Raw genomic sequence first — 115,343 nt, 5'->3', positions numbered from 1 at the left:
GAAAATCTTCTCGTACTGTCGCCACTCAGCACCCAAAGTTTTTTTCCAATCGGTATTGGCTTTAATGCCATAGCCATAGCAAATATGCACTACCGTTTCGCATTTAAGCCCTTCGATGGCGCGCTCTAAACACGTAATGCCCCACTCGTTTACGTCATCGAAAAACACGTTAAAAGCCGGCTCATCAAACTGAATAATATCCACCCCGGCGGCCTCTAACTCTTTTGCCTCCTGATTCAGTATTTTGGCAAATTCCCAGGCCAGCTTTTCGCGGCTGTTATAGTGGTTATCATACAAGGTGTCGATCATCGTCATCGGGCCAGGCAAGGCCCACTTTATTGGCTGCGTGGTTTGCCCGCGTAAAAACTTAGCATCGTCGACAAACACCGGCTTTAACCGTGACACCGGGCCCACTACCGTTGGCACACTGGCATAATAGCGATCACGGATCCGCACCGACTTACGGTTATCAAAATCCACCCCGCTTAAGTGCTCAATAAAGGTGGTGACAAAGTGTTGCCGGCTTTGCTCGCCATCGCTGACAATATCAATGCCTGAACTTTGCTGCTGTTGCAATGCCAGCCGCAGCGCATCCTGTTTACCGGCAATAAGTTCTTCACCCTGTAATTTCCAGGGTGACCACAGTGTTTCAGGCTCTGCCAACCAGCTCGGTTTAGGTAAACTGCCAGCCGTTGAAGTAGGTAATAGCGTTTTTTGTAGTAAATGCTTGTTCATAAATTTTGTTATCCGACTGATTAATTAATCGCAATTAGCCGACCATTGTTCCAGCGTTGCCCGGTGCGGTTTAATAAAGTGCTCTTCAGCAAACCTGCCCTGCGCTATGGCTAGCTTGCGGCGCTCTTCACGGTCATACACAATTTGCGTGATGGAATGATCCTGGTTCTTCAAATTCGGTTGATAGCTTTTGCCGGCGACCGCATTGGCGTTATAAATTTCTGGCCGGTAAATTTTTTGAAAGGTTTCCATGGTGCTGATGGTGCTAATCAGCTCAAGATTGCTGTAATCGTTAAGCAAGTCACCAACAAAATGAAAGGCCAGCGGCGCAACACTGTTTGCCGGCATAAAATAGCGCACCTGCAAACCCATCTTGTTAAAATACTGCTCGGTTAACGACGACTCGTTTGCCAGGTACTCCACCCCCAATACCGGATGCTGGTTTTCCGTGCGCCGATAAACCTTGTTATCCGACACACTCAGGCAGATCACCGGTGGCTTGTTAAAGTGCTGTTTGTAAGCATCTGAGCTAACGAAATTTTTGAACAGCTTGCCGTGCAGCTCGCCAAAATTATCCGGGACGCTGAACTGAGCTTGCTGCTTATTATGCTCGCGTAGTAATACGCTGAAATCATAATCCCGCACATAAGAGGAAAAGTTGTTGCCGACAATGCCTTCAATGCGCTCGTTGGTTTTGTGATCGACAATATGGGTTTTTAATACTTCAATCGACGGAAAGACATCACCCTTGCCGGCAATATCCACTGCCACCGAAATAATGTCCAGCTCAACAGAGTAGCGATCGCCTTTAGGGTTATCCCATTGCGCCAACGCATTAAAACGATTGTTAATCATGTTTAACGCGTTGCGCAAGTTCTGCTGGCGCCACTCACCTCTAGCCAAATTAGCAAAGTTGGTGGTGATACGGGTACTGTCCGCCGGCTGATAATGCTCATCAAACCGAATACGCTTAATGGTAAAACTGAAATCGTTGTTCTTCATGCCTTGGTATCCCTCTTGCTAACTTGCCGACAAAAACATCTAGATGTCTAGATGTTAAGCAGTGCATAAGTTATACGCGCAAGACTGCATGAATAAAAATGATATTATTTCATTAACTCATGACAAAAATTCATAGTTAATACGTATCGAACGCTTATTAATTACCAATAAAATGTTTTGCTGTTCGCTGCACCTTGAAAAGTGCATGTTATGCGCATAACATGACTGTAATGTGCAGTTAGCTTTAGGAGTGGACTATGAACATTACTTTGGGTCATGAATTTGAAAAACGCATCAATGAAAAGATCTCATCTGGTTTATACACCTCAGCAAGTGAAGTAATTCGGGATGGCCTGCGGTTGCTGTTTGAAAAGGATTTAGCAAAGCAACAACAGCTGGAGATATTGCGACAGGAGGTTGCACGGGGCTTTGAACAATTGTCAGCAGGGACACACTCTGCCAAAAACGCTCTGGATATTTTCGATGATGTGAGTCGGGGAATAGATGGCTGATTATAAGCTATCTCTGCTTGCTGAAACCGATATTAAGGAAATATCGGTAACCACAATAGAGGTTTGGGGTAAGCAGCAAGCCAGACTCTATATAGAAAGTCTGCATAACTCGCTGCTGACTCTGGCTCAGCATCCCGATTTAGGGCGAGTGCGTGATGAAGTGTTTTCCGGCGCAAAAAGTTTTCCTTCGGGCAGGCATATTATTTTCTACAAACCCCGTCAGGGTGGAATCGATGTCGCCAGAGTGTTACATCAACGCATGGACCTGCTCAGCCAATTTGATCAATGTTAATCATTGAGAGTTAAAAGTTGTAGCCACTATAACTAACTTATGTCATCGAGTGCAGGCCGATTAAATTGCCTTCAGTGTCGCGCACTACGGCGCAAAAACCATGCGCACCAATCGACATTTTCGGCTGGTGGATACTGCCACCATTGGCTACTGCGCGCTCAGCCTGAACTGCACAATCCTCACAGCCAAAATACACTAGCGTGCCACCGCCGCCCGGGGTAAAGCCAGCCATCTTCACCAGACTACCGCCGGCACCGTAATAACTCATGCCGTTTTCTTTATCCATCGGGAAGAACCACATGTCCATCTCAACCTCCGGCGTGGGTGATGGTATATGTTCCAGCTTGATATCAAACAGCGCCTGATAAAACGCTTTGGCGCGCTCCATGTTTTCTACGTAAATTTCAAAATGTACTACCGGGTTAAATTTCATCGCGTCGCTCCTAAAGTTGGCAATACCCTGTCACAGCTTGCTAATGCAGCAGTAAAGATAGCAGTAATTAACTCACGTTAGTTAGTCGGATGGGGAAAGCAAAGATCGACAGGTGTTTGGTAAAATTTACCTGCTATTTTTCAGGTGTTGTTTTAGCGCACTTAAAGCATTGGGTACCAAATTATTTTTCGCCATTGGCAACGGCCCGATTGAACAGCAAATGCGGCAAAGTGCTTAGCAAGAAGACTTGATATCTAGGATAAATTGGTTTGGAACACAGTGGTAACTTACTGAGATTATTGGTGCCTAGGGTCGGACTCGAACCGACACGGAGTTTCCCCCGGCGGATTTTGAATCCGCTGCGTCTACCGATTTCGCCACCCAGGCACTGAGGGATATTTTGAGGTAAACGCCTGCATTATACGATGCAAATTGGCTGGCGCAAGCGAATTTATGCCACAGCGGCTTAGTTGCACAAAATTGCAGCAGAAGGTAAAAAAATCGCCAGGTTATGCTGGTTGTGTGACGTATCGGCTTATATTGGGGTATCCAACGCAAAATGTCGTAACCGGGCAAAACTTAGCTGCAAAAGCACGGTTTAATACGGCAACGACAATAACGAGACAAGCTGATGCGTTCGATACTATTTATGCTACTGCTTTATCCGCTACTACTATGCCCACTAACAGCAAAAACCTTTAGCGCCAACGTAATGGCACCGTTGCAGGTAGAAGACCGCGCAGAATTTCGCCAACAACTGACAATGGCACGGCAGATTGGCGTTGAGGGTGTATCTGTTGATGTATGGTGGGGTTTGGTTGAGCAAGCCGGCGATCAGCAATTTAACTGGCAGTACTATGACAATATATTTGCTGACATCCGCGGCGCTGGCTTAAAAATTATCCCCATTATGGCACTGCACCAATGCGGTGGTAATGTGGGTGATGACTGCGATATACCCCTGCCTGTGTGGATCTGGCAGCACTATGCTGCTCAAGGCGTTAGCAGCGCTGATTTGCAGTATCAAAGCGAGTTTGGCAACCGTTCAACAGAAACCGTGTCGTTGTGGGCAGACCAATGGGTGCTGGCGCAATACAGCGAATTTATGCAGGCGTTTGCTGCCCGTTATGCTGCATTGGCGCCGGATATCAGTGAAATTAATATTTCTATGGGGCCAGCCGGTGAGCTGCGTTACCCCTCTTATAACAGCCACGACGGCGACCGTACTTCATATCCCAGCCGCGGTGGCTTTCAGGCTTATTCAGCACTGGCTGTTGCCGATTTTCGCCAGGCTATGCAGCAGAAATATCAGCAGATTTCCCAGCTGAATCTGGCATGGCAAAGTGCTCACACAGATTTTAGCCAGCTGATGCCACCGGCTAATGGCGATATTTTTATCCACAGTGGCGCCCAGTTTAATACTGCCGATGGCCGTGATTTTATCCGCTGGTATCACAATGCCTTGCTGGCCCATGGTCAGCGGATGCTGGATACCGCAATGCTAGCTTTTAACAACGAACTGGCCAATATCGAATTGGGGTTTAAGATCCCCGGAATTCACTGGAAAATAGCCGCCAATGATAACAGCCGGCGCAGTGCCGAGCTGGCCGCCGGTTTAATTGCCAGTGATAGTACCTATGCCAGTGAAAATGGCTTCGGCTATAGCGGCATAATATCGCTGGCAGCACGTTACGCTGCAGAGCCACGCGGTGTGATATTGCACTTTACTGCACTGGAGATGGACGACAATCCTGCTACCGAAAGCCAATCAATGGCTAAGAGTCTGGTCGCCTGGGTTGGCGCCGAAGCAAACAGGCAGCAGGTAACAATTAAAGGTGAAAACGCGCTCGCTGCCGGCGTAACACAGCACCATGGCTGGGATAATATTGCCGCTGTATTTGCCAACGGTCACTACAGCGGAATGACAGTATTACGTTTGGCGCAGGTAACGGATGCAGGCCCTGGCCAACAACGTTATCAGCGTCTGATTGCAAAATTGCAGCAGAAAATGGCAACCACACCCGCGATACCACAGTAAAGGATACAAAGAGTGCGGCTTCGAAAAAATAGGCCTGCATGCTACACTTGCACGGTTTTTCACTAGCCGGAATGGTTTATGTTTGCTGATGCACCCCGAGCGGGCCTGGTACGCCGTTTAGCGGCGATAATGTACGATTGGTTAATTTTGGCAGCGCTGTGGATGGCGGCGATGGGGCTGGCGTTAGTGCTGGTAGCATTGTTAAACAGCATCGGCGTAATTTCACTGGCTAATTACACTGACCATGCCGACTTTATTACCAAACATAAGATCTGGTTTCAGCTGTATTCATTGCTATGGTTTGCTTGGTTTTATTTGTATTTCTGGTGCACAGGTGGCCAAACCCTCGGTATGCGTGCTTGGCGCTTATTGCTGGTACAGCAAAATGGTGCTGCTATCAGCCTGAAGCAAGCAGCGCTGCGTGCCCTTAGTGCATTGTTTGGTTTGGGTAACATCTGGCTTTGGCTGCGCTGGGGTAAAGGCTTGGCATTGCAAGATCAGCTAACTGGTACTCAGGTAATAGTACTTAGCAAAGAACAAAGTAAACTATTGAATTTGCACAAAGCGGCCAGATAAGCCGCCATATTGCACGGCCTTATCAGACTTTTTTCCGCATAAAATACAGCGACAAGCCAATAAACAACACACTGGGCAAGGCTGCGCCCGCTAAAGGCGGTAACTGATACACCAATGCGACCGGGCCAAATACTTCGTTGCTCATATAAAAGGCGAAGCCGGTTAAAATGCCCATTAACACCCGCGCTGCCATAGTAACACTGCGCAACGGGCCAAAGATAAATGACAGTGCCATTAGCAACATGGCGATAATAGTCAGCGGCTGCAACGCCTTGCGCCAGTAGGCTAACTCGTATCGGCTCGACTCCTGTGCATTCTGCTGCAAGTAATCAACATACTCATATAAACCAGACAACGACAGCATTTCTGGTTTTATCGTTACCACACCTAATTTGTCGGGTGTTAACGACGAACGCCAGCGCAGCTCAGGCTGTTGTTGTTTGCTAATACGCTCAGCACTGAAACGTTGCTCGGTAACTTGTTGCAATAGCCAGGCGTCGTTACGGTAAATAGCAGTGTCGGCGCTAATAATAGATTCCAGCCTAAGCTCGGCATCAAAACGGTAGATAATAACTTGTGCCAAACCACCGAAGTCGTCCACCTTGCCTATATTGACAAACTGATCGCCATCTTTGGCCCATACCCCCTGCTGTGCAGCAAACAAGCTACCATCTGAAATTGCCTTAGTGCGCAGCTCGCGGGCTGCACGATCACTTACCGGCGCGCCCCATTCAGCCACAGCCATCACTATCAGTACCATCACCAATGAGGTTTTCATCACTGAGCTAATAATATTAACACGCGACATACCCGCCGCTTGCATCACCACTAGCTCACTGTTGCTGGCCAACATACCTAAACCAATCAGGCCGCCAATTAGCGCCGCCATAGGAAAAAACGTCACCAGGTCACCCGGCACGCTGTACAGCGTAAATAAAGCAGCATGCACCATGTCATAGTAACCACGGCCGATTGAACGCATTTGGTCAATAAACTTAAACAGCGCTGATATCGCCAGCAAAACACTAAGTGTGAGTAGCGATGTGCTTAAAATGGTGCGGCCAATGTAAATATCGATAATTTTCAGCATATTAACCACGCCCCGCTAGCCAAGCCTGCAAGCGTTGTGCACTACGTCTGCTACGCATAATTAACACGCCGCCGAGTAATAAAGCCAGGCCATGCAACCACCACATGCCAAACTGCAACGGAATTTTGCCGTCCTCCAGTGCCGAGCGGGCAATAATTAATAATGAGTAGTAACCAAGATATAGCAACAATGCCGGCAGCAAGCGGCCAAATTTGCCCTGGCGCGGATTGACCCGGCTTAGCGGAACCGCAATTAACGTAAGGATGGGGATAGACAGCGGAATAGCGATACGCCAATGCCATTCCGCTATAGCCTCGTTAGTTTCCAATGTTCTTAACTCAGACGTTGGCATGCTGCCGAGTTTACGCCGGCGTTGCTCGACTTCTTGCTCACGGATCTGTATTTGATAGCGGCCAAACTCGGTGATCTCATAGGCCGGTGACCTAACGTCGCCAGCATAACGCCGGCCTTGTTCTAACTGCAGTAATTGCGCACCACTAGCCTCTTCAGACACTCGCCCCGACTGAGCATACACGACCGAGTGGCCTAACTGACCTTGCTGAGTATTGTTTTGCGCCACAAATACCCGGGTTAGATCGCCGTTTTCACGACTAATACCTTGTACAAAAATGACTGCATTTTCATTTGATGTATGCTGAAACCGGCCCGGCACCACCGACAACAAACCGGCATTGGCGTCGGCCTTTTCCAGCAATTGTTGTTCCAGTTCAGTCGCCCACGGGCTTAAATGCAAGGTAACACCGGCTGCCAGTATCGCCATAACCAACGATAGCAGTAGCGTTAAGCGCGTGACATACCATTCGCTAACGCCGGTTGCATGCAGTACCGTCATTTCACTGTCGGCGTAAATGCGACCATAAGCGACTAAAATGCCAACAAAAGCACTTAACGGCAGAATAATCACCGCCAGCTGAGGCAGTTTTAATGCCACTATACTGATCACCAACTGTCCCGGCAGTTCGCCTTCAGAGGCATCGGCCAGAATTTTAACAAAGCGCTGGCTAATAATGATGGTCATCAAAATGATAAATACCGCCAGCTGAGACTTAAAAACCTCGGCTAACAGGTAACGAAAAATAATCAAAACGCCCCCTAAAAACTTGCCTTTTTACTGGAACCCTGGCGATTTTTCAGTAAACTTGACATTTATAGCAATTATTATCAGCCAAACGGCAGAGAAAACCGAGCTTTTTTATAAATTCGCGGTAGAATTTAGCCAATAATGTGCGCAGTTATAGTAGCACAGTCTCTTAGAATCAGGAGTTAGTATGGAGTTCAGCGTAAAAAGCGGAAGTCCGGAAAAACAACGCAGTGCGTGCATTGTGGTAGGCGTGTACGAACCACGTCGTCTTTCCGCCGTGGCAGAACAACTGGATAAAATCAGCGAAGGCTATATCAGTAACCTGCTGCGCCGTGGCGATTTGGAAGGTAAACCTGGCCAAATGCTGCTGTTACATCACGTTCCTAACGTACTGAGCGAACGTGTATTATTGGTAGGCTGCGGCAAAGAGCGTGAGCTGGACGAGCGCCAGTATCGACAAATTATTGCCAAAACCATCAGCACCTTAAATGAAACCGGTTCCATGGAAGCGGTGTGCTTTTTGTCTGAATTACACGTAAAAGGCCGCGATACCTATTGGAAAGTGCGTCATGCGGTGGAAACCACGCAAGACTGCCTGTACGTATTTGATCGCTTAAAAAGCAAGAAAGACGAAACCCGCCGTCCGCTGCGCAAAATTGTGTTTAACGTGCCGACCCGGCGCGACTTAACTATCGGCGAAAAAGCTGTAGAGCAAGGCTTAGCTATTGCCGCCGGTATTAAACAATGTAAAGACGTCGGCAATATGCCACCGAATATCTGCACACCACAGTATTTAGCTGACCAAGCTATGTTGTTGGCAGAAAGCTCAGCCAAAATCAGTGTTGATGTACTAGGCCCGGAAGAGCTGGCCGCACACGGCATGAATTCTTACCTGGCGGTAGGCCGTGGCTCGGTTAATGGCCCGCGCATGGCGGTTATTAAATATAACGGTGCCGGAAACGACAGCGCACCGGTGGTGCTGGTAGGTAAAGGTTTAACCTTCGACTCTGGTGGTATCAGCTTAAAGCCGGGCGATGGCATGGACGAGATGAAATACGACATGTGTGGCGCCGCCTCCGTGCTGGGTACCATGCATGCCGTAGTGCAACTTGGCTTACCGGTTAATATTGTTGCCGTACTGGCCGCTGCTGAAAACATGCCAGATGCTAACGCGTATCGGCCGGGTGATATTTTAACCACCATGTCGGGCCAAACGGTGGAAGTATTAAACACCGATGCCGAAGGCCGCTTAGTACTGTGTGATGCGTTAACCTATGTTGAGCGCTTTGACCCTGAGCTGGTAATCGATGTCGCTACGCTGACCGGTGCCTGTGTTATTGCACTAGGTAAACATGCAACAGGCTTATTAAGTAATCATAACCCGCTGGCACATGAAATTCTGAACGCGTCAGAGCAAAGTGGTGACCGCGCCTGGCGCCTGCCGCTATGGGATGATTATCAGGATCAGCTGGAAAGCCCGTTTGCCGATTTCAGTAATTTAGGTGGCCGTGCCGCCGGCACTATTACCGCCGCCTGCTTTTTGTCACGCTTTACCCGCAAATATAACTGGGCGCACCTGGACATCGCCGGCACCGCCTGGCGCAGTGGCGGCAAAGACAAAGGCAGCACCGGCCGGCCGGTATCCTTGTTAACCCAGTTTTTAATTAACCGGGTTGGCCAACAACAGGATAACTGATGCAGGTTAGCTTTTATCTGTTAAGTGATACGCCGCCGAATGACACGGCCGCAAATGAGCTGAGCAGCACGCCAGCTCATTTTGCTTTAGCGTGCCAGCTTTGCGCCGACTTGTATCGCGCTAAGCAGCGGGTTTTCGTTTATACTGCCGACCAACAACAGGCCGAGGCTTTTGACGAACTGCTGTGGCAGTTTGATGCAGAACGCTTTGTGCCACATAACTTAAGCGGTGAAGGCCCTAAATATGGCGCGCCGGTAGAAATAAGCTGGCAGGCACCACGGCAAAACCGACAAGTGCTGATCAATCTAGCCGCTGAGATCCCGGCCTTCGCCAACCGCTTTAGCCAAATCATCGAATTTGTTCCCGCCGCCGAGCAATTAAAAGCGCAAGCACGGGAGCGTTTTAAGCAATATCGTCAGCTGGGCGTTAACCCGCAAACCGTTAACGCGCACTGAGCAACAGGTATAAAAATGGAAACGAAATTTAACCCAAGTCAAATCGAACAGGCCATGTATCAGGCCTGGGAAAGCAAAGGCTACTTTAAACCGTCTGGCGACAACAGCAACGGCGCTTATTGCATTATGATCCCGCCGCCAAATGTCACCGGCAGCCTGCACATGGGCCATGCGTTTCAGCAAACCATTATGGATGCGCTAACCCGCTACCAACGTATGCAAGGCAAAAACACCTTGTGGCAAGTCGGCACCGACCATGCAGGTATTGCCACCCAAATGGTGGTTGAGCGTAAACTGGCTGCCGAAGGCAAGCCCGATCGCCACGCCATGGGCCGTGACGCTTTTATTGAAAAAGTCTGGCAATGGAAAGCCGAGTCTGGCGGCACCATCACCGAACAAATGCGTCGCTTAGGTAATTCGGTAGACTGGGACAAAGAACGTTTTACCATGGATGCCGGCTTGTCTAATGCGGTGCAGGAAGTGTTTGTGCGTTTGTATCAGGACGACCTGATTTACCGCGGCAAGCGTCTGGTAAACTGGGATCCGAAATTGCACACCGCCATTTCTGATTTAGAAGTCGAAAGCAAAGAGCAACAAGGCCAATTCTGGCACTTACGTTATCCGCTGGCAGATGGTGTGTTAACCAGCGATGGCAAAAACTATTTAGTCGTGGCCACCACCCGGCCAGAAACCATGTTGGGTGATACTGCGGTGGCAGTGAACCCGGATGACGAGCGTTACCAATCGTTACTGGGCAAAGAAATATTGCTGCCGTTGGTTAATCGCCGTATACCGATCATTGCCGATGAGCACGCCGATAAAGAAAAAGGCTCAGGTTGTGTAAAAATTACCCCGGCGCACGACTTTAACGACTATGAAGTGGGCAAACGTCATCAGCTAACGATGATTAACGTGCTGACCAAAGACGCCACTATCCGCACTGAAGGCGAGTGTTTCTTTACTAATGGCGAAGAAAACCCGAACATAAGCGCGGCTATTCCGGCCGAGCTCGCCGGCCTGGACCGCTATGCTGCCCGCAAAGCCATAGTCGCGGCGTTTGATGCCGCCGGTTTGCTGGATAAAGTGGAAGCATTAACCAACACCCTGCCTTACGGCGACCGTTCTGGCGTGGTGATTGAGCCGTTATTAACCGATCAGTGGTATGTGCGCGTGGCGCCGATGGCGAAAACCGCTATTGAAGCGGTAGAAAACGGCGACGTACAGTTTGTACCCAAGCAATATGAAAACATGTATTTCAGTTGGATGCGTGACATCCAGGATTGGTGTATTTCACGTCAGCTGTGGTGGGGGCACCGCATTCCGGCCTGGTACGACAACGACGGTAAAGTGTATGTTGGCCGCGACGAAGCTGAAGTACGCACCAAGCATGGTTTGGCCGCAGATTTTGCCTTGCGTCAGGACAACGATGTATTAGACACCTGGTTTAGCTCGGCGCTGTGGACCTTTTCTACCTTAGGTTGGCCAGATAATACCGAAGAGTTAAAAACCTTCCACCCGACCGACGTGTTAGTGACCGGTTTTGACATTATTTTCTTCTGGGTCGCCCGGATGATTATGATGACCATGCACTTTGTTAAAGACGAACATGGCAAACCGCAAGTGCCGTTTAAGACCGTGTACGTTACCGGGCTTATCCGCGACGAAAACGGCGATAAGATGTCGAAGTCTAAAGGTAACGTTATCGATCCACTGGATATGATTGACGGTATTACGCTGGATGATTTACTGGCCAAACGTACCAGCAATATGATGCAGCCACAACTGGCTGAGAAAATTGGCAACCAAACCAAAAAACAATTCCCGGATGGCATTGATGCCTGCGGTACCGATGCGCTGCGTTTTACGCTGGCAGCACTGGCTTCTACCGGCCGTGATATTAGCTGGGATATGAAACGCTTAGACGGTTATCGTAACTTCTGTAACAAGCTGTGGAATGCCAGCCGATATGTCACCATGATGACCGCAGACAAGGATTGTGGTTTAGCCACGCCTGGTGCAAGTAGCGCCGAGATGAAGCTGTCGCTGGCCGACGAGTGGATCTTAAGCCAATACCAGCAAACCGTCGCACAGTTCCGCCAGTATCTGGATAGCTATCGGTTTGATATGGCCGCCAATACGCTGTATGAATTTACCTGGAACCAGTTCTGCGACTGGTACCTGGAACTGACCAAACCGGTATTGTTTAAAGGCGACGACGCGCAGCAACGCGGAACACGCCACACGCTGCTAACGGTATTGGAATCGTTATTGCGCTTAATGCACCCGATAATGCCGTTTATCACTGAGGAAATTTGGCAGCGTGTCGCGCCGATGATCCGCACTGATCTAAGTGCAGGCGACAGCATTATGCTGCAAGCTTATCCCGAGGTGAACGCCACGCTTATCAACGATAGCGCCACTGCCGACATTGAGTGGGTAAAGAGTTTTATTATCGCTATTCGCAACATCCGTGGCGAGATGGACATAGCCCCATCCAAACTACTGCCGCTGCTACTGCGCAATATGGCCGCTGAAGATAGCCGCCGCCTTGAGCAAAATAACGCGCTGCTACTGAATCTGGCCAAGCTGGATAGTATTACCGTACTCACTGGCAATGACACCGCACCTGCCTGCGCGGCACAACTACTGGGCGGCATGGATTTACTTATTCCAATGGCTGGCCTGATTGACAAAGCGGCTGAATTGACGCGAATTGCCAAACAGCTGGAAAAAATGCAGCAAGAAGCTGCCCGGGTAGCCGGTAAACTGGCTAACGCAGGTTTTGTCGCCAAAGCACCGGAAGCGGTATTAGCCAAAGAGCGCGAAAAACTGGCTGAGGCCGAAGCTGCTATAGTGAAATTACTGGCCCAGCAAGCCGAAATCGCTGCGCTGTAAGCCCAGCGGCTGTTCGACACTAAGGCGACCTTACGGTCGCCTTTTTTCTGCAGCGTATTAACTGAACTAAAGCTTTGGAACTAACCAGTCAGGAGCTATCTGCTGCAAAAAAGGCCGGGTAATACGTGCTGCCTGACCAGCAAAATCACAATATTTTTCTTTCACCGTATTAGTGTTCATCGCAACCACCAGCTGTAGCTCGGGATACAGCACCAGCCAGCTTTGCGCGCTATCAGACACGCCTCCATGATGAACAAAACTAACGGTTTGACTCAAAGGCGTTGTTTTGTCACAAAACAGGTAGTCCTGTGAAAAATGGCGCCAACCTAAGGCATAAAATTGCTCGTTAACATCACCGTTGCTGAGCTTTTGCGCTGTCCAGAATTCTTGCTGTATTGCCGTAGGAATAAAATCCGGATCAAACCAGGCAGAGCCTAATCGAGCCAAGTCAGCAGAGCTGGCAATTAAGCCGCCGCTAGCCCATTTCTGACTTAAGTTAACTGGCCAGTGTGCTTTGGCGTAACCATCGTGGGTGAGGTAAAAATTGGCTCTGTTAGGAAAAAACTGCTCTGGATAGTCTGCCGACAACGACCCCAGTTGCAACGGCTGGCTGACCGACTGTGAAAGATATTGCAAAAACGGCTGCTTTACCGCATTTTGCAACACTGCACTGGCCAAATTGACATCAAACGAGCTGTAGTGGAAGCCGGTACCCGGACTAAATAACAATGCACTTTCGTCAAATAGCGTCAATGCCTGCTCTACATCGGAGAAATTGCGCTGTTTCAACAGTGTCCTTATAGCCCCTAGCCGGTCTGTATTTTCGCCGTACCCCGGCATACCAGCGGTATGTGACATTAGTTGGCGTAAGGTAAAATCTTTCCAGGCTGGATTAGGCAGATCTGGCATATAGCGACTAATGGGACTATCCAAATCGACACTACCGGCAGCAACTGCTCTGGCTAAACTGGTGGCAGTAACAGCTTTGGACGTGCTACCAATACGAAACTGACTTTGCACCGTAGCCGCAGTTTGGCTAGCAAGGTCAGCGTAGCCTGCCGCGCCCACCCAAATAAGCTTACCGCGCCAGGCAACCGCAGCCGTTAAAGCAGGTAGCTGCTGTTGCTGCTGTGCCAGCATAAGTTCAGCCATTGCTTGCTCTGAAGCCTGCTGAAAATCTTGTTGATACACCTCACTCTGCTGCGGAACTTTAGTTGGTAATGGCAACCAGCCTGAAAACCAATACACTATGATGCCTAGTACTAAAACCGACACCAGGCCTAACAAACTTAACAGTACTTTTTTCATTGGTCATGCTCCAAATGTATGTTTATCAGGCAAAGCTCCGCCTGCAAGCTTGAGTAGCCCGTTTGATAAATTATTAAACGTAATACGGTTATTAAGATTATTAGGGTTGTCGTCGGCTCTTCATTGGAGTGCCCCCTGATGCCGCAAATAAGTGCGCATTTCTTCAGTAGCGGCGCGACTAAGGGCGGATCTAAGCTCTCTACCATCCATTAGCGTAGCTTCAACCTGCAGATTGACATTAGCGCCCATACTGACCAGGTATTGCACCATTTGCAGATCACCAACATAACTGGCGTTAATTAGCGGCGTTTCATCTGCCAGGACTATAGCGTTAACATCAGCCCCGGCCTGGACTAACTGTTGCACCAGTTTAAGGTTGCGCCGCTGCACGGCAATAATTAGTGCATTACCATCGCCTCGACTACTGGCATTAACATCTGCCCCCGCTTGCAGTAGCACGGCTACCACTGTGGCGTTTTCTTGCCTTACAGCCACCATCAGCGGCGTGCCCTGTCCAGGCATGGCTTGGTTTATTGGGTAGCCTTGTGCTATTAACCGCCGCACTGTGGCAATATCATGTTGTTTGATACTGCCAAGCAATTCATCCAGCTGCTTAAGCTCGCTTAACTTAATCAGGCCGTATTGCTTGGGTAGCTGGGTCACTTGCCATTGCTGCGTTAAAGCAAAAGCAAGCAGCAACACTGCCGATAAAGCAGTAACCGTAATCATATTGCGCGCAGTTGCCCTGCCGCCAGCACCTTGCAATACGGCACTGACACGCTGTGCTAACAGCGGCTGTTGCTGCCATGGCATCGCCAGTGTTGCAGTCGTGGGTCTGGCCATTGTTCTGCTGCAATCGAGTAGGGTTTGAGCATAACGGTGAGGCTGAAGTAAACTTGCTACCACCGCAGCATCACAGCTTAACTCCCGATAGCGATCCAACTGCCGGCATAACAGCCGCCAGAACGGGCTCCAGCAACACAAGATCCCCACCAGTTGCTGCAGATAAAACCCCAGTAAATCACCACGCTGCCAGTGCATATGCTCGTGGGCAATCACATGTTGTAATTGCTCTGCAGACAAACTTTTAAGCCAACTGGAGGGCAGTAAAATACGCGGATGACGTAGCCCCAACAACATCGCGCTGCTAATAGCACCATGCTGATACACGCCGGGTAAGCGTGCGGTATAACCTACTAAGGAGCAGTCTTCAGCCTGACACCATAATTGACGGCTAACCCAGTAACTTTGACAAAAACGATAGCACTGCCGCAAACACAGCATTGGCAACAGCCACAACAGCCATAGTGGTGGTGTTAGTAAGTACAACAATTGCGGCGTCAACGCCCAGCGCTGAATAATTTCTGTAGTAGGTTCGACAGCAGCGAGTGTAACGTTCTGCCGTTCGGTCTGGTATTCGGATTTCACCTGCAACCTTGCCAGATCGGTACTAAACAAACTGGACTCAGCTTTATCATCCGCGCTAAGCATTAATATTAGCAACGGCAGTATAAACAGAATCACCGTGAGCGATGTCCACAGCCGCAACATCAGCTGTGGTGAGCTTTGCCATTGGCTTGCGCTAAGCCAATACAGCCAGGGAATGGTCATGACAGCCAATCCCACATGAAGTAACAAATAAGACAACAGCCAACTGTACTCAAACATGCTCAGGACTCCTGCCCACCTTTGTTGCCTGCAATGACATCAGCCTTGGCATCAATTTGCGCTTGCAAATCTTGCTGTAGAGCCTCGGGTAATTCCTGCTGTTGTAGTAAATGTTGTGCCAGTAAAACCGGAGAGCCGGCAAAAAACCGCTGTAACAATGTACTTAACGCCTGACTACGTGCTTCTTGCTGCACAGTTACCGCTTGATAAACAAAAGCTTTACCTTGTTTTTCACACTTTACATGGCCTTTATCAAGCAAAATACGGCATAGCGTTTGCACGGTGGTATAAGCAACAACAGACTGTTTGTTCAGCTCTGCGACTATAGCTTTAACAGCACAAGGCCCGCGCTGCCATAAAACCTGCATAATTTTTTGCTCTGCGCCGGTTAATTCTGTTGATTTTTCTCTGGCCATAATTAAAACCTACTAAACATTTAGTTTTAAATTAGCGCATCAAAATTCCACATGCAACTAATTAATTAGTTTTAAGCGCGTTTGTCATTGCTTACGTTGCCAAAAACCACTACCAGCTGGGGCGTGACAGAAAGATTCCATTTGTAGAAAAAATAATTTTTGCTATGATTGCGCGGTATTTCGGCAACTGGCTGCATATCCGCTAACACTGCGTATTTATGCAGTAAAGTCTGGTATTTAGCGCTTACCGTTTTAGCGCAGCACCGCTGAATTTTAATGCATCCACTCCGTTGTATTAGGTTATCTGCTGCAACGGTTCACTTAATTTTTATCCGGCATGTCGGACTTAATGTTGAGAATAATAAATGATGTCAGCAGATACCCTGGTTGAGAGTCTCGCCGAACCTGTTGCAGCGGCGGTCGACGCGGCCGCCGTTGTTGTTAATCCAAGTGCCATCAGTTTGCTACCACCGCTGGTTGTGCTGGCCATTGCTATTTGGCTAAAGCGGCCTATTTTAGCATTGGTGATGGGGGCCATTGCCGGCATGTTGCTGGTGTCTCCGGCCGGTGCTTTAAGTAATATGGCCGAGACCTCTCTTCGTGTCATGCAAGATGAGACGATAGGCTGGCTTATTTTGGTCTGTGGTGGTTTTGGTTCATTAATTGCCCTGCTGGTGCATACAGGCGGTGCTTTTGCTTTTGGCCGCGCGGCGCAACATGTAGCGACAGGCCGTAAATCTTCCATGTTAATGACCTGCTTTTTGGGCATCGTTATTTTTGTTGATGATTATCTCAACGCGCTGACTGTCGGCGAGACGATGAAGCGTATCACCGACAAATATAAAGTATCGCGTGAAATGCTGGCTTATATTGTCGACTCAACTGCAGCGCCCATTTGCGTGCTTATCCCTATATCTACCTGGGCGGTGTTTTTCGGTGGCTTGTTGGTGGCTAACGATGTAACCCCCGCTGGCGATGCCAGTGGTATTCAAACCTATATTTCGGCTATTCCTTATATGTTGTACGCCTGGCTGGCGATGATCATGGTTTTGTTGGTGATCTTAGGTGTAGTGCCCGTATTTGGACCAATGAGAAAAGCTGAACTGGCCGCCCAACAGGCCACCATTGCCGCCACCGATGCACCACATTCTTCAACCGCTGCCCAGGACACCCACTCGGCGGATGACTTTGCCGTGCAATCATTCGATGAAGAGTTTGAGCAAAGCAACCGCAAAACCGGCAAGTTACATAATTTCCTGCTACCAATGATTATGTTGGTTGGTTTTACCATTTGGTTTGACATTGATGTCTGGCAAGGCTTGCTGATGACGTTTGCACTGACTTTGCCACTGTATTTGGCCCAGCGACTCATGAACATCACCGAAATGATGGATGTGATGATCCACGGTTTTAAAACCATGTTGCCGGCCATTTGTACGGTTATTGCTGCCTTTGTCTTTAAAGACGTGTGTGATCAACTCGGCCTGCCGCAGTTTATTATCGACAATCTTGCACCCTATATGAGCGCGCAATTACTGCCGGCACTGGTGTTTTTCTCCATGGCCATTCTGGCCTTTGCTACCGGCTCGTCTTGGGGTATTTTTGCCGTGTCTATTCCGATTGTGATGCCGCTGGCATTTGCCGTAGAAGCCGACATTCCGTTGGTAATTGGCGCCCTGTTATCGGCCAGCTCTTTTGGCAGCCAGGCTTGCTTCTACAGTGACTCTACCGTTTTAGCGGCTCAAGGTTCTGGCTGTAACCTGATGAGCCATGCGTTAACGCAATTCCCGTATGCTTTTATGGCAGCAGTGTTGGCGTTTTTTGGCTTCCTGGCGCTGGCATAAATTGCACCAGTAATAAAAAAGGCGCTTAATGCGCCTTTTTTTATTCCGCCGCAGTTAAAAACTGCGGCTGGCGATAAGCGCCCAAAAAACGCTCCAGTGTAGCAGCCAAAGCCACTAATTCTGCCTCAGACCATGGCAGCCCTACCACACTGATGCCAAGTGGCAGCACGCCGCTGTAGGTCGCCGGCAGAGTGACTGACGGATACCCTGCTACAGCAGCGGCTGTCGAAGTACCAAAATTAAAGCTGTCGCCGTTAACATGGTCTATTAGCCAGGCTGGGCCATAGCTGGGTAAAATAATGGCGTCAAACTGCTGTTGTTTAAGGTATTGGTTCAGCGCCCGCTCGGCCAACAACCGGCTTTGCTGCAATGCTTGCTGATAGGCTGCCTGATCCTTTTGCAGGTCAATTTCTGCCGCTTGCTGCAAATACTGCTGGCCATAAAACGCCAGCGCGGCCTCACCCTGCTGCTGATTAAAGGCGACAATTTCAGCCAGCGTATCCAGGTTTTCGTTGACCTGGTAGTCTTTTAGCCATTGCTCTAAATCACGTTTAAATTCATAAATCAGCACCTGAAACTCAGCCTGATACAGCTCGCCGGGCAGCGTCCAGCTATCGTTATTCACCACTTCAACACCGCTAGCCTGAAGCATTACCGCCAGCTGGTTAAACATCGGTGAAAGCGCGGCGTTGCGTTTGTCATAAGCACGTACCAACAGTACTTTTTTTGCTTTGCTAGTGGCCACAGCCGCTTGTGCTAAGGGCTGACTCAGTTTGCTTTTAGCCTCTGGTGTTAGCATGGCATCCAGCAGCAGGGCGGCGTCAAACACCTTGCGCGCCATAGGGCCGGCAATATCCTGGGCACTGGCAATAGGAATAATACCCTCGCCCGATACGGCACCCCGGCTGGGTTTAATACCGACAACACCGTTAATGGCAGCAGGGCATGTTATCGAACCATCAGTTTCAGTACCGACGGCCAGTAAGCTAAAATCGGCGGCCACCGCCGCTGCCGAACCAGAACTAGAGCCACAAGGTGTATGTGTTAGAAGGTGTGGGTTCTTTACCTGGCCGCCTAAGGCCGACCAGCCACTGGCCGAACCTTCACCGCGAAAATTAGCCCACTCCGACAAATTAGTTTTACCCAGCACCACCGCGCCCGCCGCTCGCAGTTGTTGCACCAGCTGTGCATCGCGAGCAGTAACATGGCCCTTCAGCGCCAAAGCACCGGCGGTGGTTGGCATAGCATCTGCAGTAGCAATATTAGCTTTTAGCACCACCGGCAAACCGTGCAATGGCGACAATACCTTACCTGCCGCTCGCTGCTGATCCAGCGCTTTAGCTTGCGCTACGGCGTCTTTATTAATGTCGGCTATTGCTGCCAATTGGTAACCTTGTTGGTTATCAGCTGCAATGCGTGCCAAGTAATAATTTACCAATTGCTCGCTGGTAAGTTCACCACGTTGCAGTGCAGCTACTGCCGTCTGGGCATCAAGCCAGGCAGGTGACTGCTGTGCTATGGCGGTGCTACTACTTAGCAATAAGCTAATGGTGGTTAGCAAGGTTCGCATCGGGGGGAGCTCCTATGGTTTTGTCTTTAACTGATACTACGTCAGTCCCCCGGCAACAGGCGGGTAGTTGGTCGTATAAAAGGCGCTATTGCCCGCAAAACCCTTTAGCGCAGCACAGCAATGGCAGAAACCGTAGCTCGGTCAACACTTTGTCACTGTTTTGTCCCTGACAAAACGCCGATACACTGTTACCTTATATAACATCTTTATCCTGGCTGTTACCGGAGCGTTTATGCTGACCCTAGTGGCTAAAATTCTGAAAGTATTAAATTCACAAGCCTCTCCGTGGCAGATTGGCTGGGCCATAGCACTGGGCTTGTTTGTCGGCATTTTGCCGTTTGGCTTGCTCACTTTGCTTATCGTATTGGTGGTTTGCCTGCTTACCATTAACTTGTCCACTTTTATTGTGGTATGGGGCTTAACCGAAGGCTTAATGCTACTGTTTGCCGCGCCATTAGAACGGCTGACCTGGCAGTATGCACAAAATGATAGCCTGTTACAGCTGTTAGCCAATACCGAAACGCTGCAATTGTTGCATTTACACCATACCCTGACATTAGGTGCGTTTTTACTTGGCGCCATATTGTTACTGCCCATTGCCTGGCTGAGTAAAACCCTGGTAATGCAATATCGTACGCGGGTGATGAACAGTGTCCAGCAGTGGAAAATTATGCAGATGCTTAAAGCCAGTAAGCTGTTCGATCTATACGAAAAATTGAATTAAGGAGCCCGGCATGATACGTAAATCCGGTTGGTTGGTGTTTATAGTGTTCGTCGGCGCTTTGCTGGCACTGGTGTATTTACTGGCCGGCCCGGCCATCCGGGTGGGTATGGTATACAGCCTGGAAAAAGCGGTTGGTGCTGAGGTAAATATCGATAAGGTATCGCTGCAATTGGCTCCGCTGGCGGTGCGCATTAACAATTTACAAATTACCGATGCCGCCAAGCCAAGCCACAACAGCGTGAGTTTTGGCCATGCCAGCGCCGCACTGGAAGTGTGGCCCGCATTGCTGGGTTACTATGTCATTAACGAGCTGACGGTAGATGATTTACACTATGGAGCCGAACGTGCCAGCCAGGGCGACGTATACCGGCAACCGGCTGCAAACGGCGAGAAAGTCGATCTGGCGCAGCTACTGCAAGTAGATTTGCCCGATGCCGACGAACTTATCGCCCGCGCCAACCTGCAAACGCCGGCTAAAGCCGAAGCACTAAAGCAACTGGCGTTAAATGAACAACAACAACTGAAACAACTTCAGCAGCAGTTACCCGGCAAAGATGCTCTGGCGCAATATCAAAGCGAAATTAAAGCCCTTACAGACAGCAAAATTACTAATGCCACCGATTTAGCCGCCAAAGCCCAGCAACTGCAGCAGCTTAAAGACAAACTCACTGCCGAGAAAGCCAGCCTGGAGCAGATCACGCAGCAACTTAGCCAAAGTAAAACTGCGCTGAGCCAGGCCGTTGCTGAGTTAAAAGCGGCCAGTAAAGCCGATTATGCCAAAGTCCAGCAGCTGGCTAATCTGAGTGATGGCGGCCTGGCCGGCATTAGTCAGATTTTACTCGGTGAACTTTGGGGTGAGCGCATCAGCCAATTGCAAAGCCTGTATCTGCTTGCTAAACCCTATTTGCCAGATAGCCTGCCGCAAGGTGGCACTAACAGCCCAGCTGAGCCAGAGGTAGTGTTACCCAACCGAATACTACCACTGCCAACCCAGCCGTACCCGGATTTTTGGATAAAAACAGCGCGGATCAACTGGCAGCTAGGCGGCGGCGAAGCGACTATCGCGCTAAAAGATATTACCGCTCAACATCAGCTTATTAATCGCGCCACACAGTTTTCGCTCGATGTTAAACAGTTACCGCAACTGGCGGCGTTTAGTTTAAACGGCGATTTTGCCATTTTAGAGCAGATGGTCACAAACCTTAACTGGCAGCTCGATGGCCTTAACCTGCAACCAATGACACTAGGCCACGGCGATACCGCAATGGATTTAGTTGCAGGCTTATTAAGTTCCAGCGGCAAACTCAGCCTAACCGACAACCAGATAGCGCAACAAGCCAATGTGGTACTTAAGGCCGCCAACTTTAACAGCAGTGCCAATAAATACCTGCAACAACTGGCCGGCTTACTTAATCAACAACAACAGATCCCTTTCAGTATTGCCGCCACCGGCCTGGTCAGTGCTCCAGACGTCAGCATCCGCTCGTCATTGGATAAACTGTTGGGCGACGCCTTGCTGGGCGAGGCAAAACAAAAGGTCGCTGCCTACCAAGCTGAGCTACAAAGCAAACTGAACAGCCAGCTGCAAAGCGGCCTGGCCGGCCAACAAGACTGGGCAGCACTGTTAACCCAGCAAGACAGCCAAGTAAGCGATATCAGTGCCAGTATCGATACTATGCTGGACGCTAAACTGGCTGATGTAAAAGATCAGGCAAAAGATAAACTGAAAGACCGATTACTGAAAAAACTCGATACTAAAAAATCTGACGAAAATAATGATAGTAACTAAGCTTTAAACAGTAGGTTTAGCATCCGTGTTGGAGGTGAAATTGTCCATTTCAGCAGTATCGTCCCGCACCTCCAAGTCTGTTATGGTTGTTGTATGGTTCTGCCTTGCAGCTCTTGCAAAGGCAGAGCCGCTACAACTTAATGATATTGACTGGCCACCCTTTTTCTTTCCCGGACAACGTCAGCCGCAGCCAGGCCTCGGTAAGGCACTGCTAAACCATTGCTTAGTGCAACTCGGTTATAGCTTTCGCTACAACAACCTGCCAATTAAGCGCACACATTATTATATGCAGACTGGTGAGTTGGACATTACGGTCTATTCCTATCAAGCCGCGCGCGAAGATGCCGTAGTGTTTGGTAGCGAACCGCTTTTTGTCAGTTCCTATGGTTTTGCGGTAAAAGCTGACAGCGGCATTAATATTAGCCAACCCGCCGACATCAGCGCATTGAAATTTGGCCATTTGGCAGGCCTGGCGCATACGCCGGAACTAAATGCCGTGTTGGCACCGATGCGCGTCAAGCAGCAGGTGATTGAGAGCTTTGAACTTAACACCAACTTGCAACAGTTGATAAGCACCCCGCCCAGAATTGACATTACGGCTAACTCGAGGGAAACCCTGCTATGGCGTATAAAAAACCTCGGTTTAAGCGATAAAATCAGTGTGTTGGATTATGAACTAGCGAATAAACCTTATTTTATCGCCGTGTCTAAAAGCAGCCGCAGTATTAACGATCCAACCAGCTTTATCAGCGAGTTTGACAAATGCATACTGCAATTTAAACAAAACGGCAGCTATGGAGATGTTGCCGCACAGTATGGCTTGTAGGTGTAGCCTCCAATCTCCTAAGTTTTGTATAACAATTCCGAACCCTTAAAAAAATAAAATCAAACCGAAACATTTAGATTACCTATCATAAATATAGCGTTAAACACTAAACCGTTTTGTGGCTATTGTAAGACATTACTAGCCCGCTCCCGCCTGGCGCAAATTAGCCTCCGCCTGCCCCATCAACATCGCTTTTTTTTCAGCAGCAGATAAATTTCAGCCTAGTTAACAGTCTGAGATGCTGCTATGAACCTCACCCGCACTGCGTTGAATAACCCAGCCAGTATTATCGTCTTCGCGTTACTTATTCTGCTGTTTGGCATTATCAGCCTTTCAAAGCTGCCAATTCAGATCACACCCGATATTGAACAACCGCAAATTTCAGTGTTTACCGGCTGGCGCTCTGCTGCACCACAAGAAGTTGAAGCGGTAATCATTGAACCCATCGAAAACGCCATTAAAAATACCCGCGGTGTAGTGAAGGTAGAAACTAATATTCAGCGCGGTTTTGGCTCCATAACCCTGACGTTTGACGTTGGCGCCGATATGCAGCAGGCCATGTTGGATGTAATTAACAACCTGAACCAGGCTCCACCTTTGCCACTGGATGCTATAGAACCGACAGTGGTGGCTGGCGGCGGGCAGAATACGCCCAATGCCGCGTCAATTTTAATCCGGCCGCTGCCGGGCAACCAGGTTAAAGATGTCGCTCAGTTTCAACAGCTTATAGAAGATGTCGTCTATCCACGGTTAAGCCGTATTCAGGGTGTGGGCCAGGTTAATTTAAACAGCCAGCGACCGCGAGAGCTGCGTATTACCTTTGATGCACAACGCGCTGCCGCACTGGGGCTAAGCATAAATAACCTGGCGTCTCAATTACGTGGTGCGACCGATGCATCCGCTGGTTTTGCTGATGTGGGTCGCCGCCAATATACCGTGCGCTTTGCCGGCCAGTTCAGCCCAGAAAGTCTGCTACAAATGATTGTCGGTTACAGCGGCGAGCGCCCGGTGTATTTGGGCGATGTCGCCAGCGCCGAGGTCAGCTTCAGTGATCGTAGCGGCTTTACCTTGCGCAACGGCGCCCATGCCTATTACATCACCATAGCCCGTAATAACGATGCCAATACCGTTGCCCTGCTTGATGACATCAATCAGGCGATCAGCGAGTTAAATCAGGCTGAGTTGCTCGAAGCCGGCCTGATGATGGACTTAAGTTTCGACGCCTCAGTACATATTCGTAATGCCCTGACCTTGGTTAAAAGCAATCTGGGTTTAGGTGTACTGCTGGCACTTGGCCTGTTGTGGCTGTTTATGCGCGGCTGGCGCGCTACGGCTATTATTGCGCTAAGCATTCCACTGTCATTAGCTATTGCTTTGCTGGCATTGCAGCTAATGGACCGCAGCCTGAATGTAATATCACTGGCTGGGCTAGCCTTTGCCGTGGGTTTGGTTATGGATGCCGCTATTATTGTGCAGGAAAATATCCTGCGGCTAAAAAGCCAGGGGCTGGATGATAAAAAAGCCGCTTTGCGCGGTGCGGCGCAGGTGAGTGGTGCTTTGCTAGCCTCTACCGCTACCACAGTGGCTATTTTCTTACCCATTTTGTTTATGGCCGGTATAGAGGGCCAGCTATTTTCCGATTTAGCCCTCACCTTATCGGTCGCAGTATGCAGCAGCTTTATTGCCGCCGTTACCGTCGTGCCACTCGCCAGCCGCTACTGGCTAGGTCAGGCACAACTACAGGACCCTTTTGCAGCCTATTGGCTGCGGCTAGCGGCACTGTTGATGCGCTTAACTAATAGCAATACCAAGCGCCTAAGCTGGATTGCCGGCCTACTGGCAGCGTCCGCTGTGCTAACGGTCGCTTTACTGCCGCGCACCGATTTTATGCCGCGTGCACCTATTGATGGTTTCTTTTATTCTTTTAGCCTGCCACCTGGTGGCAATATCGACTTTCTCGAGCAAGAGTTAGCTAATCGGGTCGTAGAGCGTTTAGAACCCTATTACAGCGGTGGTAAAACGCCCGCCATTAAAAGCTATAATTTTTACACCTTTGGCCCCAATGCCAGCGGTGGTTTTGTCTATGCCGCCGACCCTACTGCCGTTGAGCAGTTAATGACCGTGGTGCGCGATGAAGTATTCGCCGGCATACCTGATACCCAGGTGTTTTTGTTCCGCGGCTCGATGATCAATGTCGCCGGCGGCGGCGATGGCCGCAGTGTCGAGCTTAATCTACAAGGTGCCGATTTAGCGGCTTTACAACAAGTAGCAGCGATTGGTATCAGTGCTGTACAGCAGCACCTTAACGGTGGCAGTGCTCAGCCGGTACCGGCGTTGGAAATGGCCGAACCAGAGCTGCAACTTTTGCCAGATGATCGCGCTATCAGTCAGGCCGGGCTAAATCGGGCCGATGTGGCCAATTATGTCCGCGCTTTTACCAGTGGTTTGTTTATTTCCGAGTATTTTGATGGTAACGACCGGATGAATGTTATTTTGCGCGCCCAGCCATGGCAAAGCCCACAGCAACTGGCGGCTATGCCCTTGCTTACACCACAGGCCGGTGTGCAAGCACTGGACTCATTGGTGCATATTCAGCACACCGTTGGACCATCGCAATTGCGACGCATCGGCGGCAAACGCACGGTAAGTTTAATCATCCATCCGCCGCAACAGATGTCGCTTGACGAAACCATGCAAATCATAACCCAGCAGGTTATGCCCGCCATGCAACAAGCATTGCCGCCGGGCGCCAGCATGCTACTTAGCGGTAATGCCAGCCAGATGAATTCCGCTATCGACGAAATGTTGCTGAACTTTGGCTTGGCACTGCTGATTTTATTGCTGTTGATGACGGCACTGTTTCGCTCATTGCGTGATGCGCTGCTAGTGCTGCTGGTAATGCCACTGGCCATCGCAGGCGGCGTGCTGGCACTGGCGGCGGTAAACCTGTTTAGCGTGCAATCGCTTGATTTGCTCACCATGATTGGCTTTATTATCTTGCTTGGTTTGGTGGTTAACAATGCCATTTTACTGGTCGATCAAACCCGCAGTGCAGAGCGCGAAGGTCTAAGCCGAATTGAAGCGGTGCAACAAGCAATTCTGTTGCGTGCCCGGCCCGTGTATATGAGCACACTAACCAGCTTATTCGGCATGCTGCCACTGATGTTAATTCCCGGTGTTGGCGCCGAAATTTATCGCGGCTTAGCCACTGTAATTGTGGGTGGCATGGCGATTAGTGCCTTGTTTACCCTGATTTTACTGCCTGCTGTGCTGCAATTGCAGCGCCCGGCTACCGTGCGCACAAACGCTGATACGCTTTTAACCAAAGGACATCATCATGCATAAATTTTTACCCGCCCTGCTCCTGCTGTTATTAAGCTCACAGCTGCAGGCGCAGCAAGCCCCCGCCAGCAGCGTACAACTGGGCCAAAGCCAGCTAAGCTACGATGTACCGACAATCGACATTCCTGGCACTGTGCACAGCCGCAATAATATTGAATTAACTTCTGGCGTTGACGGCCGGCTGCAATGGGTTGCCGAAGCGGGCACCCTGGCCCGCGCCGGTGATGTACTGGTACAGTTAGACCCGCTGCCACTGCAACTGCAACGCGCAGAGCTGTCGGCTCAGCTACAACGCGCCCAACTTCAGGCTGATTACTATAAACGTGAATACCAGCGTTTAACCGACCTGCGACAAAGCCAAAGCATTGCCTTGCTGCAATTGGACAAAGCACAGTCTGATCATCAGCTGGCGCAGGCCGATGCTGACATTATAAGCGCCCGTATTGCCCAGCTAGACGACCAGCTGCGCCGCACTAAAGTAGTCGCCCCTTTTGCCGGAGTGGTCGCTCAACGGTTGCGCCAGGCCGGTACTGATGTAGCGCGCAATACGCCGCTACTGCAGCTGCAAGACATTTATCAGCTAGAAGTGCGTGCTTATATACCGCTGCAATATCTGCGTTATGTGCGCCCTGGTGACAGCCTTATGGTTAGTAGCGCCACGCAACAACAAGCGCTAACCGTTTTAGCACTGATCCCCGCGGCTGATGCACTAAGCCAGCGCGCCGAGTTACGGCTAAAGCTCGATAACATGGCAACAGAGTGGCTGGCCGGTGAAATGGTTGATGTTAAAGTCGCCACCCGTAACGGCAAGGCGGCCGTTACCGTGCACCGCGACGCCTTGCTGCTGCGCAGCGATGGTACCTATGTGGTTACCGTAGATGAGCACAATATCGCCCATCGCAAAGTGGTGAAAGTCAGCGACGGTAATGGTGACTGGGTCACGGTAGATGAGGGCCTAAGCGCCGGAGAAAAGGTGGTTACCCGCGGCGCTGAGCGACTGCAGGATGGCCAGACGGTAACCCAAAGCTAATGGCCAATTAATATTGACATAAAATGGCAAAAAATACCCCGGCTTTAACGTAATCAGACTGAGGGGTTAAGACTATTAAGATGCTGCAGCGTCTTTATTCTTAGGGTTTCTTGCCAGCTAGCGGGTGTTAACAGGCTAATTTGCTTTAGCAACGCCATCGCATCGCTATAGTTGCTGTGTTGAGGGGATAATGCTGTCGAAGCGGCATAGGCCCAACTAAACGCTTGCGCCAGCAACGCTGAAGCAGATGTTGATGCAGCATCAACAGGGCCTTGCTGTACTTCGGCCTGATATTGCGCAAAGTATAACGCCGCAGCAGACAAGTAGGCTTCGGTAAAGCCCGCTTTAGCCGCGGTATCATACCAAGCCAGCGCACGAGTAGCGTCTTGGTCTACCACGGTGCCAGTGTCATAGAACTGAGCCAAATAATAGGCCGCCTCAGCACTGTTATTATTGGCAGCAAGGTCAAACCAATACATTGCCTGGCTGGCGTTTTGTGGCAATACAACACCGTTTAACAGCCATTTCGCCAGTTGCAACTGCGCAGCAGTAGCGCCACTGATGGCCGCCTGCTGACACAACTGCATGCCTTTAGGCGGATTTGCCGCAACATAGCTCCCCTCAACCAACAGCTTACCCATAGCGCAGCCGGCTGAGATAATGCCGGCCTGATAAGCCTGCTCAAACCAACCTAGCGCCAAGCTTTGTTCAGCGCTAGCAAAGTGGTCATTCAGATAACAATAACCTAATTGCTCCTGGGCGGCCGGGATCTGATTTTCAGCCGCCAACTTAAACCAGTGGCAACTTTGGCCGGGCGATACACTTACGCCCCACCCCAGCTGATAAAACAAACCCAGTGTAAATTGAGCCAGACCATTGCCCTGCTGCGCTTGCGCTTCATAGGCCGGGCGCGCAGCGGCATAGTCTGCCGCCTGCAGCAAGGTTTCAGCCGCCTGCAATGGCGCCGACCACTCTTTTTCAGTTGCGGCTGCTTGGCTAACAACCACCGCCAATAGCAGCGGCAAACAGGTTTTTATTAGCATCTGCATTAATTGCGTGATGGATATATGCCTTCCAGCGCGATAACCCAGTTTATGGCCAGATAAGGGTCGCGCACGCTAAACGACTGATTACCACCTGCCAAGCCCACTGTGGTGCTGCTATCAAATAGCATATCCAGGTTAATGTTAAGCTCTATCGACTCTGGGTTAAGCTCTACATTGGGTGCGCCGTCACTGTAGATGTTATCGCGGCCCGGGCTATTGGCCAGCACTCTGCCGGTCGGTGTATTTGAATTTGACATTGCCGCCAACCCTTTTAGCACTGCAGTGCTGGCCGAGCTGTCCATATTTAATAACTGCACATTGGTACTGGCGCTGTGATTATGCTGTGGCATTTGATTTAGCGTTAAAGTGGTCGTCTCCTGCCCGCTCATTTGCCCCAGTGTGATAAAACTTAAACCCGACCCATGACCTGCGCCTATCAGCGCCCGGCCACGGGTATCGGGCAAGGCAAAGGTTGTGCGGCCATCACCACCATAGGTGGTGCCTAGTATTGAGAATAGCGCCGTGTTCTGACTTATTGACAACAATTGCCCTTGCGCTAAGGCAAAACCACGCGGGGCGAAATTACCGGCAAACACACACATTGAGCCTAACATGGGATCAATACTACAAGCGTTAACCTTGCCAGATACTACTGACGCACTCACTGCCAGGCTTACTGTTAAAGCGAGATATTTAACTTTCATGGTAGTTTCCTTAATTGACGTTGCGTGACCAAAAATAAACCTAAGGCAAACAGCCAGCCGCTGGCAGGTAGAGGGATTTGCGGAGGGGGAGTATCCAACGGCCGGGCCGCAGCTAAAGATAAGCTGGCAAAGCTGTCCATACCAAAACTGCCCTGTCCGTTAAATTCCTCGCCGATCAACTGCAACTCGCCGCGAAAACTATTCATTGCACCGGCGCCAAGCACGATGTCAAAAGCAAAACTGCCAGCGTCGATTTGTGTAACGCCGAAAGTATTCGTCGGAGCGCCATTTTTTTCATCGCCGAATAAAGTATCGGTGGTCAGATCGGAGAAAAAGAATTCAGTGTCATCGGCATCGAATAGCAAAATTTTCGAGTCGGCAAAAGTGTCATCACCGGACGCTGAAGTCAGGTTGTCAAACTGCAACACAAATGACAGAAAGTAGACGGTGGTTAGCGAATTGTTTTGCAGTAAAAAATCAAAATCAAAGTAGTACCCTGGTGCAGCACCCAAGCCGCGACCACTGACCAGTGAGCCAATGCTGATACCATCATTAATATCGGACAACAAGCCGGCCAGCGGGTTAAACCCGGTAACAGCGGTATCATTTACCGTAGACTGAGTTGTAATACCGCCCTGGACTATCGACATAGTGGCGTTATGACTAACATCAAGCCCGCCAGAAACAGATTCGTCAGCAAAACTGGTCGATGCCGAAATAGACAGATCAACAGGGATTAACGCCGCCAGAGCGGGCGTAGTGAGTATTAGCGCAAATAGTACTGCAATAAATAAACGACACTGTCTCATAAGAATTTCCTTGTAAAAGTAGGTAACCTAGACTTTTGCAAGGTATGCATACAGCAAGCCACTAAATAAAAGCGCCATATATCAGCACCATATAAATTAGCTGCTCAAATTATAAGCAAAATTGATAAAAAAGCTGACACAAGAAAGCCGCTTTATCAGCGGCTTTTGAACTTGGTAAGGTGTTACCTATTCTTCGTCGTCTTCCAGTTCATACTCGTCTTCGTCACCTTCAAAGTAGGTGCCCCAACCGTCGTATTCTACCTGATGTTTCTTTGCCAAAGCCTCTAGCTTAATAGCGTCAGCTACAATGCTGTCGGTTAATAATGACTGTTCGCGAATAGCATCAAACACCCAGGCATTGCTGCCATCTTCAAACTCGACTTCTTCGGCGTCGGTAACTTCGTAACCCAGTTTAAACAGCTCAACCGCCAGCTTTTCTAGCTTGGCAAAGTCTTTGTCATAAAAGTGGTGTTCGATAGTGTATTGCGCATCCGGATCGCTACCATCTTCTAATAAAGCGGCGATGGTGTCTTCGGTAAATTCCTGCCAGTTTTCCATAAAATTACTCTTTAGCTGCGTTAATGCTGGCAGTGTAGTCGTTGCCAAGTTCGCTATCAAGCAAAGCTATCTGTGCTTTCATCTGCTGGTGCATATTCTCGGCAAACTGGCGGATGTTCATCTGCTCTTTGTCCGGCAACGGCACTGGCGCCAACAACTGTACAATCACTTTACCGTTGTTCCAGCGATTAAGCTTAAACTGGCCGTGGGTAGAGCTCATACACACTGGCACCAGCGGTACAGCGGCTTCCATTGCAATATGAAAAGCGCCCATTTTAAACGGCAACAGGCCACGGCCATAGCTGCGGGTACCCTCCGGAAACATCCACACCGACAAATTGTCGCGGCGGATGCGCTCAGCGGCCGCCAACATGGTGGTGAGCGCCTTGGATTTATTATTGCGGTCAATCAGGATATTGCCGCTAAGCCAATATAACTGACCAAAAAAAGGCACATAACGCAGGCTTTTTTTGCCTATGGTTACGGTGCGCGACTCTACGGCATTGCTAATAGTAAATAAATCCAGGTTGTTCTGATGATTCGCAATGTAAACACAAGGCTGACCGATATCAGCACCCTGATATTTGCGCACTTCAACTTTGATACCAAAGATCCATGCTGCCCAGCCATACCAATGCGAAAAAATACGCACGTTATTGGCATGGAATGGCCGCACCAGGCAGATCAATAGCCCGGCGACAGTACTGAGCAGAAAAAACAGTACTAATAAAATAATCCTAACAACCGCAATCACAGTTATCTCCACCTCGCCGCAGGCTTAGCCAACGGCATAGTTACAAGCACCTTAAAAAAGGCGCTTAGTATAGCGGCTTTACTCGCTGCTGCTGGTTTGATCACTGGCCGGTTCAGCACTGTTATTTACCAGCACTTCATCAATACGTTGCAACCCACGCGGTAACTTATTACCACGCCGGCCCCGCTCACCATGGTAATGGGCTAAATCGTCTGCTTTAAGCCCAAGCTTACGTTTACCCGCAACCAGGGTAACGCTACCCGATGCCGGAACTATGGCTAACTGGCACACATATTCTTCGCGGCTGGCAGCACGCCCTGACGGTATCGACATTAGCTTATTGCCTTTACCTTTGCTCAGCTTGGGTAAGTCGGCTACAGGAAACACCAACATTCTACCTTCGTTGGAAATACACAGTACTAAATCTGTCTCGGCATGCTTCACCACCAATGGCGGCAGCACTTTTGCCCCCAACGGTAAACTTAACACCGCCTTGCCGGCTTTGTTACGGCTGAGCAAGTCAGCATACTCGGCAACAAAACCATAACCGGCATCACTGGCCAGCAACAACGCTTGCTTCTCATCACCCAGCAATACATGGTCAAAACTTTCGCCAGCCACAACGGCAAAACGACCGCTTAACGGCTCGCCCTGGCCCCTGGCAGAGGGCAACTCGTGGGCTTCAGTGGCAAAGCTACGTCCGGAGGAGTCAATAAACACCGCCTGCTGATTCGAGCGGCCACTGGCAAGCGCTTTAAAGGCATCGCCGGCTTTGTAACTTAACGCGTTGCCGTCGACATCATGGCCTTTAGCGCAACGCACCCAGCCTTTCTCTGACAACACCACCGTTACTGCTTCACTGGGGAGCAATTCTTTTTCACTTAATGCTTTGGCTTCACCACGCTGCACTAGCGGGCTGCGTCGGTCATCACCGTATTTTTCGGCATCGGCCAGTAACTCATCGCGGATAAGCTTGGTCAGCTTTTTTTCTGAGCCTAAAATGCTCTGCAATTTATCCCGCTCTTTGGCTAGCGCATCTTGCTCGCCACGAATTTTCATTTCTTCCAGTTTGGCAAGATGGCGCAGTTTCAGTTCTAAAATGGCCTCGGCCTGGCGTTCGCTGATGCCGAAAAACGCGATCAACTCCGCTTTAGGCTCGTCAAAGGTACGTATAATACGAATAACGTCATCGATGTTTAAAAAGGCGATTAATAAGCCTTCCAACACGTGAATACGATCCAATACTTTGTCTAAACGGAATTGCAAGCGCCGGCGCACCGTATCACGGCGAAAGGTTAACCATTCGGTTAGAATTTCCAGCAGGTTTTTTACCCGTGGCCGCTGGTCCAAACCCAGAATATTAATGTTTACCCGATAGCTTTTTTCCAAATCGGTAGTGGCAAACAGATGTTGCATCAGCTGCTCAACATCAATGCGATTTGAACGCGGCACGATAACAATACGTGTCGGGTTCTCATGGTCCGACTCATCGCGTAAGTCACTCACCATAGGCAGTTTTTTGGCTTGCATTTGCGCGGCAATTTGTTCCAACACCTTAGAGCCAGACGTTTGATGCGGTAGTGCCGTGATGACAATATCGCCGTCTTCCTGCAGGTATACTGCGCGCATTTTTACACTGCCGCGGCCGGTTTCATAGATGGCCGCTAATTCGTGCGCCGGGCTGATTATTTCAGCGTCGGTCGGGTAATCAGGCCCCTTTACATACTGCATTAAGTCGCTAACGCTGCTATGCGGGTTATCCAGCAACGCCGCGCAAGCAAAGGCCACTTCGCGCGCATTATGCGGTGGAATATCCGTTGCCATGCCTACAGCGATGCCGGTAATACCATTGAGCAGAATATGTGGCAATCTGGCAGGCAGTACTTTGGGTTCTTCCAGAGTACCGTCAAAGTTTGGTAGCCAGTCGGTGGTGCCAGCGCCGAGCTCTGATAACAGCACCTCAGAGAAACGGGATAGTTTAGCTTCGGTATAACGCATAGCCGCAAACGATTTTGGATCATCCGGAGCACCCCAGTTACCCTGGCCGTCTACCAGCGGGTAACGGTAAGAAAACGGTTGCGCCATCAGTACCATGGCTTCATAACAGGCGCTGTCGCCATGTGGATGAAACTTACCCAGCACATCACCCACGGTACGGGCCGACTTTTTAAACTTCGCCAAATGCGACAGGCCCAGCTCTGACATAGCGTAGATAATGCGTCGTTGCACCGGCTTTAAGCCATCGCCTATGTGCGGCAACGCCCGGTCCATAATGACGTACATCGAGTAGTTTAAATAAGCATCTTCAGTAAAGCGGCGCAGTGGCAGCTGTTCAATACCATCATGTGAAATTACAGTTTCTGTCATAGCTTTTCCTGTGTGCCTTGCTGTGCCTGTGCCCTGCGGTGTTGCCTGACCTGGTAGTGCTGCCATATTAGTAACATCAACAGCAACACCGTCAGGCCACTTAATAGCAGCAACCAGACAAATTGATGCTGTTGCTCACGGCCAGCTTGCTCTAGCTGCATGGCTTTTAACCCGAGATCCTGCTGTAGTGCGCGGTTTTTTTGTTGTAGTTGATCGTGACTCATGCCCAGGCGCAGTTGTTCAAATGCCAGTTCATTTTCCTGGTCGCGCATAAGCTGATATTCAGCAACAAAATCATACAATTGACGATATGCTCGCTCGTATTCACCTTGGGCTGCCATTAATTGCGCCTTTAAATGCCATATTGCAAGACGGCTGGCAACATCGTCTTGCAGCCCTTCTTTGTCCAGGCTTTGTTCTGCCAGCAATACATGCTGCAGAGCCAAAGATATCTGGTCTAGTTTTTTATAAATTAACGCCTTTTCATAGTGATGTGTCGCAATATGCGCATTAGATTGCAGCTTGGGTAAATAGTCTTCGGCCTTGTTAATATACGACAGCGCGGCCTCACCGTTTTTACTGTTAATACTGCTAATCGCCAAGCCTAAATAGGCATGGTACAAGTTGACATAATCGTGTAGCTGCAGGCTTTTTTGCAGCATTTTATTGTAGGTTTGTAGTGACAAGTCATACTGTTGCAGGTAACTGTACGTACGCGCCAGATTATACAGCACCGTGATCTGGCTTTTTGGCCAGCCCAATTGTTCGTACTGCGCCAAAGCAACTTTTAATAGCGAAATAGCTTCATCGTCGTACCCAAGTGAAGTATAAAGCAAGCCAAGTTCAGCATTAACCTCAGCCAGTACTTCACTGTCAGCTAAATTTACTGCCCGCTGATAGGTATCTTTGAGCAATGCCAATGCACCTTGGTCATCATTACGTACGGTTAAAATTGCCGCTTGGTTAATCTGGCCAAGTAAAATGTATTTTTCATTTTCTAAGCTGTTCGCCAGCGCAAGACCTTGCTGATAGTGCTGCAGCGCGGTCGCATAGTCGGTTTGCATTTCGCGCGCAAAACCAAGCTCATACAGCAGTTGCACTCTGACAATAGCCAATTCGTCACCCAGAATCTGCAAGCCTTGCTCTGCCGCCTGCTGCTGCTGATGATGGCGGCCTAAGGTGTCAAATAACACCGCCTGTAGATAATACCATTGCACCTGATGCTCACGGTTAAGTGAATCCAACTCTGCCCTGTGTTGCTGCATTAACGTTAGCATTGCCTCAGGCTGCTGCTGTTTTTGCTCCGACACCTGTTGCAACCATGCAGGCATGGCATTGGCAGCTACACCAAAGCTAGTGCCCAGCATGATAATAAAAAGGATGTAACTGACAAATTTGTTCACGGTTAACCGGCCCTACCACTATTTATCATTTCGCTAAACCGCAATCGCGGCTTTGTCGCCTTTTTGCTCCAGCCAGTCACGCCGATCAGCGGAGCGTTTTTTCGCCAGTAACATATCCATAATTTCCAGCGTTTGGGCCACATCGTCGATAGTCAGCTGCACCAGGCGGCGGGTATTCGGGTCCATCGTGGTTTCACGCAGTTGCAAGGGGTTCATTTCACCCAAACCTTTAAAGCGTTGCACGTTAACCTTGCCGCGCTTTTTCTCGGCCTCTATTCGATCTAAAATGCCGTTTTTCTCACCTTCATCCAAGGCGTAATACACCTCTTTGCCAATATCAATGCGATAGAGTGGCGGCATGGCAACATAAACATGGCCTGCTTCCACCAAGCTGCGGAAATGTCGCATAAACAGCGCACACAGCAAAGTAGCAATGTGTAAACCATCTGAGTCGGCATCGGCCAAAATACAAATCTTGCCATAGCGCAGCGCGGTTAAATCGTTACTGTCTGGATCCATACCAATAGCAACAGAGATATCATGCACTTCCTGTGACGCCAGGATCTGACCTGAATCAACCTCCCAGGTATTGAGAATTTTACCGCGTAGTGGCATAACCGCCTGAAACTCGCGGCTGCGCGCTTGCTTAGCACTGCCACCTGCCGAGTCCCCTTCAACGAAAAACAACTCCGTCTGGTTTAAATCCTGCGACGAGCAATCGGCCAGCTTGCCAGGCAATGCCGGGCCAGAGGTCACTTTTTTGCGCACTACCTTTTTTGCTGCTTTTAAGCGCTTTTGGGCGTTGTTGATACAAAAGTCAGCCAGCATCTCAGCAATATCGGTGTGCTCGTTTAGCCATAAACTAAAGGCGTCTTTCACAATACCAGAGACAAAAGCAGCCGATTGCCTAGATGACAACCGCTCTTTGGTTTGGCCAGCAAATTGCGGGTCCTGCATTTTCAGCGACAAGATATAGCTGCAACGGTCCCACACATCTTCCGGCGATAACTTAATACCGCGCGGCAGTAAGTTACGAAATTCACAAAATTCGCGCAAGGCCTCCAGCAAGCCCTGGCGTAAGCCGTTTACATGGGTACCGCCCTGCGCGGTGGGAATAAGGTTAACGTAGCTTTCTGTTACCAATTCGCCACCTTCAGGTTGCCATAATAGCGCCCACTCCACCGCTTCGGTGCTGGCGCTAAAACTGCCAATAAATGGCTGTTCTGGCAAGCAAATATAGTCTTTAACTGATTCAGCCAGATAGTCTTTAATGCCGTTTTGATAGCACCACTGATACTGCTGTTGGTTCACTTTATCGTCAAAACTAACGGTTAAACCCGGGCACAATACCGCTTTGGCTTTCAGCACATGCAACATGCGGCTGACAGAAAACTTTGGCGAGTCGAAATACGACGGCGTCGGCCAAAACCTTACCCGGGTGCCGGTATTGCGTTTACCTACCGTGCCAGTAATGGTTAACTCAGACACTTTATTACCGTGTTCAAACGCCATTTCGTATACATTGCTGTCGCGGCGCACGGTTACATCTACCCGGCTGGATAGTGCATTAACCACCGAAATGCCCACGCCGTGTAAACCACCGGAAAACTGATAATTTTTGTTGGAGAATTTGCCACCGGCATGCAGGCGGCAAAAAATCAGCTCTACGCCCGTCACACCCTCTTCAGGGTGAATGTCTACCGGCATACCACGGCCGTTATCTATTACCTCAAGTGACTGATCATCATGCAATATGACTTGCACGGTGTCGGCATGCCCGGCTAAGGCTTCATCGACACTGTTATCGATTACTTCCTGGCCCAAATGATTTGGCCGGGTGGTGTCGGTATACATTCCCGGGCGACGCTGCACAGGCTCAAGCCCGGTCAGCACTTCAATCGAATCGGCATTGTACTGTTGTGAAGTCATAGTCTCGGTCACTGGCTGATTGGATTTAGCGCGTTTTACGCGAGTTGGCAAAAATTGGCAATAGTCTCAAGTTGAGCCGCATAACCGACATAACTGTGATCGCCACCTTCGCTCAGTTTTATTTCGGCGCCCTGATAATAGTCAAGCGCAAGACGGTAATCTAACACTTCATCGCCGCTTTGCAACAACAGCAGGTAATTCTGTGGCTGTTGCAACTGCGCTGGCATCAACTGCTTGAGTTGGTTTATCTGGGCTGGAGTAACATCAAAATGCTGTTGCAATACCGGGTGATAATAGCGGCCCAAGTGTTTATTTAATACCGTATGCGGCGCTACCGCGGGGTTAATTAAGCAAGCTCGGCAGGCCAATTGTTCGGCTATACAGGTTGCCAGAAAGCCGCCCAGTGAGCTGCCAATTAATGCCACATCACGCCGCGTGCCAATATGCTGCTTAATTAATGCCAACGCTGCAATGGGCTCATAAGGTAAATCCAGGGCGGCATAGTCAATATGACGATAATTCCGGGCAAAAAAGGCGCTGGTTAACAGCGCTTTTTCCGATTGCGATGAACTGGCAAAGCCATGTAAATACACTACTTTTTTATTCATTAACATTACTTTTCTTTAATTCTAACCGGCGGGACAGTCGACAACATCCCACTGCTGTTCAGGAGCTTCCTCTGCGGCACGTGCCACTACATTGTATCCGGTGATTTGCGCCAACCCCTACTGCGATTTTACCGCAAATTGGTAACTCAGCCGAACGCCAGCTCGCGGTTAACATAGCCCTGAGCGCTACACAACTTTAACCAATCACGTAGTAGCAGATTAATCTGACGTTTTTCATCCGGCAGCAGCATTTCCAGGTTTGGATAATCATAACGGGCTTTAAACCGGCTGATATGTTGGCATGCCAGCACTTCAGCTACCTGGGCATCATGATAAAGCCGCACGGTAAATTGTGGCCGGAAAAACTGCCCGGCGCCAAGCAACTCAATTTGTAAGGTGGTGGTAAAGCGTGCAACATCGGTCACGCTAAGGCGATAACAATGCTGCTCGGTGACCTGAATGTCGACACTGTGGCCACACTCAACCTGCGCATGCAGGTAACGATTAAGTTGGGCGTAGTTGCGCTCACACAACGCCAGAAAATCCGGTAATTTTGGCACATATTTTTGCCGTTTAAACCACACGCTATGCCCCCCAGATCTGTTTCACCTTGTCAATATTCAGTGCCAGCCACTGCAACGCAATAACACTGGCCGCATTATCAATTTTTTGTTCAGCCAGTAGCTGCATCGCCTGCGCACGCGGTAATACATGCACTTTAATATCTTCGTGCTCTTCGGCCAAACCAAACACCCCCGCCGTTACCGGTTGTGTTAAACGGCCAAGGAACAACTGAATACGCTCTGTGGTGCCGCCCGGACTAGATAAGTAGCTAAGCATAGGCCAAAGCTCGGTAATTGTTAACCCAGCTTCCTCTTCAGCCTCACGCTGCGCCACCTCACTTGCGCTCTCGCCGGGCTCTACCATGCCCGCAATCGCCTCTAGCAACCAAGGGCTATGACTACTTGGCATAGCACCAAGCCGAAACTGCTCAATTAACACCAGTTCGTCGGTTTGCGCGTTATACGGCAAAACCACCACCGCATGGCCACGCTCAAACATTTCGCGCTGCATCACTTCACTCCAACCGCCAGCGAACAAACGATGGCGCAGGCTGTAGCGTTCTAAACGGAAAAAACCCTGAAAAACCGTGCTTTTATCGAGAATCTCTACATCATCTGCATGAAATGACGGATACTGGCTCAAGTTAACATCAGACATATCTGTACTCACATTCTGTTACACTCTTGCGGGTAACTTTACCGTTTAATGATTACCTAGTTTACCGTAACAGAGTATTATTCGTGCAGTTTCCTTTTATACGGCCAGGATTGGTAAAAATGAAAAAGACCTTATTAAGCACTTTGTTAGCCACTAGCTTTGCTATGTTCAGTGTGCATGCCGTTGCTGACGATCTACAAAGCATTTATCAGCTCGCCACACAAAAAGACCCACAATTGCTAAAAGCCGCCGCCAACCGCGACGCTGCCAAGCAAGGTATAGATGTGTCAAAGGCCAGTTTACTACCACAGGTAAACTTAACCGCTGGTTATGGTAAATCAGTATCTGAGCGCACCACAGTGTTAGAAAGTGGTTTAGTTGTGTTTGACAATGAAACCACAGGCTGGAATGCCCGGGTTGGTTTGCAGCAATCGCTGTTCGACTGGAGCAACTGGAAAAATCTTGATACTGCCGAAAAGCGCGCACTGCAAAGCCAGACTAATCTTGATGCCGCTATTCAAACCTTAATTGTGCGAACCTCGCAAACCTATTTTAATGTGTTAAAAGCGGTTGATGATCTGGGATTTGCAGAAGCCGAAAAACGCTCTATTGAGCGCCAGCTAGAGCAAACTAAGCAGCGGTTTGCAGTAGGCTTAACCGCAATTACTGACGTGCATGAAGCTCAAGCACAATTTGACAGTGCCGTAGCACGTGAAATTACAGCGCAAAATAGCCTGGAGACAGCACGCGAAGCATTACGCGAAATAACCGGTCAGTACCACGCTGAGCTGGCCAGTTTAAATACCGACAAGTTCTCAACACAGCCACCTTCACCGGCTACAGCTGATGAGTGGGTTAAACTGGCTGAACAAATGAACCTCAGCCTGAAAGCCAACAAACTGGCATTGGAAATTGCGGATAACGACATTGAGCGCGCCAAAGCAGGGCATTATGCCACGGCCAGTTTGGACGCCTCATGGTCTACCAATGACAATGACGTTAAAAATACTATTGGCGGGCAAACAACCAATACCAATGTGCCAAGACTGGATAGCAAAGAGATTGGGGTTAACCTGTCTGTGCCTCTGTACAGCGGCGGCGCTACCATGGCTCAAACTGAAGTAGCCCGCGCAAACTATGTGGCGGCCAGCCAGGATTTAGAGCTGAGCTATCGCACAGCAGTGCGCCAGGTACGTAGCTCGTTTAACGATATTAATGCCAATATCGCTACCATTCGCGCATTGGAGCAAGCGGTAATTTCTGCTGAGAGTGCTTTAAACGCGACTGAAGCCGGTTTTGAAGTGGGTACCCGCACTATTGTTGACGTATTGCAAAGCACCCGTAACCTGTTTGAAGCCCGCCGCAACTTATCAGGCGCGCGCTACAATTATGTTATTGCTATCCTGACGCTGAAACAAGCCGCCGGCAATCTGTCTGAACAAGACTTACTGGGCATTAATCAGGCTTTAGCTAACTGATTAGATACCGGTTCACCGCACCCGCGGTGAACCTCCTACCAGTTTTCGCTGTCCCCCCCGCTGAATTTGGCTACAATAGCGCATTATTTTTTGCTGAGGATATCGCGTGGTTCAAGCTCCGCAATTTAGCTGGCGCTTCTTGTTGCCAAATTATTGGTTATTATGGCTTGGCGCCGCGTTACTTTGGCTAGTTAGCTGGCTACCCTATTCGGTACTGATGGCGATAGGCGCAGGGTTTGGCCGTTTGCTGCATAACAGCTTAAAATCGCGACGCAACGTAGCACGGCGCAATATCGAGCTGTGCTTTCCAACTATGCCGGCCGCGGAGCAGGCAGCATTGGTTAAACATAACTTTGAAGAAACCGGCAAAGCATTATTCGATACCATTATCGGCTGGTGGTGGCCAAACTGGCGGATTAGAAAACTGGCGCATTTTAACGGCTATGAACATATACAATCTGCCGTGGCAGAAGGCAAAGGTGTGCTGCTGCTGGCCGCTCATTTTTTGCACTTAGAAGCCGCAGGCCGGGTGTTTGGTTTAACCCATCCCAGTGTTGGTTTTTACCGGCCACACAATAACCCGCTAATGGATTACTTGCAGTACCATGGTCGCATTAAAGCCAACAAATATATGGTGGGCAAACGCGATGTAAAAGGCTTGGTCGCGGCACTTAACCAACAGGAAGTCTGCTTTTATTTGCCAGATCAGGATTATGGCCGCAATCGGTCTGAGTTTGTGCCGTTTTTTGCCGTAGCCGATGCCGCAACAACCACAGGTACGCTATTATTTGCTAATGCTGCCAATTGTGTGGTTATTCCGGTTGTTACCAGCAGGCTGGAGGGTAACCGGGGTTATCAGGTTGATGTGTTGCCAAAGTTGGCGCAATTCCCCAGCGGGGATGACAAAGCCGATGTGACCAAGGTCAATCAGTGGGTTGAGCAAGCCGTGTTGCGCCATCCTGAGCAATATATGTGGCTGCATAGACGTTTTAAAACCCGGCCTGATGCCACTGCTGCATCTTTATACAAACGAGGCTGACTTATGTGGTTCTGGATCCGTAATATCATATTGTTGTTGCTACTGGGTGGTATTGGCTATGTACTGCTAACCAAACCAGACTTAATACTACGCACAGATAAAGTTAATCAGGCCGCTGCAGGCTTTAGCGAGTTTTATAGTAAGGTTCGCGGCTCGGTGGCAGATGGCGCGCGTGAATTATCCAAGTTCAAACTTACCCTGCCTGATACCAGCGATAAACTGACGCAAACCTTGCAGCAAAGGGCGTTAGTGGTGGTTCCCGGCAAAGACGACTGGCGAGGCAAGGTAACAGATCGGCGTTTTCGCGAAGGCGATACCGTTAAAACCAAACTAGCAGAGTATGCCCGTGCAGAAGGGGTAGAACTGTTTTGGACCTTGCCACGTGACTATGTTATTAAGCAGTATTTTCAGGTTAATGGCAGCCTAATCGCCACAGTGCATCAAATTGCCCAAGCGATTGCACCCGATTTTCAGTCACCGGTATTATCGTTTTACTGCCCCAAAGAGCGTGCAGCAGTAATTACCGATAAGACCAATGAGCATTTAACACAGCACTGTGTCGCAACCCAAAACGACGTCCCGGCACAGTAGTGACAGTGTAATAACACATTAATGGCCGCGCACTAAGCATGCGCAAACAGCTGCTGCCACGCCAGTTCCACCGTCTGCTTCGCCTCAGCTAAAGTGTCGGCAGCGGGTAAAGCTGCCGGCGCAAGTGTCTGACGATGGCCCGCACCGCGCAACAACTGATACGCCCGCTGTAACGCCTCCACTTGTGGCGAGGGTAATAAGCCGCACTGCGCGGCCGCATCCAGGATGCGGATATTATCGCTATAGCGATACAAGTCCGGATGAGCAGCGCCCTGCGACAGCACCAAATACTGGCTAATAAACTCCAAATCGACAATACCGCCAACGCTGTGTTTCGGATCGTCTGTTTTGCCAGCGTGATGCTGGCGTAATTTTTCCCGCATTTGCAGCACATCTTGCAGCAATGTTTTACTGTCACGCGCCAAGCAAATAATGTGCTGGCGGATGTGCTCAAAACGCTGACACAAGGCCGCGCCACCATAAATAGCTCTGGCCCTTACCAACGCTTGATGCTCCCAGGTCCAGGCTTCGTGCTGCAGGTAGTCGGCATATGTATCGATGTTAATCGCTAGCAGGCCTGAGTTACCAGATGGACGCAACCGCGTATCCACTTCATACAATACGCCGCTGTTAGTGCGGGTGGTAAACAGATGCAGAATTCGCTGCACTAGCTTTAGATAAAACTGTTTTGAATCAATAGCGCGTTCGCCCTGCGTCGGCCCCTGGCTGACGCAACTGTGCACAAACACCAAATCCAGATCCGAGCCATAACCCAGCTCCAGCCCACCGAGTTTACCGTATGCAATAACCGCCAGCCCCTTATCCTGATCTGTGGCACCATCAGGCAAGCCATAGCGCTCGGTCATTTGCTGCCAAGCCAGCTCAACGACCTGCGCCAGCAGTACTTCAGCTAACCAGGTTAAGTGATCTGACACCTTCATCAAGGGCAATACACCGCTAATGTCGGCAGCCGCAATACGCAATTGCTGCGCCTGTTTATATTGGCGCAGCGTTTCCATCAACAATTCAAGATCATCAGCTGGCACCCGCAATAATTGTTGCCGCAGCCGGTCCTGATAATCGGCTTGCGTTGCCAGCTGATACAACTGTGCCGGATCGATAAGTTCATCCAACAACATCGGGTAACGCGCCAGGTGCTCTGCCAACCAACCGCTTTGATTGCATAATAAAACCAGCTGCTGCAATGCAGGCGGGTTTTCAAATAGCAGTTCAAGATAGGCGGTGCGTGTAACAATTTGCCGGAACACCCCCAGCACGCGAACCAAGACCGCTGGCAAACAGTGCTGCTGCTGCAACATATGCAATAACAACGGGATTAATTTGGCCAGAAAATCACGACCTCGCGGCCCGACGCTGCGCTTTTGGCAGTCTTGCTTAAATTGCTGCAGCTGGCTTATTAGCTCTACGGCCTGAGCGGTGTCTAGCCAATCTAACTGGCTGGCAAAGTCTTCTGCTGGCTGCTCGCTATCCCATATTAGTCGCCCCAAGGTAATTTCCTGCTGCTCCAACTCTTCGCCGCTGTCTATCACTTGTTTAAAATGCTGGTGCACACGCGTCATGGCGAGTGCGACTTGCTGCTGCAGGGTCGGCCAACTGTCAAGGTTTAGCGCCGCCAATAACTGCGCACGCGGTATATCGTCCTGTGGTAGCGTTTGGGTTTGCTGATCATCTATACCTTGTAATGCCTGCTCTACCCGGCGTAACAATAGATAATCCTGTCGCAATTCCTCTGCCTGCTCTGGCGTTAAAATCTGTTCATCTGCCAGTACTGTGAGCGCGGTTAACAGAGAGGGTTGCTGCAGCGCAGGAATACGTCCACCGCGGATCAATTGCAATGTTTGCACTGTAAATTCTACTTCGCGAATACCGCCAACACCGAGCTTAATGTTATCGCGACGGTTTAACCGGCGGTTTTCCTGTTCAATTTGCTGTTTCATCCGCCGTAACGACTCAATCGCTGAAAAATCGATATAGCGCCGGTAAATAAACGGTTTTAATAGTTGTTGCAGCTCGCTACTGTGGAAACCATCCGGGTTCAACACCCGGGCTTTTAACATGGCATAGCGCTCCCACTCGCGGCCCTGTTCCTGGTAATAATCTTCCATCGCAGCAAAACTCAGCACCAACGGGCCGCTATCACCAAAGGGACGCAGCCGCATATCAACCCGGTACACAAAGCCATCAGCGGTTACCTGGTGCAAAGCCGCGATAAGTTTTTGCCCCAGCTTGGTAAAAAATTGTTGGTTTTCGCAACTACGCCGCCCACCTGCGGTTTCGCCGTTGGCCGGATAAGTAAAAATTAAGTCAATATCAGAGGAGAAATTCAGCTCAGCACCGCCCAATTTACCCATGCCGAGAATTAATAACGGCATCGCCTCACCCCGTTCGTCCTGTGGCGTACCCCATTGCGCACTAAGCTGTTGATAAGCCCATTGATACGCTGCGTTAATGGTAACGTCGGCCAAGGTCGAAACCTGCTGTAAACTACTGCAAATTGGCTGCAATTGCAGAACATCTGCCGCCAGAATGCGACACAGCTGTATATTGCGATAACGTCGCAAGCAGGCAAAAGCGGCCGCTTCATCCAATAGCGCCAACTCTGGCGCCGTGCCATCGTCACTGTGTAAGGCACGCAACAGTTGCTCAGAGCAAGTAAACTCGGCCAGGTACTGCCCTTGCTGCTGCAAGGTGCGGCCTATAAAACTACTGGCCATCAACAAGCGCTTTAGCTGCTGTTGCGCCTCGGCGTTAAGTTGCTCAACATCAAGTTGCGATAACATCTGGCTTAGGTGAGGTTGCAGCTGTTGCTTGGGTTCGGTCATCAAAAGCTCCACTGTCGCGCCGGTATCAAGTTAGGGGTTTTGGTACAAATAGGCTGATACTGCCAGCAGCAGCTGCTGATACTCTAAGCTGGCAAATGCAGTGCCATCCAGCAGAACCGTGTGCGCCAAGGTAGCACTGGTGGTTTGCCACGCACCCAGCTGCGGTATGGTTGCGACAGACCGCGCTAAGGCCTGCAGCGCATTCCCCGCCACCGCCAACGCAGCATTGTTTCCGGCTTCATAACAAGCTTCAGCTTGTTGTGTTGCACGAATTTGCGCCAGCAAAGTAACCCCAGCTGTGTCGGGCAATTTAAGGCTTTGCTGCGCGCGCAGCGCATAACCGCGCGCCGCTTTACTCTGCCAGCCTGTACGCAGGGGTAGCTCAGTCACCAAATTGCCCGCCAGGGTAAACAATTGCTCTGCCTGGCCACTCAGCAATTCAAGCTCCAGTTCTGCAATAGGCTGGCGCTTACCAGCAGCGATAATTTCACCCTGATCGTAAGCCACTTCAATCTCAGTGTTATCAGCCAGGCGCAACAGCCAGCTTTGCCGAATAAAATCGGTACGAAATAACTCCGTTAGCTGCAATTGCAGCGTCGCAATGTCAGAGGCCGGCGGCCAAATTTCTGCCGGGAATGCAGCTAAATCAGGTACGACACCAGCGCAAGCCACATTATATTCTGGCCGCATTTGCATAGCGCCGTGCTGTTGCCCGGCCAGTTTAATGGTTTGCTCAAACTGCCCCTGCTTTTGCCGGGTGCGCAGGCCCATATCATGCCGACGAAACCAGTTATCGCCAGTATCAAAGTACGCATTTAACAAACTATGTTGGGCGCTGTGAACAATTTGGCCAACTTGTGGCAGTATTTTCTGCAGCTGGACCAGCTCGGTGCCAGGTAGCAAAAACTTCAGCTCTAGTTCAGTACTCATTGGTTACTCTGTTGTTTTCATTGCAGCGACCAGGCTTGGCAACTGCGTTTAAACCTTGTCAATTGCGGCGCAACTCCCTATCATCCAGGGTATTGGCTGCAAAGCGGTTTTACTAAATAAGTTCAGGATACCTATGTTCAGATTAATTAAAAGCACCCTGCTGGTATTATTTTCTGCCAGCTGGCTGACCTTTTCCATGCAGACCACTGCACAAGAATCGGCTAAACCCGCTTTTATCAGTGACGCCTTGTTTGTTTACCTGCATTCAGGCCCAAGCAATCAGTACCGTATCGTCGGCACGCTAAATGCAGGGCAAAGCGTAACGCATCTAAGCACCGACGCCGATACCGGTTACGCCCAGATAGAATATGAAGATGGCAAAACCGGCTGGCTGCCAAAAGAGTATGTAACTTACACGCCAGGCCTGGTTAGCCAGTTAGAGACGTTAAAAGCTGAATATGCCAATCATAATGAAGCACAGATGTCATTGGTGCAACAACGCGACCAGCTAAATGCACAACTGAATCAAGCAGTTGCTGAGCGGCAAACCGCACTGGAGCAATTAGAACAAGCTAACCGCGCTTACGAGCTACTAAAAGTTCAGGTGGAAGCGACACAAACCTCTATCTGGCAGAAGCCGATGGTGCTTGGCTCGCTAATTTTACTGGCAGGTTTGATATTTGGTCTGTTATTGCCAATGTTAATGCCCAAACGCCGCGACAACGAACGCTGGATGTAAGCCGCAGTAACGTCAATTCAGCCCGCTGCTGGCGGGCTGTCGGATGCCTTCAACGGTAAACCTTTGTCATTTTTCACCTGCTCTATCACTACATAGGTATGAGTTTGCGCTACGCCTGGCAGGTCGACAATTAATGCCAATATGCTGCGATAAGCATCCATGTTCGGCAGGCGTAACTTCAGCAGATAGTCAAAACCACCGGCCACCATATGGCACTCCGCTACCTGAGGTATATTAACCACCGCATCACGAAATTGATCAAACACTTCACTGGTGGTTCGGTCTAGTGTTACCTGAATAAACGCTGCGGTGCCAAAACCCAATTTGGCGGCATTTAGCCGGGCGCCAAAGCCATCGATATAACCCTCTTTTTCAAGCCGCTTTACCCTGTCAATACAAGGGCTGGCGCTTAAATTGACCTTTTTTGCCAGGTCAACATTAGCAATGCGACCATCGCGCTGCAGCGTATCCAGAATACTAATATCTATCCGGTCCAGCCCTTTACTTTTAACAGGTGTACTCATGGCAGCAACTTTTCTGGTTTAAGAGGATGTTGTCAGAATTATATAGGGTTAAACGATAAAAATAACCACCCTATGCTGCAGACATTTCACTAAAATGCCGCCTTCTCAATTGTTGTCAGGAAGCTCACTGCCATGTTGTATAACGGTTCCCTGGTTGCTACCCAACCGCTGCGTCAAACTATTCGTGATTTTTACCGTGCCGATGAAGATTATGTGCTGGGCTATTTGCTGCCACTGGCTGACATTGGCGTAGCAGCACGCAGCCGTGCATGGGAGCGGGCGCGCTTGCTGGTAACGAGCATTCGCCAGGCTCAGGTGGGTAAAGGCGGCGTAGATGCCTTGCTAAATGAGTTCTCCTTATCGACAGAGGAAGGTTTGGTGTTAATGTGCCTGGCCGAGGCGTTATTGCGGGTACCGGACAAAATTACCGCCGACCGATTGATCCGCGACAAGCTATCACAGGGTGACTGGAGCTCACATCTGGGCAACAGCAGCTCGGTGTTTGTTAATGCGTCGGCATGGGGTTTACTGCTAACAGGTAAGCTGGTGAACTACTCTGACGAGCAAAAAAAGCAACAATTTGGTCTGCTAAAGCGCACCTGTGGCCGCTTGGGTGAACCCGTGATCCGCCAGGCAGTACGTTATGCCATGCAGATTATGGGCGCGCAATTTGTTATGGGCACCACAATAACGGCAGCGTTAGAACGTGCCACGGCGATGGAAGCTAAAGGCTTTCGCTATTCTTACGATATGCTGGGCGAAGGCGCCCGTACAATGGCCGACGCAGACCGTTACTTTGACAGCTACATGCGTGCCATAGACACTATCGGCAAAGCAGCCAACGGCCGCGGCCCATTCAACAGCCCAGGCATTTCCGTTAAGCTATCAGCGATTCATCCTCGCTATGAATTCAGCCACCGTGACCGCGTAATCAACGAATTAGTACCACGGGTAAAACAACTGGCACTGGCAGCCAAGGCGTTTGATATTGGCTTTACCATTGATGCTGAAGAAGCTGACAGGCTGGATTTGTCACTGGATATTATCGAAGCGGTATTCAGCGATCCAGCCCTCGATGGCTGGGAAGGCTTTGGTTTGGCGGTGCAAGCCTACCAAAAGCGCGGCATCCAGGTAATTGAGTGGTTGCGCGAATTAACCGTAAAGGTTGGCCGTAAAATGATGGTGCGGCTGGTAAAGGGCGCCTATTGGGATACAGAAATAAAGCTAAGCCAGCTGGAAGGTTTTAGCGACTTCCCGGTATTTAGCCGTAAAGCATCAACCGATGTGTCGTACCAGGCCTGCGCGAAAAAAATGCTCAGCTACCGCGACAGCATTTACCCGCAGTTTGCCACTCATAATGCCTACACCGTCGCCTGTATTATGGAGATGACCAAAGATTACACCGGGTTTGAATTCCAGCGCTTGCACGGTATGGGCGATGCGTTGTACGACGCCATTGTCATTAACGATAAAATCCCCTGCCGCATTTATGCACCGGTTGGCGAGCACTCTGACTTGCTGGCCTATCTGGTTCGCCGCTTGCTGGAAAACGGTGCCAATAGCTCGTTCGTGAATAACATTGTCGATGAAAGCATTCCGGTAGAGTCGTTGCTAGCCGATCCGGTTGAAACTGTACGCAGCTGGAGCCAGGCGCGGAACCGGCAAATTCCGTTGCCTGCCAATTTATACGGCAGCGAGCGGCAAAACTCTAACGGTCTGGATTTAACCGACATTGATCAGCTGGAAAGTGTTAAAACCGTGATCAGCCTCTGGTTTGACAGCATTAAACAGCTGCCAGTACCACGTGACGCACTACCGGTGACTAACCCTGCGAATCTGGACGAAATTATCGGCTATCTGCACTACGCCGATAAAAATGCCATGCAACAAACAATGGCACAGGCTGATAGCGCTTTTGCCAGCTGGTCACAAACTGATGTTAGCGAGCGTGCTGCGCTGCTGCGCCGGGTTGGCGATGCGCTGGAAGTACACCGTAATGAGCTACTGGCATTGTGCATTAAAGAAGCCGGCAAAACCCTTGGCGACAGCGTGGCCGAGGTACGCGAAGCGATAGATTTTTGTCGCTACTATGCGGCCCGCGCTGAAGCATTATATGCTCAGCCACAGCAGGCCAGAGGGGTGTTTTTATGTATCAGCCCGTGGAACTTCCCACTGGCGATTTTCTTAGGTCAGGTAGCAGCTGCTATTGTTACCGGCAACACCGTGGTAGCAAAACCGGCCGAACAAACCAGCTTAATTGCCATGCGCACACTCGACATCATGCGCGACTGCGGCATGCCAGAACATGTGGTGCAATTGGTTATCGCGCCAGGTCGTCAGGTCGGTGAGCACATTGTGCCCGACAGCCGAATTCAGGGCGTAATGTTTACTGGTTCAACCGAAACTGGCTGCTGGATTGCGCGTAAACTGGCAGAACGGGGTGGCGAGCCGATACCCTTTATTGCTGAAACCGGCGGCCAGAACTGTATGATTGTCGACTCCACTGCCCTGCCGGAGCAAGTAGTGGATGACGTGATCTCGTCTGGCTTTCAAAGCGCGGGGCAACGTTGCTCAGCACTGCGGGTGCTGTTTTTACAAGAAGATGTGGCTGATAAAATAATCACCATGTTAACCGGCGCCATGGCGCAGCTGCATGTTGGTGATCCGCAATGGCTCAGCACCGATTTAGGCCCGGTTATTGATGCTAAAGCACATGAACGCCTAACCAGCCATGTTCATTATTTGGCAGACAAAGCAACCCTGCACTACTGCTGTGACATACCGGCTGGTGACAGGCATTATTTCTTTGCCCCACGTTTGTATGAAATCAGCGATCTGACGGTGCTGGAGCGCGAAGTGTTTGGCCCTGTGGTGCATATTATCCGCTTTAAGGCTGAGCAGCTCGATGACGTAATTAAGCAGATAAATGCTACCGGCTACGGCCTTACCATGGGCGTACACAGCCGGATTGAACAATTTACCCAGCGCGTAGCACGCGACATTAAAGCCGGCAATATCTACGTTAACCGCAATATGATTGGCGCCGTAGTTGGCGTGCAACCTTTTGGCGGTCGCGGTTTATCCGGTACCGGCCCCAAAGCGGGTGGCCCTTTGTATTTAACCCGACTGGTAAAAGATAATACCGATGTCAGCTGTGCAGCGTTAAGTGCAGACAAACGCCAGCGTCTACTCAGTGAGACCACCAGTAGCGCAGTCGCCTATGCTATGCCGGCTGCGGCCATTGCCCAGCGGCAATGGGCTTTACAGGGCATAAACCAACGCACCTCTGTACTGCGCCAGTTTCTGGCCTCGCTAGCCGCGAATACCGTAGTCAGCAAACAGGAACCCGATCTGGAGCAAGTATTAACCCTGGCGCAGCAAAAACTGCAACGGGTTGAACGAGAACTGCAACAGCCTATCACCCTGCCCGGGCCAACGGGGGAAAGTAATTGCCTTGTGCTGGACCCGCGCGGCATTTTGGCGCTGGTAAGGGATGACAGTAGCGCCTTTAGCTATTGGCTGCTGGCCATTATTACCGCACTGGCAGCGGGTAACGCGGTTATTACCGCGGTGGAAGAAGCTGATCTCCCCGAAGCAGAAGCCTGTATTAAAGCCTTATTACAGGCCGGCATGCCGGCCCATTTACTGGCTGTAGTGCGGCTAGATTGTTTAACCACGTTATTTGCGCAGCCAGATCTGGCTGGTGCCATGATAGATGTCGGCAGTGCTGTTAAACCGCTATGTGCTGAATTGCTGGCAGCGCGTGAAGGCGCAATTCTGCCATTGATCACCGCTCCGGCTGGCCAACGTTTATTGATGCGTTTAATTACCGAGAAAACCATCACTATTAATACCACTGCTGCAGGTGGCAACGCGTCGTTAATGACAATGGCCGACACCGCGCACTAAATAAGTAACCGGCCCTGCTATGTACCCATGATAAAGCCCGCGATTGCGGGCTTTATGCTATGGTATATCTGACCACATCGCGATATTTTGACAAATTATCGCGTTGTTAATTTATAGTTAAGCTGATTAAGTTACACTGTTATTTTGTTTCTTCGGCAGGTTTTGGATTAATCAATACATGGCATATCAGGAAGTGGCTATAGCCGACTTGCGACCCGGTGACTATGTGGTGCAAGTATTACAGCAAAATAGGGATGTTGCTGTTAAACATGCTGGTTGGGTGCGCACGGCCCAAGCCATTGAGTTATTGCGGCAAAAAGGCGTAAAGGCCGTACTAATTGACCCCGATAAAGCCCTGCCCGGCACCACCGAAGAATCACAACAAGCGCAGCCAGAAACGCCCTCTGCCACCGAACCTGCAGTAAAAGTACCGTTTTCTGACGAATGGCCCAAAGCCCAGCGCGCCCTGCAGCAAACACAACTTGTACAGCGCCAGGTTTTGGATGCTGCTCGCCAGCAACACCATATAGATTTAACTCTGGTTTATGAAGTGAGCGCTGGCCTGGCCGATTCTATTAGCCGGAACCAGGATGTATTGCTGTGTTTAAACCGCATCGCCGAGCAAAGTGACACCTTGCTGCAACACTGTATTAGCTGTGCGGTATACATGGCCGCATTTGCCCGCCACTTGAACCTACCGGATCACAAAACGCAATCATTGATCACCGCCTCTTTACTACATGATGTTGGTAAAGCGATTAACCAGGCCAAATTACAAGAAGAAGACCACCTGGCCATTGCTGCCAGCCTGCACGCGCTGCAAAAAACCGTAAAACTATCTGGCGAGGTATCGTTGTGGATCAGCCAGCACTGCAGCCATCTTGACGGCACTGGCTCGCCGAAAATCAGTGAGCGGCAAATCGATAAAGGCAGCAGAATGCTGGCAATTGTTAACAATTATGAAAAACTAACCTCGCCGTTACAAGGTAAACTGGGGCCGCTGGCCGCTTCACGCCAATTGCTGGAGCGCACACCGGCACAGTTAGACGCCGAGCTGTTGCAAATGTTTATTAAATGTATTGGTATATACCCGCCCGGCTCCGTAGTGAAATTAAGCAGTGGCAAGCTGGCATTAGTGCTGGAGAATAACCCGAAAAAGCCGTTATTACCCAAAGTAAAAGTGTTCTATCATAGTGTGCATCAGCACCATGTTCCGCCCAAAATACTGGATTTATCGCGTCAGCAGGACGAGCAGATTGACAGCTGTATCGATTTGAAAAAATACGGTTTGGATGTCAGAAACTATATTTAACCTAGCCTTTATCCACCTTATGGGGTGCGCCACTCACTTAGCGCCACCATACTAAACAACTGATTACCCAATTGCAGCAACACAAACTGTGGTGTGATTTCTTTAATGCGGATATCTGCGGTTACCCACTGACCTTCTTGTAAGGTTTTACCATTCACTTTTACCCAGCGCTGGTTCACCGCAGTCGCATACACATGAGCCTCGAAATGCAATGCCGGTATTTGCTGTTGTAACTGCCGGTCGAGGCTGCCGATATCGGTCGCCGGTGCATTACGATTACCACTCTGTTGCACTGGACGTTGCGGAAAACCTGCAGTGGCTTCTAAAGCCGAAGCAAATTTGTCGCGTAATTCGTCAGAGATTTCGGTTTCCGCTAACGGCTGCGGCTCGGCTGCAGGCGTACCAGCGGTCATAGTCGCAACGGCGGGCGGCGATTCAAACTGCTCGGTAATCTTTGCTGCAGGCTTAGTTAGTGCCGTGTCTAACTGACGCTGAAATTGCGTGACTGCCGCAGAATTATCCGCGCTGGTAATCGCCCCGGCGTCAACTGCCGGGCTGACATCAGCTGCAGTAAGGGCGGTTAAAATTGCCTCTGGTTGAGCTGGTTCAGCCGGTGTGACCTGGCCAATATTGGTAGCAACTTTGTCAGCGGGGGTTAACCAATAAGCCAATAAGGCACCGATACAGCTGGCTAGTAAGAGTGCCAGTACCAGTGCTACCTTAGGCCAAAATCCGCTACTGAATGTAGGCTCGGCGCTATTCTGGTGCTGTTGTTTCAGCGCCTGCATTAATATTGACATAACGTAGGTACTCTAGTGAGGTTGCAGTAATAACAAGAAAATCAATGCCAGACTAAAGCCGAGCACTATAGCGCAAACACCTAACACAGGCCAGAACCAGCGCGGTAACATCGCCGGCACTGATTTATCTGACAGCGGCAATATTTCTGCAGCGGCTTGTTTAACCAGTTTGTCACTTACTATAGCTTGCTGCTGGCTGTAAGCGCCAAGCAACGCCCTGTCTGCCATCAGGTTTAACAACCGCGGAATACCGCCACTGAGTTGAAATAGTCTTTTAACTGCCGCAGCGTTAAATACCGGCCGGCTACAGCCTGCTACCTGCAAGCGAAACTTTAGATAATGCTGCACTTCTTCTAAATTAAGTGGCAGCAAATGATAACGTGCCGTGATGCGCTGTGCCAGCTGCCGTAAGTCATTGCGTTTAAGCAGCTGCTGTAACTCTGGCTGACCAATTAAAATGACCTGCAACAGTTTTCGCGTGTTCGTTTCAAGGTTGGTTAGCAAACGCAATTGCTCTAACACTGCCGGTTGTAAGTGTTGTGCTTCGTCAATAATGAGCAGGGTATGCTTGCCGGCAGCGTGGTTTTTTAGCAAGCGAGCTTTTATTTTATCGCCCAGCAGTTTCAGGCTGGCATCGACTTTTTTATAACGAATTTTCAACTCATCGCAAATGGCCGCCAGCAATTCTAACTCGGATAAGGTCGGGTTTAAGATAAACGCCACTTCGGCGCGTTCATCCAGTTCCTGCAATAAACAACGCGATACCGTGGTTTTACCGGTTCCCACTTCACCGGTCAGCAGCACAAAGCCGCCGGCCTCACCCAAGCCATAACGTAAGTGCGCTAACGCTTCGGCATGGCGCGGGCTTAAATACATAAAATCAGGGTTAGGTGCAATCGAGAACGGGGCACTGGTTAAGCCGAAAAATCCGCTGTACATACTGCTTCCTGCTGGTGATGGCGCTGCCATGTGTTGCGACCGTGCATTTTGAAAGACGACGGGTATAATGGCAAAAAAATTGGCAACAGGAAAGCCGGTGCAACGATATCTGGTAGGTGGTGCAGTTCGCGACAGTCTTTTGGGTTATCCGTTTCACGAACGGGACTGGGTAGTGGTGGGCGCAACACCGCAGCAAATGCTGGATCTGGGCTATCAGCAAGTCGGTAAAGATTTTCCGGTATTTTTGCACCCCAACACCAAAGAAGAACATGCGCTAGCCCGCACTGAGCGCAAAAGCGGTAAAGGCTATACCGGCTTTAGCGTTTATGCCGCACCAGATGTGACGCTGGAACAGGATTTGCTACGTCGTGATTTAACCATTAACGCCATTGCCCAGGCCGATGATGGCAGTTTAGTTGACCCCTTTGGTGGCGTGGCCGATATCAAAAATAAAATACTGCGGCATGTATCCAACGCCTTTGCTGAAGACCCACTGCGCGTGCTAAGGGTAGCGCGCTTTTATGCCCGTTATGCCCATTTGGGTTTTAGCGTTGCCGCTGAGACCCTGGCACTTATGCAGCAGCTAAGCGACGAGTTAACCACCCTAACACCCGAGCGGGTGTGGCAGGAAACCGCCAAAGCGCTTAGTGAACAAACACCGCAGGCCTACTTCCAATTACTTTACGATACCGGCGCTTTGCAGGTATTAATGCCGGAGCTGTCAGCACTGTGGGGCGTACCCCAACCACCGCAATGGCACCCGGAAATTGACACCGGCGTGCATACCTTAATGGTGCTGCAGCAAGCCGCGGTTTTATCAACGCGGCTGGATATCCGCTTTGCCGCCCTGGTGCATGATTTAGGCAAAGGCGTTACCAAGCCGGAGTTGTGGCCCTCGCATCATGGCCATGAACACACAGGCTTGCCACTAATTAAGCTGCTGTGTGACAGGTTACGGGTGCCGAATGATTGCCGCGACCTGGCCTTGCTGGTATGCGAGTACCATCAGCTGGTACACCGTGCCCGCGAATTAAAAAGCAGCACGGTATTAAAACTGTTTGATGCCATAGATCTGTGGCGCAAGCCAGAACGCTTAGAGGCAATATTGCTAAGCTGCACGGCAGACTTACGCGGCCGCACCGGCTTTGAACAGGCCGAATATCCACAGGCAAATTACCTGCAAGCGCTGGCAACAGCGGCCCGGCAGGTAAACGCTAAAGACTTAGTGGCGCAGGGTTTAACTGGTGAAGCGATAAAGCAAGGCTTGCAGCGCTCGCGCTTAGCGGCAATAAAAGCCGCTAAACTGCAGTGGCCAACTTAAACAGCACCGTTTAATACCAATAACAACACGACGCCCAATATCAGCCGGTAAATAACAAACGGTAACATGCCCATGCGCTCTATAACTTTTAAAAATAAGTGAATACAAATAAAAGCGCTGACAAAAGACAAACCGGTGCCCAGCAGTATGGCGGTAATATCATAGTGGGTGGGCTCTGCCAGCAATTTGCTGCCCTGATAGCCACCGCTTAATATGATAATAGGAATAGACAATAAAAACGAAAACCGTGCAGCACTGACTCTGTCCAGCCCCAGCATCAGCGCTGCCGTCATGGTAATACCTGAGCGCGACGTCCCCGGGATCAAAGCGATAGCCTGCGCTATACCAATTAACAACGCTTGCTTCCAGCTCAACTGCTGCATGCTTTGCACTTGCTTTGCCGTGGCATCTGCCAGCCATAGTGCTAAGCCAAATACGATGGTAGTTATAGCGATAACATACGGCGAACGCAGGAAGGTCTCTATCAAATCAGCAGCCAGTAAACCAGCTAAACCGGCCGGAATGGTGGCTAATATCACCCACCAGGCCAGCTTACTCTCGGTGCTATGCTTACCAGCCAGGCTCTGAAACCAGCCCAGCGTTAACTGACTGATATCACGCCGAAAATACAACATTACCGCTAGCAAGGTGCCAACATGCACAGCAACATCAAATACTAGCCCCTGATCCTGCCATCCAAATACAGCAGAGGGCAAAATGAGATGAGCAGAGGATGAAATAGGTAAAAACTCGGTAAGCCCCTGAATAATAGCTAAAATAATAACTTCCACTGTACTCACTGCTTACTCCCAATTAAATGGCACCGGCCATATTTTTTGCTGTTTTGGGTATTGCTGCCACAATGCTGCGTAACTCTGGCCACTGCCAGGATGGATAACCTCTGGCGCAAGCTCGGCCAGCGGCCATAACACAAAAGCATTTTCGGTAATTTCAGCCCGTGGTAGTTCAACCGGTTGCTGGCAAATAACATCGTCATAGGTTAACAAATCTAAATCTAAGGTACGGCCGCTAAACTTAGCCGCTGTGCGGTCTCGACCATAACTGTCTTCAATTTGCTTAAACAATGCGACACAGTCTGCGATGGCCAAATCGGTATTGGCAGCCGCTACCATGTTGTAAAACGGGTCGCCGTTAAAACCGACCGCTTCACTTTCATATACCGACGACAACTGCAATGGGCCGAAGTATTGTATCAGGGCGCTTACTGCCGCCTGAATATGAAAGCTCCGGTTAGCGTTGCTGCCGATACTGATGTAAATCTGCGCCATTAACTGCGGCTCCGCACAATACGCACACCCACAGTTTGTGCCTGAGGCACTGCGCCGGGTTTGCTTACTGTTACATCAACTGAACAAGTGGCAAAGTCTGCTAACAACATCTGCGCCACCCGCTCTGCCACTGTTTCAATCAATTCTATCGGTTGTGCAGTAATCAGCGTGGTAACTTTCTCTGCAATAACAGCGTAATCCAACGTGAGTTTTATATCATCGTTAGCCGCAGCTTCACGCTGATCACTTGTTAGTGCCAGATCAAGCAATAAGCGTTGCTGAATGGTTTTTTCCCAGTCGTAAACACCGATCACGGTATCAACTTGTAGCTGTTTTATAAAAACTATGTCCATTCAGTTACATCCGCATTGCGTTATTTCTCGTTTCAGGTAGGCTGGTCGGATAGGAAAAACCGCGAAAACCCTAAACTCTGCAGGCCTTGAATCAGGCTGCAATCTTAACGTAAAAACTGGTGCTGAGGAACCGCCTTAATGACCCCGCTGATTGGAATTATGCTGCTGGCCGCTTATCTTTTGGGCTCTATTTCGTCGGCAGTGCTGGTTAGTAAGCTGTTTCGCTTACCCGATCCCCGCTTACATGGTTCCTGCAACCCCGGCGCCACTAATGTGCTGCGTTTAGGTGGTAAACTGCCAGCAGTATTAGTATTGGTATTTGATATATTAAAAGGCACTATTCCGGTGTGGGGTTCCTATTTCTTAAAAATTGAACCGCTATACCTCGGGCTAATTGGTATTGCTGCCTGCCTGGGACATATTTTCCCGCTTTTTTTTGGCTTTAAAGGCGGTAAAGCTGTCGCCACCGCCTTTGGCGCTATGATGCCAATTGGCTTGGATCTGGCAGGATTACTCATCCTCAGTTGGATTATTCTGGTTGCTCTAAGCGGCTACTCTTCGCTGGCGGCTATTGTTACCGTAAGCTTGGCGCCGCTTTTCACCTGGTTTATTAAACCGCTGTACACTATTCCGGTACTAATGTTGAGCATCCTGATTATTTTACGCCACCGCCATAATATCGTCCGGTTGTGGCAAGGTAAGGAAAGTAAAGTCTGGAATAAAAGCCAACGGATCAGGGAGTGAGCCAGAGTGGGAGTTGCAACCGAAGCCCCCACTGCTGACTGTCGCGGTACATCATTAAACCGCCGGCAACTGCTGCATTGGCCAGCGCGGTGTTACGCCGATAGTTAAATCCTGCTGCTGCCCCGCCGCTAAACGGTAATACCCCGCCAGCGCTATCATGGCGCCATTATCAGTGCAAAACTCTTTACGCGGATAAAACACCTCACCGCCATGGCGCTTAAGTAACTGCGCTAATTGCTGCTGTAGCGACGTATTGGCGCTCACGCCGCCGGCAATCACCAGGCGTTTGTAGCCGGTTTGCTGCAGCGCCCGCTCACATTTAATGACTAAGGTATCGACCACAGCCTGCTGAAAAGAGGCCGCGATATCGGCTTGCACCTGTGAACTACTGCCCTCTTTGGCTATGACATTCGCCGCTGAGGTTTTTAAACCGCTAAAGCTGAAATCCAAGCCGGGCCGGTCGGTCATTGGCCGCGGAAACTTATACTTTTTACTGTCTCCCTGCGTAGCCAGCTTAGCCAACAACGGCCCGCCAGGATAATCCAGCCCCATTAACTTGGCGGTTTTATCAAAGGCTTCACCGGCAGCGTCATCTATAGACTCGCCCAATAGCTCATAGCGACCGATACCTTCAACACCCACCAACTGGGTATGACCACCAGATACCAACAGCGCTAAAAACGGAAACTGAGGCGGATTAGCTTCCAGCATCGGCGCCAGTAAATGGCCTTCCATATGATGCACTGCCAGTGCCGGCTTATTCCAGGCCATTGCCAAAGAACGGCCGATAGCAGCACCTACCAGCAACGCACCAGCCAACCCCGGGCCGGCAGTGTAGGCTACGCCGTCAATATCGGCGGCAGTACAGTCTGCCTCGAGCAATGCTTGCTTAATTAACGGTATGGTTTTGCGGATATGGTCACGCGATGCCAGCTCAGGTACTACACCACCGTAATCGGCATGTAAAGGGATCTGGCTATACAGTACATGGCTTAATAATCCGCGCTGATCATCATATATTGCAATGCCGGTTTCATCGCATGATGTTTCTATACCTAAAACTCGCATCTGTGTCTCAAATCCGCTAAAATGGCGTCTATTGTATCGGCTCAGGTCACTCAGAGCCAGAGGATCGGATTTAGATCGCAGAACTGCTTTACATCGTCCTGTCTTTTTGCGTAAAATGCCGCACCATTTTTAATCGTATTGGTTCACAGATAACCAATTTGGCCCTGAGGTGAGAATTTAATGCCTGTTGTTAAAGTAAAAGAAAACGAACCGTTTGACGTAGCATTACGTCGTTTCAAGCGCTCTTGCGAAAAAGCTGGTGTATTAGCTGACGTTCGCGCAAAAGAATTCTACGAGAAGCCAACTTGGATCCGTAAGCGTAAAAAAGCAGCAGCTGTTAAGCGTCATGCTAAGAAGCTGTCTCGCGAAAACGCACGTCGCATCAAGCTGTACTAAGCCTAACGGGTTTTAGTCTCGCTTAGCGACACCGGTGCTGCCTGCTGCGCAAATTATGCCAGCAATGCTAACAGCAAATCAGCCCGATGTAACAGCGCAAAGTCGACATCTGCATACCGTGCCCGCAAGGCACGGTTTGTCTTTTTCTGAATAACGCCGAAGGAAAAAGGTGGCAGGACAAATCCCCAAACAGTTTATCGACGAGTTGTTGGCCCGTACCGACATCGTTGAATTGATTGATCAACGCGTACCGCTAAAAAAAGCCGGTAGAAATTACGCTGCCTGCTGTCCGTTCCACAGTGAAAAATCGCCGTCTTTTACCGTTAGTCAGGATAAACAGTTCTACCATTGCTTTGGTTGTGGTGCACATGGCAATGCCATTAGCTTTATGATGGAATTTGAACAACTCGAATTTGTTGAAGCCATTGAAGAACTAGCGCAACAGCATCATCTTGAAGTACCGCGCGAGCAAGGCACGGGCCCAAAGCGCCCGGCAGCACAAGCCGATGATTATCACTTGATGCAGCAAGCCGCCGAATTTTATCAGCAGCAACTGCAAAACCACCCAAACGCCGCCATGGTACAGCAATATGTCGCCAAGCGCGGCTTAACGGCGAAGACGCTGGCTGATTTTGCCATTGGCTACGCGCCCGACGGCTGGGATAACTTACTAAAACGGCTAAGCCCAACTAATAACAAAGCCCTTCGTGATCAGTTGTTTGAATTGCGGCTGATTAACCGTAACGATAATGGCCGGGAGTATGATTTTTTCCGCGAACGTTTGATGTTTCCCATACGCGACAAGCGCGGCCGCGTTATCGCCTTTGGTGGCCGGGTACTGGGTGATGGCACACCTAAGTATTTAAACTCACCAGAAAGCCGGTTGTTTCACAAAGGCCGCGAATTGTATGGCCTGTATGAGGTACGCCAACAACCTGGCCATGTCGAACAAATACTGGTGGTTGAAGGTTACATGGATGTGGTTGCACTGGCAGAGCACGATATCCGCTTTGCGGTAGCCTGCTTAGGCACTGCCACCACCTCGGATCATATGCATACGCTGTTTCGCTATACACCGAAGGTGGTGTGCTGTTACGACGGTGACCGTGCCGGTCGCGATGCCGCCTGGCGTGCTTTGCAAAGTGCCCTGCCGCAACTGAAAGACGGCGTAGAATTAAATTTTGTATTTTTACCCGACGGTGAAGACCCGGATTCATTGGTACAGAAAGAAGGCAAAGACACTTTTTTGCAACGTATAGCCAACGCCGTACCTCTGAACCAGTATTTTTTCGAGCACTTAGTGCAAGAGTTTGACCCCGCCACCGATGCCGGTAAATCGGCGTTGTCGGTAAAAGCGGCAGAACTTATCAAACAAATACCCAGTGAATTTTATCGTGATAGTTTAAGCGACAAACTGGCAAACCTGCTGGGTAAGCCGCGTGAACGCAGCAAAACAGTAGTTAGTAGAGCGGCAAACCGGGTAAAACCTGCCGCAATGAAAATAACTCCGATGCGCCGCGCTATTGGTTTATTGCTACAGTACCCCAATTTAGCTAGGGTGATGCCTGATGCGCCGGAACTGGGTGAGGCGAATATTCCCGGTATTGGCTTACTGCTGTCTTTGCAGCAACGCTTGCAACAACAGCCTGATTTAACAACAGCACAATTGATAGAACATTGGCGTGATTTACCCGAGCACAGCATTTTAATGACACTGGCAGCCTGGGATCACCAGATTGAGCAAGAGCAATTATCGCAAGAATTTGTTGATACTTTTCACTCAATAGAGGATCAGTATTTACAACAACGGCTGGAAGCACTGGAAAGAAAAGATAAGCTGCAGCAGTTAAGCAAGGCCGAATGGCACGAATACAAACTGTTGTTGCAAGCACTGAAAAGCAAAAAACCAAAGCTTGTGAACTAATGCGGCTGGCTAGAAAAGCCGCGCTTTGTTATAATCGCTAGTTCGCAATTTTACATTAATCAAATTGGTGGAAGATAAGTCTCTATGGAGCAAAATCCTCAGTCGCAGTTAAAACTCCTGATCATCAAAGGTAAAGAGCAAGGGTATCTGACCTTTGCTGAGGTGAATGATCACCTGCCACAAGACATTATCGATTCTGATCAGATAGAAGACATTATCCGCATGATCAATGACATGGGGATCCAGGTGTTTGAAACCGCCCCGGATGCCGATGATCTGATCATGACAGATGCCACCACAGATGAAGACGCCGTGGAAGAGGCAGCTCAGGCTCTGGTGAGCGTGGACAAAGAACTGGGCCGCACTACCGACCCGGTACGGATGTACATGCGTGAAATGGGCACCGTTGAACTGTTAACCCGCGAGGGCGAAATTGATATCGCCAAGCGGATTGAAGACGGTATCAACACAGTACAAAGCTCAGTAGCCGAATACCCTGAAGCTATCACTTATCTGCTAGAGCAGTGGGATAAATACGAAGCTGAAGAAATCCGCTTAAGTGACATCGTAACTGCCTTTATTGACCCGAACGACGTTGACGAAGCACCAATAGCGGGTAGCCATATCGGCTCTGACGTGCCGGAAGATCAGCTGGATGACAACGACAGCGATGATGACGAAGATGAAGACGGTGATTCTGACGACGGCGACACCGGCCCCGATCCAGAAATGGCGCGTGAGAAGTTTGGTGAACTGCGTACTCAGTACGAAGTTACCCGTAACTCTATCGTACAAAATGGCCGCGAACACGCAACCACCAAAGTCGAAATTGAAAAATTAAGCGAAGTATTCCGTTGTTTCCGCCTGGTACCAAAGCAATTTGACCGCCTGGTTAAAAACATGCGCGAAATGATGGATCGCGTGCGGGTACAAGAACGCATAGTAATGAAGCATTGCGTTGAATACGCTAAAATGCCGAAGAAAAACTTCGTTAAAGCTTTTACTGGTTCTGAAACGTCTACTGCCTGGTTAAGTGCCGAAATTGCCGCCAACAAGCCATACTCCGCCAAACTGCAAGACATGCAGGAAGAGCTGGTACGCAGCATTGAAAAGCTAAAAAAAGTAGAAGAAGAAACCGGCTTAAGTATCTTTAAAATTAAAGATATCAACCGCCGCATGTCGATTGGTGAGGCCAAAGCCCGCCGAGCTAAAAAAGAGATGGTTGAAGCTAACTTACGTTTGGTTATTTCTATCGCGAAAAAATACACCAACCGTGGTTTACAGTTCCTTGATTTAATTCAGGAAGGTAATATCGGCTTGATGAAAGCGGTGGATAAGTTTGAATACCGTCGTGGTTATAAATTTTCAACCTATGCCACCTGGTGGATCCGTCAAGCTATCACCCGCTCTATCGCGGATCAGGCTCGCACTATCCGTATTCCGGTGCATATGATTGAAACCATCAACAAGCTGAATCGTATTTCCCGGCAGATGTTGCAGGAAATGGGCCGCGAGCCATCACCAGAAGAATTATCAGAGCGCATGCAAATGCCAGAAGATAAAATCCGCAAGGTGTTGAAAATCGCCAAAGAGCCTATTTCAATGGAAACACCGATTGGTGACGATGAAGACTCGCATCTGGGAGACTTTATCGAAGATGCCACCGGTGAATCACCGTTGGACTCTGCTACCATGGAGAGCTTGAAAAACGCTACCAATGAAGTATTGGCCGGTTTAACCGCCCGCGAAGCTAAAGTACTACGTATGCGCTTTGGTATCGACATGAATACCGACCATACCTTAGAAGAAGTGGGCAAGCAGTTTGACGTAACGCGTGAGCGTATTCGTCAAATTGAAGCCAAAGCGCTGCGTAAACTGCGCCACCCTTCACGTTCAGAAGTATTAAAAAGCTTCCTCGACGAGTAATATTTGGCAATGACAAGAAAAGGCGCTTAACCGCGCCTTTTCTATTTAAATGGACATAAAGCTTAAAAAAGCAGCAGTCAACTGCACTTAGCCTAACAAGCCGGATGACAAAGGCTGCAAAAGTTTTTATACTGCCTGCCGCTACAAAAGTTCCAAGTGGCCCCCATAGCTCAGTTGGCTGAGGGGCGGTCGCCGCAAGGCGATGAGGGGTGACTTAACGTCACGCCAAAAGACACGAAGGCGAGACCGTGGATAGTTGAGCCGGAATGAAGCTACAGGATGTACCCAGGCAAATTTAAAAAAAGTTTCACATGGCCCCATAGCTCAGTTGGTTAGAGCGCTCGACTCATAATCGATCGGTCGCTGGTTCGAGTCCAGCTGGGGCCACCATCCCCTACCCTGCAAGCCTTTAAAATCAAGGCCTGTAGCGATTTCAGCAAATTTTTTTACACCTTTTTTTACACCCTGTATCTTAATCATGCATTCGTTTTTGTCCAATACTTTGTATTCTACGTAGCTGTTGCCAGTGTAGTTTGGGCTGGTTAACACCAATACAAGCATAAGAAAAAACCAAACAAATTGGTTTAAGAATGTTTTCTCGCAGTCCGACCCTGTCACAAGTCCGGTTTTCTTAGTGGTGTAGTAAGGAGATAGAATTGCAGACACTTTAATTCGAGCTGTAATGGGCTATGAGACGTTTAACTGCATCATCATACTCTGGGTATTTAGACGCAATGTATTTGTATTTTTCGCTTTTAAATTCACGCTGACGACGAGGTGATAAATCTTCGTATGCTTTCGCTTTATCACTAACCTTGCGGTTAAAAGCCTTCTCTGCCTGCCCCTCCCATACATTAATTTTTTGCAACAAGTCCAAGTTCAAATTGCGTAAGCGATGAAATGTAAACTTATTAAACTCAACTCTCTGCTCACAAAACTCCTCCCCTGATTTTTGCCCAGATGAAGCGACCAGAGAAGCTCGTACTAAATGAAAATCGTCATAAAAGTGGCTTTTACTTACCGTGTCTTTAACCACAGAGGGGAATAAAAATGGGTTTAGCTGTTGCTGATCAACGCTACGTTTATCGATAACAGCCTGAAGCAAAGGAATTAACTGTACCGGAAAGTAATAGTAGGCGGTTTTGATGTTTTTATGTTCGTGCCCTAATATCTTGACTAAACACTCGTCAAACTTTATGTCATTTTTCCTCAATAAAATCGACTTGTTCACTCGGGTAAAGAGTTGCTCTTGCAGCGTCATAAATAAAGCCAAATCAAATAACCCTAACTCAACTGCTCTACATAAGTAACTGACGTATGTTTTTAAGTTTGGCAAGTGTTGATAACTCTCTCTGTTTCTGCGAAGGTTCTCAATCGACCTGCCAAATTCAAGTTTTTCAACATTAGGATGATCATAAGCAAAATTTAAGGCAGCTTTCAGGCGTTTAACTAATTCATCCCGGTCAGAAGGCGTATCACTTTTTGCAGCTTTGTCGACAAAGATAGCTTCCAAATGGCATGTTTTAGCATCGCGTAAGTCAAGGTCCCCCCTCTTTACAGTTAAAGTAACGTTTAAATATATTTCTCGCTTTGCGCTTAGTGTCTTTAGAAGTCCAATCTTTATGCTCGAGTTCAAACAACAACAGCTGCTTCGGTGTTGTAATACGTGTTCTTACTGCATGCGGCAGCCAATTGATTATTCCGAAAATTGGCTTGGCTTTGTATTGCCTTAAAAAATTGCGATATGACTCTATGGCGAAGGTTAAAACCTGATCGTCGAACTCAGTGAGTTTCTGATGGGTGAGTAAAGTATGTCTATGGTTATTCGGCTTACCCTTTACAACAATCTCAATCACCGTACTTTTCTGGTTCACCCTAGCTCTAATGTATTTATACCCCGGCACTGAATGAGTACCCTGCGGTAATGATTTTAAGAAAAGTTTGAATTGCTCAGCACTTGCCAGGTGGTCAACGCTATTTTCAGCTGTTACCACAGCAGCAGTTTGTGCATCAGGATCGTTCTGAGTTACTGAAACATCTTTACCCTCTGCAGCAACTTCACCAGCATGCTGAATTTCAGGCTCGGATAGAGCCATAGAAGCGGTCTGTGCAACAGGTTCATTCTGATTAAACGGCGCAGGTTGAACCACAGAAGCAGTATGTACTGCAGGAGAAGGCTGAATTATCGGTCTAACTTGAGCCTCAGCATCCGCCTTCACCGGAGGAGCTGGTGTGGCTGCGGCTTCAGGCTGAATCGCAGCAGCAGCTTGCGTTGCAGGTGAAAGCTGAACTATTGGTCTAACTTGAGCCTTAGCATCCGCCTTCACCGGAGGAGCTGGCGTGGCCGTAGCGTCACCCTGAATCGAAAAGGCTGGTTGTTTTACAGGAGCAGGCGCAGCAAACAATTCGGTTTGCCGCTTAGTAGCAGCTTGAGCTTTATCAGCAGGCTGAACTTCAGGCTCGCCTTGAATCATTGAAACCGCCTGGGTAACAAGAGCTGGCTTAGTCAACGGAGCGGCTTGAACCATAGCATCTGCTTTGACTAATGGCTCTGCCTGTGAAACGTCAGCTTCCCGAGCCGCAGGTGCTGCCTGTTCTAATCGCCCGACCTTAGCATCCGCAGTACCGTCAATATTGGCGGGACCTGCCGGAGCGGGATTTTGCTCCCGAACGTCGTAATGCGCTGATGAAAGCCCAACCGTAGCATTGTTTAAAACTTTATTATCGCAACCAACTGATTCCAAGCTGCTGGACGGAAATGGTTGATTGTATGCATCCGACTTAATCTTGTCGGGGTCACGGCTTTCAACTAAATCAACTAATTTATGCCGCCAAAACAGCGGTTCATCTGCAAACAAGTAATCGACGGGGACTATATTTCTTTCTTTAAGCCAATATAAGATGAACTTCCTATCGAAACCCAGAATTCCTACCGCTTCAGTTAAGGTTACAAACGCAGCCATCCGTTTACCTGGGGGCGCAGCAAAGCCAGAGCTTCTGATATCAGAAGCTCCATCATATGCTCTTGCTGTAGACCCCATGCTTAACAACACACAACCTCTTAGCGCTTAGTGACCTCCCAGTCTGAAATAAAGGCTCAAGGTTCCTGCTTTTGCCGTCAGAAATAATGCTAACAACAAGATCTTCAAATCACCTAAATTACTAAGCATTTGCAAAATGAACATATCTACCTGATTTAAAATATCTTTTTCAGCCAAGTGTTTTTAGGATAAAAATTTTTTTCAAAAGTGCGGAAAATTTTTGTGTGTTGTTCCTAGTTACTCATGAGGCATGTAATTTTAAAAATGAGGACCACACAATGGATAACAGTAGTGCTATACGGGTATACCAGCGGGCTAGCAAGTCACCATGGGATGATGCCTCTACGTATTTACTAATGGCTAATACGAAGAAAGGCAGCGGAAGCGAACCGATATTTGAGGACTATATCTACCTACATCGCGACAAAGCCGGGCGTAACCTGGGTATCAGCATCAGCAAATCGCTGCGTGACAGACACTGCGCTGCGCAATACCTTGAGTGTGACGAGATGTACCGGGTATTGTCAGCTTGCTCAGCAGAGATTGCTGAGTTCTGTATACAGCATGCGGATGATTTTGAGGCCATATTCGGCTTACCGCCGGATATCTATATGGAAGTGGCTATGTATTACTGGGACATTATGACGAAGCGTTAACCTAACGGCGGGGAATCCCGCCGTTTCTTCTACACTACACCAACTGGCTAGGATATTATTCCATCTGGCTGCTATGCGCCAGAAGCCAGAGATACTAATGGCAGTCGCCAAATCACTGCTTTTTTCAGAAAGCGGTAAATGAATGGTTCTATAGTCTCAGTCGGTCTAGTCCAGATTGATAACTTGGTCAAAATTAAGTTCTTTGTTAAGAACAACCAAACTTTAATCTATCTGGAGGTTATAAATTTTATGTTTCGAAGGTATTAGTATTTAGATAGATACGTTTAAAACAAAGAATTTATAACAGCCGTTTGATACTCTTGTTGTCGAATTTGGTTTTTAATTCTGTCCAACTCTTGGTTTAGCTCAGCAATAGATAGCCCATCACTAATTTCGGCTAGCTCTTTAAGTTCTTTCTTAAAGATGTCTATTTGCCTTTTCCTTTCACCATTCAGCGCGGTTAAGTTCAAGACCCTAATGGTTTCATTTGCTCTATGTTTACTTTGTTCTGTGAGCCCTTCTTTTGCTTCAACTAAGCCCGTGTCCAAAAAACTGAAAAATAGAGAAGGGTCTTCGTTATCTGGCTTAATTAAATCATTCGGATCATATGCTCCGGGACCTTGAGGACCTTCCCGATCTTTGTAATGACCACATGTATTGCTAGTTGAGACACCGCAGCATCCAAATAGGTTATCCCATACGAAAGTTAAATGCTTATATGGCGCAGAGCCATCAGGTTTCTGGCCTTTGTGGAAAAAATGCTCAATATGCCCAGTACCTTGACAAGTAATGCGTTCGCAAAACGCACAAAACCTACCTTGCATCGCCTCAAATTTTTGCCAGATCTCAACACGACACGCTTTGCTTGGCTTTCTTGAAGTCCAGTCATGGGTTTGGTGATTATAATTTCCCAGTGCTGTTGGAGCGGGTTGAGGTCTATTTAACTTTCTCATCGTCAATTAGTCTCTCTGCAACCGGGCCTTCATTTCCCTTATGCGTATCTGACTTTCGCAGTCTGATACCACAGGATGGTCATTTCCAAAATGCGTTTTTATTCTAGTGAAAACTCTCTCTAAGGAAACTTGATCACCTGCTTGTAAATATCTTGAAAAATCATTTAGCCAACCGGCCTCTTCAAGTTTTTCTGGCGTTGAATTTGTCTCCATTATTCGGATAAGAATATCAGCGCTTGTAACACCTTTAGTCTGAAATCTTGGTGTAATGACAGTCAATTGACCGTTATCATCAACGCAAATCTGGCGAATGCATTTTTTATCAACTGTTGATAGAACCTGTGGGCTGTGCGTTGTGAGAATAAATTGAATATTCGGGAATGTTTTCTGAAGACCCAAAACAACTTCTTGCTGCCATTTTGGATGAAGGTGAAGCTCTATTTCATCTATTAAAACAACACCATTTGTATGTAACGCATTAGGTGAATCTGGATTTAATGTGACTAACCTTAAAGCCAGATCTCCAGACAACGCTAACAGCGATTTCTGGCCCTGTGACAACTGGGTAACATTTACGGTATTACCAAAATTTTCAAGCAGTATTCTCTGGTTTCCGGTGCTTCTATCAACTTGCAATTTTCTGACATCAGGCACTAGTGTCTCTATTGCTAAGTTTACCTTTTGAAGCATAAGTGAGTACCTAACAGATTGGTTACCCATCAAAGCTGCTAATTCACTTTTTGCAGACTTTAATTCATCAACCAATTCACTGTTTTCGATTAAGGATTTCCCTTTACTCAGCTTCTCTATTAAATTTTCTAAGTAGGATATATTCCTCTTCTTTTCAGCTACTTCTGGTGACATTTCCCCTTCAGCCAAATTGTAAAGCTCTATATATCTTCTCGAAAATTCTTCAAGTTGAGTGCTAGCTTCTAGGCCATCCCTCAGTGCATTAAAACGAGAGTTTGAAAGATCGGAAAAAGTCTTGTCTGATGAGAATTTGGGCAATCTGACATTTGATCTTTCGACTGAATAAAATGCAAAAAATGGTAGTTCGATCACTTTCTTTGAAGCGACTTCTCTATACATATCCCCCATGAGCTTAGATTGAGCGACAGAACTAGAAATACTGCCAGCGTATCCCTGAATAGGGAGTGCCAGTGAGATATCCATCGGACTTTTATCGCCCAATTTAAATCTCCCAACAATTTCTGAATAACTCTCACAATTTACATTTATGTCTGACTCGTGAATTTTCTTCCCATTCACATTACTTTTGACCAAGTTATGGCTAAACCAACTAAGTAGTTTCGCTATTGCTTCAGTAATACTGGTTTTACCTGCTCCGTTGTCACCGATGATAACTGTAATATTACTATCGAATTGGATCTCAAAATCCTCAAATCGTCTAAAGTCATAGAGCCTAATGCTATCAATACTGAAATATGACTTAGATAAGTCGTCTACGATCATTTCAAAATATTTTTTTGACAACTCGTCGCTTGCTGCCTCAACATTTTTACCTGAGCTATAGCTCTCAAAAAGTTGAAACATTGAAAGCAAGTTTCCTTTTTCTGCATTGCTTTTCAAATTCTTAATAGCTTTTCTGAAGTTCTTGTGTTGATTATCCATTTTGTTCCTCAAATATTTGAGATATCACAGCGGATGAATACTTTGCTTCCAATCGCTTAATAAAATCCGGCTCAATATGACTAGAAAATGCGAGCAATCCTTTTAGCTGCAAAATGGTTTCTTGATCAATTTGTTTAGTTTGATAGTGATGCACTAAGTGTTTGATATAACGTTTCCTTTCGCGCCCCAAAGATAGCTCGCTCTTATTATTAATAGTTATTCCGGTAATATGGCGATTATGGGCCATCGAAGAGAAAACCGTCTTTCTCCTGTTAATAATCATCGAATTTCCAAATAACAAGGTTAGAAATTCGGTTACTGCTTTAGGAATATCAAACAGAATATCCTTCTCATTCGTTGAGAAAGTGAGATCGTCTGCATAACGTGTATAAGTGATATTGAGTGTTTCACATTGTTGAGTGACTAACTCATCAAACTGGTACATAAAAAAATTAGATATCAATGGAGAGCTGGGTGCTCCAATACTGAGTATTAGTTTCCCCTTTGAAGACTTACTTGGAGACCAAAATAAAAGCCGCTCCATTAGTACCTTTTCACGTTTGGCCGGGAGAGTATAATGTTGCTGCCAGACGTTCCAGAATAGTTCGTTAGAGATTGAATTAAAAAAGTTTTTTAGGTCAATTTTTAATAGATAGCGGTTTTTACAGTGCGCTTGAGCATTATCTTTAATACTCAGTCCTTCTCTGTAGGCCATCGCTGCACTGTGAATCTTTAGCTTATATATCGATAGAAAAGTACGCTGGTATTCTTTTAATTCACGCGAAGGTTGGGCTATGACGCGATGTCCAGATGTGCGTTTTGGAATGGTGTACACTTTGTATTTTAGTGGTGCGCTAGCTAAAAAGCTGACCACTTCTGGTTCGCTTTTGCTTAATTTGGCAGCTAGTGTAGCTATAAATTCCATTATTCAGTCCAAAAAAAAGCCCACGAGCAATGCTAATGGGCTTTGCTCTTTACTAGAGGAAGCGATATGTTCGCAACCTTCTTGAGGAACGAAAGACGGTTGCGAACATATCGCAACCATAAAGTCGTTCAATAAATTAGAGTCTGGCTAAACACCCGACTAGACGAATGTCGTCCTAAGCTAAAGAGCCTCATAAGTGTACATCAGCCTGTTAAATGCTACAATTTTTGAATTGGCTAAGAGAAGCTTTTCTCACAAATTCACATTTCCCGTTATAGATGAGCAAATACCAGGGTGTAAAAAATCTCTGTAAGCGGCATTCTACCTGTGTACCTGAAAGGACATAAGAATGCCAGTATCAGACTAAATTTTCGACCAGTAATCACCAGACTTTAAATCCCCTGACGACCTGCCCGGTGATTAAAGCATCAAAACAACATTCTTTTTTCAGGAGCAACTGCTCTGAACAGCTAATATTCGCTCAATTAAGACCAATTAAATTCACGATGTAGACGACTTAGAAGTCGTCTACATTATCAGCGCCACTCTCTATAGCCTGTATCAACATCGTCTCGAGAAAGGTTGCAAACCCTTCTACAAAATTGGCGTCTTTGGTCATTTTATAAAGCCTGGTCGATACATCGTTTATCCTGAGCTTATCTATGTCCTGCTGAAACAAGTCCATCTGCCCTGCCCCGTAGACAGCTTCGTCAACCATAAACACGTTTTGCAGCACCACCATAGCTAGTTCCACTTGCTGACTGAGCGTTTTAATACATGTATTCATTTCTATTTCCTATATTTAAGTTGCAGTCAGAAATAGATGCGCTCCTACCAGGCGGAATTTTTGTGTTTTACAGCGAATAAAAATGAAAAACCCCGGTTTTTATGCCGGGGCCTTTCGAGGACAACCTTTTGAATTTTGCTATCTGTTTAGATAGCGCCTGATATACCAGCAGGCTGCTAAAGGTGCATACACCAGTGGGTAAATCAGCGCATTCACGACATCATGGCCACGCCGCTTTGCGTGTATGTTATAAGCGGCATAGCCAATCATGCCACAGGTATCAATTACGCTGATTAGAAACAGCAGATACACCGCTTTATCTTTATCAGGTTCATGCATCAGCATATTTGCCAGTGGACTAAACATTGCCACCACAACTAAAGCGCCTATCAGCTCACAACCTAATGTTTTAATGCCTCTCATGCACGCCACGTCCTATTAGCTCATGCTTGTCAGGAAATACAGCCTCAACATTTAGATCACCCAACCTGGCATATCTTTGTATCTAGTGTCACCGGTTTTGAATAATGTTTTTTCCACATTGATATCCGCTACCTTATACTTGATTGCCATACCGATATTTATGCTTTTAACCAAATCAGCTTTTCTAATATTGTTAAATGATTTTCTAGAGAAAATACTGTATTTACTCAGCTTTAAGTCTTTACTGATTGATCTGGGGGGCAACGACAAGTTCAAGTTTGATAAGTTTTTAATTTCGTCTCCGACATAAAGTGACAGACTGTCAATTGTCACATAATAATCGGTTAAATTGGTCAAGCTCATTACGCCATGTCGGTCTGTCACAGCTGAGACATGTACATCCGATGCATTAAACGTCGGTGCATAACCATAGTTTCTTACAGTATCTATCTCATAAACAACGGGTTTAACTTCAAGCTTATCCGTCATCCCCCACTTCTGGTCACAACCAGAAATGGTATGATGAAATGAATCTAATCTGTCACAACGTAAAGTCAGGCGAGAATTTGCATAATGATTGCTCACTTCTTCCTGAAGTTTAACTCTGAAATCACTCGCTGATTGCCATTTAAATTTAATCCAGAAATGCTCTTCAATTGGATTTCGTTCAAAGATATAGGCGTTAGGCTTACCATCGTATAACTGACTATTGTCATTCACGACAAGTGCTTCTTGTAGCTTAGTGTTTAAGTCATTCCAACGTTTATCATATTCCGCTTTCTTGTCAGCACGAAATTTTGGTACTAATTGGTATATGTTATTAAACTCAGCAATCAGCTGCTCCCTAGGTTGCGCTACCAAAGCTTCAGCCAAGGCTTTTTCAAACAATTCTTCGTCGAAGCTAATACTGTTGTTGGTGCTATCTCTGACTCTAAACATTGCTAACTTATCCTGCTTACACTCAGGATCTGCGACCGCCTTTTGGGCTTCCGAATCAATAGCGTCCCCACACTTAACGGATTCAGTTCTGATGTAATGTTGTAAGGTGTTCAGACTGATAAAATTATGCGTACCGCTAAAAGTAAAATCACGAAAGTAATAGCGCCCTTCAGGAGTCACATCAAGCATTGCGAATATCTCACGATCAGAGACAATCTTTTCTGCCACAGGCTTTATCTCTTTAACCATAGTCTGATTGCTGGCACAGCCTGCCACCAAAAAGACGGTAGCCAGTGCGGTTAAGCCAAAACGTTTATTAAAACAATCCATTAAAAATCTCCAACACTTCTCATTACTTGCCTGAATCTACTTCAGGACGTTTTTATTTAACCCATGCCACAACGCGAATGTCCCCGGCTTTGGGAAGGGTTAATTCTACCCATTTGGTTCCTTTTTGGAACATTTTTATATGCAGATTACTGTGCGCTCATGAAAACAATCCATGACCCCAGATATCAAAGTGCCATCAAATGGTTAGCTGCTGCCCGCAAGCAGCAGGGCCTGACGGTGCGCCAATTCGCCGAATTGATGGGGCACAGTCATTCCTGGGTGGTTAAAGTTGAGAAATGCGACATCTCGCTGGATGTGCTTGAATTTATCAACTATTGCAAAGCCCTGAAGTTAGATCCCGTCGAGGGCTACCGTCTTATGCTTCCCGCACAAAGTACTCCCGCTAATTCCTAAGCTGCTTTTTCCTGGTGCTTTTGTACACCAGTACCACCAGCCCAACCGTTAACAGTAAGATCGGAATTAACCACAAATACTCATTCATCTGTCTATCCTCTGCTCTGAGCGGCTACCAGCTATCAAAGCTAGAACCGGTGCTGTAAGAATCATCGAAGGAATTTGAAGAGCCGCTGTCGAACATATCCATTGTTGAACAACTGCTGTGATCGTCAAGGCCGGTGACTATGAAGTCACAACTAATAGGGGTACTGTTATCGGTGCCATAAGGGTTGCCGTCTGAATCAACGCCACCGATACCACCAACCATCAGCAATCCGCTTGCCGGGTTAACTTCAAGCTGCTCAGACACTGAATCCGTCACAGAATCAAACCGGACAGAGCCGTCATCAAACAGCCCGCTAAACCAACTATAAAAACTCATAACTTTTTCCTTATCGTTTAAATGCCAAAATTCAGCCCGGCTTGTCAGCAGTGTTTAACGCTACCAAGCTGAAGCATTTTCCCGAACTTAATTATTTTCGATCGAATAGCAAGCGGTTTTTCAAAGGGTTAATAAAACGAGGTGTAAGATTTCAGGTGATTAGTTACGATTCATTAGAACGTATTGCAGGTGCTAGCCTTGTCAGCAGAGGAGACATAACCAAGAACAAATTTGAGGGTTTGATTTGCCTCTGGCTGGCCTTGCTAAAAGTCACTTCCAAGGCGCGTCCAGTTTATGGAAAAATACATTTCGATACCTTTTCCTGGGTTATATCTTGGATAAAGCTTTTCAAATTCGATTCTGGCCGCTTCATACGATGTATCCGGGATAACAGAAAGACCCTTCGCTAAAAATAGCATCGCTAACGAAGGAGCCCTCGATTCACCTTGATTGCAGTGGATTAGAAGCTGTTTACCTTGCCCCCAATGCTTAATGGAAAACTCTAAAAAAGCAGAAAACAGTGGTGGCATAAACAAAGGTACGGGCGGATCGATAATATTGAGATACAGATCGTTTTCTTGTTCAAGAACCAAGTAATTTGGGTGTGTACTTGGCAATTTACCTCGATAGCCTACAGCTCCTTGGTGGCAGGGACTTTTACAAGCGTGGACAACGGCAACCGTATCATTTCCTCTCATGCACGATAGATCATTCGTTACAATTACTCGCTCATGAATTTGTTGCACAATGACTCCTTGTGATTTTAGTGGTAATCCAAAATGTTGAGAATATCGCCGTCTAACGACGATATTCGGTCATCAAACACAATTACTCTTTTCACCGTAATCCCAATCTTCTGGAAATCCAACTAAGAATACTTTGCCATTTTGACAGCCTCTGTTTGAAGAACTTTTGTTTTATGACTGAGTCGGCGTGCCGTCCTGACTGGATCTGCTTCTTAGACCATTTCCCGCACCAGACAATCTGGTTTTCTTTTATCAGATAATGTGACTGACATGGAAGAGACCAGTTCCCAACCGATGGATGCAAGGAAACAGTCTCCCCATTGAAAGTAATTTTCCAATCCGTAGGTGAAAGAGGAGTTACAATCTCCTCTCCACAACCACATCCACATTTGTGAACAGCAGAACCGTAATCCAATGAGATGTACAGGATGTCTGAAGCCAACTCATCAGGTATGAACTCAACAAACTTATGCTGCATTGGGCTCTTCTCCCAAAAGCATATGTGCGTCGATGGTGTATGTAGAATTTATTTCAAAATTGAAATCGTGGTAAAAACCAAGATGCTTTTTCCATTTAATAACTGCCATAACTGCATTGAAAGCATTAAGTTCTGCAATCTGAATATTCGTCGAATATAGATCGCCTCTCGCACTTTCCATGGATACACACTTATCAACATGATCTGAGCACTGTGTCGTCACATAAGTGGTTCTAATTATACCAGATAGCTTCCCTTCAGCGTTTTCAACTCCCAAACCTACGTCGATAAATGGGATGTCTTTTGACAGTAAATAGTCAAAAAGCATCCTTTTTATTTCCCCGTTATCGATACTGATAAATACAAAGTTCATATCTTCCAGTAATGAAAGGTTCGCATCATGAATATATGAGACATGTGCGCGTATACCCCGATGTAAGCGGCCATATAACTCTTTAAAGTACTCAGCTTTATATGGGGACTGGACTAACTGTGCAAGCGAAGTTGCTCCAGGACTTCTAAACGCATTGTGTTGAGAGTATTTATCTCCATCAAACAAATGAATTTCGGCAACTGGTGTTTTTGCAACAAAGTCCAGAATATAACTACCAGTGCCTCCTAAACCTACGATACCTACCTTGTATTTCTGAAAGTTAGACGACAATGCAGCAATCCCACAGCGAGTAGCATTAGTATCAAGGTACTCGAATATTTGCTCGTCGCTTGATGTCTCTATAGGTTTAAACGTTTCAGCAGTAGCCGATGAGTCTAAAGACTTTGCTGGGTGAGACAACAACCTTATATATTGCGTAAACTTGTGATGATAGTCACTGTATCCACCACTAGGTTTGTTCGAAAATGACCGGTCTGTAAAAAAACCTGGAGCCAATTCGGTCTTACCAATTGCATGTTGAATTTGCTGTAAGATATTCCCATCTTTATCACAAGGATCATCACCAACAAAATACATAACATGGTCAGTAGGTTTGCTCGTCTTTTCACCTTGTAATAAGAGCGTAGACACTAATGTGCCGCGCTTTATTTCCGGTCCGGCAGATACATATGGCACATTATGCACTAAAGCAAAAGCCGAACTTTGTTTGATGAAAATTTCCAGCTCATACCCCTCGTTTTGGAGTTGCAGCAAGTCAGCGTTAAGACTTATCAGTTGATGTGACATTAAAGATCACCCCCGATTTAATCCGAACTTCCTCCCCCAGAACGAGAGTGCCCTCATGTTTGTCGGCTCCCTTCTTGAACGTCATTGTGTAAATCCGGTTACCGTTCTCGATATATTCACCAAACGCTAGTTTGACCACATCAATAAACGACAGAAACTTATTGGTAACTGTTTTAAGTCGCCCGTTGACTATAATGTCGAAGGTTTTGTCTTGATCATGTGCTTTATTACTTTGTGGATTGTCATTCATGACAATGCCCTCCAATTAATTAACATTGTGCTTCGCTGCAGTATTGCGAAAATCGCACTGCAAAGTGGTATATGGAGGAATTACTTGCCATGTGAAACATCACCAGATATGCTTTTAAGACATCCGCCAAGATGTAAGGCTATCTGATGAGGCCAAAGTCCTCTCACTTGAGCCTGAAAGCTTCTGTGCTAACAGCTGCTTTCACGTTTCACATGAAGGCAATCGCTTTACGCTATTGCCTTTTTTCTTTTCTTACTCCCTTGTACGGTTCTTTATCAGATGTCTTCACATCCATGAACCGCCCAGTTTCTGCGTCTCTTTTTACCCAATGCCCACTAGGCGTTTGAGTTTGTGAACGGTCGCGAACAGCACCGTGCCTTCTGTTGTCACCAGGTTTTCCGTTAGTAGCCATAAGGCCTCCTATTAACTTCATTGATGATATATGCGGTTAGTAAAAACGTTGACTTACCGCAACCAAGCTCAAAAACTGAGCTACACCACGTATAATATTTAGATCTGCCACAATGATCAATAGATCTTTGCAAATATTTTTTTCACTCTTGCCAGTTTGAAAAAAAACGTTAGTATTAGTGCAGACAAGAGGGAAGGTTATGGACAAAGTATATACCTACGAACAGTTGCTCGACGAAGTGGGCAACGTTTCAAAAACAGATCGCTTAGCATATATAGATTTCTTGCTTATGTTTAAGGGAAGCCTTACACGACAAGATCTCACTGACTTCTTTGGTATTAAGGTGGCATCAGCTTCGGCAGCAATTTCTGACTATCGGGAATATAGACAAGATAATGTTGAATATGTCCACAAAGAGGCTAAAAATGTTATTAAATTCAGCAGCTTTAATCCGCTGCTTAATTATGACGCTGAGAATGCTCTTGGGATGCTTGCTAATGGCTTTAATAAAGGAAAGTTTAATGTTACGCCAACCTTGCCGTATGAGCGGGTTGGTTTTATGCCAAAAAAACTAGACGTAAATCTAGTTGCAAAAGTCACAAGAGCAATTAGCAACAAAAGCGCTATCGTATGTAAGTACCTTTCACATTCCAGTAAAGTTCATGATGATAGGACTCTTTATCCCACTGCCATATTTTACGATGGGATCTCCTGGATGTTTAGAGCATTCAGCATTAGCGACTCAACGCCTGACGGTGACTTTAGATCCTTTAATTTCTCAAGGGTTAGTTCAGTAACTGAAGCGCCTCAAAGTTTTGCGAAGAGACACCAAACGATCCAGAGTGATGCTGATTGGCAGACCATTATTCCAGTTATACTTGAAATTCATCCTAGTATTCATAACGATTTCAAAAAAAAGTCTGTTCTAATTCACGAGTACGGTGTGGACTCTTCTACAAACCAGTTATCAGTCTCGGTTCGTGCTGTGCTTTTCTATTATCTTAAAGAGCAATGGAGTATAGATGTCCGCTCGGAAGAGGAAATTAAAGCAGATAAGAGAGGATCACGTTACAATTTTATTCTCAAAAACTCTTCCATGTTTAGACACTTGAAGTGCATGGAGCATGTATTTAAGCCATACTCCTAATCAACCAGATCCTAGATAATGTCTTGATAATACTGAACTACTGAACTAGCCTAAGCAAAGCCATGGCAAGTTAATCCCTCAGGTCAAGGGGAAAACGATTAAAGACGGTAACATTTATTATTAGGGTGTATTACCGATTGATGCTGTATTCGAGTTCGAACACTGGAAATTAAGAAAAGCGGTATAGTATTAGTCCTTAACTTAACACCCTAATTTCCTGATACTGACGCCAATTGTGCGAGTAACGGACTATAACACCGCTGTCGCATGCACTTAGCAATTGGCTAAACCTCCATCGAAAAGCATTTGATGTGGTTTGTCTTTCTAAATTCTTCTTTTAAGACGAATAAGGTGCTTCTCATATTTTTGAGGAAGCAAACTATATTGCCCCCAACTATCTACAAAACATCGAGGAATACTACCTTCCCAAGCAAGACTTGAGTGAAATAGTATGTAGCGACCTACCGACTCAGCATTAATATGCTTTCGTTCATCAAATTTAGGCCATGTGTATATCTTAAACTCACCAAAACTCCCGTTTTTGATGTAGATTATGTTTCGCTTAGCTAACCTACGATATCCAACCACCTTGCCGAAAAATAGACGTTTTTTTCCATCCGTATCTGCTGTTATGCGATCAGTATCAAAGAGCATATCTGATAGTAACATTGGAAATGCCGAATCAGGGAAGTGATAACCTCTGTGCAGATTTTTATCAAAATCCCGACATAAAGCAGTGACACTTGAAATTTTGCTTGGCAGCTTGAACTCTCGGCCATTATGCCTGCCGATTGTAATGTCTGTTTCAGGGCCGTCCTCGTCTTCTATTGCTGTTTGGTTAAACTCTCCATTTTCATCAATATCATAGTCTTCTGTTGGTGGATGGCTCATCCAGTCAGACACAATTACTAAAGCTTTATCTTCAACAGCTTTTGAAGCTTCCTCTTCGTTTTTATATGATAAACCTTCCTTTTTCTTGGTTTTTAATCGACATGGTATTTTCGAGTAAGTGGGCTTATGTTTAAAATGGGCTGCCCTACTATTTGTTGTAATGGATGCCGTATCTGGAGATCTTGATAGAGGCGTAGTGCAAACAGGGCAAAATATTTTGCCCTTCATAGAAAGACTAAATTCTTCCGGTGTCACGGGCTCTCCATCTCGCTCTAGTATGTCCCGCTCATCTCTTCCGTACACCCACTTTTTTATCATGTGAAGGGCATAGGCTATTCGATGACTACTCTCTTCCATAATTGCCCTCCAGACAGTCGGCACAGTTTTGTGTTTTTTCGGTGGGTAGATTCTGCAAAACACCACACCGCATCTTCATAAACTACAATAACTTAAAAATACATCTGATCAATGTATTTGAAACAAACATAGGTAACTCCTTCAACGACCTTCTAGTAGTAGAGGTCAAGGTGTTGAATAAAAATACAACAATTAAATCTAATCTTAGGCAGCAATAAGGATGACCTTTTTGCGAAAAAAGTTGAAATATTAAGTTGGCCAAACAGACGTGAAATAGTTACCATGCAGTACCTGTATTGGATGCAGCGACGTATAAATGAAACGGATATTTCTTATAACAACACTACTTACTTCCTCGTTGCTTTCAGCGGCTACACAATACTCTGAAGCACAATGTGATGGTCTAAAGGCACAAAAAGAGCAGATCCGTAAAAGGATGAATCAGGGGTATGGTGTTGCAGAAGGTAATTGGCTGAACAAGCGTGATCGCGAGTTATTTCAGTTGATTGGGCAGCATTGCTCATCCCCGTTTGAAAACGAAGCGAAAGTCTCAAATAGTGGGGAGCATCCTACTGCCCCACGGTCAAATTCGACGCACTCAAGTACGACACAACAAAACATGCCGGACTGGTCTGCCACCAACCATATTTTCAAAGGCGATAAAGCCGCAGCTTGGAGCCAGTACTATCAAGTGCCAAAGCAGTGTCGGCAGAAAAACTTGTCGGAAGCAGATTTCGTAAAATGTGCTGACCATAAAAGTGAGCAACGTAAGCGGTTTGATCAGATGTGGCAATCATTAAATTTCACCCCACTAACGGCTGGAGTTTCAGGTTCTGCCCCCCCACCTATTCAACAGCAGCCCCACTATGAAACCATGCCAGTGTATACTTCCACCCCCTCTAACCCGCCTAACGAAGCAAAACAAAACACAGTGACTGTTGATAAAGACTTTCATCAGCACTTCTCCTGGTTTGGTATTGCCTTTGTTGTGTTTATAGGCGTTTCATCCTGGCTAATCTGGCGAAAATGACATTCGTTTTCTAACAAGCTAAAAAAACCATAATTAAATTTACATTTAGTTGACCATAATGCATCATAAGGTATTCAGATAAGGATGCATTATGAAAACATATATCACAGGGATACTGGCGGTGCTATTGAGCGCTTGCTCAGTAAATGCTGATACCACTTTATCATTTGGCGCGGATTTTAAACTCACTCTACGGCAGTCGCTGATGGATGGAGCAACGGTGTTCTCAAGCGACGAGTTATCCGTAAAAACTGCTAATAATCAACTGATATCAGGTAGGTTGCTGTCTGTTGATTCAGAAAACCTGCCACAGAGTTTTAATATCCAGCAGTATCCTGATTACTTGTTAAACCGCACCCCACTGACAAACTTGCCCCCCGAAACTGCAAAGCTATTCGAGAATAGTAGCGAGGAAGTGAATTACAACTATGACCTCTCTGCATTGGAAATACACGACATCAATAGCGGGAAACTATACAGCTTATGCAAAGAAACAAACTGCCTGGCTTTTGTGGTTAAACCCGCCAACAGCGATTTTATTCTAACTGTTCACTCAATGGGTATGAGCAAAAAGGAATTCACTGGTTTAATCAAAGGAGGATTAAATGCTAAAAACTAACGAAAAGGATCGGTTGTACGAAGTCATCATCGCGATGATTGGTGAAGATAGCTCTATAAAAGCCTATAAAAGCGGCTTCAATGAAAAGACAGTAGCAGTTGTTGAAGAGATGATTGACGCTGGTGCGAAGTGCAATGCCAATATGAAGAAGCTGATTTCTGATTTGCTTGGTGCCTCAAGCACTCTCACAAAGGGCTGGCTGAAGAAAGTGCTTGGCTCTGCAAAGCATAACCTGGATATCACCGAATTAAAGGGGTATGGCTGTCTGGTGTCAGTAAAAGCACGTTGGAAAACAGCAATTATCTACAGTACGATTTAACGCACCATTTATAAACGGAGCAATGCCATGAGCGTAGGGCTTTATTTACTACTGACCGCAGTTGGCATTGTTATCTCTGGTGGATTGAGTTACCTGTTTATAATCAGGCCCCGACTTAACAAGCTGTACTCCTCGTCTAACTAAACGGCAGACGATAACTGCACAATTATTTTTCACTGAGCCTTCAAAATTTGCCTACCCGTTAACTAATTAAGGTTAAGGCCATCATTATGCGTCTTCATAAATACCCCCCATCTATCGCCAAAAGGCATTAGAAGGTTGTGCCCACGGCCGTTAAACCTGAGCGAGCATGGTGCAGGGGCAGCATCATGCGGGTAGCACGCGGCATAACGTCTGCGTGTAATTGCACAAGTATGCTCCCGGATGGGACGCCGGGTCAGGTCATGACCGGTGAAAGGACTCTATAATGGCGCAAGGACGCGCCGTGATAACGCCAGCTTAGTGCTGGCGTTGTTGCATCGACCGATTGAACTCACAGCGAAAAGCAAACATTAACGCCGCTCTTTGTTAGGTGAATTATTCACCCATAAAAACCCCTTTTCCAATTTTTCTTAATTCGTTTAGCCATTCAATTACAGTTTTTCTGTTGGCCTCTCGAATGGGATAGTTTCTGACCTTGCAGACTTCAATAGCCCCTGGTGAAAAAGAGGAAGTCGTAACAATTAGTCCACCTTTTGCGTTCTCATTCACCACATCTGCCCAGAGCGATTTAACTAAGACTTTATCTATCTTCGATTTTGTTCGCTTACATTGAATGAGCTGCACTGGTGGTTGATAAAATTCCAAGTCTTTGCTCCAGACCCTTACATCAATACCACCATCATTCCTTCCTTCTCCAATCTGAACTTTATAACCTTTTCTCTCAAAGTACTCAGCAGTAAGAGCTTCAAACTTTCTCCAGTGCATCGTAGATAGCTTGTCGGAATTGCTAGCTAAATAGTTGATATATCTTTGATCCAGAAAGGTGCCATACATAGCATCGAGCGATTCACTTTCGAATAATTGTTTAAGTTCAATTGGTGAATGCCATTCAGTAACTCTTGCTGAGAGCCAATCCCAAGGGCTTGCTTCTTCGCTTTCCTTAGTTAAACTAACTAACCTTCGTGCAATCGCCAACGCTTCGACACCCAAATCCACTCGAATACTTTTGTAATATGAATCTTCATCGAACTCATCGAATATTGATTTCTTGCCTTGACCGAAATGAGTCTCTCCAAGCAGCTTTAATACTTTTCTAAACAAAAGCCTCTTGCTTGGAGAGTGCATGAATTCCAAGTCGAGCAAGGTCGGAGCGTGTCCCACGAATTCTTTAGTTGTGACCCCTAAGCGATACAGCATTATTTGAAAAGTATCTTCAATGTAATTAGTTCGAATTCGGACAAGTTCTTCATTCTGACTTTTGAAAATGCCGATAAGCGGGTCATTACTATCTAGTAGCTCTATCATCTCTGTATTATTCAGAGCTAATCCAGATTTATAACCAATCCTATCGCTCAAAAAAGATCTAAAACCTGTATTGGTTGTTACCCAAGTTCCCACAAAACTCCTTTTACACTGTCCTTACCCATAGAAAACCAACGCATAGTAAAATGCAATGCGTTGCGTATCTCCTTTGAACAGTCTGTTAGATGTGAATTAATCGCGTTTGTAAATGTCATTTCTTGTTAAGCCTAACACGCTAAGAATATCATCTAATGGTAAAGAGCTTGCTTGATTTGACACTGAATTGTGTCCTAGATTTTTAGCGACCAATACTTGGCTGAGGTTCCCATTTACATAAACCCCAATTCCTAGCTCACATTGGCTAGGCCAAAGGTTTCTTGAATCATATCTATCCACTTTATCTTCAAGGCTTCGTTGACAACCAGCATAACCTCTTAATATATGCGAATCTTCAATGGACCATTCCCCATCATGAGGTCGAATAACTACGTGTAAAATGGGTTTGTCTACAATTTTAGGATTCGTGAGTTTGTATAACATGGTTAAGTCATTGCTACTTAATAATTTTCTTTTAGTCTTTGACACGTAATTCCCTTTACAATTGTTTTCTAAGTTTGATCGCATTAGTTGATGTAACAGCAAAACTATTTAAGTTGTTCTGCTCCATAAAAAAGTAGCCCCTCGGTTATGCGCGTTTGGGAGTCTGCATTATCAGTTTTTACCACCTTAAGTCACAGGCTCAACTCTCGAACAGAAACAAAAGGCCTTCCGGTTTCTGCGGCTCTCCTGACTTTTGCTGCCACAGTTGCCTCAAATGACATACGAAGCCTTAATATCTCATACAAGTCGAATCCATCCATACACACAACTCTCTTACCACGCCCAAATGCATTTAGGCCATCCTGGGTGAGTCCGCTGATACTCACAAATAGTCCACGTGACCAAGAGGCTTTTTCTCCGAGCTTACCTTCAAATGTGTGTAAATCACCTGCGCCGATTGGGGCATTTTGCCACTTTGCCTCCAAAAGGTATGTTTCATTTTGAAGCTGAAAACTACCATCGATCTGCTCCCCTACCATCCGGAAAGATGCTCTGGGTGCTAATCCATAAACTTCGAATAATTCTTTAAGAAAGCGTTCAAACTCATAACCACGTGCTTGTGGCTGCAACTCTGAAAGCTTGATGAGTTTCTGCATAAGAACATTGGACACAGATTCATCGAGACTTTGTGTTGCAGCAGATTTGGCTGGATTTGGAGATTTTTCTTTGCCGGTTAATCGTAGAATAATATTTTCCAGCAAGTCCCGTGTGGTATTTGATATTCGAGCATCAGAGTATATTTCCCACGCCTCTACCAGCCCTTCAAGAAGCATTACTAATTGTGCGACAGTTGCGAGATCCCAAAAAGCACGCATACGTTGAGCTTTGGAGCCAGATCCGTTATCAAAACGTTGATCGTAGATATTTACGCCTACAACTTCTCGAAAAAAATCATCGAATGTCCTGTTCGAGAAGTTGAGAACATAGCCTCCGCCCATTCCCAGCTCTCGCTCAAGTTTTTGCTTTTCTATGTGAGTAAGACTAGACACTTGCATTCCTCAACGCTTGTTCGACAACTTACCTTATTTTTAAAGATATATTTGCTCATGCTTGCAAACTAACGTATTGAAGATTACACCTCATGTTGTGACCTAGCAAAGACCTATAAGTACAAATGTAATTTACGTTTGCGAAAATGTGATTTCCGCTTGTGGCTCTAAGCAGCCAGGAGGCTGCAATTCGTAAAGTACTGACTATCTGAAAGTATTGGGTCTAATCAAGACTAACCATAAAAACGCTGCCTTATTTCCTCACAATATTTAGTGCGGTATACCAGCGTTTGTTGCAGTTTGGCTGCATCCTGCTCGGTAATGCGTTCGGCGCTTTTAGTAGCCAGTAAAAACTCCATGATGTTGAAATTGATGCGCTTCATGTCGTTTAGTACTTCAACTTTCTGCGAAAACAGCATCACTTTTCGGTAGTGGCCGTTATTTAAATCTTGCAGGTACTGCAGCAGGATGTTTTTGCGTGTAGGCAACTGCTTAAACGAATGCTCCATTTCTACTGCAGTAATGCTGCCATCACTCTCCTGCACAATTGCATCCACATTGCGCCAATGCCCGGCCTTACTTAAGCGACGTACTTCTATGTCTGTTATAAAGCCGCTCCAGATATCCTGGCTGTGAGTGCTGCCGGTACTGCTTTGCGGCATGCCGAGAAGAATGATGAACTGCATGATTAAATCGTGGTACAGCGTATTCAGGTTTACCCGTAATTCGGGCTGCGATGTGGAGCGAAAATAAATGGGTATGCCGGTGAGTTCTTCCGCATACAGCGCCCCACTGCGGCTAAGGATATAAACCCGCTCATCGGGCGAGCGATGGGTTGGTACTACCTCCAGCAGTTCTTGCTGCACCAGCTTATTTAAATGCACTAATGCCTGTGCTTTTGACATGCCATACAGCCATGCGATTATCAGTGGAATTGTCATGCCAAAGCGCCCGACTATTTTAAGGGTGTATTCACGGCGGGCTTTGCCGATTTGCTGGTTATTGCTGCCATGTCGATATTGCATATCGACAGCGAAGTACCGTTGGTACTGTTCAGTAATGTCTGTGGACATACTTTATTACTCCTGTTTCTGAATGTTAATGTCAGAAATAGGTATCTCCGCTTTAAGCAAATTTGTGCAATTTAGGCTTAATTGCTGCGTATTTTCATTGCCAGATGCTGTGCAGCCCCGCTTGTTATGCCACTTGCGATGATTATCGCAAGCCAAACCTGCTGTGCAGGATGACCAACCGGCCCTTGCCGGTTAGCCATGTGCTCTGCCGTGCCCGCCACTCCTGGCCTCTCGAGGCCGGATTGGCTTTACGCGCCTTTGGCGCTAGCCCGTCAGAACACCAGGCGCATGTACCGGGGCGTTGCCCCGTACCACCCCCGAAATTCGCGGTGTGGGTTCGCCGAATGCTGCGCATTTGTCCCGGCTGCACCTCACCAGCCGTTTCTGACGAAACGGTCGGGGTTTAGGTGTCTCCCCTATCGGGTATCCCCCTAAATTTTGCGCTTGGGCGCAAAACGATTTCGGGGGTGGTACGGGCCAGCCGTACATGCGCCTGCTTCATAGGAAAACGGCATTCGCCGCTCTCCTATTCCGCGTTTTGCTGGTTTATTGCATAAACGTTTTATTACCTTTTCTGTTAGAAAAAGTAACCTATACGCTGCGCTATTTGCAGTTTAATGGCAGGTCACCAAACGCAAGATCGATAGCCGCTTTAGATTTAATGCTATCGATTTGCGCGTATATCTGAGTGTGTTTAATATCGGTATGTCCCAGCGTTTTACTGATGGTATTTATATCAACGCCCTTCAGTGCCTGCAGTGACGCAAAGGTGCGTCGCAGGTCATGTTTTCTAATCCGGATATCCTTATTCTTCGAATACAAACCGGCACTTGTAATCACCTTTTTCCAGATAGCATCGCCTCCCATAACATGACCGCTTGCAGAGCGATTACTTGTGAACACAAAAGGGCTTTCTGAACGTTGTTGGTAACGATTGCTGAGTATTTCTATAGCCTGGGCAGTTAACGGCAAATGGTAGGTTTTATTTGTCTTGGTTTTAATGGCTGGAACTATCCAGGTGGCATTGTTAAAGTCTATTTCATCCCAACGCATGGACTTAACATTACCAATTCTCGCTCCGGTAAACAGTGCCATTTTAAACAGATCCGTGAATACCGGATGATTTAGTGTATTGAGTTCAGTAAGCAGATTTACGATTTCCGGCATCGACAAATAACGGCTTCTGACAACCCCTGTTTCCTTCTTCAACAGGGATGCGGGGTTAAACTCCAGCGCATAGTTATCTTCGTACACTAAGCAATAATTAAACATGGCTTTTAGCACGGTGACGCACTTGTTATGAATGGTATAGCCCTTAGCTAAAAAGATATTTTTCAGACACTTTGCCAGCCATTTCCGGTTTAGTTCCGTAATATCTAACTTACCCAGCATCGGTTGCAGATAATTAGTGTACGTGTGGTGCAGAGCATGCTGCCGGTTACCTGAGGTTTTACGATGTTTTAAATGGTTGTCGTAGTAGGCACGGTAGGCATCTTGTACGGTGAAGCCAGATAAACGCTCTAATGTTTGCAGCTTTTTCAGATCGGGCGGCAAGAAAGTCCGGTGTCGCTTCTCTTTTTCAGAGTTAACCAACTCTACAACTCTTGCTCTGGCATCAGTTAAAGATACCTCATTAGCAAAGCCAACTTTAACTGAGCGAGCTTGCCCTGCCACCTTGTACATGGCATAGTACGTTTTGCTGCCTTTTGGTGTAACCACCAATTTGAGATTTGGCAAGTGTTTATCGGTGTAACGACGGGTTTTACACTCAGGCAAAACGTCGGAAATTTTTTTCTCCGTGAACGGAAAAGTAGACGATAAAATTTTCACGTGACACTCCTTATGACACTAAGATTAAAGTGTAAAAAGGAGGTGTAAACGCTGATTTTCTGAAGGTTTCGACCTGCCCACAGCCCTTTAAAACCGTCCCAAGGCTCTCCAGCTGGGGCCACCATTCCTTACAATCATTTAGCTTAATTTCGTTTTATCTTTCTCTAGCATTGGCATACCGCAACGACAAGTTACTGTTTGTTGCCGACAATAGCAGTGCTGGAATAAAACTGTATTTTTTCGATAGCTAATAAAAAACCCGCATCAGCCGCGGGTTTTCACAATTGAAGCTATCGCACCAGCTTACGCTTTTCTGCGAAACGCCAATCCAGCAATACACAAACCTAACAGCGCCAGCGTTGATGGTGCTGGAATGTCAGATGGTGTGCTAGTGATGCCCGTTACGACAAATTGTGACGCATCAGTATTGCCTGGCACTGCTGACAGTATACCTAACAAACGTTGACCGTCAGAAAAATCGATTGTTGCCAGGGCGCCAATCAGCTGATTGCCTAACACTGTTGAAGCTCCGTTGTTAAAGTCAACATCAATAGCCCAGCGGAACATTTCACCCGGGTTAAAATCAGTGAAGAACAAATCTAACAAGGTCGCGCCGTCTGCAAAGACTGGTAGGCCAACTAGCCCGGTTGTTGCGCCAGTGCCACCTTGCGGGGTAAAAGGCACTGCAGAACTGCCGGTAAAGCTACAAGGGCTGATATTGTCACCAGGGAACTGCAATGTATCAAAACAAGTACCAGTGGCACTAATATCTAACTGAAAGCGGGTAACAAACTCACCACCATCAGATGAATTGGTGATAGAGAACCCCTGTGTCCAGGTATCACCATCAATGATAAAGCCTAAAATGGGTGTGGCTTGTGCTGCCATGCTAACTGAAGTTAACAACACAAACGAAATTGCTTGAATTATCCTTTGCATAACACTGTCCTATATATGAAGTTTATTTGCTGATGTTGTAGGTAATATTTATTTATCCGAAGATGATTATTTTCCTAATATACCTTGTTAGAACCAAAAGTTACTCACAAGTAGAAAAACACAAGCAAAAAACATTCCAGCTCAACATTTTCAGTAAGTTACACTCTAAGCAATGCATGAACTGTAAAAAAACTAGACAGTTACATTCCAGTCAACTGTCATTTATAGTGCTTTTCGCGACATAAAGCCCAGCAACTAACCCTCCGGGTTATCTGACAATATCCATTTCGTCCAGTACGTTCTGTGCGCCATCTACGTACTGCATTAGCCACAGCACATAACGGATATCAACATGTATCGCACGGGTAATTTCAGGATTGAAATACCAATCTTTGTTGATAGATTCATAGGTAGAGTCAAAGTTTAACCCTACCAGCTCACCTTTGCCGTTCATTACCGCCGAACCTGAGTTACCGCCGGTGGTATCTGCACTGGTTAAAAAGTTTACCGGCACCGAATTAAACGCTTCTACCTCTGGTTGTGGGCAGCTAAATAGTTTGCAATGCCAGGGCAGCTCTGTTTTAGCCGCCAAATCCTGGTAGAAATAGCCGCTAGTCTTGCCATTATTGTAGGCATCTACCAGTTTTTGCGGTGCGTTAAACGGATACTCTGGCTGACGTTTGGCAATCAGCCCCTTAACCGATGTAAACGGAGTTTTATACACACCATCTTTTGCTGGATAACCGTCTACCGAACCGTAAGTTATACGCAGTGTGCTATTCGCATCCGGGTAAACCGGCTTTCCCTGGGCATTGTTGTAGGCAATAACCGCCTGCATATACGCAGGACGCATTTGCGACAATTGGCCACTGATGGTCTTTTCTTCCAGCTCAAGCGCTTTGTTTTTTTCATAAATCGCCACGGCAACTTTAATAAAAGGGTCGTTGCTTTGCGCAAACTCAGCCGGGGTTTTACTCAACCAGGCTTTACGGCCGGCAGTGTTGGTTAACCCGCTTCGCGGATATAACGCAGCCAGTTTCGCATTGATATCAGCCAGACTCATACCGACACTAAGCTCCAGGGCGCTATCTAACTCTACTACCCGCACCTCATTCGGTTGGGCCAGATATTCTGCCAATTGCTCCGACCAAATAGCTAGATCCATTACCGGATCAAAGCTTTTTTCCATCCGGACTAAGCGGCTTTCAATCATATTTAAGTCACGTTGCTGATAGCCCATCTCTCGCTCAGCGTCCGGCTTTTGGCTTTCTATCGCCAACCGGTATAAGGTCATCGCCGCCCTTAAGACATCACTGCGTTTGGCATTATCAAAATAATAGGTTTGCCGGGTGAAAGCCTGTTCAGCGTCAATTACTTGCGTCAACTCAACAATACTTTGCTGATAAGGCTTACGGCTGCTGTCGCTGCTAATCCAATCGAGCAACGCCTGCTGTTGCTGCTGTTTTATAGCGTGAATATCCGTTACCTTAAAACCATCGAGTAGGCCCTGCAGTTTTTTCATTCGGTTGTTAAGGCTTTTCACAGTCGAGGCATATTTTACTTTCAGATCCGCATCTGCTGCGCTTAATTGGTCAATCGTATTAATCATTTGCTGATAAGTTTTAACCTGTGCGGGGTACTGCCAGTTGGCAGCAAAGGCAATTTCATCTGCCAAACGATAGCGGCTGGTACGGCCTGGATAACCAGCCAGTAAAATACCCTCACCCTGACGCACGCCAGTGGCATTTACTTTGAGGAAGTTTTTACTCTGATATGGCACGTTGTCGATAGCATAAGGTGCAGGTTTACCGTCTTTGCCCACGTAACCGCGGATAAAGGTGTAATCACCGGTATGGCGTGGGTATTCAAAGTTATCTATGTCGCCACCAAAATTGCCAATGGACTCGCTTGGTGCGTACACCAAGCGCACATCTTGCAACATAAGCTGTTTAATCTGGAAATACTCTAAACCATGATGAAAGCTAACCACCGAGCAACGGTAATTGGCATCAGATTCACAGCTCTTGATCAACGCTTTACGATTACTCTCAATCGCCTCATAGCGCGCCGCACCGGTTAGCTCTGGCGCTAAATTAGCCGATACCTGTGCTGTTACATCGGTAACAGACTCGGTAATATACAACCGCTCCTGCGCACCGGCTGGTAACTCCTCTGCTTTGGTTTTCGCCAAAAAGCCTTTTTCAATCAGGTTATTGTCTTTGGTTGAGTTATTTTGAATAGCGTTATAAGCACAGTGATGGTTGGTTACTACCAGACCATTGGGCGAGACAAAAGACGCTGAGCAGTAGCCCAAACTTACCATAGCATTCATCGGGTATTGGCTTAAATCGGCCAGCTGCTTACCGGGGATCTCAATGCCCTTGGCAGTGAGTTCAGCTTGCAATTGTGCCAACTGATGCGGTTGCCATTGGCCTTCATCAGCCGTTGCAGCAAAGCTTATGCTTAGTGCTGCTGCAATTAACAGGTAAGGTGTTTTCATCGTGTTCCCATAGATTCTGGTTATCATAGATTTTGGTTATTGTTATTACGCCGGTCGAATTATCCACGTTCAGGGCGACCATGCAACCACGATCGGCTTGGTGCAGTGCTTTCACGTTAAACTGTGGTTATCCGGCGCAGACAGTGCGGCCGAATTGCGTTAATCTGGCTTACCCTTACAACCTGGTTTCAAGGTGTCGTAATGCAATTAAAATCGCTACTAATCAATACGCTGCTGTTATCTGCTTGCCTGGCCGGCAACGCTGCGGCACAAAACAGCCATACACTTAACCTGACCGAAGCCAATAAGCTGGTAAGCCTGCCGCTGCACTGCGTTGAAACTCCCTACCCGTATAAAACCGGGGCAGTGCTGGCCAGTGCAGCCGATTTACAACCGCCATCAGTAGTACACCCGATCTTTTACGGCTGCTTCGACTGGCACAGTGCGGCACACGGCTACTGGTCGCTGGTTACCTTACTGCGCCAATTTCCTGAGCTTGAACAAGCCGACGCAATCAAAGCCATACTGCAGCGCAATTTAACGGCAGATAAGGTGGCGCAGGAGGTGGCGTTTTTCAGCAGAGACATTAATGCCTCGTTCGAGCGCACGTACGGCTGGGCCTGGCTGTTGAAATTGTCAGATGAATTGCATAGCTGGCAAGACCCGATGGCAGCGCAACTGGCCGCCAACTTAGAGCCATTGGCCGATCTGCTTGTTGAACGTTATATCAGCTTTTTACCCCGGTTGTTATATCCGGTGCGGGTGGGTGAACACACCAATACTGCCTTTGGCTTAAGTTTCGCTTACGATTACGCGGTGAACCGCAAACACACTGCGCTACAGCAGTTAATTACCCAACGGGCAAAAGACTATTTTCTGCAAGACAAAAACTGCCCTATCAGCTGGGAACCAAGCGGTTACGATTTTATCTCCCCCTGTTTGGAAGAGATCGGCCTGATGCAGCGCATTTTACCCGCAGAGCAATTCTTACCCTGGCTTAACGGCTTTATGCCGCAGCTGGCCAACCCGCAATACAGCCTGGCGGTAGGTAAAGTTAGCGACCGCACCGACGGCAAGTTAGTACATTTAGATGGTTTAAACTTCAGCCGCGCCTGGAACCTGTATGCCCTGGCCAGGCAGTACCCGCAGTATACGCATTTAGGTAAAATTGCCGACCAGCATCTGGCGCACTCTTACCCAAATCTGATTGGCGATAGCTACGAAGGCGGCCACTGGCTGGGCAGTTTTGCCATTCATGCGCTTAACAGCGCTAAGCCGTAAAGGAAACCTATGAGAATTATCGTCAAAAGCCTGTTAACCGGCCTGGCCATAGTGCTGCCGCTGATTATTACCATTGAGCTGCTACGTTGGTTACTGCAACTGGTTGAAACCAGCCTGGCACCGTTGTTCCAACTTGCATTACCCGCCAGCTGGTATTTACCCGGCATGGCAATATTGGGTTTTATGCTGCTGTGTATTGTTATTGGTTACAGCACGCGTTGGTCAGGCTTTAACTGGCTATGGCAATTACCCGGCAAAATTATGCTTAAACTGCCCGGCACCAGCCAGATTTATGGCATGTTGCAGGATATTATCGAGCTGATGTCGGGTAAAAACTTTGCCGATGGCTCAGTGGTTATGGTAAAGCTACCCGGCACTGAAATTGAATTGATTGGCATTATTACCAAACAAGGCGGCCAGACAAATGATCGCATGTCTTCGCTGATGCAGGACGAGCAGCTGGCGGTGTTTATTCCAATGGCTTATAACGTCGGCGGTTACACCATAGTCGTGCCGCGCAGCTGCACCCGTAACCTTGATATGAAACCGGCTGAGGCATTGCAACTGACGCTAAGTGCTGGCTTGGGTAGCAATAAAGCCCCGGGCAAGACTCAGTAACTTAAGCTCTTAGCCCAGCAGCATCCATAGCGCTACGCCAAACATCAGGCTGGCGCCGATGCGGTTTAAATATTGCACCCGGTTGGCTTTAGCAAAAAACAGCGCCAAGGCTTTGCCGCCGCTGGCGTATAGCAGCATAGAGCCAAATTCCAGTAAGATAATAATCACTACCAGCACCAGCAACTGTGGCCAGAACGCCAGTTGGCTATCGATAAAGGGCGGCAACAGCGCCATATGAAAGGCCCAACCCTTGGGGTTAGACACGGCGGTAACAAACCCCTGACTAAACAAGGTGCGCCTTGCCAGCCGCGCAGGCAGATCGCCGGGTTTAGGTAGTGCCAGCTTGCCTTTCGCCCGCCACATTTGCAGGCCTATATAGCCCAGATAGCAGGCACCGGCAATTTTAAACCATTGAAACACGGCCGGAAATTGCAGCATTATCGCCGCCACGCCGCATACCGCCAGTATTGCTACCAACGCCACGCCCAGCATTTCGCCCCACATCATCCACAAAGTACGGCGCACGCCCTGGCTCATGCCCAACGTCATCGCCAGTGTCATGCACATACCCGGTGTCACCGAGACAAATAAAAACGTCGGAATAAACGCACCCAGCAGGGCCAGATTAACCATAACCACCTCAGCATAAAACTGGCGCTATTCTGGCCGGTTGCAGCAGCGCCAGCAAGGGCTTTTGGCAGGGTTTTTCTGCTACTGAGCGTAGTGAGGTTTAATCAAACCAGTTTTCGACTATCAAGCCGGAAATTCGGCAGAATTCACTGGTATTGCGCGTAACCAGTATGGCTCCGCTGGCTAATGCACTGGCGGCGATAAGGTTATCCAGCGGGCCTATCATACAACCTTGTTGCTCCAGATCGGCGCGTATATCAGCAGCGATTCTGGCAGCTTTGGCTTCAAACGGAATAATCTGAATTAGCTTCAACAATTCATTCAGTTGCTCACGCCGCTTCGCCGGAGCCTGGGATTTGGCAATACCGGTTTCCAGCTCATATAACACCACTGCTGGCAGCAAAATATCTCCTGGAGCCTTTGCCAGCAGCTTTGGCGCAACATTGCCCATGCCTTTGAAAAAGTAAATCAGGGTATTCGTATCCAGCGCGTATTTCATAATGGCTCTCGCGGTGTATCTTCCCCTTGCTCAGCGCGTAGTTCGTCTTGCTGTGGAAATACCTGCCAAGTGCCGGCCATTTCACGCACTGTCTGCGGCCAGTCGTTGTGGCAGTGCTGACGAATAAGATCGGCAATCCACTGGCTTTGCGATACCTTCGCTTCAGCCGCAGATTGTTTTACCTGCTGGATTAGCTCGTCATCCAGATAAATCGTAATTTGCGCCATAAGCACCTCCGACTTAAAATATAAGTGCAAGTATAATTGCCATATTAAAAGATGCATAATACACCGGCAAGGTACATAGTATATTGCCTTAGCCTTGCTATGCGCTCGTTACCTTTAAGCATTGTCTACACTGTTTGGGTGGGTATCGGTATGGTTGGCGCGGTGATCTTTGGCGTCATTTTCCTGAAAGAACCCGTCAACACGGTGAAGGTATTAAGTTTGCTGCTGATTATAAGTGGTATTCTCGGCCTGAAATTATCCTCGGTCACTTAAGTCAGAGCTAAACAGCTGGCTAAATGCATTGCACAGTTGGAACACCAGTGCAGTAGCGCCGTACTATTCCGCTTGTGGGAAAGATAGCCGGCACTGAGGTATCCCTACTGATTCGTGCTAATTTAGCCAGAGAATAAAAAATCCACCCTGTAGTCGAAACTAACCCCACTGTTTCGACTAAGCTGTGATACAGCCAGTTAAAACCTGTATTGTGCGGCACTGAACTGACTATTGAGCAAAGCGGCATACCAGAGGCGATACCTGTTGAGTTTTGTTACGCCGGCTGGCAGGAATCGCTGCAGTTGCTGGCCCTGCTAACAGAGCCGGAAATTCCGGATCAAGCCTGAAACCCTCGGCTATATCAGCCAGCCACAACTTAACCGGCCACATGTCTGGCCGGTCGTCACATCGCCCCAACCTAATCGCCTTACACTGCATTTGTTCACACCGCGAAACTTGGTACGTAAGTTTGTACATTTACATTGTCTAATTGTACAAACATTGGTACTATCCCTGCATTCCGTTTTAGCTGTGGCAGTTAAAGAACGGTATGTTGAAACATAGGAGCTAAACCGAATATGAACATTCTTACTGTTAGCGAAGCACGGGCTAACTTTAAGGCGGTTATTGATACTGTACTGGATACTCACGAACCGACGTTAGTGACAAACCAGCGCTCTGGTAACGTTGTGATGATTTCTCAGGAAGATTACAACGCCATGCAGGAAACGCTGTACTTACTAAGTACACCGAATAATGCAAACCGTTTGCGGGAATCGGTAGCACGCATTAAAGCCGGCGCCTTCGAGGTGAAGGAACCCTTTTCAGATGAGCAAAAAACTAACTAAACCCGGCGTGGCTTTTGATGCAAACGCATGGGATGACTACCAATATTTTAAGCAGTACAACAAAAAGCTAAGTGCCCGTATTGATGAGCTGATAAAACAAGCCATGCGCTCACCGCTAGAAGGCAAAGGTAAGCCAGAACGGTTAGTCGGCGACTTCTCCGGCTTTTACTCACGCCGGATAGACCGCGAGCACCGCTTAGTTTACACCTACATAGACGGTTATCTGGTAATAGCTCAGTGCCGGTTTCATTATTAAAAGCGAAGCCAAATAAGCTACATATGAAGCTTTTTTTGCTTCATTTAGCAGTTAACTGCAGGGAAAAGGGTCTGCACTAATTTAATCTAAAAATGCTGCAACTCCATTCTCAAGCGTATGTTGCGCCATACGCACCACCCTGCTATGCTGCGTATAACGCAACGCCCGATAGCGCTATAGACTCTATGATTAAAAGCTTTAAGCACAAAGGGCTAAAGAAGTACTTTGAAACTGGCTCTACCGCCGGTATTGACCCTAAGCAGGCAAAGAAGATAAGTAACCGGCTTATAGTACTGGATTTAGCCAAAGAGATTAACGATATCGATCTGCCCGGCTTTTTTCTGCATCCGCTAACCGGAGACCGCAAGGGTCAGTGGTCAATAACGGTAACAGGCAACTGGCGTATAACGTTTGAACTGAACGACGGCGATGTGTACATCGTAAATTACGAGGATTATCACTAATGGCCACTATGTATAACCCGCCCCATCCGGGTGAATTGATTAAAGAAACCATGGAAGCACTGGATGTTAGTGCCCGCAAATTGGCACTAGCATTAGATGTCGCGCCCTCTACCGTGCAAAGGCTAATAAGCGGTAAGTCTGATATTTCACCGGAAATGGCGATTCGTCTTGCAGCCGTTATCGGTAGTTCAGAGCGCGTCTGGATGGGTATGCAGGATGCGTATGATCTCTGGCATGCCAGGCAGAAAATTGATACGTCTAAACTGCAGCGGCTATGTAGTGCTTAGCCAACAAACACAGGCAAACGGGGATGAATCAATGTCCCTGACCCTATTTATTCCTATTTATTCAAGGTAATAATGAAGAATGCATTTTGCGAGTCCTTTCACACCAATAAGACAGCTGATTTTCGCGTAAAGATACTCTACACCACTCAAAATATAAATTAATAAGCTCTTAAATCAATCTAAGGTAAATTAAATAAATTATCCTCACCTGTCGAATTCAGCCCTGCTGCTTCGACTAAGCTGTGATACAGCCATTTACAGCGGTGCTTTGCTGCCGCCTTTGTCACAGGAGATTCGTTATGTCAGCTAATACCGTAACACTACACCGCGTTATGAAAGCTACTCCAGAAAGACTCTATCGCGCCTTTTTAGATGCTGATGCCTTAGCCAAGTGGTGCCCGCCACATGGTTTTACCGGCAAGGTACACAGTATGGATGCACGGGTGGGCGGTGGTTATAAAATGTCGTTTACCAATTTTAATACCGGCCAAAGCCACAGTTTTGGTGGCACTTATCTGGAGTTAACGCCAAACGAGTTGATCCGCTACAACGACCAGTTTGATGACCCTAGCCTACCCGGCCAGATGCTGGTAACCATTAAGTTAAAACCGGTATTGTGCGGCACTGAGCTGACTATTGAGCAAAGCGGCATACCCGATGCGATACCTGTTGAGTTTTGTTATGCCGGCTGGCAGGAATCGCTGCAGTTGCTGGCCCTGCTGACTGAGCCGGAAATACCAGATCAGGCTTAAATCAGCTGAACACCGCCACCAAAGCTGCGGTAAATGCCAACCAAAGGCTCAATTCACATTTTTGTGTAGGAGTCTAAAATTGACCAAGTGAAGCAAAAAAGACTACACTTGTAGCTTATTTGGCTTCACCTGAGTTTATTATGTCTGCACTTGTTTCACTGTTGTTTAAAGAATATCGCCGTCAGGTGCTTGGCTTACTGCTGTTGCAGCCGGATCAAGCGTTTCACATGCGTGAAATTGCCCGCTTAACCCATACCCAACCCGGTACTTTGCATAAAGAGCTGGCGAAACTGGCCGATGCCGGTATTTTAAAAAAGACCTTGCAAGGTAACCAAACCTATTATCAGGCGGACGCCAATTGCATTCTGTTTGACGAGCTAAGCAGCATTATGCGCAAAACCAGCGGTCTGGCTGATGTACTGCGCCTGGCACTACAATCACTAACTGACAAGCTGCAGTTTGCAGCCGTTTATGGCTCTGTTGCCAGCGGTAAGGCAACATCGGCCAGCGATATTGATGTTTTGTTAGTCGGCAATGCAGGCTATGCTGAAGTGGTGGCCGCACTGTACCCGGCTCAGCAAGAGCTGGGGCGCGAGATAAACCCAAAGTTGTATTCCGTAATTGAGTGGCAGGACGCACTAAATGCTCAATCTGGTTTTATCAAGCAGATACTCGCCAGCCCAATGCTGCCGATACTAGGAGACACGGATGACATTAGACAACCTGATAGGGAAGTCGTTGGAGCGCATTGAACCCGATAGCACTGCCATACAGCGAATACTGGAAGCTGCGCAACGCAATCTCAAAGATGCTGAGCTGACAGGTTTAAGCAACGAAACCCGCTTTGACACAGCTTACAAAGCCATTATGCAACTGGCTAATGCGTCTTTACAGGCGTCTGGCTTTCGGACGCTAACCAGCAAACCCGGACATCATCAAACGTTAATTCAATCACTGGTTAAAACTGTGGGCATTGAAACTGACAGAATGATTGTTCTTGATGCACTTAGAAAACAGCGCAATATTACTGATTACTCAGGCGACTTAGTCGAAGATGCGGCTGTAACTGAATGCCTATTGCAAGCTAGGTACTTACTGCAAACCGTAACAGTTTGGCTGCATTCGCAAAACTGAAACTCTGCGGGCAAGTAACAAGTTTAGGGATTGTCTTTTAACTCTGACAAAGCAGTATGAGTCAGCTGTATTTTGCTTGCCGCTCAGCAGTAACGTCATGTTTTTTCAAGTTGCGCATCCATCGGTTATGTTCTAGATTGGGTATTCGGTACAAGCTGATAAATATTAAGAACTTCAATTACTTTTGAAAGTAGTTCTTTGTTGGCCAAAATAACGAGAAAGGGATGTCTTATGAAGTTGAGCCACGTACTGTCCACATTAAACCAGATAGAAAAATCAAAGTTCATTACATGTCTGGACAAATTATGTTCATCAGCAGCTCCCGGTGACGAAGTAATATCAAAAGCACTGAGTAAAGTTAATCGCCAGATTAAAGACGCGTCTGGCAGTGAAATTACGCATCTTTTCAACGCCGTTGCAATTCAGTATCAGGACTCAATCCGCGAGAAGCTGGCACTAAGCGACGCGTCTATGGCACTGCTGATAAACATTCTTACCCGTGATGGTAATGGTATTGCCCGTATATCGTGGGTTGAACAACTTTATAACCGTGAGTGGGAAGCATTAGACGCCCTGGCACAGCAGATCCAACAAGATCTCGATAGCAACCTCACGGAAGACTATGGTCATGCACATCGGCTAAAAATTTTCCGTGATTGTCTGAATGTAGCCTATACCAACGATGAGAGAATTAATCGCCAGGCAAATATCACCGACGACGAGCGCAGCATTCTAAATACACTGGCCCATCATCTGAAAATTTCTCATGATGAAGTAGTAGCGATAGAACATTTATCCGAACCAATCAAAGCCGGAAAGCAAACGGTAGAAAACTGCCTGCAAGAGCTGCGCGATATGGGTGTGATATTCGTTAATCGAAAAACATCCGAAGTGCTAATCCCAGATGAAGTGGTTACGGTATTAAATCAGATCCAAGGTAAAGAGCTGGCCGATAAACACTTACTAAGGATCTTACGGGTGCTGTCTGACGCTGAATTATCAAATGTCTTAAAAAGTTACGGTAAGCGTATTCGCAGCGTTAGCCGGGCAGAGAAAATCAGTACCATTCTGCATTCAGGTATCGCCGTGCGAGATATGTTGTCACGCGATTTATTCGACGAAGCTGACAACCAAAATAAACGTAAAGAGCGCTTAAAACAACTTATCGCTGATTTGGATATCGACGCTGACAAAATTGGTTTCACGCTTGATGAACGCATCGACGTCATTTTGCAAAGCCTGAATACGGCTGCCGACCACGAGTTTGATGCTATTAGCGCAACGGGTTACAAAGAAATGTTTGATGCTCTGGTGCAGAACTTTCAAGGTACCGATGCAACGGGCGTCCCTGAAACATTAATACAACGCATCCGGTTCGAGTATGAGCTTGAAGAGACTGAGGAAATCAACGTTGAGCGTCTACGGGCATTAAGTATTACACCGCATGACGTTTTATACCTGCTGACTAATGATGAAGTTAAAGAGCTGCGCGATAACCTGAAATTACCCAGAAAAGGCAACCCCAGAACGAATATCCTGGAAGCATTCGCCAATGCCAACGACAAACTAATTGAAAACTACGCCGCTTTGGCAAAGCGCGATTTGTTAGCGCTCAAAGCTGTTGGTATTGAAATTAACGAAGCAGATATTGGCGTGAAGTTTGAAGAGGCAACAAAAACGATCCTGGAGCAATTGGAACTGGACGTTGACGAGGAACTGCGCAAATCGATAAATACAGCAAAAGATAAAGCTGACATTATTATTTCTATTAGCGACGATGACATCATTATCGGCGAAGCGAAAACCTGCAAAGAAGGTGATTTTGCCAAATACTCAGCCACATCCCGCCAGATAAAAGCCTACGTTAATCGCTGTGAGAATCAGGGCAAACGTGTAGCGCAGGTCCTGATTATCGCCCCCAGCTTCTCGCAGGACTTTATCGAATCTGCAGAGATGGACACCGAAGTGAATATTTCGCTGTTAACAGCCGAAGGTTTAAAGCAAATTTACGATGCATACAAAGCCAAACGCCGCCCGAATTTTTCAGCCAGGTTGCTAACAAAAGGCGGTCTGCTTAAGGCCGAATTGATTGCGAAAAGTATCTAGAAAAAAGGCAGCTGTGCTAATTTACTGGAAAAGTGCTACGACCCCATTTTCACCATTGTAAAAAAAGAATTAACGTTGTAACTTACTGAAATAGGTACCTTAATGGTATGTGTGAATAAAATACTTAACTACCGATACAAAACGATACTGCGAAAAATCTAGATTTCACAAAAATTTACCAAGGGATCAGTATGGATTGGATTATAGAGAATAAAGAGTGGCTATTTAGTGGAATTGGCGCAACCATTGTTGCATTTATTTTAGCGAGAATGTTTTCAGAAAAAAAAGATGAAACAATAAGACAACCACAGACAAACAATATCGGATTAGAAATAAATAACTTCGGCAACAGTCCAAACTCAGATAAAAGATTAAAAATTACTGATGATAAAAATTACAATGAAAAAAAGAAAAAAACCCTCGATGAATTTAAAAATGAAACAAGAATATTATTCATCGACGACGACACCAGATTCAAGGTGTCAAAAATACTAATTAAAAGCGGGTGGGTACACACTAAATTAATAAAGGACTGTGAAACATTAGACGACATTGACATCGTAAATGCTTCAATATTATTTATTGACGTTCAAGGTGTTGGTTTAGCTATGGGTTTTAATGATGAAGGCTTAGGTCTAGCTCTTGCAATAAAGCAAAAATATCCTAATAAAAAAGTAGTCATATACTCTGCTGAAACTCAAGGCGACAGATTCCACAAAGCCCTGAGAGCAGCTGATTCATTTTTAGCAAAAAATGCTGACCCATATGAATTTCAAAGGCTTGTTGAAGATTTCACTGTTGGATTAGAGTGTTAAATAATGTCAATTCGCTATCGAATTCAAGACTCACAAGAACGGGTAGTTTATTGTGGTCTATTACCATATGAAATTACGTTATTGGATAATGTAAACTCTCAGTCTCAGAAAGTTGGTGATATTGGTATAAGAGCAGGTTTTTTAAAAAATGAATCATTTACAGTTTACGGTTTCAGTTCAGATCAGGATTTTGTTAAGAGCTCTCAAAAATTTAAAACTCAATTGAATGCAATCTTGAATACTACAAACTATATTGAAGAAATAATCAACGACACAAAGAAATCTATCAACAAAAACACTAGCAGACTAATACATAACTTAACCACTCTGAATGCCCACAACATTCAAGAAATATACTCATTGATACCACAAGAAGGGATAAGTAGAAATTCTAGAGCTCAGATCTCGTATGCCGAAGATATTGTCAAGAAAGACCCTAAAGAGGCTGCCACTACTTTACTTAGAATAGCTAAAAACAATGCATCTATGAAAGTAGAGTTTTCGGTTTTTAAAAAATTATTTGATAGCAACCCAGAACTGCAAATAAGAAAACACAACATCCATAAAGTTTTAATGAACATGTTCTATCTTTTCTTCCCTGATTTCACGGATAAGAACGTTAAAGTTGTTGTCGACAACGAAAGCAATCATATTGCGTTTTTTGATTACGAATCTATTCATGTTGCTTTGTACCACCTAATTGAAAATGCAGCCAAATATATTAAACCTTTTTCAACTTTAAACATTAATATCAGTAATAATGGTGTTTACTCACAAATTTCAATGGATATGATTAGTACAGAAATAGAACCTGATGAGGTAGAAAAAATATTTTTGGAGGGTGTTTCTGGTTCTCTTCCTAGTAAAATTGGAAAAGCAGGAGATGGTATTGGAATGTATATGGCAAAAAAAATTATTGAATTAAACACCGGTTCTATTACTGTATATCCATATCCTGATACCCTAGAAGAAACTTTAGGCTTTAAGTTTCAAAGAAATGTTTTCACGATAAATCTACCAAATTCCAAGCAAAACCTAGCCGGCAATTAAGCTGTTCTAAAACCTATTTGACACTCACATCGCTAAAAAAAGCCATAAATAGAAAAGCCGGGCAAACCGGCTTTTTTCATATCAAACAACCCTACATCAACTGTATCCCGCCACCAAAGCTGCGATAGATACCAACTAAGCGGACAAAGCTTTGCTGTTGCAGTTGGGCTAACTGATCGCGGCTGCGCAGCAGTTCGCGCTCGGCGTCGAGCAAGTCTAAAAACTCACCGGTGCCGGCGTTGTAACGCTGGCGGGCAATTTGCACCGCTTTGTTACTGGCCTGCCATTGCAGTTCGGTGCTTAGCTGCTGCTCGCGGCTTAAGTTATAGCTGTTAAGCGACAACTGCATCTCGTTGATGGCGTTAAATACCTGCTGCTCGAACTGTGCCAGTGCCATTTGCGAGCTCGCCTCAGCGCTGCGAATACGCGCTTTAACCGAGCCTAAATCAGCGGCTTGCCAGCTTAGCGCCGGTGCAACCGACCAGCTTTGGGTATCACCGCCCAGCGTTAGGCCCGGGCCAGATAAAAAGCCTAAAAAGCCCCGCACGGATACATTTGGGTATAAATCGGCGGTGGCTAAGCCAATTTCAGCTGTGCGGGCTGCCAGCACACGCTCGGCGCTGGCAACATCAGCGCGGTAGCGCAGGTAGTTTTCGCCTTCAACCACCGCAACCGGTTGCTTTAATTCAGGCAGTTGCGGTACGGCCCCCAGCTTTAACTGGCCCGGCTGTTGCGCCAACAAAGCCGACAAGGTGGCATCTGCGGTTAGCAGTGCAACACGGTAAGCCGGCACGGCCGCCTGCACCTGATGCAACTGCACATCGATTTGCGCCAGCTCTAGCTCTGAGGCCATACCGGCTTCCAGCCTTGCTAATACAATGTCGCGGCTTTGCTTAAGGTTTTGCAGGTTTTGCTCAGCCACCAACAAACGCAGCTGGGCGCCACGGTATTCACCGTAACTGGTGGCCACCTGGCTAATAAGCTGTACCTGAGCATCGTGCCATAAAATGTCGGCCTGCTGTGCGTTCGCCTCGGCGGCTTCTGTGGCACGACGAATTTTACCAAACAGGTCCAGATCCCAGCTTAAACTGCCCCCCGTGCTATAGCCCCGGGTAACCACACCGTTGTCGGCCACTGACAAGGTTGCGTTTTCGCTGGCCTGATAGCTGGCGTCTAAGGTGCCTTTGGGCAGGTAGTCGTTGTTGGTATCACGAAATACCGCATACGCTCTATCAACATTCGCTTTAGCCTGCGCCAGGGTTCTATTTTCGGCCAGCGCCCACGTAATAAGCTGGTTTAGTGCTGCATCGTCAAATGCCTGCCACCAGCTTTGTGCGTGTTCAGCTTGCTGATACGGGCTGCTAAAGCTGATATCCGCCACCTTAGCCGGTGTTTTATAGTCTGGCCCTACAGCACAAGCGCTTAAAGATGCTGCAACCAATATCGCCAACGTAGAATGGTGTAAGAACTTACGCATGGTGTGCTCCTTTCGCGTCGGTAACGTGCTCAGCAGGTACTGCTTTGTGCTCGCCACGCTTTGCCAGCATGTAGTAAAACAGTGGCGTTAGAATTAAGCCGAATATTGTTACGCCTATCATGCCGGCGAATACCGCCACGCCCATGGCCTGGCGCATTTCGGCACCAGCACCACTGGAGAACACCATGGGCACCACGCCCATAATAAAGGCGATAGACGTCATTAAAATGGGCCGTAAACGCAGGCGTCCGGCTTCCAATATGGCCTCCATAGCGCTCATGCCATGGTCTTGCAGCTCTTTGGCGAACTCGACAATTAAGATGGCATTTTTAGTTGCCAGCCCCACCAGCACAATTAAACCAATCTGGGTGAAGATGTTGTTGTCACCACCGTAAATAAGCACGCCACTTAGCGCCGATAACAGTGTCATCGGAATGATCAGAATAATCGCCAGCGGTAAGCTTAAGCTTTCGTACTGTGCTGCCAACACCATAAACACCAGCAGGATCACCAGCGGGTAGATCAACATGCCAGCGTTACCGGCCAGAATTTGCTGATAGGTTAGCTCGGTCCACTCGTAGGTCATGCCATTTGGCAGGGTTTCAGCCAAAATTTTCTCAATCGCGGCCTGTGCTTCCCCACTGCTAAAGCCCGCTGCTGCGCCACCGTTAATTTCAGCGGTGGTAAAGCCGTTGTAGTGCATTACGCGGTCTGGCCCGGCGCTATTGGTCACATTAATAAACGAACCCAGTGGGATCATCTCACCGCTGTTATTGCGCACTTTTAATTGGCCAATTTGCTCTTGCGTTTGGCGGAACTGCTCATCAGCCTGCATGTTTACCTGATACGTGCGGCCAAACTGGTTAAAGTCATTCACATATACCGAGCCCATATAGGCTTGCAGCGTTTGGAACACCTCATCCAGCGCCACGCCCTGCTGCTTGGCTTTGGTGCGGTCGATATCCAGATCCAGCTGCGGCACATTAACCTGGTAGCTGGAAAATACTCCCGCTAATTCAGGCGTTTGCCAGGCTTTCATCATGACCTGCATGGTAACCTTATACAGCTCTTCGTAACCGTAGTTAGCGCGGTCCTGAATTTGCAAGCGGAAGCCACCAATGGTCCCCAAGCCTTGCACCGGCGGTGGTGGGAAAATAGCGATAAAGGCATCTTCAATACCGGCAAGTTTTTGATTAAGCGCCGCCGCGATCGCACCGGCAGACAGTGACGGATCGGTACGCTCGCTAAAGTCGGTTAATGGTGTAAACACAATGCCGCTGTTCGGGCTGTTGGTAAAGCCATTGATACTCAGGCCGGGAAACGCCACCGAGTTCGCCACGCCAGGTTGCGCCAGCGCGATACGTGACATCTCTTTAATTACCGCTTCGGTACGATCCAGTGATGCGGCATCAGGCAACTGTGCAAAGGCCACTAAATACTGTTTATCCTGTCCCGGCACATAACCGGTAGGGGTGGTAGCAAACTGCAGGCCGGTTAAGCCCACCAGTGCCACGTACATCACACCCACGATAACGCCAAACCGGATCACCTTTTTTACCAGCCAGCCGTAGCCGTTGGACAACCGGGCAAAAAAGCGGTTAAACGGGCCAAACAACCAGCCCCCCAGCAATGTATCCATACCACGGGTTAATGCATCTTTTTTCTCGCCGTGGCCTTTTAATAACAGGGCCGACAGCGCCGGGCTTAACGTTAACGAGTTAATAGCCGAGATAAAGGTAGAAATAGTAATGGTTAAGGCAAACTGCTTATAAAACTGCCCGGTTAAACCCGACATAAAAGCAGTAGGAATAAACACCGCCGCCAGCACCAGCGTAGTGGCAACAATAGGTCCGGTCACTTCTTTCATCGCTTTTTGCGTCGCAGCAATCGGCGATAAGCCTTCACTGATATTACGCTCTACGTTTTCTACTACTACGATGGCGTCATCCACCACGATACCGATGGCCAACACCAGACCAAACAAGGATAAGGCATTTAGGGAAAAGCCCAGCAGATGCATAAAGGCAAAAGTACCCACCAGGGATACCGGCACTGCCACCAGCGGAATAATAGACGCCCGCCAGGTTTGTAAAAACAGCACCACTACCAGCACCACCAGCAACACCGCTTCAAGCAGGGTTTTTACTACGGCTTCAATAGAGCCGCGCACAAACACGGTTGGGTCGTACACAATGTCGTAGCTTAAACCGTCCGGGAAGTTTTTTGACAGCTCGGCCATTTTGGCGCGTACATCGTCCGAAATTTGAATGGCGTTAGAGCCGGAGGCCTGGAAAATAGGAATGGCGACGGCATCTTTGTTATCCAGCAGGGAGCGCAGCGCATAAGTTGACGCGCCCAGTTCCAGCCGTGCTACATCTTTTAACCGGCTGATTTCACCGTTCGCCCCCACTTTAATAATAATGTCTGCAAATTCTTCTACTTTGGCTAAGCGGCCTTTAACGTTGATCAGCAGCTGAAAATCAGCCTCTCCGCTTGGCTGTGCACCTAAGCTGCCGGCAGCGGCTTGCTGGTTTTGTTCGCGAATGGCCGCAGTAATTTGTGCCGGTGACAAGCCAAGCGCCGCCACTTTATTCGGGTCTAACCAAATGCGCATGCTGTAGTCGCCAGCGCCAAACAAGCGCACTGCGCCAACACCTTCTATCCGTGCCAGCTCGTCTTTTACATTCAACGCCGCATAGTTAGACAGATACAGCATGTCATAGCGGTTATCCGGTGAGGTTAAATGCACCACCATGGTTAAATCGGGTGACGATTTCTCGGTTACCACGCCTAAACGTTGTACTTCTTGTGGCAAACGCGGCTTGGCGCGTTCTACCCGGCTTTGTACCTGGGTTTGCGCTAAATCGACGTCGGTGCCAATAGCAAAGGTAATGGTTAATGTCATGCGACCATCAGAGGTGGCCTGCGATGACATATACAGCATATCTTCTACGCCGTTAATCTCCTGCTCCAACGGCGAGGCCACCGTTTCAGCTATCACCTTCGGGTTAGCACCCGGATAGTTAGCCGTTACCACCACGGTGGGTGGCACCACTTCCGGGTATTCGGTAATAGGCAGTTGCCATACCGCTATAGCACCGGTAATAAAAAACAACAGTGAAATCACCGCAGCAAAAATAGGCCGGCGAATAAAAAATTGCGACAACATAATCGTTTCCTTAACCCTTGTCCTGACCCTGTTCTGGCACTGTATTGGCATTGACCGGCATCAGCGCACTGGCCTGAGCCGTCAGCGCACTTTCTGTTTGATCCAGCAACTGTTGCTCAACCCGCAAGCTGGCAAGTTGCTCATCGCTGGCCATCGCTACGACGTTCGGCTGTATCTGCATACTGGGGCGCACGCGTTGCAGGCCATTTACCACTATGCGGTCTTCTGCAGCCAAACCGCTTTTCACAATGCGTAAGCCGTTTACCTTTTCGCCCAAGGTTATGGCGCGGTATTCCAGCTGATTAGCCGGGTTTACCACCAGCACAAACTTGTTGTTTAAATCTGTACCTATGGCTTTTTCGTCAATTAACACACCATCGTAACTGGCACTGCCGGCCAGCTTGATGCGGGCAAATAATCCCGGCAGCAAACTGCTGTCGCTATTGGCAAAGCTGGCACGAATACGGATAGTGCCGGTTTGCGCATCAATACGGTTGTCAACAAAGTCGATATTGCCGCTGTAACGGTAGTTACTGTCGCTGGCCAGTGCCATATACACCGGGTTAGCCGCTTCATCCCGAGTGTTGGCCCGCTTGCCCTCTTGCGATAAACGGACATATTTCAGATAGGTTTGCTCATCGACATCAAAGTAGGCGTACATTTTATCGGTAGACACCAGGCTGGTTAACGCGCTTTGGCCGGCACTGACAAAGTTACCCGCCGTTACCTGTGCATAAGACACCCGGCCACTGATCGGCGCGCGAATACTGGTGTAGCTTAAGTCCAGCTCAGCGCGCTGCAATGCTGCGGTTACCGATGCCACAGTGGCAGCCGTTTGTTGTTTACGGGCTAAGCGGCTGTCCAGCACTTCGGCTGATATTGCACGCTGGGCAGCAAGCTTTTCTGCCCGCAGGTATTCACTTTCGGCCAGTGCCGCTGCACTGTGCGCGCTTTGTAATTCAGCTTTAAACCGTGCGACATCGGCGGCAAAAGGACGGGGATCTATCTGTACCAGCAAGTCGCCTTTTTTTACCAGCGCGCCCTCGGCAAAATGCACCTGCTCAATATAGCCCGACACCCGCGGCACCAGATTAACCGTCTGTGGCGCTTGCAAACGGCCGGTGAATTCATCCCATTCAGTCACCCGCTCGTACACCACCTGCGCCACGCTCACTTGTGGTGCAGCCGCACCCGGCGCCTGGCCAGCCGCTTCAGGATTGCCACAAGCCGCCAGCACCAGTGCGGCGACACTGCCCAACATAAAAGTTCTTACCGTGTTTGTTCTGCTCATGACGTTATGCTCCACATTTTGTACCAGGCAGCTTAAAAGCTGCTAAAATAGCGTTCAATTATGTACCGACCGGTAAATATATAGATCAACAAAAATTCGTCAACCTATTTCTGTACCGAGTGGTAAATAAATTTAATACTACACAAGATGATTTTGTTCTAAGCTGAAATCAGCCCCGCGGTAGAGAGCGAAATAACCGGGCGGGAAACACACAACCCACCGGATCATGGCAGCAGTGTACGCGTGCCGGCAGGCGGGTTTAATGCCGGATGCTGGCGCATTCTTGCCTTAAGCTACATAAGACAGTGCGCCGCAGTATCGCCGGGCCAGGTTCAGCACCTGACATACACCCTGGCAATAAATTTGTACTAGACGGTAAATAACCCTTACTGGACAAGGGGTCTTTTGCTGTTTACTATATCAGCAAGTATTAATGCAGGAGTCGAACAATGTCAGAAGTAAGTTGCACTCCCAATGTAGGCCGGCCGCGCGCTTTTGATATGAACACGGCGCTGGAAAAAGCGCTGGAAGTATTTTGGCGCAAAGGTTATGACGGCACCTCGTTATCCGATCTGACCGAAGCGATGGGCATTAACAAACCCAGTTTATATGCTGCCTTTGGTAATAAAGAGCAGCTGTTTTTAAAGGCCATTGAGCTTTATGAAAGCCGGCCCTGCTCGTTCTTCTTACCGGCACTGGAAAAGCCCACCGCTTACCAGGTAGCCGAACATATGCTGTATGGCGCAGCATTGAATATGGCCGACCAAGCTCATCCGCAAGGCTGTGTGGTGGTTCAGGGCGCGCTGTCGTGCAGCGAAGCCGCCGCTACCGTAAAAGAAGCCTTGCTTAATCGCCGTGTTGAAGGCGAACAAAAATTGCGTGCCCGCTTCGAGCAGGCCAAACTTGACGGTGATTTACCCGCCAGCGCCGATGCCGAAACCTTAGCGCGTTATTTAGGTACCGTGTTGCAGGGTATGGCCATTCAGGCCAATAACGGTGCCACTTCTGAGCAATTACGCCAGGTTGCCGAAATGACATTACAGGCCTTTCCACGTTAAATCTATGATTAAGCCAGAGCGCAAAACTTTTTCTGTTCTGGCTACTGTTTAAACTGCACGTAAGGCTTTATGATCGCCACCTTTGTTGCTGCCAACTGCGCCCACTATGCCATCCACCATGAAGAATACCCTGTTGTATCTGGTTACTGTTTTAATCTGGGGCTCTACCTGGTTTGCTATTGAATTTCAGCTCGGCGAGGTTGCTGTTGAAGCATCACTGCTGTACCGCTTTGCGCTGTCGGCGCTATTAATGTGGCTGTTTTGCTGGTGGCGCCGGCTGCCAATGCGTTTTAGTGCTAAAGATCATGGCTTTATCGCGCTGCTGGCACTGTTTAATTTTGCGCTGAATTACATTTTAATTTATCAGGCGCAGCAGTATTTAACCTCAGCTATGACCGCCATCGCCTTTACCACCATGCTGCTAATGAACATTGTTAATACACGGTTGTTCTTTGGCAAACCGGTGGCCAAGCGTATTTATTTTGGCGCTTTAATGGGTATCGTTGGCATTGTAGTGCTGTTTTACCCCGACTTAGACGGCCTGGATTTCACTAACGCCAGTTTAATTGGTTTAATACTGGTGCTGGGCAGTGCGCTTAGCGCATCGCTTGGCAATATGGCCAGCGTGCGTAACTCCCGCGCTGGCTTACCCATTACCCAGGTTAACGCCTGGGGCATGCTGTATGGCGCCGTCGGCCTGTTGCTATTGGTACTAATCAGCGGCACGCCGTTAACGTTCAGCACTACGCCGGCGTTCATTATTTCGTTGCTGTATTTAGCCGTGTTTGGATCGGTTATCGCCTTTGCCACCTACTTTGCGCTGTTAAAAGGTATGGGGCCGGAAAAAGCCAGCTACACCATAGTGCTGTTTCCGTTGGTCGCCGTGGTGCTAAGCACCCTGTTTGAAGACTTTGTCTGGACTGGCTACACCTTCGCCGGCTTCGCCTTAGTGCTGCTGGGTAATGCACTGGTATTAACTCCCTTTGCAAAAATTAAAGCTTTGCTGTTCAGCCCGCGGCCCCAGCTGGCACCGTAACTGCAAGCGGTATTTTCCGGCCCGGTTCAGTTCGCAACAATATATTTAGCTACTAAGATTGTTTATCGCAATGATGCGTCACTGGGCCCGGCTGGCAGAGCTTTTATTTCACACCTAAAGATCTCAATGCTGATTAGTGAGCTTGCTCAGGTAGCTAAATTTTCGAAGTAAGGCACCAACCGGTCGATAAAGGTGCGCAGCGCCAGAGACTGATGTTTGCGGGAGCGGTATACCGCATAAATGCCCAGTGCTACCGGCTCATAATTTGGTAATACCTGCAGCAGTTTTTTAGCATCAATAAGCGGCTGCACGGTATGCCGTGGCTGCAATGAAATACCTCGCCCTTTTAACACGGCTTGCAGCAACAACGACGATTCATTAGCGCTGTAATTGCCCGATACCATTGCCACAACCGGCTGGCCGTCTTTAGTAAAATGCCATAAGCTTTTGCCAAAGTTAGAGTACATTATACAATTATGTTTAGCCAAATCATCCGGGTATACCGGGTAGCCATGGCGCTTTAAGTAATCTTCTGTAGCACACAATACCGAGCGGCAAATACCCAGCGGACGGGCAATAATATTCGGATCTAATTCGTTAGTAATACGGATAGCCAAATCTATTCTGTCTTCCACTAAGTGCGTTACCTGATTGCTGATATGCAGATCTATCCGCACTTTGGGATAGTCATCTAAAAAAGCATCAATACTTTTTGGCAATAAATCGGCGGCAACAAATTGCGAACAGGCAATGCGGATCGTACCCTCTGGCTGGGCTATCACATCTTGAGCTAATGGCGTGGCTACCTCTTTGGCCACATCCAGCATTGAGCGGCAACTGATAAAGGCTTTTTCACCGGCTGCAGTTAGCGTTAACTTGCGCGTAGAACGGTGCAATAACTGCGCATTGGCCCAGCTTTCCATTTCAGCCAAATAGCGTGTCACCATAGAGCGCGACATATCCAGCGCCTGCGCGGCGCCCACTAAACTGCCCTGCTCTACTATGCTGACAAAAACTTCCGCTGCTTTAATTCTGTCCATCGAAACCTCTATATGTTCGATATATGCAACTAACTATTGTCAAATATAAAGTTTATTGCAAGTTATTTGCAACCTACACTTAGCGCCATCACGTAATGCCAACCCAACACCGCAGAGGTAATGATGAAATTTATAGCTAAAGTAGTTCAGGCCGGCGCCATAGCCGCCATGGTATCGGTGTCAAGCCATGCCGCCGGAGACAGCTTGCAAACTACCGTATTTAATCCACAAGACAAAAGCACCTTCCCGGTAAGTTCGGTGTTAATCAGCGGCAAAACAGAAGCCATTCTGGTGGATGCCCAGTTTCAACGCAACGATGCCGAGGCTGTGATTGAGCTGATTAAGCAGTCGGGCAAAACGCTCACCAGCATATATATTAGCCATGGAGATCCGGATTTTTATTTTGGTTTAGATGTGATCACCGCAGCATTCCCCGCGGCAAAAGTGCTGACCTCAGCTGAAACACAAAAATACATTAAAGCCACGATGGATCCGAAAAAAGCATATTGGGGTCCTATCCTAAAAGACAATGCACCGCAGCAGCTGATAGTGCCAGAGGTATTGCAAGGCGATACCTTACTGGTTGATGGTGAGCAGGTAAAAATCGTTGGCCTGAATGGCCACGACCCTAAGCACAGCTTTGTTTGGATCCCGTCCAGCAAAACGGTACTAGGCGGCGTGGTAATATTTGGCAATATGCATGTATTTTTAGCCGACAGCCAAACAGTAGAGTTGCGGCAGAAGTGGCATCAAACCTTAGACGTGATAGCAAAATTGCAACCGGACACAGTGATCCCGGGCCATATGCTGGGCGACAAGCCGTTAACCATGCAAGCAGTAAACTTTACCCGCCAATATATCCGCGACTTTGAAACCGCGGCGGCCGCTTCAGCTGACTCGGCAGAGCTTATTGCCAAAATGAAAGCCTCTTATCCGGCGATCGGTGGCGACAGCATTTTAGCCTTAAGCGCTAAAGTGATTATGGGCGAAATGAAGTGGGGCCAATAACGACACCTGCCGTTTTTCCAATACTTATCAGGTTTTTACCAGCCTGATAAGTATGCACTACAGACCCCAACCATTAACAACTGTATCGCATATAGAGAGCTTAGCCATGACCAATCTTGACATAGTAAAAAGTACCTATGAAGGCAAGACGTCAGCAGAAAATGGCCAGAACCTGCAGCGTTTTATTACCGATGAAACGCTGTGGACAGAAGCGGCCGGTTTTCCTTATGCCGGCACCTATAAAGGTTTTGCCGACATTGAAAAAAATGTCTTCGCCCGCTTACGCAGTGAGTGGACCAACTACAACTTTAAAGTAGAAGATTATGTCGCCTCTGGAAACAAAGTTATTGCTTACGGTACTTACAGTGGCACCTATAACGCCACGGGACAGGCATTTAGCGCCAGAGTGGCTCATCTTTGGTTACTAGAAGATGGTAAAATAAAAAGCTTTGAGCAGTTCGTCGATAGCAAAACCGTACTGGATGCCATGTAATCCCGCTTGTGTCGGAAGTCCTCGGGCTTAACTTGTTAGTTTCAGCCCCACTACCCCGGCTAAAATAAGCACAAAGCATAATAGCTGAGTGGTGTTAATGCTTTGGCCAAAAAAGTAATGGTTAATCAAGGTAATAGACAGCACCCCAACCGCTAACCATACTAAGTAAGCCGTCGCCGCCGGGATCTGTTTTAACGATAAACCAAACAGCAGCAAGCTGGCAGTCATGCAAGCTACGGCAAACAGTACATAAGGTATTTTGCTAAAAGAGGCAGATTTTTCGATACCAATTAACCAACCGGCTTCCAGCACACCAGCAATAATCAGAATAAACCAGTACATAAACTCACCCCATATCGTTATGGGGCCGTCCCCGTGTGACATAGAGCGGTGAGGTCGTCCTCACTTCAAAGGCAGGTTAAAACCGCGGCATTTTGGCAAAACCGTCAGCAAAGTTCAAGCGCTGGCAGCATCTGCATTGACGTTTTGCCATTGCTGGCGAAGCACGCTGTGTATTTTATAGGCCGACGGCAAGCCATCTCGGACAGTTAACCGTCTTACGTGCAGTTCATTCGCGGGCAATTGCAAGCTTTGGGCAAGGCTGTCAAAACACAACAAACTAATAACGAACAGTGTCAGACGAATATTCATTTAAGCGAAATACCGGCACTCAGGTGGCTTTACATTAGCAAAGGACGTGACGTTATTCAAAAAAACCGCACCTGATAAAATACATGCTGCATTTGTAATTAAATAACGGTTTCAACAGCCTACTTATAACAGTAAGTGCACATACACCAACTATAAAACGCGCTGCCAATAGCGCAGATGGTTATCAATCGCTATTTATGCTAATTTCATCGCAACAGATATGCGACGGGAACGCCTCACTTTTGCGTTTTATCTATCAGATTGTTTTACTGGGCATCTGCTGTGCCTGTGCTTCGGTGCTAGCCGAACAGACCGACATCAGCCAGTTGCAGCAACGGGTAAAAGAAGCCCGCCAGCAAGGTAATATGGATGAGGCCGAGCAATTAGCCAGCCATTATCTTGCCTTAGCCGTCAAACAAAACAACCTTGTCGAACAAGGCAACGCCTATTTCAATCAAGGCAGAAATGCCATGGAACGCAACAATTACATTGATGCTAAGCCATTGCTTGAACAAGCCATCGCTTTGTTTCAACGCACTGAGCAAACCAAACTGCAGGCCGATGCCCTGCGCCAACTCGGCATGACCTATCGCTACCAGAGTAATTACCCCAAAGCACTAGAGCTGCTGTATCAGGTAATGCAAATGTACCAGGCTCTGCAGGATACCTCAGCTATCGCATCCACTTACAACAGTATTGGCACGGTGTTGGAAAAAATGGGCCAGTATGAAGCAGCGCTGCAAGCCCATCAGCAATCGCTGGCACTGCACTATCAATTAGGCGAACAGAGCAACATTGCCAGTGCTATTTACAACCTGGGTGATTTAAACCGCACGCTTGGCGATAGTCCAAAGGCCTTAAGTTACTTTTTACAATCACTTGAACTGGACAAAGCCACAGGTGATTTAAGAAACATAGCCTATAGCCACAACAAACTGGGATATATGTATTGCGAGTCAGGCGATTTTGTCGCGGCAGCTGAGCATCTGAACCAAGCGCTCGCGTTATTTGTACAAGTGGATGCGCCGCGCGATGCCGACTGGGCGCGGGTAAATTTGGCCAAGCTGGCAATGGCACAAAATAACCATGACGAGGCACAGCAGATACTGGATAACGTCATCGCACGAGCACAACAAAAGAACTATCACAGCTTGCTGGTTGATGCTTACAAAATGGTATCCGAGTTGGCAATACGAAAAGGCGATGACGAGGCAGCACTGAGTTATATCGCCGCCGGTTTAGCACAGGCACAGCAAAACAACGAACTGGCCGACGAAGCCCAGCTGCAAAAAATGCGCGTTGATGTTTTAATCCGCCAGGACGCGGTACGTGATGCGTTAACGGCACTACTGCAACAAAAAAAATTGGAAGAGGACATTTTCAGTAGTAAAAAAGCTGCCACAATCGCCTCTATTCAAGCGCAAACAGAATATACCCGCCAGCAGCTACAAATCGAACGCTTGCAACAACAACAGGCCCTGCAGCAGGCAGGATTGGAGCAACAAAGACTGACGCGCAATCTCTGGCTTGTTGGCCTAACGGCGGTATTTGTGTTGATGTTGTCATTATATCGCCGCTACATCCAGCAGCAGCAAAACCGCCGGCTGGAGCAACAAGTAAACGCCAGAACACAAGAACTGAAACAAAAACACGCCGAATTGGAATCCGCCTATCAACAACTGGAAACCATAAGCCTTACTGATAAACTTACCGGCCTGCATAACCGCCATTTCCTTGAGAGCCATATAGAAAATGATTTAGACCATTGCCAACGTTTATATCAAGACTGGCGGGCCGGTAAAACTGCCAAACCCGAAAACGCAGATCTCGTCGTGTTTCTTATCGATCTGGATAATTTCAAAGCGCTGAATGACACCTACGGTCATAATATCGGTGACGAAGTCCTTAAAAGACTAAAACACAGAATGCAACAGGTGTTTCGTCAAACCGATTATCTGGTGCGCTGGGGCGGTGAAGAATTTGTTGCCGTGGCCCGCTTTATAAACCGAGAAGATGCAAAAACCCTTGCCCAGCGTTTTATCGAGACCATACAGCAAAGCCCTTTTATCATTGAAGGGCTAGCACCGTTGCAGGTTAGCTGTTCTCTGGGTTATGCCTGTTATCCGTTGGATATGAACCAACAAAACAGTCGCTGGCCAACCCTGCTAAGGCTGGCAGATTTAAGCCTGTACGCCGCTAAATACTCTGGCCGAAACGGCTGGGTGGGTATAGAAGACTGCAAAACACAGCTAACCTCTGCCAATATCAGTGCTGAGCAGTTACAACATTGGTTAGAGCAAAACAAAGCAATAGTTCATCACTCGTTTCCAGGCTCACTCTACTGGCAGCAGCCCTAACCAGCCTTACACGCTGTGAGAAAATCATATCTTAGGCAAAAACTCAGACAATGCTTTAAAAAAAGTGTATTCATCCAACCCGGCCCGGTTAAGTGGTTTAGCCTGCGCGCTCCACATTGCTACCACCAGCTGTTTATCGGGATCGACAAACACATACTGGCCAAATATGCCTTCTGCCGCATAGCTGCGGCCATGCATCGGCCAGAGCATATAGCCGTAATCGACGGTTTTGCCACCGATTTTCTGACGGCTGCTGGCCGCCTGCATCCAGCCCTTTGGCAACACCTGCTGCGGTTTGCCGTTTACAG

The 115,343-nt window shown here is 47.6% G+C and carries 109 protein-coding genes and 2 tRNA genes (2 of these 111 cut by a window edge); 50 read left to right on the top strand and 61 right to left on the bottom strand.

Going from position 1 to position 115,343, the window contains the following annotated elements; all coding sequences use genetic code 11:
* Together I4W93_RS12405 and I4W93_RS12400 are read right to left on the bottom strand one after the other, a co-directional pair.
* Window positions 1–735, bottom strand: the 5' portion of a protein-coding gene (locus I4W93_RS12405; RefSeq protein ID WP_205311474.1) for a methionine synthase. Its footprint begins 309 nt before the window's first position; the window shows 735 of its 1,044 coding nt (coding positions 1–735); its start codon is at window positions 733–735; the stop codon falls past the left edge of the window.
* A 24-nt stretch (window positions 736–759) separates the two neighbouring features.
* The gene (locus I4W93_RS12400; RefSeq protein ID WP_205311475.1) at window positions 760–1,737 is read right to left on the bottom strand and encodes a DUF1852 domain-containing protein; all 978 of its coding nucleotides are present in this window, start codon (window positions 1,735–1,737) and stop codon (window positions 760–762) included.
* A gap of 257 nt (window positions 1,738–1,994) precedes the next feature.
* Here I4W93_RS12400 and I4W93_RS12395 point away from each other — a divergent pair, with 257 nt between their 5' ends.
* Window positions 1,995–2,249, top strand: a complete 255-nt coding sequence (locus I4W93_RS12395; protein ID WP_205311476.1) for a type II toxin-antitoxin system ParD family antitoxin — start codon at window positions 1,995–1,997, stop codon at window positions 2,247–2,249.
* On the top strand, window positions 2,242–2,541 hold the full coding sequence (locus tag I4W93_RS12390) for a type II toxin-antitoxin system RelE/ParE family toxin (protein WP_205311477.1): 300 nt from the start codon (window positions 2,242–2,244) through the stop codon (window positions 2,539–2,541). The genes I4W93_RS12395 and I4W93_RS12390 overlap by 8 nt, the downstream gene beginning before the upstream one ends.
* A gap of 37 nt (window positions 2,542–2,578) precedes the next feature.
* On the opposite strand, the gene I4W93_RS12385 is transcribed toward I4W93_RS12390, so the two are convergent.
* Together I4W93_RS12385 and I4W93_RS12380 are read right to left on the bottom strand one after the other, a co-directional pair.
* Window positions 2,579–2,974 (bottom strand): VOC family protein, encoded by a 396-nt coding sequence (locus tag I4W93_RS12385; RefSeq protein WP_205311478.1) that lies wholly within the window; start codon window positions 2,972–2,974, stop codon window positions 2,579–2,581.
* A 300-nt stretch (window positions 2,975–3,274) separates the two neighbouring features.
* Window positions 3,275–3,361 (bottom strand) — tRNA-Leu (locus I4W93_RS12380).
* 244 nt (window positions 3,362–3,605) lie between these two features.
* Here I4W93_RS12380 and I4W93_RS12375 point away from each other — a divergent pair.
* Window positions 3,606–5,012 (top strand): family 14 glycosylhydrolase, encoded by a 1,407-nt coding sequence (locus I4W93_RS12375; RefSeq protein ID WP_205311479.1) that lies wholly within the window; start codon window positions 3,606–3,608, stop codon window positions 5,010–5,012.
* Window positions 5,013–5,090: 78 nt separating this feature from the next.
* Window positions 5,091–5,588, top strand: a complete 498-nt coding sequence (locus tag I4W93_RS12370; protein ID WP_205311480.1) for an RDD family protein — start codon at window positions 5,091–5,093, stop codon at window positions 5,586–5,588.
* A 22-nt stretch (window positions 5,589–5,610) separates the two neighbouring features.
* Here the strand turns inward: I4W93_RS12370 and lptG are convergent, their stop codons facing one another.
* On the bottom strand, window positions 5,611–6,678 hold the full coding sequence (lptG, locus tag I4W93_RS12365; RefSeq protein WP_205311481.1) for an LPS export ABC transporter permease LptG: 1,068 nt from the start codon (window positions 6,676–6,678) through the stop codon (window positions 5,611–5,613).
* A 1-nt stretch (window position 6,679) separates the two neighbouring features.
* Complete coding sequence (gene lptF / locus I4W93_RS12360; RefSeq protein ID WP_205311482.1) at window positions 6,680–7,783, bottom strand: LPS export ABC transporter permease LptF; 1,104 nt, start codon at window positions 7,781–7,783, stop codon at window positions 6,680–6,682.
* Window positions 7,784–7,967: 184 nt separating this feature from the next.
* Here lptF and pepA point away from each other — a divergent pair, with 184 nt between their 5' ends.
* Genes pepA through I4W93_RS12345 form a run of 3 tightly spaced genes read left to right on the top strand, consistent with a single transcriptional unit; the run spans window position 7,968 to window position 12,826 of the window.
* Complete coding sequence (pepA, locus tag I4W93_RS12355; protein ID WP_205311483.1) at window positions 7,968–9,476, top strand: leucyl aminopeptidase; 1,509 nt, start codon at window positions 7,968–7,970, stop codon at window positions 9,474–9,476.
* Complete coding sequence (locus I4W93_RS12350; RefSeq protein ID WP_205311484.1) at window positions 9,476–9,931, top strand: DNA polymerase III subunit chi; 456 nt, start codon at window positions 9,476–9,478, stop codon at window positions 9,929–9,931. The genes pepA and I4W93_RS12350 overlap by 1 nt, the downstream gene beginning before the upstream one ends.
* A gap of 15 nt (window positions 9,932–9,946) precedes the next feature.
* Window positions 9,947–12,826: a valine--tRNA ligase gene (locus I4W93_RS12345; protein ID WP_205311485.1), complete on the top strand. Its 2,880-nt coding sequence runs from the start codon at window positions 9,947–9,949 to the stop codon at window positions 12,824–12,826.
* Between the two features lie 66 nt (window positions 12,827–12,892).
* On the opposite strand, the gene I4W93_RS12340 is transcribed toward I4W93_RS12345, so the two are convergent.
* The 3 genes from I4W93_RS12340 to I4W93_RS12330 all read right to left on the bottom strand — a co-directional run bounded on the left by I4W93_RS12340 (window position 12,893) and on the right by I4W93_RS12330 (window position 16,218).
* Complete coding sequence (locus tag I4W93_RS12340; protein ID WP_205311486.1) at window positions 12,893–14,134, bottom strand: serine hydrolase domain-containing protein; 1,242 nt, start codon at window positions 14,132–14,134, stop codon at window positions 12,893–12,895.
* A 120-nt stretch (window positions 14,135–14,254) separates the two neighbouring features.
* A complete protein-coding gene (locus tag I4W93_RS12335) occupies window positions 14,255–15,802 on the bottom strand; it encodes a M56 family metallopeptidase (RefSeq protein ID WP_205311487.1) in 1,548 nt (515 codons plus the stop codon).
* Between the two features lie 2 nt (window positions 15,803–15,804).
* Window positions 15,805–16,218 (bottom strand): BlaI/MecI/CopY family transcriptional regulator, encoded by a 414-nt coding sequence (locus I4W93_RS12330; RefSeq protein ID WP_205311488.1) that lies wholly within the window; start codon window positions 16,216–16,218, stop codon window positions 15,805–15,807.
* A 365-nt stretch (window positions 16,219–16,583) separates the two neighbouring features.
* Here I4W93_RS12330 and I4W93_RS12325 point away from each other — a divergent pair, with 365 nt between their 5' ends.
* Entirely contained in the window at window positions 16,584–18,062 is a 1,479-nt protein-coding gene (locus I4W93_RS12325; RefSeq protein WP_205311489.1) for a Na+/H+ antiporter NhaC family protein, read from the top strand.
* 40 nt (window positions 18,063–18,102) lie between these two features.
* Here I4W93_RS12325 and I4W93_RS12320 read toward each other — a convergent pair whose 3' ends face one another.
* The gene (locus tag I4W93_RS12320) at window positions 18,103–19,632 is read right to left on the bottom strand and encodes an amidase (RefSeq protein ID WP_205311490.1); all 1,530 of its coding nucleotides are present in this window, start codon (window positions 19,630–19,632) and stop codon (window positions 18,103–18,105) included.
* Between the two features lie 232 nt (window positions 19,633–19,864).
* Here I4W93_RS12320 and I4W93_RS12315 point away from each other — a divergent pair, with 232 nt between their 5' ends.
* The 5 genes from I4W93_RS12315 to I4W93_RS12295 all read left to right on the top strand — a co-directional run bounded on the left by I4W93_RS12315 (window position 19,865) and on the right by I4W93_RS12295 (window position 27,343).
* Window positions 19,865–20,356, top strand: a complete 492-nt coding sequence (locus tag I4W93_RS12315) for a TIGR03546 family protein (RefSeq protein WP_205311491.1) — start codon at window positions 19,865–19,867, stop codon at window positions 20,354–20,356.
* 10 nt (window positions 20,357–20,366) lie between these two features.
* Window positions 20,367–22,145 (top strand): TIGR03545 family protein, encoded by a 1,779-nt coding sequence (locus tag I4W93_RS12310; protein ID WP_205311492.1) that lies wholly within the window; start codon window positions 20,367–20,369, stop codon window positions 22,143–22,145.
* Window positions 22,146–22,185: 40 nt separating this feature from the next.
* Window positions 22,186–22,971 (top strand): substrate-binding periplasmic protein, encoded by a 786-nt coding sequence (locus I4W93_RS12305; RefSeq protein WP_205311493.1) that lies wholly within the window; start codon window positions 22,186–22,188, stop codon window positions 22,969–22,971.
* Between the two features lie 246 nt (window positions 22,972–23,217).
* Window positions 23,218–26,316 (top strand): efflux RND transporter permease subunit, encoded by a 3,099-nt coding sequence (locus I4W93_RS12300; RefSeq protein WP_205311494.1) that lies wholly within the window; start codon window positions 23,218–23,220, stop codon window positions 26,314–26,316.
* Window positions 26,309–27,343 (top strand): efflux RND transporter periplasmic adaptor subunit, encoded by a 1,035-nt coding sequence (locus tag I4W93_RS12295; protein WP_205311495.1) that lies wholly within the window; start codon window positions 26,309–26,311, stop codon window positions 27,341–27,343. The genes I4W93_RS12300 and I4W93_RS12295 overlap by 8 nt, the downstream gene beginning before the upstream one ends.
* 53 nt (window positions 27,344–27,396) lie before the next feature.
* Here I4W93_RS12295 and I4W93_RS12290 read toward each other — a convergent pair whose 3' ends face one another.
* The 11 genes from I4W93_RS12290 to nudF all read right to left on the bottom strand — a co-directional run bounded on the left by I4W93_RS12290 (window position 27,397) and on the right by nudF (window position 38,742).
* Window positions 27,397–28,386, bottom strand: coding sequence for a tetratricopeptide repeat protein (locus I4W93_RS12290; RefSeq protein ID WP_205311496.1), 990 nt, complete (start codon window positions 28,384–28,386; stop codon window positions 27,397–27,399).
* A gap of 5 nt (window positions 28,387–28,391) precedes the next feature.
* Complete coding sequence (locus tag I4W93_RS12285; RefSeq protein ID WP_205311497.1) at window positions 28,392–29,093, bottom strand: phage tail protein; 702 nt, start codon at window positions 29,091–29,093, stop codon at window positions 28,392–28,394.
* Window positions 29,090–29,902: a hypothetical protein gene (locus I4W93_RS12280; RefSeq protein WP_205311498.1), complete on the bottom strand. Its 813-nt coding sequence runs from the start codon at window positions 29,900–29,902 to the stop codon at window positions 29,090–29,092. The genes I4W93_RS12285 and I4W93_RS12280 overlap by 4 nt, the downstream gene beginning before the upstream one ends.
* 186 nt (window positions 29,903–30,088) lie before the next feature.
* Window positions 30,089–30,460, bottom strand: coding sequence for a ribonuclease E inhibitor RraB (gene rraB / locus I4W93_RS12275; protein ID WP_205311499.1), 372 nt, complete (start codon window positions 30,458–30,460; stop codon window positions 30,089–30,091).
* A gap of 4 nt (window positions 30,461–30,464) precedes the next feature.
* The gene (locus I4W93_RS12270) at window positions 30,465–31,214 is read right to left on the bottom strand and encodes a 1-acylglycerol-3-phosphate O-acyltransferase (protein WP_205311500.1); all 750 of its coding nucleotides are present in this window, start codon (window positions 31,212–31,214) and stop codon (window positions 30,465–30,467) included.
* A gap of 78 nt (window positions 31,215–31,292) precedes the next feature.
* On the bottom strand, window positions 31,293–33,581 hold the full coding sequence (gene parC, locus I4W93_RS12265; RefSeq protein WP_205311501.1) for a DNA topoisomerase IV subunit A: 2,289 nt from the start codon (window positions 33,579–33,581) through the stop codon (window positions 31,293–31,295).
* A complete protein-coding gene (locus tag I4W93_RS12260; protein ID WP_205311502.1) occupies window positions 33,578–34,984 on the bottom strand; it encodes a hypothetical protein in 1,407 nt (468 codons plus the stop codon). Before I4W93_RS12260 ends, parC begins: the two co-directional genes overlap by 4 nt.
* 33 nt (window positions 34,985–35,017) lie before the next feature.
* A complete protein-coding gene (gene parE, locus I4W93_RS12255) occupies window positions 35,018–36,913 on the bottom strand; it encodes a DNA topoisomerase IV subunit B (protein WP_205311503.1) in 1,896 nt (631 codons plus the stop codon).
* 35 nt (window positions 36,914–36,948) lie between these two features.
* Window positions 36,949–37,521, bottom strand: a complete 573-nt coding sequence (locus tag I4W93_RS12250) for a YqiA/YcfP family alpha/beta fold hydrolase (protein ID WP_205311504.1) — start codon at window positions 37,519–37,521, stop codon at window positions 36,949–36,951.
* A gap of 146 nt (window positions 37,522–37,667) precedes the next feature.
* Window positions 37,668–38,081, bottom strand: coding sequence for a DUF1249 domain-containing protein (locus I4W93_RS12245; protein WP_224673417.1), 414 nt, complete (start codon window positions 38,079–38,081; stop codon window positions 37,668–37,670).
* A 25-nt stretch (window positions 38,082–38,106) separates the two neighbouring features.
* Window positions 38,107–38,742: an ADP-ribose diphosphatase gene (nudF, locus tag I4W93_RS12240; protein ID WP_205311506.1), complete on the bottom strand. Its 636-nt coding sequence runs from the start codon at window positions 38,740–38,742 to the stop codon at window positions 38,107–38,109.
* Between the two features lie 119 nt (window positions 38,743–38,861).
* On the opposite strand from nudF, the gene tolC reads away from it, so the two are divergent.
* The 3 genes from tolC to I4W93_RS12225 all read left to right on the top strand — a co-directional run bounded on the left by tolC (window position 38,862) and on the right by I4W93_RS12225 (window position 41,850).
* Window positions 38,862–40,220, top strand: a complete 1,359-nt coding sequence (gene tolC / locus I4W93_RS12235; protein WP_205311507.1) for an outer membrane channel protein TolC — start codon at window positions 38,862–38,864, stop codon at window positions 40,218–40,220.
* Between the two features lie 106 nt (window positions 40,221–40,326).
* Window positions 40,327–41,259, top strand: a complete 933-nt coding sequence (lpxL, locus tag I4W93_RS12230) for an LpxL/LpxP family Kdo(2)-lipid IV(A) lauroyl/palmitoleoyl acyltransferase (RefSeq protein ID WP_205311508.1) — start codon at window positions 40,327–40,329, stop codon at window positions 41,257–41,259.
* 3 nt (window positions 41,260–41,262) lie between these two features.
* Complete coding sequence (locus tag I4W93_RS12225; RefSeq protein ID WP_205311509.1) at window positions 41,263–41,850, top strand: TcpQ domain-containing protein; 588 nt, start codon at window positions 41,263–41,265, stop codon at window positions 41,848–41,850.
* A gap of 32 nt (window positions 41,851–41,882) precedes the next feature.
* Here I4W93_RS12225 and glnE read toward each other — a convergent pair whose 3' ends face one another.
* Together glnE and I4W93_RS12215 are read right to left on the bottom strand one after the other, a co-directional pair.
* Window positions 41,883–44,693, bottom strand: coding sequence for a bifunctional [glutamate--ammonia ligase]-adenylyl-L-tyrosine phosphorylase/[glutamate--ammonia-ligase] adenylyltransferase (glnE, locus tag I4W93_RS12220; RefSeq protein ID WP_205311510.1), 2,811 nt, complete (start codon window positions 44,691–44,693; stop codon window positions 41,883–41,885).
* 30 nt (window positions 44,694–44,723) lie between these two features.
* Complete coding sequence (locus tag I4W93_RS12215) at window positions 44,724–45,623, bottom strand: CYTH domain-containing protein (protein WP_205311511.1); 900 nt, start codon at window positions 45,621–45,623, stop codon at window positions 44,724–44,726.
* A gap of 133 nt (window positions 45,624–45,756) precedes the next feature.
* Between I4W93_RS12215 and I4W93_RS12210 the strand changes: the two genes are divergently transcribed.
* Entirely contained in the window at window positions 45,757–46,362 is a 606-nt protein-coding gene (locus I4W93_RS12210) for a TIGR04211 family SH3 domain-containing protein (RefSeq protein WP_205311512.1), read from the top strand.
* Between the two features lie 17 nt (window positions 46,363–46,379).
* Here the strand turns inward: I4W93_RS12210 and I4W93_RS12205 are convergent, their stop codons facing one another.
* A complete protein-coding gene (locus I4W93_RS12205; protein WP_205311513.1) occupies window positions 46,380–46,886 on the bottom strand; it encodes an Lrp/AsnC ligand binding domain-containing protein in 507 nt (168 codons plus the stop codon).
* 132 nt (window positions 46,887–47,018) lie between these two features.
* On the opposite strand from I4W93_RS12205, the gene putA reads away from it, so the two are divergent.
* Both putA and I4W93_RS12195 read left to right on the top strand, forming a co-directional pair.
* Window positions 47,019–50,795, top strand: a complete 3,777-nt coding sequence (gene putA, locus I4W93_RS12200; RefSeq protein ID WP_205311514.1) for a bifunctional proline dehydrogenase/L-glutamate gamma-semialdehyde dehydrogenase PutA — start codon at window positions 47,019–47,021, stop codon at window positions 50,793–50,795.
* Between the two features lie 178 nt (window positions 50,796–50,973).
* Window positions 50,974–52,107, top strand: a complete 1,134-nt coding sequence (locus tag I4W93_RS12195; protein WP_205311515.1) for a cyclic di-GMP phosphodiesterase — start codon at window positions 50,974–50,976, stop codon at window positions 52,105–52,107.
* A 17-nt stretch (window positions 52,108–52,124) separates the two neighbouring features.
* On the opposite strand, the gene I4W93_RS12190 is transcribed toward I4W93_RS12195, so the two are convergent.
* The gene (locus I4W93_RS12190; protein ID WP_205311516.1) at window positions 52,125–52,907 is read right to left on the bottom strand and encodes a general secretion pathway protein GspB; all 783 of its coding nucleotides are present in this window, start codon (window positions 52,905–52,907) and stop codon (window positions 52,125–52,127) included.
* 12 nt (window positions 52,908–52,919) lie between these two features.
* Entirely contained in the window at window positions 52,920–53,846 is a 927-nt protein-coding gene (locus tag I4W93_RS12185) for an ExeA family protein (protein WP_205311517.1), read from the bottom strand.
* Window positions 53,847–53,943: 97 nt separating this feature from the next.
* On the opposite strand from I4W93_RS12185, the gene I4W93_RS12180 reads away from it, so the two are divergent.
* On the top strand, window positions 53,944–55,167 hold the full coding sequence (locus I4W93_RS12180) for a multifunctional CCA addition/repair protein (protein WP_205311518.1): 1,224 nt from the start codon (window positions 53,944–53,946) through the stop codon (window positions 55,165–55,167).
* Here I4W93_RS12180 and I4W93_RS12175 read toward each other — a convergent pair.
* Genes I4W93_RS12175 through folB form a run of 3 tightly spaced genes read right to left on the bottom strand, consistent with a single transcriptional unit; the run spans window position 55,164 to window position 56,809 of the window.
* Window positions 55,164–55,967 (bottom strand): undecaprenyl-diphosphate phosphatase, encoded by an 804-nt coding sequence (locus I4W93_RS12175; RefSeq protein WP_205311519.1) that lies wholly within the window; start codon window positions 55,965–55,967, stop codon window positions 55,164–55,166. The two genes, I4W93_RS12180 and I4W93_RS12175, sit on opposite strands and share 4 nt — an antisense overlap.
* A gap of 3 nt (window positions 55,968–55,970) precedes the next feature.
* Window positions 55,971–56,456: a 2-amino-4-hydroxy-6-hydroxymethyldihydropteridine diphosphokinase gene (gene folK, locus I4W93_RS12170; protein ID WP_205311520.1), complete on the bottom strand. Its 486-nt coding sequence runs from the start codon at window positions 56,454–56,456 to the stop codon at window positions 55,971–55,973.
* The gene (folB, locus tag I4W93_RS12165) at window positions 56,456–56,809 is read right to left on the bottom strand and encodes a dihydroneopterin aldolase (protein WP_205311521.1); all 354 of its coding nucleotides are present in this window, start codon (window positions 56,807–56,809) and stop codon (window positions 56,456–56,458) included. The genes folK and folB overlap by 1 nt, the downstream gene beginning before the upstream one ends.
* 138 nt (window positions 56,810–56,947) lie before the next feature.
* On the opposite strand from folB, the gene plsY reads away from it, so the two are divergent.
* Window positions 56,948–57,553 (top strand): glycerol-3-phosphate 1-O-acyltransferase PlsY, encoded by a 606-nt coding sequence (gene plsY, locus I4W93_RS12160; protein WP_205311522.1) that lies wholly within the window; start codon window positions 56,948–56,950, stop codon window positions 57,551–57,553.
* A gap of 54 nt (window positions 57,554–57,607) precedes the next feature.
* Here plsY and tsaD read toward each other — a convergent pair whose 3' ends face one another.
* On the bottom strand, window positions 57,608–58,621 hold the full coding sequence (tsaD, locus tag I4W93_RS12155; protein ID WP_205311523.1) for a tRNA (adenosine(37)-N6)-threonylcarbamoyltransferase complex transferase subunit TsaD: 1,014 nt from the start codon (window positions 58,619–58,621) through the stop codon (window positions 57,608–57,610).
* Between the two features lie 180 nt (window positions 58,622–58,801).
* On the opposite strand from tsaD, the gene rpsU reads away from it, so the two are divergent.
* From rpsU to I4W93_RS12135, 4 genes are all read left to right on the top strand, one after another.
* Complete coding sequence (rpsU, locus tag I4W93_RS12150) at window positions 58,802–59,017, top strand: 30S ribosomal protein S21 (protein ID WP_027671378.1); 216 nt, start codon at window positions 58,802–58,804, stop codon at window positions 59,015–59,017.
* Between the two features lie 169 nt (window positions 59,018–59,186).
* Window positions 59,187–60,941 carry a DNA primase gene (gene dnaG / locus I4W93_RS12145; protein WP_205311524.1) on the top strand — a complete coding sequence of 585 codons (1,755 nt, stop codon included), beginning with the start codon at window positions 59,187–59,189 and terminating at the stop codon, window positions 60,939–60,941.
* 84 nt (window positions 60,942–61,025) lie between these two features.
* Complete coding sequence (rpoD, locus tag I4W93_RS12140) at window positions 61,026–62,867, top strand: RNA polymerase sigma factor RpoD (RefSeq protein WP_205311525.1); 1,842 nt, start codon at window positions 61,026–61,028, stop codon at window positions 62,865–62,867.
* 313 nt (window positions 62,868–63,180) lie between these two features.
* Window positions 63,181–63,257 (top strand) — tRNA-Ile (locus I4W93_RS12135).
* 277 nt (window positions 63,258–63,534) lie between these two features.
* Here I4W93_RS12135 and I4W93_RS12130 read toward each other — a convergent pair.
* Both I4W93_RS12130 and I4W93_RS12125 read right to left on the bottom strand, forming a co-directional pair.
* The gene (locus I4W93_RS12130; protein WP_205311526.1) at window positions 63,535–64,380 is read right to left on the bottom strand and encodes a hypothetical protein; all 846 of its coding nucleotides are present in this window, start codon (window positions 64,378–64,380) and stop codon (window positions 63,535–63,537) included.
* A 25-nt stretch (window positions 64,381–64,405) separates the two neighbouring features.
* Window positions 64,406–65,830 carry a hypothetical protein gene (locus I4W93_RS12125; protein WP_205311527.1) on the bottom strand — a complete coding sequence of 475 codons (1,425 nt, stop codon included), beginning with the start codon at window positions 65,828–65,830 and terminating at the stop codon, window positions 64,406–64,408.
* 356 nt (window positions 65,831–66,186) lie between these two features.
* Between I4W93_RS12125 and I4W93_RS12120 the strand changes: the two genes are divergently transcribed.
* Window positions 66,187–66,564: a hypothetical protein gene (locus I4W93_RS12120; protein WP_205311528.1), complete on the top strand. Its 378-nt coding sequence runs from the start codon at window positions 66,187–66,189 to the stop codon at window positions 66,562–66,564.
* 284 nt (window positions 66,565–66,848) lie between these two features.
* Here I4W93_RS12120 and ptuB read toward each other — a convergent pair whose 3' ends face one another.
* The 6 genes from ptuB to I4W93_RS12090 all read right to left on the bottom strand — a co-directional run bounded on the left by ptuB (window position 66,849) and on the right by I4W93_RS12090 (window position 72,553).
* Window positions 66,849–67,517, bottom strand: coding sequence for a retron Ec78 anti-phage system effector HNH endonuclease PtuB (ptuB, locus tag I4W93_RS12115; RefSeq protein ID WP_205311529.1), 669 nt, complete (start codon window positions 67,515–67,517; stop codon window positions 66,849–66,851).
* Between the two features lie 6 nt (window positions 67,518–67,523).
* A complete protein-coding gene (gene ptuA / locus I4W93_RS12110) occupies window positions 67,524–69,149 on the bottom strand; it encodes a retron Ec78 anti-phage system effector ATPase PtuA (protein WP_205311530.1) in 1,626 nt (541 codons plus the stop codon).
* Complete coding sequence (locus I4W93_RS12105; protein WP_205311531.1) at window positions 69,142–70,074, bottom strand: retron St85 family RNA-directed DNA polymerase; 933 nt, start codon at window positions 70,072–70,074, stop codon at window positions 69,142–69,144. The genes ptuA and I4W93_RS12105 overlap by 8 nt, the downstream gene beginning before the upstream one ends.
* A gap of 517 nt (window positions 70,075–70,591) precedes the next feature.
* On the bottom strand, window positions 70,592–70,861 hold the full coding sequence (locus I4W93_RS12100) for a hypothetical protein (RefSeq protein ID WP_205311532.1): 270 nt from the start codon (window positions 70,859–70,861) through the stop codon (window positions 70,592–70,594).
* 138 nt (window positions 70,862–70,999) lie between these two features.
* Window positions 71,000–71,284, bottom strand: a complete 285-nt coding sequence (locus I4W93_RS12095; protein ID WP_224673415.1) for a hypothetical protein — start codon at window positions 71,282–71,284, stop codon at window positions 71,000–71,002.
* Between the two features lie 51 nt (window positions 71,285–71,335).
* Window positions 71,336–72,553 (bottom strand): hypothetical protein, encoded by a 1,218-nt coding sequence (locus I4W93_RS12090; protein ID WP_205311534.1) that lies wholly within the window; start codon window positions 72,551–72,553, stop codon window positions 71,336–71,338.
* Between the two features lie 159 nt (window positions 72,554–72,712).
* Here I4W93_RS12090 and I4W93_RS12085 point away from each other — a divergent pair, with 159 nt between their 5' ends.
* Window positions 72,713–72,967: a helix-turn-helix domain-containing protein gene (locus tag I4W93_RS12085; protein ID WP_205311535.1), complete on the top strand. Its 255-nt coding sequence runs from the start codon at window positions 72,713–72,715 to the stop codon at window positions 72,965–72,967.
* Window positions 72,968–73,079: 112 nt separating this feature from the next.
* Here I4W93_RS12085 and I4W93_RS12080 read toward each other — a convergent pair whose 3' ends face one another.
* The 5 genes from I4W93_RS12080 to I4W93_RS12060 form a co-directional block, all read right to left on the bottom strand.
* A complete protein-coding gene (locus tag I4W93_RS12080; RefSeq protein ID WP_205311536.1) occupies window positions 73,080–73,391 on the bottom strand; it encodes a hypothetical protein in 312 nt (103 codons plus the stop codon).
* 263 nt (window positions 73,392–73,654) lie between these two features.
* Window positions 73,655–74,137 carry a hypothetical protein gene (locus I4W93_RS12075; RefSeq protein ID WP_205311537.1) on the bottom strand — a complete coding sequence of 161 codons (483 nt, stop codon included), beginning with the start codon at window positions 74,135–74,137 and terminating at the stop codon, window positions 73,655–73,657.
* A 91-nt stretch (window positions 74,138–74,228) separates the two neighbouring features.
* On the bottom strand, window positions 74,229–74,615 hold the full coding sequence (locus I4W93_RS20545; RefSeq protein ID WP_224673413.1) for a ubiquitination-like system serine protease family protein: 387 nt from the start codon (window positions 74,613–74,615) through the stop codon (window positions 74,229–74,231).
* Window positions 74,605–75,795: a ThiF family adenylyltransferase gene (locus I4W93_RS12065; protein WP_205311538.1), complete on the bottom strand. Its 1,191-nt coding sequence runs from the start codon at window positions 75,793–75,795 to the stop codon at window positions 74,605–74,607. Before I4W93_RS12065 ends, I4W93_RS20545 begins: the two co-directional genes overlap by 11 nt.
* Entirely contained in the window at window positions 75,770–76,045 is a 276-nt protein-coding gene (locus I4W93_RS12060; RefSeq protein WP_205311539.1) for a multiubiquitin domain-containing protein, read from the bottom strand. The genes I4W93_RS12065 and I4W93_RS12060 overlap by 26 nt, the downstream gene beginning before the upstream one ends.
* 611 nt (window positions 76,046–76,656) lie before the next feature.
* On the opposite strand from I4W93_RS12060, the gene I4W93_RS12055 reads away from it, so the two are divergent.
* Window positions 76,657–77,604, top strand: a complete 948-nt coding sequence (locus I4W93_RS12055; RefSeq protein WP_205311540.1) for a BrxR family helix-turn-helix transcriptional regulator — start codon at window positions 76,657–76,659, stop codon at window positions 77,602–77,604.
* 324 nt (window positions 77,605–77,928) lie between these two features.
* Here the strand turns inward: I4W93_RS12055 and I4W93_RS12050 are convergent, their stop codons facing one another.
* Window positions 77,929–78,852, bottom strand: coding sequence for a hypothetical protein (locus I4W93_RS12050; protein WP_205311541.1), 924 nt, complete (start codon window positions 78,850–78,852; stop codon window positions 77,929–77,931).
* A gap of 316 nt (window positions 78,853–79,168) precedes the next feature.
* On the opposite strand from I4W93_RS12050, the gene I4W93_RS12045 reads away from it, so the two are divergent.
* The 3 genes from I4W93_RS12045 (at window position 79,169) to I4W93_RS12035 (ending at window position 80,820) form a co-directional block, all read left to right on the top strand.
* A complete protein-coding gene (locus I4W93_RS12045; protein ID WP_205311542.1) occupies window positions 79,169–79,882 on the top strand; it encodes a hypothetical protein in 714 nt (237 codons plus the stop codon).
* 91 nt (window positions 79,883–79,973) lie between these two features.
* Window positions 79,974–80,501: a hypothetical protein gene (locus tag I4W93_RS12040; RefSeq protein ID WP_205311543.1), complete on the top strand. Its 528-nt coding sequence runs from the start codon at window positions 79,974–79,976 to the stop codon at window positions 80,499–80,501.
* Complete coding sequence (locus I4W93_RS12035; protein WP_205311544.1) at window positions 80,488–80,820, top strand: hypothetical protein; 333 nt, start codon at window positions 80,488–80,490, stop codon at window positions 80,818–80,820. Before I4W93_RS12040 ends, I4W93_RS12035 begins: the two co-directional genes overlap by 14 nt.
* A 537-nt stretch (window positions 80,821–81,357) precedes the next feature.
* On the opposite strand, the gene I4W93_RS20540 is transcribed toward I4W93_RS12035, so the two are convergent.
* From I4W93_RS20540 to I4W93_RS12000, 7 genes are all read right to left on the bottom strand, one after another.
* Window positions 81,358–82,380 (bottom strand): restriction endonuclease, encoded by a 1,023-nt coding sequence (locus I4W93_RS20540; RefSeq protein WP_205311545.1) that lies wholly within the window; start codon window positions 82,378–82,380, stop codon window positions 81,358–81,360.
* A 96-nt stretch (window positions 82,381–82,476) separates the two neighbouring features.
* Window positions 82,477–82,869 carry a hypothetical protein gene (locus I4W93_RS12025; protein ID WP_205311546.1) on the bottom strand — a complete coding sequence of 131 codons (393 nt, stop codon included), beginning with the start codon at window positions 82,867–82,869 and terminating at the stop codon, window positions 82,477–82,479.
* Between the two features lie 146 nt (window positions 82,870–83,015).
* A complete protein-coding gene (locus I4W93_RS12020) occupies window positions 83,016–83,873 on the bottom strand; it encodes a restriction endonuclease (protein ID WP_205311547.1) in 858 nt (285 codons plus the stop codon).
* A 233-nt stretch (window positions 83,874–84,106) separates the two neighbouring features.
* Window positions 84,107–84,946 carry a hypothetical protein gene (locus I4W93_RS12015; RefSeq protein ID WP_205311548.1) on the bottom strand — a complete coding sequence of 280 codons (840 nt, stop codon included), beginning with the start codon at window positions 84,944–84,946 and terminating at the stop codon, window positions 84,107–84,109.
* A gap of 603 nt (window positions 84,947–85,549) precedes the next feature.
* Window positions 85,550–86,776, bottom strand: a complete 1,227-nt coding sequence (locus I4W93_RS20535; protein ID WP_205311549.1) for a tyrosine-type recombinase/integrase — start codon at window positions 86,774–86,776, stop codon at window positions 85,550–85,552.
* Window positions 86,777–87,079: 303 nt separating this feature from the next.
* Complete coding sequence (locus tag I4W93_RS12005) at window positions 87,080–87,715, bottom strand: PEP-CTERM sorting domain-containing protein (RefSeq protein WP_205311550.1); 636 nt, start codon at window positions 87,713–87,715, stop codon at window positions 87,080–87,082.
* Between the two features lie 268 nt (window positions 87,716–87,983).
* Complete coding sequence (locus I4W93_RS12000; RefSeq protein ID WP_205311551.1) at window positions 87,984–90,215, bottom strand: S46 family peptidase; 2,232 nt, start codon at window positions 90,213–90,215, stop codon at window positions 87,984–87,986.
* A gap of 201 nt (window positions 90,216–90,416) precedes the next feature.
* On the opposite strand from I4W93_RS12000, the gene I4W93_RS11995 reads away from it, so the two are divergent.
* Window positions 90,417–91,496, top strand: a complete 1,080-nt coding sequence (locus I4W93_RS11995) for a DUF2891 domain-containing protein (RefSeq protein WP_205311552.1) — start codon at window positions 90,417–90,419, stop codon at window positions 91,494–91,496.
* Window positions 91,497–91,505: 9 nt separating this feature from the next.
* Window positions 91,506–92,114 carry a DUF502 domain-containing protein gene (locus tag I4W93_RS11990; protein WP_205311553.1) on the top strand — a complete coding sequence of 203 codons (609 nt, stop codon included), beginning with the start codon at window positions 91,506–91,508 and terminating at the stop codon, window positions 92,112–92,114.
* Window positions 92,115–92,123: 9 nt separating this feature from the next.
* Here I4W93_RS11990 and I4W93_RS11985 read toward each other — a convergent pair whose 3' ends face one another.
* The 3 genes from I4W93_RS11985 to I4W93_RS11975 form a co-directional block, all read right to left on the bottom strand.
* A complete protein-coding gene (locus I4W93_RS11985) occupies window positions 92,124–92,747 on the bottom strand; it encodes a LysE family translocator (protein ID WP_205311554.1) in 624 nt (207 codons plus the stop codon).
* Window positions 92,748–92,844: 97 nt separating this feature from the next.
* Window positions 92,845–93,243 (bottom strand): type II toxin-antitoxin system VapC family toxin, encoded by a 399-nt coding sequence (locus I4W93_RS11980; RefSeq protein ID WP_205311555.1) that lies wholly within the window; start codon window positions 93,241–93,243, stop codon window positions 92,845–92,847.
* Entirely contained in the window at window positions 93,240–93,470 is a 231-nt protein-coding gene (locus I4W93_RS11975) for a ribbon-helix-helix domain-containing protein (RefSeq protein WP_205311556.1), read from the bottom strand. The genes I4W93_RS11980 and I4W93_RS11975 overlap by 4 nt, the downstream gene beginning before the upstream one ends.
* Window positions 93,471–93,521: 51 nt before the next feature.
* Here I4W93_RS11975 and I4W93_RS11970 point away from each other — a divergent pair, with 51 nt between their 5' ends.
* The 12 genes from I4W93_RS11970 (at window position 93,522) to I4W93_RS11915 (ending at window position 101,455) form a co-directional block, all read left to right on the top strand.
* Window positions 93,522–93,743, top strand: coding sequence for a DMT family transporter (locus tag I4W93_RS11970; RefSeq protein ID WP_224673410.1), 222 nt, complete (start codon window positions 93,522–93,524; stop codon window positions 93,741–93,743).
* A 209-nt stretch (window positions 93,744–93,952) separates the two neighbouring features.
* The gene (locus I4W93_RS11965; RefSeq protein WP_224673408.1) at window positions 93,953–94,090 is read left to right on the top strand and encodes an SRPBCC family protein; all 138 of its coding nucleotides are present in this window, start codon (window positions 93,953–93,955) and stop codon (window positions 94,088–94,090) included.
* A 231-nt stretch (window positions 94,091–94,321) separates the two neighbouring features.
* Window positions 94,322–94,591: a type II toxin-antitoxin system Phd/YefM family antitoxin gene (locus I4W93_RS11960; RefSeq protein WP_205311558.1), complete on the top strand. Its 270-nt coding sequence runs from the start codon at window positions 94,322–94,324 to the stop codon at window positions 94,589–94,591.
* Complete coding sequence (locus tag I4W93_RS11955) at window positions 94,572–94,847, top strand: Txe/YoeB family addiction module toxin (RefSeq protein ID WP_205311559.1); 276 nt, start codon at window positions 94,572–94,574, stop codon at window positions 94,845–94,847. The genes I4W93_RS11960 and I4W93_RS11955 overlap by 20 nt, the downstream gene beginning before the upstream one ends.
* Before the next feature lie 185 nt (window positions 94,848–95,032).
* On the top strand, window positions 95,033–95,311 hold the full coding sequence (locus I4W93_RS11950) for a type II toxin-antitoxin system RelE/ParE family toxin (protein WP_205311560.1): 279 nt from the start codon (window positions 95,033–95,035) through the stop codon (window positions 95,309–95,311).
* Window positions 95,311–95,598 (top strand): HigA family addiction module antitoxin, encoded by a 288-nt coding sequence (locus tag I4W93_RS11945; RefSeq protein WP_205311561.1) that lies wholly within the window; start codon window positions 95,311–95,313, stop codon window positions 95,596–95,598. Before I4W93_RS11950 ends, I4W93_RS11945 begins: the two co-directional genes overlap by 1 nt.
* 299 nt (window positions 95,599–95,897) lie before the next feature.
* Window positions 95,898–96,350 (top strand): SRPBCC family protein, encoded by a 453-nt coding sequence (locus I4W93_RS11940; protein ID WP_205311562.1) that lies wholly within the window; start codon window positions 95,898–95,900, stop codon window positions 96,348–96,350.
* A 140-nt stretch (window positions 96,351–96,490) separates the two neighbouring features.
* Window positions 96,491–97,102: a nucleotidyltransferase domain-containing protein gene (locus I4W93_RS11935; RefSeq protein WP_205311563.1), complete on the top strand. Its 612-nt coding sequence runs from the start codon at window positions 96,491–96,493 to the stop codon at window positions 97,100–97,102.
* Entirely contained in the window at window positions 97,059–97,484 is a 426-nt protein-coding gene (locus I4W93_RS11930; RefSeq protein ID WP_205311564.1) for a DNA-binding protein, read from the top strand. The genes I4W93_RS11935 and I4W93_RS11930 overlap by 44 nt, the downstream gene beginning before the upstream one ends.
* A gap of 231 nt (window positions 97,485–97,715) precedes the next feature.
* A complete protein-coding gene (locus tag I4W93_RS11925; RefSeq protein WP_205311565.1) occupies window positions 97,716–99,590 on the top strand; it encodes a hypothetical protein in 1,875 nt (624 codons plus the stop codon).
* Between the two features lie 191 nt (window positions 99,591–99,781).
* The gene (locus tag I4W93_RS11920) at window positions 99,782–100,405 is read left to right on the top strand and encodes a DNA-binding transcriptional response regulator (RefSeq protein WP_205311566.1); all 624 of its coding nucleotides are present in this window, start codon (window positions 99,782–99,784) and stop codon (window positions 100,403–100,405) included.
* A gap of 3 nt (window positions 100,406–100,408) precedes the next feature.
* Complete coding sequence (locus I4W93_RS11915; RefSeq protein WP_205311567.1) at window positions 100,409–101,455, top strand: sensor histidine kinase; 1,047 nt, start codon at window positions 100,409–100,411, stop codon at window positions 101,453–101,455.
* 91 nt (window positions 101,456–101,546) lie between these two features.
* On the opposite strand, the gene I4W93_RS11910 is transcribed toward I4W93_RS11915, so the two are convergent.
* From I4W93_RS11910 to I4W93_RS11900, 3 genes are read right to left on the bottom strand one after another with little or no spacing between them, the layout of a single operon-like run.
* A complete protein-coding gene (locus tag I4W93_RS11910; protein ID WP_205311568.1) occupies window positions 101,547–102,932 on the bottom strand; it encodes an efflux transporter outer membrane subunit in 1,386 nt (461 codons plus the stop codon).
* Window positions 102,925–106,104: an efflux RND transporter permease subunit gene (locus I4W93_RS11905; RefSeq protein ID WP_205311688.1), complete on the bottom strand. Its 3,180-nt coding sequence runs from the start codon at window positions 106,102–106,104 to the stop codon at window positions 102,925–102,927. The genes I4W93_RS11910 and I4W93_RS11905 overlap by 8 nt, the downstream gene beginning before the upstream one ends.
* A 7-nt stretch (window positions 106,105–106,111) precedes the next feature.
* Window positions 106,112–107,392 carry an efflux RND transporter periplasmic adaptor subunit gene (locus tag I4W93_RS11900; RefSeq protein WP_205311569.1) on the bottom strand — a complete coding sequence of 427 codons (1,281 nt, stop codon included), beginning with the start codon at window positions 107,390–107,392 and terminating at the stop codon, window positions 106,112–106,114.
* A 449-nt stretch (window positions 107,393–107,841) separates the two neighbouring features.
* Between I4W93_RS11900 and I4W93_RS11895 the strand changes: the two genes are divergently transcribed.
* A complete protein-coding gene (locus tag I4W93_RS11895; protein ID WP_205311570.1) occupies window positions 107,842–108,450 on the top strand; it encodes a TetR/AcrR family transcriptional regulator in 609 nt (202 codons plus the stop codon).
* A 118-nt stretch (window positions 108,451–108,568) separates the two neighbouring features.
* On the top strand, window positions 108,569–109,486 hold the full coding sequence (locus I4W93_RS11890) for a DMT family transporter (RefSeq protein WP_205311571.1): 918 nt from the start codon (window positions 108,569–108,571) through the stop codon (window positions 109,484–109,486).
* A gap of 146 nt (window positions 109,487–109,632) precedes the next feature.
* Here I4W93_RS11890 and I4W93_RS11885 read toward each other — a convergent pair whose 3' ends face one another.
* A complete protein-coding gene (locus tag I4W93_RS11885; RefSeq protein WP_205311572.1) occupies window positions 109,633–110,526 on the bottom strand; it encodes a LysR family transcriptional regulator in 894 nt (297 codons plus the stop codon).
* Between the two features lie 120 nt (window positions 110,527–110,646).
* Between I4W93_RS11885 and I4W93_RS11880 the strand changes: the two genes are divergently transcribed.
* Together I4W93_RS11880 and I4W93_RS11875 are read left to right on the top strand one after the other, a co-directional pair.
* Window positions 110,647–111,534, top strand: a complete 888-nt coding sequence (locus tag I4W93_RS11880; protein WP_224673406.1) for an MBL fold metallo-hydrolase — start codon at window positions 110,647–110,649, stop codon at window positions 111,532–111,534.
* A gap of 106 nt (window positions 111,535–111,640) precedes the next feature.
* On the top strand, window positions 111,641–112,027 hold the full coding sequence (locus I4W93_RS11875; RefSeq protein ID WP_205311573.1) for a nuclear transport factor 2 family protein: 387 nt from the start codon (window positions 111,641–111,643) through the stop codon (window positions 112,025–112,027).
* A gap of 27 nt (window positions 112,028–112,054) precedes the next feature.
* On the opposite strand, the gene I4W93_RS11870 is transcribed toward I4W93_RS11875, so the two are convergent.
* The gene (locus I4W93_RS11870; protein ID WP_205311574.1) at window positions 112,055–112,369 is read right to left on the bottom strand and encodes a DMT family transporter; all 315 of its coding nucleotides are present in this window, start codon (window positions 112,367–112,369) and stop codon (window positions 112,055–112,057) included.
* Window positions 112,370–112,483: 114 nt separating this feature from the next.
* Window positions 112,484–112,678 carry a hypothetical protein gene (locus I4W93_RS11865; RefSeq protein ID WP_205311575.1) on the bottom strand — a complete coding sequence of 65 codons (195 nt, stop codon included), beginning with the start codon at window positions 112,676–112,678 and terminating at the stop codon, window positions 112,484–112,486.
* Window positions 112,679–112,920: 242 nt separating this feature from the next.
* Here I4W93_RS11865 and I4W93_RS11860 point away from each other — a divergent pair, with 242 nt between their 5' ends.
* Entirely contained in the window at window positions 112,921–115,035 is a 2,115-nt protein-coding gene (locus I4W93_RS11860) for a tetratricopeptide repeat-containing diguanylate cyclase (protein ID WP_205311576.1), read from the top strand.
* A 24-nt stretch (window positions 115,036–115,059) separates the two neighbouring features.
* Here I4W93_RS11860 and I4W93_RS11855 read toward each other — a convergent pair whose 3' ends face one another.
* Window positions 115,060–115,343 carry the end of a serine hydrolase domain-containing protein gene (locus tag I4W93_RS11855; RefSeq protein WP_224673404.1) on the bottom strand. Its footprint extends 967 nt past the window's final position, so the window shows 284 of its 1,251 coding nt (coding positions 968–1,251); its start codon lies beyond the right edge, outside the window; it ends in the stop codon at window positions 115,060–115,062.

It is taken from the genome of Rheinheimera maricola, from assembly GCF_016918075.2.
In the GTDB taxonomy this organism is placed as follows: Bacteria; Pseudomonadota; Gammaproteobacteria; order Enterobacterales; family Alteromonadaceae; genus Alishewanella; species Alishewanella maricola_A.
The sequence above is the reverse complement of the archived record's forward strand: the minus strand, read 5'-3'. Positions and strand labels throughout refer to the sequence as shown.

What these genes read in the sequence shown, in the direction of transcription:
- I4W93_RS12390 (WP_205311477.1), top strand. Translation starts at nt 2,242, where the DNA reads ATGGCTGATTATAAGCTATCTCTGCTTGCTGAAACCGATATTAAGGAA.
- rraB (WP_205311499.1), bottom strand. Translation starts at nt 30,460, where the DNA reads ATGGAAAACTGGCAGGAATTTACCGAAGACACCATCGCCGCTTTATTA.
- I4W93_RS11900 (WP_205311569.1), bottom strand. Translation starts at nt 107,392, where the DNA reads ATGAGCAGAACAAACACGGTAAGAACTTTTATGTTGGGCAGTGTCGCC.
- I4W93_RS12100 (WP_205311532.1), bottom strand. Translation starts at nt 70,861, where the DNA reads ATGAATACATGTATTAAAACGCTCAGTCAGCAAGTGGAACTAGCTATG.
- I4W93_RS11935 (WP_205311563.1), top strand. Translation starts at nt 96,491, where the DNA reads ATGTCTGCACTTGTTTCACTGTTGTTTAAAGAATATCGCCGTCAGGTG.
- I4W93_RS12295 (WP_205311495.1), top strand. Translation starts at nt 26,309, where the DNA reads ATGCATAAATTTTTACCCGCCCTGCTCCTGCTGTTATTAAGCTCACAG.
- I4W93_RS12340 (WP_205311486.1), bottom strand. Translation starts at nt 14,134, where the DNA reads ATGAAAAAAGTACTGTTAAGTTTGTTAGGCCTGGTGTCGGTTTTAGTA.
- I4W93_RS11980 (WP_205311555.1), bottom strand. Translation starts at nt 93,243, where the DNA reads ATGAAATACGCGCTGGATACGAATACCCTGATTTACTTTTTCAAAGGC.
- I4W93_RS12015 (WP_205311548.1), bottom strand. Translation starts at nt 84,946, where the DNA reads ATGTCCACAGACATTACTGAACAGTACCAACGGTACTTCGCTGTCGAT.
- I4W93_RS12315 (WP_205311491.1), top strand. Translation starts at nt 19,865, where the DNA reads ATGCTGACCCTAGTGGCTAAAATTCTGAAAGTATTAAATTCACAAGCC.
- I4W93_RS11885 (WP_205311572.1), bottom strand. Translation starts at nt 110,526, where the DNA reads ATGGACAGAATTAAAGCAGCGGAAGTTTTTGTCAGCATAGTAGAGCAG.
- I4W93_RS11880 (WP_224673406.1), top strand. Translation starts at nt 110,647, where the DNA reads ATGATGAAATTTATAGCTAAAGTAGTTCAGGCCGGCGCCATAGCCGCC.
- I4W93_RS12250 (WP_205311504.1), bottom strand. Translation starts at nt 37,521, where the DNA reads ATGAATAAAAAAGTAGTGTATTTACATGGCTTTGCCAGTTCATCGCAA.
- I4W93_RS11960 (WP_205311558.1), top strand. Translation starts at nt 94,322, where the DNA reads ATGAACATTCTTACTGTTAGCGAAGCACGGGCTAACTTTAAGGCGGTT.
- I4W93_RS12280 (WP_205311498.1), bottom strand. Translation starts at nt 29,902, where the DNA reads ATGAGACAGTGTCGTTTATTTATTGCAGTACTATTTGCGCTAATACTC.
- putA (WP_205311514.1), top strand. Translation starts at nt 47,019, where the DNA reads ATGTTGTATAACGGTTCCCTGGTTGCTACCCAACCGCTGCGTCAAACT.
- I4W93_RS12215 (WP_205311511.1), bottom strand. Translation starts at nt 45,623, where the DNA reads ATGAGTACTGAACTAGAGCTGAAGTTTTTGCTACCTGGCACCGAGCTG.
- rpsU (WP_027671378.1), top strand. Translation starts at nt 58,802, where the DNA reads ATGCCTGTTGTTAAAGTAAAAGAAAACGAACCGTTTGACGTAGCATTA.
- I4W93_RS11985 (WP_205311554.1), bottom strand. Translation starts at nt 92,747, where the DNA reads ATGGTTAATCTGGCCCTGCTGGGTGCGTTTATTCCGACGTTTTTATTT.
- I4W93_RS11990 (WP_205311553.1), top strand. Translation starts at nt 91,506, where the DNA reads ATGAGAATTATCGTCAAAAGCCTGTTAACCGGCCTGGCCATAGTGCTG.
- I4W93_RS12345 (WP_205311485.1), top strand. Translation starts at nt 9,947, where the DNA reads ATGGAAACGAAATTTAACCCAAGTCAAATCGAACAGGCCATGTATCAG.
- I4W93_RS11970 (WP_224673410.1), top strand. Translation starts at nt 93,522, where the DNA reads ATGCATAATACACCGGCAAGGTACATAGTATATTGCCTTAGCCTTGCT.
- I4W93_RS12300 (WP_205311494.1), top strand. Translation starts at nt 23,218, where the DNA reads ATGAACCTCACCCGCACTGCGTTGAATAACCCAGCCAGTATTATCGTC.
- I4W93_RS12370 (WP_205311480.1), top strand. Translation starts at nt 5,091, where the DNA reads ATGTTTGCTGATGCACCCCGAGCGGGCCTGGTACGCCGTTTAGCGGCG.
- tolC (WP_205311507.1), top strand. Translation starts at nt 38,862, where the DNA reads ATGAAAAAGACCTTATTAAGCACTTTGTTAGCCACTAGCTTTGCTATG.
- parC (WP_205311501.1), bottom strand. Translation starts at nt 33,581, where the DNA reads ATGACAGAAACTGTAATTTCACATGATGGTATTGAACAGCTGCCACTG.
- I4W93_RS12060 (WP_205311539.1), bottom strand. Translation starts at nt 76,045, where the DNA reads ATGAATGACAATCCACAAAGTAATAAAGCACATGATCAAGACAAAACC.
- I4W93_RS12125 (WP_205311527.1), bottom strand. Translation starts at nt 65,830, where the DNA reads ATGGCTGCGTTTGTAACCTTAACTGAAGCGGTAGGAATTCTGGGTTTC.
- I4W93_RS12225 (WP_205311509.1), top strand. Translation starts at nt 41,263, where the DNA reads ATGTGGTTCTGGATCCGTAATATCATATTGTTGTTGCTACTGGGTGGT.
- I4W93_RS12095 (WP_224673415.1), bottom strand. Translation starts at nt 71,284, where the DNA reads ATGAGAGGCATTAAAACATTAGGTTGTGAGCTGATAGGCGCTTTAGTT.
- I4W93_RS11930 (WP_205311564.1), top strand. Translation starts at nt 97,059, where the DNA reads ATGACATTAGACAACCTGATAGGGAAGTCGTTGGAGCGCATTGAACCC.
- parE (WP_205311503.1), bottom strand. Translation starts at nt 36,913, where the DNA reads ATGACTTCACAACAGTACAATGCCGATTCGATTGAAGTGCTGACCGGG.
- tsaD (WP_205311523.1), bottom strand. Translation starts at nt 58,621, where the DNA reads ATGCGAGTTTTAGGTATAGAAACATCATGCGATGAAACCGGCATTGCA.
- plsY (WP_205311522.1), top strand. Translation starts at nt 56,948, where the DNA reads ATGACCCCGCTGATTGGAATTATGCTGCTGGCCGCTTATCTTTTGGGC.
- I4W93_RS12065 (WP_205311538.1), bottom strand. Translation starts at nt 75,795, where the DNA reads ATGTCACATCAACTGATAAGTCTTAACGCTGACTTGCTGCAACTCCAA.
- I4W93_RS12290 (WP_205311496.1), bottom strand. Translation starts at nt 28,386, where the DNA reads ATGCTAATAAAAACCTGTTTGCCGCTGCTATTGGCGGTGGTTGTTAGC.
- I4W93_RS11925 (WP_205311565.1), top strand. Translation starts at nt 97,716, where the DNA reads ATGAAGTTGAGCCACGTACTGTCCACATTAAACCAGATAGAAAAATCA.
- I4W93_RS12005 (WP_205311550.1), bottom strand. Translation starts at nt 87,715, where the DNA reads ATGCAAAGGATAATTCAAGCAATTTCGTTTGTGTTGTTAACTTCAGTT.
- I4W93_RS12350 (WP_205311484.1), top strand. Translation starts at nt 9,476, where the DNA reads ATGCAGGTTAGCTTTTATCTGTTAAGTGATACGCCGCCGAATGACACG.
- I4W93_RS12085 (WP_205311535.1), top strand. Translation starts at nt 72,713, where the DNA reads ATGAAAACAATCCATGACCCCAGATATCAAAGTGCCATCAAATGGTTA.
- I4W93_RS12210 (WP_205311512.1), top strand. Translation starts at nt 45,757, where the DNA reads ATGTTCAGATTAATTAAAAGCACCCTGCTGGTATTATTTTCTGCCAGC.
- I4W93_RS12385 (WP_205311478.1), bottom strand. Translation starts at nt 2,974, where the DNA reads ATGAAATTTAACCCGGTAGTACATTTTGAAATTTACGTAGAAAACATG.
- I4W93_RS11950 (WP_205311560.1), top strand. Translation starts at nt 95,033, where the DNA reads ATGATTAAAAGCTTTAAGCACAAAGGGCTAAAGAAGTACTTTGAAACT.
- I4W93_RS12325 (WP_205311489.1), top strand. Translation starts at nt 16,584, where the DNA reads ATGATGTCAGCAGATACCCTGGTTGAGAGTCTCGCCGAACCTGTTGCA.
- I4W93_RS12050 (WP_205311541.1), bottom strand. Translation starts at nt 78,852, where the DNA reads ATGGAAGAGAGTAGTCATCGAATAGCCTATGCCCTTCACATGATAAAA.
- I4W93_RS12400 (WP_205311475.1), bottom strand. Translation starts at nt 1,737, where the DNA reads ATGAAGAACAACGATTTCAGTTTTACCATTAAGCGTATTCGGTTTGAT.
- pepA (WP_205311483.1), top strand. Translation starts at nt 7,968, where the DNA reads ATGGAGTTCAGCGTAAAAAGCGGAAGTCCGGAAAAACAACGCAGTGCG.
- I4W93_RS11910 (WP_205311568.1), bottom strand. Translation starts at nt 102,932, where the DNA reads ATGCGTAAGTTCTTACACCATTCTACGTTGGCGATATTGGTTGCAGCA.
- I4W93_RS12320 (WP_205311490.1), bottom strand. Translation starts at nt 19,632, where the DNA reads ATGCGAACCTTGCTAACCACCATTAGCTTATTGCTAAGTAGTAGCACC.
- I4W93_RS20545 (WP_224673413.1), bottom strand. Translation starts at nt 74,615, where the DNA reads ATGCAGCATAAGTTTGTTGAGTTCATACCTGATGAGTTGGCTTCAGAC.
- I4W93_RS11995 (WP_205311552.1), top strand. Translation starts at nt 90,417, where the DNA reads ATGCAATTAAAATCGCTACTAATCAATACGCTGCTGTTATCTGCTTGC.
- I4W93_RS11870 (WP_205311574.1), bottom strand. Translation starts at nt 112,369, where the DNA reads ATGTACTGGTTTATTCTGATTATTGCTGGTGTGCTGGAAGCCGGTTGG.
- I4W93_RS11895 (WP_205311570.1), top strand. Translation starts at nt 107,842, where the DNA reads ATGTCAGAAGTAAGTTGCACTCCCAATGTAGGCCGGCCGCGCGCTTTT.
- glnE (WP_205311510.1), bottom strand. Translation starts at nt 44,693, where the DNA reads ATGACCGAACCCAAGCAACAGCTGCAACCTCACCTAAGCCAGATGTTA.
- I4W93_RS12330 (WP_205311488.1), bottom strand. Translation starts at nt 16,218, where the DNA reads ATGGCCAGAGAAAAATCAACAGAATTAACCGGCGCAGAGCAAAAAATT.
- I4W93_RS12395 (WP_205311476.1), top strand. Translation starts at nt 1,995, where the DNA reads ATGAACATTACTTTGGGTCATGAATTTGAAAAACGCATCAATGAAAAG.
- I4W93_RS12335 (WP_205311487.1), bottom strand. Translation starts at nt 15,802, where the DNA reads ATGTTTGAGTACAGTTGGCTGTTGTCTTATTTGTTACTTCATGTGGGA.
- I4W93_RS12080 (WP_205311536.1), bottom strand. Translation starts at nt 73,391, where the DNA reads ATGAGTTTTTATAGTTGGTTTAGCGGGCTGTTTGATGACGGCTCTGTC.
- ptuA (WP_205311530.1), bottom strand. Translation starts at nt 69,149, where the DNA reads ATGGATAATCAACACAAGAACTTCAGAAAAGCTATTAAGAATTTGAAA.
- I4W93_RS12285 (WP_205311497.1), bottom strand. Translation starts at nt 29,093, where the DNA reads ATGAAAGTTAAATATCTCGCTTTAACAGTAAGCCTGGCAGTGAGTGCG.
- I4W93_RS11915 (WP_205311567.1), top strand. Translation starts at nt 100,409, where the DNA reads ATGTCAATTCGCTATCGAATTCAAGACTCACAAGAACGGGTAGTTTAT.
- I4W93_RS11890 (WP_205311571.1), top strand. Translation starts at nt 108,569, where the DNA reads ATGAAGAATACCCTGTTGTATCTGGTTACTGTTTTAATCTGGGGCTCT.
- folB (WP_205311521.1), bottom strand. Translation starts at nt 56,809, where the DNA reads ATGGACATAGTTTTTATAAAACAGCTACAAGTTGATACCGTGATCGGT.
- I4W93_RS11940 (WP_205311562.1), top strand. Translation starts at nt 95,898, where the DNA reads ATGTCAGCTAATACCGTAACACTACACCGCGTTATGAAAGCTACTCCA.
- I4W93_RS11865 (WP_205311575.1), bottom strand. Translation starts at nt 112,678, where the DNA reads ATGAATATTCGTCTGACACTGTTCGTTATTAGTTTGTTGTGTTTTGAC.
- I4W93_RS11975 (WP_205311556.1), bottom strand. Translation starts at nt 93,470, where the DNA reads ATGGCGCAAATTACGATTTATCTGGATGACGAGCTAATCCAGCAGGTA.
- I4W93_RS12190 (WP_205311516.1), bottom strand. Translation starts at nt 52,907, where the DNA reads ATGTCAATATTAATGCAGGCGCTGAAACAACAGCACCAGAATAGCGCC.
- I4W93_RS12035 (WP_205311544.1), top strand. Translation starts at nt 80,488, where the DNA reads ATGCTAAAAACTAACGAAAAGGATCGGTTGTACGAAGTCATCATCGCG.
- I4W93_RS11920 (WP_205311566.1), top strand. Translation starts at nt 99,782, where the DNA reads ATGGATTGGATTATAGAGAATAAAGAGTGGCTATTTAGTGGAATTGGC.
- I4W93_RS12090 (WP_205311534.1), bottom strand. Translation starts at nt 72,553, where the DNA reads ATGGATTGTTTTAATAAACGTTTTGGCTTAACCGCACTGGCTACCGTC.
- I4W93_RS11875 (WP_205311573.1), top strand. Translation starts at nt 111,641, where the DNA reads ATGACCAATCTTGACATAGTAAAAAGTACCTATGAAGGCAAGACGTCA.
- lptG (WP_205311481.1), bottom strand. Translation starts at nt 6,678, where the DNA reads ATGCTGAAAATTATCGATATTTACATTGGCCGCACCATTTTAAGCACA.
- I4W93_RS12000 (WP_205311551.1), bottom strand. Translation starts at nt 90,215, where the DNA reads ATGAAAACACCTTACCTGTTAATTGCAGCAGCACTAAGCATAAGCTTT.
- nudF (WP_205311506.1), bottom strand. Translation starts at nt 38,742, where the DNA reads ATGTCTGATGTTAACTTGAGCCAGTATCCGTCATTTCATGCAGATGAT.
- I4W93_RS11955 (WP_205311559.1), top strand. Translation starts at nt 94,572, where the DNA reads ATGAGCAAAAAACTAACTAAACCCGGCGTGGCTTTTGATGCAAACGCA.
- I4W93_RS12195 (WP_205311515.1), top strand. Translation starts at nt 50,974, where the DNA reads ATGGCATATCAGGAAGTGGCTATAGCCGACTTGCGACCCGGTGACTAT.
- I4W93_RS12055 (WP_205311540.1), top strand. Translation starts at nt 76,657, where the DNA reads ATGGACAAAGTATATACCTACGAACAGTTGCTCGACGAAGTGGGCAAC.
- I4W93_RS12185 (WP_205311517.1), bottom strand. Translation starts at nt 53,846, where the DNA reads ATGTACAGCGGATTTTTCGGCTTAACCAGTGCCCCGTTCTCGATTGCA.
- I4W93_RS12105 (WP_205311531.1), bottom strand. Translation starts at nt 70,074, where the DNA reads ATGGAATTTATAGCTACACTAGCTGCCAAATTAAGCAAAAGCGAACCA.
- I4W93_RS12205 (WP_205311513.1), bottom strand. Translation starts at nt 46,886, where the DNA reads ATGAGTACACCTGTTAAAAGTAAAGGGCTGGACCGGATAGATATTAGT.
- I4W93_RS12120 (WP_205311528.1), top strand. Translation starts at nt 66,187, where the DNA reads ATGGATAACAGTAGTGCTATACGGGTATACCAGCGGGCTAGCAAGTCA.
- I4W93_RS11945 (WP_205311561.1), top strand. Translation starts at nt 95,311, where the DNA reads ATGGCCACTATGTATAACCCGCCCCATCCGGGTGAATTGATTAAAGAA.
- I4W93_RS12045 (WP_205311542.1), top strand. Translation starts at nt 79,169, where the DNA reads ATGAAACGGATATTTCTTATAACAACACTACTTACTTCCTCGTTGCTT.
- rpoD (WP_205311525.1), top strand. Translation starts at nt 61,026, where the DNA reads ATGGAGCAAAATCCTCAGTCGCAGTTAAAACTCCTGATCATCAAAGGT.
- I4W93_RS12375 (WP_205311479.1), top strand. Translation starts at nt 3,606, where the DNA reads ATGCGTTCGATACTATTTATGCTACTGCTTTATCCGCTACTACTATGC.
- I4W93_RS12040 (WP_205311543.1), top strand. Translation starts at nt 79,974, where the DNA reads ATGAAAACATATATCACAGGGATACTGGCGGTGCTATTGAGCGCTTGC.
- I4W93_RS12310 (WP_205311492.1), top strand. Translation starts at nt 20,367, where the DNA reads ATGATACGTAAATCCGGTTGGTTGGTGTTTATAGTGTTCGTCGGCGCT.
- folK (WP_205311520.1), bottom strand. Translation starts at nt 56,456, where the DNA reads ATGGCGCAGATTTACATCAGTATCGGCAGCAACGCTAACCGGAGCTTT.
- ptuB (WP_205311529.1), bottom strand. Translation starts at nt 67,517, where the DNA reads ATGAGAAAGTTAAATAGACCTCAACCCGCTCCAACAGCACTGGGAAAT.